Origin of the sequence: Luteimonas panaciterrae, from assembly GCF_020511115.1 — a bacterium.
GTDB lineage: Bacteria > Pseudomonadota > Gammaproteobacteria > Xanthomonadales > Xanthomonadaceae > Luteimonas > Luteimonas panaciterrae.
The window spans coordinates 1-113904 of sequence record NZ_JAJAVH010000008.1; the positions used below are offsets into that span (position 1 = coordinate 1).

106 protein-coding genes, 1 tRNA gene and 1 pseudogene (1 of these 108 only partly in view) are annotated in these 113904 nt (G+C 64.7%); 48 read left to right on the forward strand and 60 right to left on the reverse strand.

What is annotated here, in order from left to right; translation table 11 throughout:
• Positions 1 to 273 precede the first annotated feature (273 nt).
• The 7 genes from LG367_RS10900 to LG367_RS10930 all read left to right on the forward strand — a co-directional run bounded on the left by LG367_RS10900 (position 274) and on the right by LG367_RS10930 (position 8169).
• Positions 274 to 1575, forward strand: a complete 1302-nt coding sequence (locus LG367_RS10900) for an efflux RND transporter periplasmic adaptor subunit (RefSeq protein ID WP_226469284.1) — start codon at positions 274 to 276, stop codon at positions 1573 to 1575.
• Between the two features lie 2 nt (positions 1576 to 1577).
• The gene (locus LG367_RS10905) at positions 1578 to 1802 is read left to right on the forward strand and encodes a hypothetical protein (protein WP_226469285.1); all 225 of its coding nucleotides are present in this window, start codon (positions 1578 to 1580) and stop codon (positions 1800 to 1802) included.
• A 193-nt stretch (positions 1803 to 1995) separates the two neighbouring features.
• On the forward strand, positions 1996 to 2724 hold the full coding sequence (locus LG367_RS10910; protein ID WP_226469286.1) for an ABC transporter ATP-binding protein: 729 nt from the start codon (positions 1996 to 1998) through the stop codon (positions 2722 to 2724).
• A gap of 10 nt (positions 2725 to 2734) precedes the next feature.
• Entirely contained in the window at positions 2735 to 4051 is a 1317-nt protein-coding gene (locus LG367_RS10915; RefSeq protein ID WP_226469287.1) for an ABC transporter permease, read from the forward strand.
• A gap of 86 nt (positions 4052 to 4137) precedes the next feature.
• On the forward strand, positions 4138 to 5379 hold the full coding sequence (locus tag LG367_RS10920) for an ABC transporter permease (RefSeq protein WP_226469288.1): 1242 nt from the start codon (positions 4138 to 4140) through the stop codon (positions 5377 to 5379).
• Between the two features lie 9 nt (positions 5380 to 5388).
• Positions 5389 to 6732: a sigma-54-dependent transcriptional regulator gene (locus LG367_RS10925; RefSeq protein ID WP_226469289.1), complete on the forward strand. Its 1344-nt coding sequence runs from the start codon at positions 5389 to 5391 to the stop codon at positions 6730 to 6732.
• 126 nt (positions 6733 to 6858) lie between these two features.
• Entirely contained in the window at positions 6859 to 8169 is a 1311-nt protein-coding gene (locus LG367_RS10930; RefSeq protein ID WP_226469290.1) for a sensor histidine kinase, read from the forward strand.
• A 36-nt stretch (positions 8170 to 8205) separates the two neighbouring features.
• Here the strand turns inward: LG367_RS10930 and glmU are convergent, their stop codons facing one another.
• The gene (gene glmU, locus LG367_RS10935; protein ID WP_226469291.1) at positions 8206 to 9573 is read right to left on the reverse strand and encodes a bifunctional UDP-N-acetylglucosamine diphosphorylase/glucosamine-1-phosphate N-acetyltransferase GlmU; all 1368 of its coding nucleotides are present in this window, start codon (positions 9571 to 9573) and stop codon (positions 8206 to 8208) included.
• A gap of 76 nt (positions 9574 to 9649) precedes the next feature.
• Here glmU and LG367_RS10940 point away from each other — a divergent pair, with 76 nt between their 5' ends.
• Positions 9650 to 11647 carry a hypothetical protein gene (locus LG367_RS10940; protein ID WP_226469292.1) on the forward strand — a complete coding sequence of 666 codons (1998 nt, stop codon included), beginning with the start codon at positions 9650 to 9652 and terminating at the stop codon, positions 11645 to 11647.
• Complete coding sequence (locus tag LG367_RS10945) at positions 11644 to 12027, forward strand: GtrA family protein (protein WP_226469293.1); 384 nt, start codon at positions 11644 to 11646, stop codon at positions 12025 to 12027. Before LG367_RS10940 ends, LG367_RS10945 begins: the two co-directional genes overlap by 4 nt.
• A gap of 76 nt (positions 12028 to 12103) precedes the next feature.
• Here LG367_RS10945 and LG367_RS10950 read toward each other — a convergent pair whose 3' ends face one another.
• The 11 genes from LG367_RS10950 to LG367_RS11000 all read right to left on the reverse strand — a co-directional run bounded on the left by LG367_RS10950 (position 12104) and on the right by LG367_RS11000 (position 20972).
• Positions 12104 to 12688, reverse strand: coding sequence for a hypothetical protein (locus LG367_RS10950; protein WP_226469294.1), 585 nt, complete (start codon positions 12686 to 12688; stop codon positions 12104 to 12106).
• Positions 12689 to 13076: 388 nt separating this feature from the next.
• Positions 13077 to 13499, reverse strand: coding sequence for a F0F1 ATP synthase subunit epsilon (locus LG367_RS10955; RefSeq protein ID WP_226469295.1), 423 nt, complete (start codon positions 13497 to 13499; stop codon positions 13077 to 13079).
• Positions 13500 to 13540: 41 nt separating this feature from the next.
• A complete protein-coding gene (gene atpD / locus LG367_RS10960; protein ID WP_226469296.1) occupies positions 13541 to 14977 on the reverse strand; it encodes a F0F1 ATP synthase subunit beta in 1437 nt (478 codons plus the stop codon).
• 180 nt (positions 14978 to 15157) lie between these two features.
• Positions 15158 to 15541 (reverse strand): hypothetical protein, encoded by a 384-nt coding sequence (locus tag LG367_RS10965; protein ID WP_226469297.1) that lies wholly within the window; start codon positions 15539 to 15541, stop codon positions 15158 to 15160.
• A gap of 113 nt (positions 15542 to 15654) precedes the next feature.
• Complete coding sequence (gene atpG, locus LG367_RS10970; RefSeq protein WP_226469298.1) at positions 15655 to 16518, reverse strand: F0F1 ATP synthase subunit gamma; 864 nt, start codon at positions 16516 to 16518, stop codon at positions 15655 to 15657.
• 94 nt (positions 16519 to 16612) lie between these two features.
• Entirely contained in the window at positions 16613 to 18163 is a 1551-nt protein-coding gene (atpA, locus tag LG367_RS10975) for a F0F1 ATP synthase subunit alpha (protein ID WP_226469299.1), read from the reverse strand.
• Between the two features lie 51 nt (positions 18164 to 18214).
• Complete coding sequence (locus LG367_RS10980) at positions 18215 to 18742, reverse strand: F0F1 ATP synthase subunit delta (RefSeq protein ID WP_226469300.1); 528 nt, start codon at positions 18740 to 18742, stop codon at positions 18215 to 18217.
• A gap of 3 nt (positions 18743 to 18745) precedes the next feature.
• Positions 18746 to 19216: a F0F1 ATP synthase subunit B gene (locus LG367_RS10985; protein ID WP_226469301.1), complete on the reverse strand. Its 471-nt coding sequence runs from the start codon at positions 19214 to 19216 to the stop codon at positions 18746 to 18748.
• 75 nt (positions 19217 to 19291) lie between these two features.
• Entirely contained in the window at positions 19292 to 19567 is a 276-nt protein-coding gene (gene atpE, locus LG367_RS10990; RefSeq protein WP_226469302.1) for a F0F1 ATP synthase subunit C, read from the reverse strand.
• A gap of 100 nt (positions 19568 to 19667) precedes the next feature.
• Positions 19668 to 20576: a F0F1 ATP synthase subunit A gene (gene atpB / locus LG367_RS10995; RefSeq protein WP_319004020.1), complete on the reverse strand. Its 909-nt coding sequence runs from the start codon at positions 20574 to 20576 to the stop codon at positions 19668 to 19670.
• A 3-nt stretch (positions 20577 to 20579) separates the two neighbouring features.
• Complete coding sequence (locus LG367_RS11000) at positions 20580 to 20972, reverse strand: ATP synthase subunit I (protein ID WP_226469303.1); 393 nt, start codon at positions 20970 to 20972, stop codon at positions 20580 to 20582.
• 838 nt (positions 20973 to 21810) lie between these two features.
• Between LG367_RS11000 and LG367_RS11005 the strand changes: the two genes are divergently transcribed.
• Positions 21811 to 22635 carry an LPS-assembly protein LptD gene (locus LG367_RS11005; protein ID WP_226469304.1) on the forward strand — a complete coding sequence of 275 codons (825 nt, stop codon included), beginning with the start codon at positions 21811 to 21813 and terminating at the stop codon, positions 22633 to 22635.
• A gap of 49 nt (positions 22636 to 22684) precedes the next feature.
• Here the strand turns inward: LG367_RS11005 and LG367_RS11010 are convergent, their stop codons facing one another.
• The 5 genes from LG367_RS11010 to LG367_RS11030 form a co-directional block, all read right to left on the reverse strand.
• Entirely contained in the window at positions 22685 to 23539 is an 855-nt protein-coding gene (locus LG367_RS11010; RefSeq protein ID WP_226469305.1) for a DUF6624 domain-containing protein, read from the reverse strand.
• The gene (gene lpdA / locus LG367_RS11015) at positions 23499 to 25286 is read right to left on the reverse strand and encodes a dihydrolipoyl dehydrogenase (RefSeq protein WP_226469306.1); all 1788 of its coding nucleotides are present in this window, start codon (positions 25284 to 25286) and stop codon (positions 23499 to 23501) included. The genes LG367_RS11010 and lpdA overlap by 41 nt, the downstream gene beginning before the upstream one ends.
• An 18-nt stretch (positions 25287 to 25304) precedes the next feature.
• Positions 25305 to 26030 carry an aspartate/glutamate racemase family protein gene (locus LG367_RS11020; RefSeq protein ID WP_226469585.1) on the reverse strand — a complete coding sequence of 242 codons (726 nt, stop codon included), beginning with the start codon at positions 26028 to 26030 and terminating at the stop codon, positions 25305 to 25307.
• Between the two features lie 47 nt (positions 26031 to 26077).
• Positions 26078 to 27787, reverse strand: coding sequence for a dihydrolipoyllysine-residue acetyltransferase (aceF, locus tag LG367_RS11025; protein ID WP_226469307.1), 1710 nt, complete (start codon positions 27785 to 27787; stop codon positions 26078 to 26080).
• 216 nt (positions 27788 to 28003) lie between these two features.
• On the reverse strand, positions 28004 to 28765 hold the full coding sequence (locus LG367_RS11030) for a DUF2884 family protein (protein ID WP_226469308.1): 762 nt from the start codon (positions 28763 to 28765) through the stop codon (positions 28004 to 28006).
• Between the two features lie 289 nt (positions 28766 to 29054).
• On the opposite strand from LG367_RS11030, the gene LG367_RS11035 reads away from it, so the two are divergent.
• Positions 29055 to 29699, forward strand: a complete 645-nt coding sequence (locus LG367_RS11035; protein ID WP_226469309.1) for an OmpW/AlkL family protein — start codon at positions 29055 to 29057, stop codon at positions 29697 to 29699.
• Positions 29700 to 29763: 64 nt separating this feature from the next.
• Here the strand turns inward: LG367_RS11035 and LG367_RS11040 are convergent, their stop codons facing one another.
• Together LG367_RS11040 and LG367_RS11045 are read right to left on the reverse strand one after the other, a co-directional pair.
• Positions 29764 to 30618 (reverse strand): DMT family transporter, encoded by an 855-nt coding sequence (locus LG367_RS11040; RefSeq protein ID WP_226469310.1) that lies wholly within the window; start codon positions 30616 to 30618, stop codon positions 29764 to 29766.
• Positions 30619 to 30949: 331 nt separating this feature from the next.
• On the reverse strand, positions 30950 to 31996 hold the full coding sequence (locus LG367_RS11045; RefSeq protein ID WP_226469311.1) for an NAD(P)-dependent alcohol dehydrogenase: 1047 nt from the start codon (positions 31994 to 31996) through the stop codon (positions 30950 to 30952).
• Positions 31997 to 32162: 166 nt separating this feature from the next.
• Between LG367_RS11045 and LG367_RS11050 the strand changes: the two genes are divergently transcribed.
• The 3 genes from LG367_RS11050 (at position 32163) to LG367_RS11060 (ending at position 33774) form a co-directional block, all read left to right on the forward strand.
• On the forward strand, positions 32163 to 32645 hold the full coding sequence (locus LG367_RS11050) for a YajQ family cyclic di-GMP-binding protein (protein ID WP_226469312.1): 483 nt from the start codon (positions 32163 to 32165) through the stop codon (positions 32643 to 32645).
• A gap of 37 nt (positions 32646 to 32682) precedes the next feature.
• Positions 32683 to 33234, forward strand: a complete 552-nt coding sequence (locus LG367_RS11055) for a DUF1415 domain-containing protein (protein WP_226469313.1) — start codon at positions 32683 to 32685, stop codon at positions 33232 to 33234.
• Positions 33235 to 33333: 99 nt separating this feature from the next.
• The gene (locus LG367_RS11060) at positions 33334 to 33774 is read left to right on the forward strand and encodes a YcxB family protein (protein WP_226469586.1); all 441 of its coding nucleotides are present in this window, start codon (positions 33334 to 33336) and stop codon (positions 33772 to 33774) included.
• A 4-nt stretch (positions 33775 to 33778) separates the two neighbouring features.
• Here the strand turns inward: LG367_RS11060 and LG367_RS11065 are convergent, their stop codons facing one another.
• Together LG367_RS11065 and LG367_RS11070 are read right to left on the reverse strand one after the other, a co-directional pair.
• Positions 33779 to 34492, reverse strand: coding sequence for a pseudouridine synthase (locus LG367_RS11065; RefSeq protein WP_226469314.1), 714 nt, complete (start codon positions 34490 to 34492; stop codon positions 33779 to 33781).
• Complete coding sequence (locus LG367_RS11070; RefSeq protein WP_226469315.1) at positions 34489 to 35565, reverse strand: class I SAM-dependent methyltransferase; 1077 nt, start codon at positions 35563 to 35565, stop codon at positions 34489 to 34491. Before LG367_RS11070 ends, LG367_RS11065 begins: the two co-directional genes overlap by 4 nt.
• Positions 35566 to 35722: 157 nt before the next feature.
• Here LG367_RS11070 and LG367_RS11075 point away from each other — a divergent pair, with 157 nt between their 5' ends.
• Positions 35723 to 35980: a hypothetical protein gene (locus tag LG367_RS11075; protein WP_226469316.1), complete on the forward strand. Its 258-nt coding sequence runs from the start codon at positions 35723 to 35725 to the stop codon at positions 35978 to 35980.
• Between the two features lie 32 nt (positions 35981 to 36012).
• On the opposite strand, the gene LG367_RS11080 is transcribed toward LG367_RS11075, so the two are convergent.
• Positions 36013 to 38559, reverse strand: a complete 2547-nt coding sequence (locus LG367_RS11080; RefSeq protein ID WP_226469317.1) for an ABC transporter permease — start codon at positions 38557 to 38559, stop codon at positions 36013 to 36015.
• On the reverse strand, positions 38556 to 39263 hold the full coding sequence (locus LG367_RS11085; protein WP_226469318.1) for an ABC transporter ATP-binding protein: 708 nt from the start codon (positions 39261 to 39263) through the stop codon (positions 38556 to 38558). Before LG367_RS11085 ends, LG367_RS11080 begins: the two co-directional genes overlap by 4 nt.
• 68 nt (positions 39264 to 39331) lie before the next feature.
• Here LG367_RS11085 and LG367_RS11090 point away from each other — a divergent pair, with 68 nt between their 5' ends.
• Entirely contained in the window at positions 39332 to 40009 is a 678-nt protein-coding gene (locus tag LG367_RS11090) for an arylesterase (protein ID WP_226469319.1), read from the forward strand.
• 152 nt (positions 40010 to 40161) lie between these two features.
• Here the strand turns inward: LG367_RS11090 and LG367_RS11095 are convergent, their stop codons facing one another.
• Both LG367_RS11095 and LG367_RS18635 read right to left on the reverse strand, forming a co-directional pair.
• A complete protein-coding gene (locus tag LG367_RS11095; RefSeq protein ID WP_226469320.1) occupies positions 40162 to 40854 on the reverse strand; it encodes a DsbA family oxidoreductase in 693 nt (230 codons plus the stop codon).
• Between the two features lie 126 nt (positions 40855 to 40980).
• Positions 40981 to 42219: a DUF418 domain-containing protein gene (locus tag LG367_RS18635; protein WP_226469321.1), complete on the reverse strand. Its 1239-nt coding sequence runs from the start codon at positions 42217 to 42219 to the stop codon at positions 40981 to 40983.
• Between the two features lie 124 nt (positions 42220 to 42343).
• Between LG367_RS18635 and LG367_RS11105 the strand changes: the two genes are divergently transcribed.
• The gene (locus LG367_RS11105; RefSeq protein WP_226469322.1) at positions 42344 to 42901 is read left to right on the forward strand and encodes a DUF3016 domain-containing protein; all 558 of its coding nucleotides are present in this window, start codon (positions 42344 to 42346) and stop codon (positions 42899 to 42901) included.
• Between the two features lie 54 nt (positions 42902 to 42955).
• Here LG367_RS11105 and LG367_RS11110 read toward each other — a convergent pair whose 3' ends face one another.
• On the reverse strand, positions 42956 to 43360 hold the full coding sequence (locus LG367_RS11110; protein ID WP_226469323.1) for a hypothetical protein: 405 nt from the start codon (positions 43358 to 43360) through the stop codon (positions 42956 to 42958).
• 196 nt (positions 43361 to 43556) lie between these two features.
• Here LG367_RS11110 and LG367_RS11115 point away from each other — a divergent pair, with 196 nt between their 5' ends.
• The 8 genes and pseudogenes from LG367_RS11115 (at position 43557) to LG367_RS11150 (ending at position 49791) form a co-directional block, all read left to right on the forward strand.
• Positions 43557 to 43841 (forward strand): DUF4031 domain-containing protein, encoded by a 285-nt coding sequence (locus tag LG367_RS11115; protein WP_226469324.1) that lies wholly within the window; start codon positions 43557 to 43559, stop codon positions 43839 to 43841.
• Positions 43842 to 43983: 142 nt separating this feature from the next.
• Positions 43984 to 44451 carry a peptide-methionine (R)-S-oxide reductase MsrB gene (gene msrB, locus LG367_RS11120; protein WP_226469587.1) on the forward strand — a complete coding sequence of 156 codons (468 nt, stop codon included), beginning with the start codon at positions 43984 to 43986 and terminating at the stop codon, positions 44449 to 44451.
• Between the two features lie 29 nt (positions 44452 to 44480).
• Positions 44481 to 44885, forward strand: coding sequence for a DUF3224 domain-containing protein (locus tag LG367_RS11125; protein WP_226469325.1), 405 nt, complete (start codon positions 44481 to 44483; stop codon positions 44883 to 44885).
• Between the two features lie 737 nt (positions 44886 to 45622).
• Positions 45623 to 45690: pseudogene (locus LG367_RS11130) on the forward strand.
• Positions 45691 to 45697: 7 nt separating this feature from the next.
• Positions 45698 to 45763, forward strand: a tRNA-Leu gene (locus LG367_RS11135).
• A 417-nt stretch (positions 45764 to 46180) separates the two neighbouring features.
• The gene (locus tag LG367_RS11140; protein WP_226469326.1) at positions 46181 to 47305 is read left to right on the forward strand and encodes a slipin family protein; all 1125 of its coding nucleotides are present in this window, start codon (positions 46181 to 46183) and stop codon (positions 47303 to 47305) included.
• 62 nt (positions 47306 to 47367) lie between these two features.
• On the forward strand, positions 47368 to 48585 hold the full coding sequence (locus tag LG367_RS11145; protein ID WP_425490957.1) for an RtcB family protein: 1218 nt from the start codon (positions 47368 to 47370) through the stop codon (positions 48583 to 48585).
• Between the two features lie 261 nt (positions 48586 to 48846).
• Positions 48847 to 49791 carry an SdiA-regulated domain-containing protein gene (locus tag LG367_RS11150; protein WP_226469328.1) on the forward strand — a complete coding sequence of 315 codons (945 nt, stop codon included), beginning with the start codon at positions 48847 to 48849 and terminating at the stop codon, positions 49789 to 49791.
• Between the two features lie 40 nt (positions 49792 to 49831).
• Here LG367_RS11150 and LG367_RS11155 read toward each other — a convergent pair whose 3' ends face one another.
• The 4 genes from LG367_RS11155 to LG367_RS11170 form a co-directional block, all read right to left on the reverse strand.
• Positions 49832 to 50251: a PepSY domain-containing protein gene (locus LG367_RS11155; RefSeq protein WP_226469329.1), complete on the reverse strand. Its 420-nt coding sequence runs from the start codon at positions 50249 to 50251 to the stop codon at positions 49832 to 49834.
• 124 nt (positions 50252 to 50375) lie between these two features.
• Positions 50376 to 50765, reverse strand: coding sequence for an MmcQ/YjbR family DNA-binding protein (locus tag LG367_RS11160; RefSeq protein ID WP_226469330.1), 390 nt, complete (start codon positions 50763 to 50765; stop codon positions 50376 to 50378).
• Positions 50766 to 50815: 50 nt separating this feature from the next.
• Positions 50816 to 51577, reverse strand: coding sequence for an ABC transporter permease (locus LG367_RS11165; protein ID WP_226469331.1), 762 nt, complete (start codon positions 51575 to 51577; stop codon positions 50816 to 50818).
• Entirely contained in the window at positions 51574 to 52512 is a 939-nt protein-coding gene (locus LG367_RS11170; protein ID WP_226469332.1) for an ABC transporter ATP-binding protein, read from the reverse strand. The genes LG367_RS11165 and LG367_RS11170 overlap by 4 nt, the downstream gene beginning before the upstream one ends.
• A gap of 235 nt (positions 52513 to 52747) precedes the next feature.
• Between LG367_RS11170 and LG367_RS11175 the strand changes: the two genes are divergently transcribed.
• The 3 genes from LG367_RS11175 to LG367_RS11185 all read left to right on the forward strand — a co-directional run bounded on the left by LG367_RS11175 (position 52748) and on the right by LG367_RS11185 (position 57696).
• Positions 52748 to 53122 (forward strand): YciI family protein, encoded by a 375-nt coding sequence (locus tag LG367_RS11175; protein WP_226469333.1) that lies wholly within the window; start codon positions 52748 to 52750, stop codon positions 53120 to 53122.
• Between the two features lie 116 nt (positions 53123 to 53238).
• Positions 53239 to 55434, forward strand: coding sequence for an AAA family ATPase (locus LG367_RS11180; protein ID WP_226469334.1), 2196 nt, complete (start codon positions 53239 to 53241; stop codon positions 55432 to 55434).
• A gap of 135 nt (positions 55435 to 55569) precedes the next feature.
• Positions 55570 to 57696 carry a M13 family metallopeptidase gene (locus tag LG367_RS11185; protein ID WP_226469335.1) on the forward strand — a complete coding sequence of 709 codons (2127 nt, stop codon included), beginning with the start codon at positions 55570 to 55572 and terminating at the stop codon, positions 57694 to 57696.
• A gap of 101 nt (positions 57697 to 57797) precedes the next feature.
• Here LG367_RS11185 and LG367_RS11190 read toward each other — a convergent pair whose 3' ends face one another.
• Positions 57798 to 58559, reverse strand: coding sequence for a type 1 glutamine amidotransferase domain-containing protein (locus LG367_RS11190; protein WP_226469336.1), 762 nt, complete (start codon positions 58557 to 58559; stop codon positions 57798 to 57800).
• A gap of 128 nt (positions 58560 to 58687) precedes the next feature.
• Here LG367_RS11190 and LG367_RS11195 point away from each other — a divergent pair, with 128 nt between their 5' ends.
• A complete protein-coding gene (locus LG367_RS11195; RefSeq protein WP_226469337.1) occupies positions 58688 to 59623 on the forward strand; it encodes a LysR family transcriptional regulator in 936 nt (311 codons plus the stop codon).
• A gap of 71 nt (positions 59624 to 59694) precedes the next feature.
• Here LG367_RS11195 and LG367_RS11200 read toward each other — a convergent pair whose 3' ends face one another.
• Positions 59695 to 60678: a TolB family protein gene (locus LG367_RS11200; RefSeq protein WP_226469338.1), complete on the reverse strand. Its 984-nt coding sequence runs from the start codon at positions 60676 to 60678 to the stop codon at positions 59695 to 59697.
• 280 nt (positions 60679 to 60958) lie between these two features.
• Between LG367_RS11200 and LG367_RS11205 the strand changes: the two genes are divergently transcribed.
• Positions 60959 to 62773: a hypothetical protein gene (locus LG367_RS11205; protein WP_226469339.1), complete on the forward strand. Its 1815-nt coding sequence runs from the start codon at positions 60959 to 60961 to the stop codon at positions 62771 to 62773.
• Positions 62774 to 62871: 98 nt separating this feature from the next.
• Here LG367_RS11205 and LG367_RS11210 read toward each other — a convergent pair whose 3' ends face one another.
• Positions 62872 to 63450, reverse strand: coding sequence for a hypothetical protein (locus LG367_RS11210; protein ID WP_226469340.1), 579 nt, complete (start codon positions 63448 to 63450; stop codon positions 62872 to 62874).
• A gap of 83 nt (positions 63451 to 63533) precedes the next feature.
• Positions 63534 to 64535, reverse strand: a complete 1002-nt coding sequence (locus tag LG367_RS11215; protein ID WP_226469588.1) for an aldo/keto reductase — start codon at positions 64533 to 64535, stop codon at positions 63534 to 63536.
• A gap of 151 nt (positions 64536 to 64686) precedes the next feature.
• Here LG367_RS11215 and LG367_RS11220 point away from each other — a divergent pair, with 151 nt between their 5' ends.
• Both LG367_RS11220 and LG367_RS11225 read left to right on the forward strand, forming a co-directional pair.
• Positions 64687 to 65559, forward strand: coding sequence for a LysR family transcriptional regulator (locus tag LG367_RS11220; RefSeq protein WP_425490958.1), 873 nt, complete (start codon positions 64687 to 64689; stop codon positions 65557 to 65559).
• 35 nt (positions 65560 to 65594) lie between these two features.
• Positions 65595 to 66260 (forward strand): YceH family protein, encoded by a 666-nt coding sequence (locus LG367_RS11225; protein ID WP_226469342.1) that lies wholly within the window; start codon positions 65595 to 65597, stop codon positions 66258 to 66260.
• A 60-nt stretch (positions 66261 to 66320) separates the two neighbouring features.
• Here LG367_RS11225 and LG367_RS11230 read toward each other — a convergent pair whose 3' ends face one another.
• Positions 66321 to 66932 carry a TetR/AcrR family transcriptional regulator gene (locus tag LG367_RS11230; protein WP_226469343.1) on the reverse strand — a complete coding sequence of 204 codons (612 nt, stop codon included), beginning with the start codon at positions 66930 to 66932 and terminating at the stop codon, positions 66321 to 66323.
• 99 nt (positions 66933 to 67031) lie between these two features.
• Between LG367_RS11230 and LG367_RS11235 the strand changes: the two genes are divergently transcribed.
• The gene (locus tag LG367_RS11235) at positions 67032 to 67772 is read left to right on the forward strand and encodes a 3-oxoacyl-ACP reductase family protein (RefSeq protein WP_226469344.1); all 741 of its coding nucleotides are present in this window, start codon (positions 67032 to 67034) and stop codon (positions 67770 to 67772) included.
• Positions 67765 to 69324, forward strand: a complete 1560-nt coding sequence (locus tag LG367_RS11240) for an MFS transporter (protein WP_226469345.1) — start codon at positions 67765 to 67767, stop codon at positions 69322 to 69324. The genes LG367_RS11235 and LG367_RS11240 overlap by 8 nt, the downstream gene beginning before the upstream one ends.
• 38 nt (positions 69325 to 69362) lie before the next feature.
• Here LG367_RS11240 and LG367_RS11245 read toward each other — a convergent pair whose 3' ends face one another.
• From LG367_RS11245 to acnA, 6 genes are all read right to left on the reverse strand, one after another.
• On the reverse strand, positions 69363 to 70112 hold the full coding sequence (locus LG367_RS11245; protein ID WP_226469346.1) for a type II toxin-antitoxin system RelE/ParE family toxin: 750 nt from the start codon (positions 70110 to 70112) through the stop codon (positions 69363 to 69365).
• Between the two features lie 216 nt (positions 70113 to 70328).
• Entirely contained in the window at positions 70329 to 71207 is an 879-nt protein-coding gene (locus LG367_RS11250) for an enoyl-CoA hydratase/isomerase family protein (RefSeq protein WP_226469347.1), read from the reverse strand.
• A gap of 370 nt (positions 71208 to 71577) precedes the next feature.
• Positions 71578 to 74268 (reverse strand): pyruvate dehydrogenase (acetyl-transferring), homodimeric type, encoded by a 2691-nt coding sequence (aceE, locus tag LG367_RS11255; protein WP_226469348.1) that lies wholly within the window; start codon positions 74266 to 74268, stop codon positions 71578 to 71580.
• A 137-nt stretch (positions 74269 to 74405) separates the two neighbouring features.
• A complete protein-coding gene (locus tag LG367_RS11260) occupies positions 74406 to 75179 on the reverse strand; it encodes a class I SAM-dependent methyltransferase (RefSeq protein WP_226469349.1) in 774 nt (257 codons plus the stop codon).
• A gap of 19 nt (positions 75180 to 75198) precedes the next feature.
• On the reverse strand, positions 75199 to 77523 hold the full coding sequence (locus tag LG367_RS11265) for an NADP-dependent malic enzyme (protein WP_226469350.1): 2325 nt from the start codon (positions 77521 to 77523) through the stop codon (positions 75199 to 75201).
• Positions 77524 to 77636: 113 nt separating this feature from the next.
• Positions 77637 to 80264 (reverse strand): aconitate hydratase AcnA, encoded by a 2628-nt coding sequence (acnA, locus tag LG367_RS11270; protein WP_226469351.1) that lies wholly within the window; start codon positions 80262 to 80264, stop codon positions 77637 to 77639.
• Positions 80265 to 80487: 223 nt separating this feature from the next.
• On the opposite strand from acnA, the gene LG367_RS11275 reads away from it, so the two are divergent.
• A complete protein-coding gene (locus LG367_RS11275) occupies positions 80488 to 81339 on the forward strand; it encodes a GntR family transcriptional regulator (protein ID WP_226469352.1) in 852 nt (283 codons plus the stop codon).
• Positions 81340 to 81360: 21 nt separating this feature from the next.
• Here LG367_RS11275 and prpF read toward each other — a convergent pair whose 3' ends face one another.
• Positions 81361 to 82512, reverse strand: a complete 1152-nt coding sequence (gene prpF / locus LG367_RS11280) for a 2-methylaconitate cis-trans isomerase PrpF (protein ID WP_226469353.1) — start codon at positions 82510 to 82512, stop codon at positions 81361 to 81363.
• Positions 82513 to 82613: 101 nt separating this feature from the next.
• On the opposite strand from prpF, the gene LG367_RS11285 reads away from it, so the two are divergent.
• Entirely contained in the window at positions 82614 to 83351 is a 738-nt protein-coding gene (locus tag LG367_RS11285) for a transporter substrate-binding domain-containing protein (RefSeq protein WP_226469354.1), read from the forward strand.
• A 7-nt stretch (positions 83352 to 83358) separates the two neighbouring features.
• Here LG367_RS11285 and LG367_RS11290 read toward each other — a convergent pair whose 3' ends face one another.
• From LG367_RS11290 to LG367_RS11300, 3 genes are read right to left on the reverse strand one after another with little or no spacing between them, the layout of a single operon-like run.
• On the reverse strand, positions 83359 to 84459 hold the full coding sequence (locus tag LG367_RS11290) for an ABC transporter substrate-binding protein (protein ID WP_226469355.1): 1101 nt from the start codon (positions 84457 to 84459) through the stop codon (positions 83359 to 83361).
• Positions 84460 to 84512: 53 nt separating this feature from the next.
• Positions 84513 to 85955: a sensor histidine kinase gene (locus LG367_RS11295; RefSeq protein ID WP_226469356.1), complete on the reverse strand. Its 1443-nt coding sequence runs from the start codon at positions 85953 to 85955 to the stop codon at positions 84513 to 84515.
• On the reverse strand, positions 85948 to 86637 hold the full coding sequence (locus LG367_RS11300; RefSeq protein WP_226469357.1) for a response regulator: 690 nt from the start codon (positions 86635 to 86637) through the stop codon (positions 85948 to 85950). The genes LG367_RS11295 and LG367_RS11300 overlap by 8 nt, the downstream gene beginning before the upstream one ends.
• 173 nt (positions 86638 to 86810) lie before the next feature.
• Between LG367_RS11300 and LG367_RS11305 the strand changes: the two genes are divergently transcribed.
• The 3 genes from LG367_RS11305 to phbB are packed head-to-tail and all read left to right on the forward strand — an operon-like array spanning position 86811 to position 90126.
• Entirely contained in the window at positions 86811 to 88001 is a 1191-nt protein-coding gene (locus LG367_RS11305; protein ID WP_226469358.1) for an OprO/OprP family phosphate-selective porin, read from the forward strand.
• Positions 88002 to 88034: 33 nt separating this feature from the next.
• Complete coding sequence (locus tag LG367_RS11310) at positions 88035 to 89366, forward strand: CitMHS family transporter (protein ID WP_226469359.1); 1332 nt, start codon at positions 88035 to 88037, stop codon at positions 89364 to 89366.
• Between the two features lie 19 nt (positions 89367 to 89385).
• A complete protein-coding gene (gene phbB / locus LG367_RS11315; protein WP_226469360.1) occupies positions 89386 to 90126 on the forward strand; it encodes an acetoacetyl-CoA reductase in 741 nt (246 codons plus the stop codon).
• A gap of 104 nt (positions 90127 to 90230) precedes the next feature.
• Here the strand turns inward: phbB and LG367_RS11320 are convergent, their stop codons facing one another.
• Both LG367_RS11320 and rsgA read right to left on the reverse strand, forming a co-directional pair.
• Positions 90231 to 91493, reverse strand: coding sequence for a flavohemoglobin expression-modulating QEGLA motif protein (locus tag LG367_RS11320; RefSeq protein WP_226469361.1), 1263 nt, complete (start codon positions 91491 to 91493; stop codon positions 90231 to 90233).
• A gap of 6 nt (positions 91494 to 91499) precedes the next feature.
• Positions 91500 to 92618 carry a ribosome small subunit-dependent GTPase A gene (gene rsgA, locus LG367_RS11325; protein WP_226469362.1) on the reverse strand — a complete coding sequence of 373 codons (1119 nt, stop codon included), beginning with the start codon at positions 92616 to 92618 and terminating at the stop codon, positions 91500 to 91502.
• A gap of 119 nt (positions 92619 to 92737) precedes the next feature.
• Between rsgA and LG367_RS11330 the strand changes: the two genes are divergently transcribed.
• From LG367_RS11330 to LG367_RS11345, 4 genes are all read left to right on the forward strand, one after another.
• A complete protein-coding gene (locus tag LG367_RS11330; protein ID WP_226469363.1) occupies positions 92738 to 92956 on the forward strand; it encodes a hypothetical protein in 219 nt (72 codons plus the stop codon).
• Between the two features lie 92 nt (positions 92957 to 93048).
• Complete coding sequence (locus LG367_RS11335) at positions 93049 to 94314, forward strand: pyridoxal phosphate-dependent aminotransferase (RefSeq protein ID WP_226469364.1); 1266 nt, start codon at positions 93049 to 93051, stop codon at positions 94312 to 94314.
• A 23-nt stretch (positions 94315 to 94337) separates the two neighbouring features.
• The gene (locus LG367_RS11340; protein WP_226469365.1) at positions 94338 to 94958 is read left to right on the forward strand and encodes an SGNH/GDSL hydrolase family protein; all 621 of its coding nucleotides are present in this window, start codon (positions 94338 to 94340) and stop codon (positions 94956 to 94958) included.
• A 17-nt stretch (positions 94959 to 94975) separates the two neighbouring features.
• Positions 94976 to 95650, forward strand: coding sequence for a class I SAM-dependent methyltransferase (locus LG367_RS11345; RefSeq protein ID WP_226469589.1), 675 nt, complete (start codon positions 94976 to 94978; stop codon positions 95648 to 95650).
• A 59-nt stretch (positions 95651 to 95709) separates the two neighbouring features.
• Here LG367_RS11345 and LG367_RS11350 read toward each other — a convergent pair whose 3' ends face one another.
• From LG367_RS11350 to LG367_RS11395, 10 genes are all read right to left on the reverse strand, one after another.
• Positions 95710 to 96255, reverse strand: a complete 546-nt coding sequence (locus LG367_RS11350) for a hypothetical protein (protein ID WP_226469366.1) — start codon at positions 96253 to 96255, stop codon at positions 95710 to 95712.
• 290 nt (positions 96256 to 96545) lie between these two features.
• Positions 96546 to 97520, reverse strand: a complete 975-nt coding sequence (locus tag LG367_RS11355; protein ID WP_226469367.1) for a hypothetical protein — start codon at positions 97518 to 97520, stop codon at positions 96546 to 96548.
• Between the two features lie 51 nt (positions 97521 to 97571).
• Positions 97572 to 98552 carry a hypothetical protein gene (locus LG367_RS11360; RefSeq protein WP_226469368.1) on the reverse strand — a complete coding sequence of 327 codons (981 nt, stop codon included), beginning with the start codon at positions 98550 to 98552 and terminating at the stop codon, positions 97572 to 97574.
• Positions 98553 to 98790: 238 nt separating this feature from the next.
• Complete coding sequence (locus LG367_RS11365; protein WP_226469369.1) at positions 98791 to 99729, reverse strand: hypothetical protein; 939 nt, start codon at positions 99727 to 99729, stop codon at positions 98791 to 98793.
• A gap of 265 nt (positions 99730 to 99994) precedes the next feature.
• The gene (locus LG367_RS11370; RefSeq protein WP_226469370.1) at positions 99995 to 100537 is read right to left on the reverse strand and encodes a hypothetical protein; all 543 of its coding nucleotides are present in this window, start codon (positions 100535 to 100537) and stop codon (positions 99995 to 99997) included.
• 243 nt (positions 100538 to 100780) lie between these two features.
• A complete protein-coding gene (locus LG367_RS11375; protein ID WP_226469371.1) occupies positions 100781 to 104176 on the reverse strand; it encodes a TonB-dependent receptor in 3396 nt (1131 codons plus the stop codon).
• 364 nt (positions 104177 to 104540) lie between these two features.
• The gene (locus tag LG367_RS11380; protein WP_226469372.1) at positions 104541 to 105641 is read right to left on the reverse strand and encodes a FecR family protein; all 1101 of its coding nucleotides are present in this window, start codon (positions 105639 to 105641) and stop codon (positions 104541 to 104543) included.
• Between the two features lie 125 nt (positions 105642 to 105766).
• Positions 105767 to 106339, reverse strand: coding sequence for an RNA polymerase sigma factor (locus tag LG367_RS11385; RefSeq protein ID WP_226469373.1), 573 nt, complete (start codon positions 106337 to 106339; stop codon positions 105767 to 105769).
• A gap of 57 nt (positions 106340 to 106396) precedes the next feature.
• A complete protein-coding gene (locus tag LG367_RS11390; RefSeq protein WP_226469374.1) occupies positions 106397 to 107203 on the reverse strand; it encodes a TetR/AcrR family transcriptional regulator in 807 nt (268 codons plus the stop codon).
• A 308-nt stretch (positions 107204 to 107511) separates the two neighbouring features.
• Positions 107512 to 108318, reverse strand: coding sequence for a polysaccharide deacetylase family protein (locus tag LG367_RS11395; protein ID WP_226469375.1), 807 nt, complete (start codon positions 108316 to 108318; stop codon positions 107512 to 107514).
• A gap of 98 nt (positions 108319 to 108416) precedes the next feature.
• On the opposite strand from LG367_RS11395, the gene grxD reads away from it, so the two are divergent.
• Positions 108417 to 109343: a Grx4 family monothiol glutaredoxin gene (gene grxD, locus LG367_RS11400; RefSeq protein ID WP_226469376.1), complete on the forward strand. Its 927-nt coding sequence runs from the start codon at positions 108417 to 108419 to the stop codon at positions 109341 to 109343.
• 45 nt (positions 109344 to 109388) lie between these two features.
• Here the strand turns inward: grxD and LG367_RS11405 are convergent, their stop codons facing one another.
• The 3 genes from LG367_RS11405 to LG367_RS11415 form a co-directional block, all read right to left on the reverse strand.
• Positions 109389 to 109934 carry a DUF924 family protein gene (locus tag LG367_RS11405; protein ID WP_226469377.1) on the reverse strand — a complete coding sequence of 182 codons (546 nt, stop codon included), beginning with the start codon at positions 109932 to 109934 and terminating at the stop codon, positions 109389 to 109391.
• Positions 109934 to 110341 (reverse strand): GFA family protein, encoded by a 408-nt coding sequence (locus LG367_RS11410; RefSeq protein ID WP_226469378.1) that lies wholly within the window; start codon positions 110339 to 110341, stop codon positions 109934 to 109936. The genes LG367_RS11405 and LG367_RS11410 overlap by 1 nt, the downstream gene beginning before the upstream one ends.
• Before the next feature lie 140 nt (positions 110342 to 110481).
• A complete protein-coding gene (locus LG367_RS11415) occupies positions 110482 to 111258 on the reverse strand; it encodes an AMP nucleosidase (RefSeq protein ID WP_226469379.1) in 777 nt (258 codons plus the stop codon).
• Between the two features lie 91 nt (positions 111259 to 111349).
• Between LG367_RS11415 and LG367_RS11420 the strand changes: the two genes are divergently transcribed.
• The 4 genes from LG367_RS11420 to LG367_RS11435 all read left to right on the forward strand — a co-directional run.
• Positions 111350 to 111976: a 2-hydroxychromene-2-carboxylate isomerase gene (locus LG367_RS11420; protein WP_226469380.1), complete on the forward strand. Its 627-nt coding sequence runs from the start codon at positions 111350 to 111352 to the stop codon at positions 111974 to 111976.
• A 101-nt stretch (positions 111977 to 112077) separates the two neighbouring features.
• On the forward strand, positions 112078 to 113019 hold the full coding sequence (locus LG367_RS11425) for a DegV family protein (RefSeq protein WP_226469381.1): 942 nt from the start codon (positions 112078 to 112080) through the stop codon (positions 113017 to 113019).
• A gap of 98 nt (positions 113020 to 113117) precedes the next feature.
• Positions 113118 to 113459 (forward strand): hypothetical protein, encoded by a 342-nt coding sequence (locus LG367_RS11430; protein WP_226469382.1) that lies wholly within the window; start codon positions 113118 to 113120, stop codon positions 113457 to 113459.
• A 55-nt stretch (positions 113460 to 113514) separates the two neighbouring features.
• Positions 113515 to 113904: the 5' portion of a Dph6-related ATP pyrophosphatase gene (locus LG367_RS11435; RefSeq protein ID WP_226469383.1), read on the forward strand. Its footprint extends 291 nt past the window's final position; only the first 390 of its 681 coding nucleotides appear in the window; its start codon is at positions 113515 to 113517; the stop codon falls past the right edge of the window.

Consider the following 113904-nt stretch of genomic DNA (forward strand, 5'->3'; position numbering starts at 1 on the left):
ACCACATCGCGATTTGCGATCGCACCAACGATGCCGCACATAAGGCCGAAACTCCTGAAGCTGGACGCCATAGTGTTATGGATTCGGCCCGTTGATGTTTGAACACCCCGTTCAAACACCCGGTTCAAGCCTGGCGCCCGTGGACAGTGTCCGCGCGGACGCTTGAAGTGTCCGCGCGGACACTGTCCACGAACAAAATCCCAATCAAATCATGCGCTTGCGAGTTGGCACGGCAATTGCTCTGAATACGGGCAAGACCCGACGACCGCACGCATGGACACCCAGACCCGCTACCGCATCCGTGACACCTCCGCTCAGGACCAGACCCTGGCCAGCACGTCCTCGCCCCTGCGCCGCCGCAAGCCCTGGCTCATCGGCGGGATCGCGGCGGCGGCGACCCTGGCGCTGGCGGTCTGGGTGATTTCGGGATGGGTCTCGGGCGGTCGCTCGTTCGACGCCTCGCGACTGCGCATCGCCGAAGTGAAGCGCGGCGATCTGGTGCGCGATCTCTCCGCCGACGGCCGCGTGATCGCCGCCAACAGCCCGACGCTGTACGCGATCGCCGCCGGTACCGTCACCCTGCAGGTGGTGGCCGGCGACAAGGTGCGCAAAGGTCAGGAGCTCGCGGTGATCGACAGCCCGGAGCTGCGCAGCAAGCTGGTGCAGGAAGAATCCACGCTCGCCGGCATGGAGGCCGAAGCCAGCCGCGCCATGCTCGATGCGCAGCTGGCGCGCTCGAACGCTCGCAAGACGCTCGATCAGGCCGAGATCACCCGCACCGCCGCGCAGCGCGACCTCGAACGCTATCAGCGCGCCTACACCGGCGGCGCGGTTTCGCAGAACGAACTGGCCAAGGCGCAGGACGAACTGAAGAAAGCCGATCTCGGCCTCGCGGCCGCACAGAAGGAATTCCAGCTGCAGACCGAGGGTGCCGGCCTCGACGCGCGCAACAAGCAACTGCTCGCCGATCGCCAGCGCGCGGTGGTGGATGAAGCGCGCCGCCAGGTCGACGTGCTGACGCTGCGCGCGCCGTTCGACGGCCAGGTCGGTCAGGTACAGATCGCACAGGGCACCAGCGTGACCGCCAATGGTCCGGTGCTGAGCGTGGTCGACCTGAGCAAGTTCGAAGTGGAGATCAAGGTGCCGGAAAGCTTCGCCCGTGATCTCAGCATCGGCATCCCGGCGCAGATCAGCAGCCAGGGCAAGACGTATCCGGCGGAAATCTCCGCGGTCTCGCCCGAGGTGGTGAACGGCGAAGTCAATGCGCGCCTGCGCTTCGCCGATGGACAGCAGCCGCCGGGGTTGCGGCAGAACCAGCGCCTGTCCGCGCGCGTCGTGCTCGATACGCGCCGCAACGTGCTGATGGTCGAACGCGGCCCGTTCCTCGAACAGGATGGCGGCCGCCACGTCTACGTCGTCGACGGCAGCAGCGCCGTGCGTCGTCCGATCGAACCGGGCGTCAGCAGCTTGAATGCAGTGGAAATCCGTTCCGGGTTGCAGCCCGGGCAACGCATCGTGGTCTCGGGCGCCGATCTGTTCGGCGATGCCGAGAGTGTCCGTATCTCTGGAGAATGATCATGTCTACATACAACAACACCGCTCCCTCCCCCTTCGATCAACTGCACTGGACCGCGCAGGAACTCGCCGAGGCCGTGCCGCGCCGTCTGCACGAACTGGTTCGTTTCGATGCGCAGACCCACGAAGCGGCCAATTCCGCCGCCAAGGCCGTGCGCCGGCTCGACTGGCAGCGTCGTGGTTATGCACCAAATGGCGAACTGCCCGCCTTCATCCGCGTTTGCTGATGACCGCGACGTCACCGCGCCGCAAGAATTGCCTCGTCATTCCCGCGAAGGCGGGAGCCCATGGATCCGCTTTCATTTCTCTCTCCGAAAAAGAAAACGAAAACGCCCCTGGGTTCCCGTCTTCGCGGGAATGACGAGCGAAGACGCAATACAGACGACAACCGATAACCCCATCACTCCCAAAGGTCCTGCCATGTTGCACATGCAAGCCGTTTCCAAGGTCTACCGCACCGAGCTCGTCGAAACGCACGCTCTGCGATCGCTCAACCTGCACGTGCAAGAAGGCGAGTTCGTCGCTGTCACCGGTCCGTCCGGTTCGGGCAAGACCACCTTCCTCAACATCGCCGGCCTGCTGGAAACCTTCAGCAGCGGCGAGTTCATGCTCGACGGCGAGAACGTGCGCGGCCTGTCCGACGACGCGCGCAGCCGCCTGCGCAATCGCAAGATCGGCTTCATCTTCCAGGGCTTCAACCTGATCCCGGACCTCAACCTGTTCGACAACTGCGACGTGCCGCTGCGCTACCGCGGCATGCCGTCGAGCGAACGCAAGTTGCGCATCGAGGACGCACTGGCACTGGTCGGCCTTGGCTCGCGCACCAAGCACTTCCCGGCCGAACTATCCGGCGGTCAGCAGCAGCGTGCCGCGATCGCGCGCGCGCTGGCCGGCACTCCGCGCCTGCTGCTCGCCGACGAACCCACCGGCAATCTCGATTCGCAGATGGCGCGCAGCGTGATGGAACTGCTGGAGGAGATCAACGCGCAAGGCACCACCATCATCATGGTGACGCACGATCCGGAACTCGCCGCGCGCGCGCAGCGCAACGTGCACATCGTCGACGGCATGGCCACGGATCTCTCGGCCGAGCCGAGCCTGACGCAAGCCGCGCATTCTGCCCCCGCCGCTTCCACCGCCAACGCCTGAGGCCCACGCCATGCTCGGCTACTACTTCAAGCTCGCGCTGCGCAGCTTCAAGCGCAACAAGATGCTCACGGCACTGATGGTGCTGGCGGTCGCGCTCGGCATCGGCGCCAGCATGACCACGCTGACCGTGTTCTACATCCTCGCCGCCGATCCGCTTCCGCACAAAAGCGGCAAGCTGTTCTATCCGCGGTTCGACGCCGAAAGCAAGAACGGCTACGTCCCCGGCAAGGAACCGCAGGACCAGATGACCCGCTTCGACGCCGAAACATTGCTGCGCGAAAAGCGTGGCGATCGCCAGGCGTTCATGACCGGGGGTGAAGTCGGCATCGTGCCCGAGAATCCCAGCGTCTCGCCGTTCATGTCCTTCGCGCGCTTCACCACCGCGGATTTCTTCCCGATGTTCGAAACACCGTTCCTGTATGGCCGCGCCTGGAACGGAACCGACGATGCCGCACGCCCGCGCGTGGCGGTGCTCTCGAAGGAACTCAACGACAAGCTGTTCGGCGGCGCCAACAGCGTCGGCAAGACCGTGAATCTGCAGAATGTCGGTTTCCGGATCATCGGCGTCCTCGACGACTGGCAGCCGGCGCCGAAGTTCTACGACGTCATCGGATCGGAGCGCTACGGCGAAACCGAGGAAATCTTCATTCCGTTCTGGACTGCGCGCGAACTCGACTTCGGCGTGAACGGCAACATGAACTGCTGGGGCGACACCCCCAACAGCGACCCGGAAGGCAGCCATGCCCTCAACGCCCCCTGCGCCTGGCTGCAGTACTGGGTGGAGCTGGACAGTCCCGAGAAGGTCGACGCCTATCGCCGCTATCTCGCCAACTACTCCGATCAACAGCGCGCCGCCGGCCGTTTCGAACGGCCAACCAACGTGCGTCTGAACAACGTCATGGAATGGCTGGAGATCAACAAGGTCGTTCCGAGCGACGTGCGCCTGCAAACCTGGCTGGCGTTCGGCTTCCTGATGGTCTGCCTGCTCAACACCGTCGGATTGCTGCTGGCGAAGTTCCTGCGTCGCAGTGGCGAGATCGGCGTGCGCCGCGCGTTGGGCGCGTCGCGCCGCGACATCTTCATGCAATGCCTGGTCGAAGCCGGAACGATCGGACTCGCCGGCGGCGTGCTCGGGCTCGGTCTGGCCTTGCTCGGCTTGTGGGCGGTGCGTCAGCAGCCCGCGGAGTACGCGGAACTCGCGCACCTGGATCCCACCATGCTGTTGACCACCTTCGTGCTGGCGATCACCACCAGCCTGCTCGCGGGTCTGTTGCCCGCATGGCGTGCCATGCAGGTCACGCCTGCGATTCAGCTGAAATCCCAATAGAACGACACCGCCAAGTATCCACCTCCGCATCCATATCCATCGCACGCGGCTTCGCTGGCCCCGGCCCGCAGCCAAGGGACACTCTCATGGAACTCCGCCCGATTCTCTCCACCCTCCTGCGTCATAAGACCGCCGCGGCGCTGATCGTGCTGGAAATCGCGCTCAGCTGCGCGATCGTCTGCAATGCCCTGTTTTTGATCGGCGTGCGCCTGGACCGCATGCATCGCCCCAGCGGACTGGCCGAAAACGAACTCGTGGTGATCAGCGTGGCCGGCATGGCCACCGGCGAGGACAAGACCGCCGGTGCCCAGACCAGAGCGGACCTGGCCGCATTGCGCGCTCTGCCCGGCGTCAAGGCGGTCACCACCGCCAATCAGATCACCTTCGGCAATTCTTCCTGGAACAGCGGCGTGCGCCTGCAGAAGGATCAGCAGGTGTCCAATCTGAGCGCATCGATCTACATGGGCGGAGAAGACCTGATCGATACGCTCGGCGTGAAGCTGGTGGAAGGCCGCAAGTTCGAGCCCGGCGAGTTTCTCGATTGGGAAGTCCTCAATGCGCCGAACAGCGAGGGCAATATCCCCTCGGCGATCATCTCCAAGCACATGGCCGATGAGCTGTTCCCGGGCCAGAGCGCCGTCGGAAAGGTGTTCTACAGCTGGGGCAATGAACCAACCCGCGTCGTGGGTGTCGTCGAGCGATTGGTGCGCGTGCGCGATTCCAGTGAGGAATACGCCAACTACGAGACCTCGATGATCTTCCCCGTCCGGATGCCTTATGACAGCGGCAGATTCATCATCCGCGTCGACGATCCCTCGCGCCGCGATGAAGTGCTGAAAGCGGCGACGAAGATCCTGCGGGAAGGCACCAACAATCGCATCGTGATCGAGAAAGACAGCAAGACGCTCGAGGAAATGCGTCACAAGTTCTACCGCCAGGACAAGTCGATGGCCTGGCTGCTGGTGGCGGTGTGCGTGGCGCTGCTGGTGGTCACCGCGCTCGGCATCGTCGGCCTGGCCAGCTTCTGGGTGCAGCAGCGCACCAAGCAAATCGGCGTGCGTCGCGCGCTCGGCGCCACGCGTGGGCAGATCCTGCGCTACTTCCAGACCGAGAACTTCCTGCTCGCCACCCTCGGCATCGTGATCGGCATGCTGCTCGCCTACGCCATCAACCAGATGCTGATGTCGAAGTACGAGCTGCCGCGCCTGCCGCTGTTCTATCTGCCCGTCGGCGCCATCGCTTTGTGGCTGCTCGGACAGATCGCGGTGTTCTGGCCGGCACGTCGCGCGGCTTCGGTGCCGCCGGCAATCGCGACCAGAAGCGTTTAATCTGTCGCGATGCCTACTGTCCTCGTCATCGACGACAACCCTGCCGTCGCCACCGCATTGGAAATGCTGTTCTCGTTGCAGGAGATCGACACGCTGCGCGCGGAATCGCCGCAGGCGGGGTTGGAGCTGTTGCGCCGCCACAACGTGGATCTGGTGATCCAGGACATGAACTTCCACGCCGACACCACTTCCGGCGACGAAGGCATTGCCCTGTTTCACGACATCCGCGCGCAGCATCCCGACCTGCCCGTGATCCTGCTCACGGCCTGGACGCATCTCGAGTCGGCGATCGATCTGGTCAAGGCCGGTGCCGCCGATTACCTCGCCAAGCCGTGGGACGACCGCCGCCTGCTGGCGACGGTGAACAACCTGCTCGAACTCGCCGAAACGCGCCGCGAACTCGCGCAGCGCGACGCCGGCGAGCGTCAGCGCCGCGACGCGCTGCTGCGCGATTACGATCTGCGCGGCGTGGTCTACGCCGACACCGCCAGCGAGAACGCGCTCGCCCTCGCCTGCCAGATCGCGCATGCCGACATCCCGGTCCTGATCACCGGCCCGAACGGCGTCGGCAAGGAAAAATACGCGGAGATCGTGCATGCCAATTCGCGGGTACGCGGCGGACCATTCATCGCGCTCAACTGCGGCGCGCTGCCGGGCGAGCTGATCGAGGCGGAACTGTTCGGCGCCGAGGCAGGCGCCTACACCGGCGCGGGTAAAGCTCGCGAGGGCAAGTTCGAAGCCGCCGACGGCGGCACGCTGTTCCTCGACGAGATCGGCACGATGCCGCTGGCCGGGCAGGTGAAGCTGCTGCGCGTGCTGGAGACCGGCCGCTTCCAGCGCCTGGGCAGCAATCGCGAGCGTACGGTGAAGGTCCGCATCGTCAGCGCGACCAACGCCAACCTGCAGGCACTGATCGCCGACGGCCGCTTCCGCGAGGATCTTTTCTATCGCTTGAACGGCATCGAGCTGCGCCTGCTGCCGCTCGCCCAGCGACCGCGCGACATCCTGCCGCTGGCGCGACACTTCCTGCCCACCGGCGTTCGCCTCAGCGCGGATGCCGAACGCGTGCTGTTGCAGCACGCCTGGCCGGGCAACGTGCGTGAACTGCGCAACACGATGCAGCGCGCGGCACTGCTGGCGCGCGGGAACACGGTGTCCGAGTCCGATCTCGACTTGCGCGTCACGAATGCCGGTCCCGCCACTGGCTTTGCTTCCAACGAACCGGATCGCGCCACGATCGAAGCTGCGCTCGAGCGCCATGGCGGCGTGCTGGCGCAGGCGGCCGCGGAACTCGGACTCTCGCGGCAGGCCTTGTATCGGCGTCTTGATCGCCTTGGCATCCGGCGCGAGTAAGATTTCAAGCATTCCCACATCTGGTCATTCCCGCGTGGGCGGGAATGACGAGCAAATGGCAAGTCACGCCACGCTTTGCCTTATTCTTTCGCAGCTCCCTAGTCGCTCCCCCGAGGCCGTCCGACCATGCGCTGGTGGCATCGCTTCCCGCTCAGCCTGATCTATGCCCTGCTCGCCGGCGTGTACATGCTCGCCGCCGTCGCGCTGGCATTCTGGCTGCAGCAATGGTTGCGCCCCTGGGCGGCGGCGCTGACGGCGATCGCGATCCTGCTTCCGCTGCTCGTCTATCACGTCCGCCGCGCCTTCGCACCGATGCATTCGCTGTTCCGGGCGCTGGCCGGCAGCGTGGCGACCTATCGCGACGGTGACTACAGCTTCGGCCTATCCTGGCAGGGACGCGGCGAACTGCGCGAACTCGTCGACAGCCACAACCAGCTCGGCGACGTTCTGCGCGAGCAGCGTCTGGCCCTCGTGCAGCGCGAACTTCTGCTCGACACGATGGTGCAGAACACTCCCGTGGCGATGGTGCTGATCGATCCCGCGCGACACATCGTGCTCGGCAATCTCGCCGCACGCAGGATGCTCGGCAACGGCCGGCGGCTCGAAGGCCAATCCTTCGAAGCGATCCTCACGAACGCGAACGCCGCCGTTCGCGAGGCGTTCGATCGCGGCGGCGATGGCATGTTCACGATCGGCGATGCCGACAACGAAGACATCTATCACCTCTCGCGCCGCCACTTCCGCCTCAACGGCCGCATGCACGAACTGGTGATGCTGCGCCTGCTTACCGCGGAACTGCGCCGCCAGGAAGTGCAGACGTGGAAGAAGGTCATCCGCGTGATCAGCCACGAACTCAACAACTCGCTCGCGCCGATCGCCTCGCTCGCGCATTCCGGCGCCGAACTGCTGCGGCGCGGCCAGTACGAACGCCTGCCGATGGCGCTGAACACCATCGAGGAACGCGCGCGCCACCTCGAAGGCTTCATCCGTGATTACGCCCGCTTCGCCAAGTTGCCATCGCCGCGATTGGAAGCCGTGCCCTGGGCACTGTTCCTGACGCAACTGCGCAGTCAGGTCGACTTCGTCGCCGACCTGCACCCGGAAGACGGCATCGCCCGCTTCGATGCCGCCCAGATGGAGCAGGCGCTACTGAATCTCCTGAAGAACGCGCACGAATCGGGATCGCAGGCCGAGGAAGTACGCCTGGCGCTACGCCGGTTGCCGGAAGCATGGCGCGTCGAGGTGCTCGACCGCGGCAGCGGGATGAATGAAGCCGTGCTGTCGAACGCACTGTTGCCGTTCTACTCCACCAAGCGTAACGGCACCGGCCTCGGCTTGGCGCTGGCGCGCGAGATCGCCGAAGCACATGGCGGGCGGATCGCCCTGCTCAATCGCGAGGGCGGCGGATTGTGTGTCTCGATCGTGTTGCCGGACTGAGCCGCCGCTTCACTCTTTCCGGGAAAAGAAAAAAAGCTACTTCTTCTTCACCGGCCGCTGCCAATGCTCGATCGTCGCCTGGCGCCCGCGCGCCACGGAGAGCTTGCCTTCCGGCGCATTCTTGACGATCACCGAACCGGCGCCGATGGTGGCGTTCTTGCCGATGGTCACCGGCGCCACGAGCGCGGAATTGGAACCGATGAAGGCGCCATCCTCGATGGTCGTGGTCGATTTGTTGACGCCATCGTAATTGCAGGTGATGGTGCCGGCACCGACGTTCACGCCGCTGCCGATCACGGCATCGCCGAGATAGGTCAGATGGTTGGCCTTGCTGCCGACGCCGAGCGTGGCGTTCTTGGTTTCGACGAAGTTGCCGATGTGCACGCCGTCGGCCAGCACCGTGCCCGGCCGCAGCCGCGCGAACGGGCCGATCTGCACCGCGCCCTCGGTGCGCGCGCTGTCGATGTCGCAATGCGCGCGCACTTCGGTGCCCGACGCGAGCGATGCATTGCTGATCCGGCAGAACGGACCGATGCGCACGCCGTCGCCGAGCGCCACCTTGCCCTCGAACACGACATCGACATCGATCTCGACATCCCTGCCCACCGTCACCTCGCCACGGATGTCGACACGCGCGGGATCAGCGAACCGCGCGCCCTGCACGCATAACGCACGCACCAGCCGCTGCTGGAACGCGCGCTCGAGCTGCGCCAGCTGCCAGGGATCGTTGGCGCCTTCGGTCTCGATCGCATCCTCGACCAGCACCATTTCGGCGGCGCTGTATTCGGCCGCGGCCATCGCGAAGACATCGGTGAGGTAGTATTCGCCTTGCGCGTTGTCGTTGGACAGGCGCTGCAGCCAGCCTTTCAGCGCCGTGGCTTCGGCCTTGATGATGCCGGTGTTGACGATGCGGATGCGGCGCTGCTCCTCGTCGGCGTCCTTGTGCTCGACGATCGCACCGACGCGGCCCTCGGAATCGCGCACGATGCGGCCGTAGCCGTTCGGATCGTCCAGTTCGGCCGCCAGCACGGCCAGGCGTCCTTCGGCGGCCAGTAGCGCACGCAAGGTGGCGGATGTGATCAGCGGTACGTCGCCGTACAGCACCAGCACCTGCGCGCCATCGGGAATGTTCGGAATCGCCTGCTGCACGGCGTGACCGGTCCCCAGCTGGCGCGACTGCTCCGTCCACTGCAGATCGGCCTGGTCGGCGAAGGCCGCTCGGACCTGATCCCCGCCGTGGCCGTAGACGAGATGAAGACCGGCCGGCTGCAGCTCCCGCGCCGCCGTGATCACGTGTGCCAGCATCGGCTGCCCGGCGATCTTCTGCAGCACCTTCGGCGTCGACGATTTCATGCGCTTGCCTTCGCCGGCAGCGAGGATCACAACATGCAGGGGCGCGGACATGGGGGATTCCGGGATGTGTGGGTGCCAGGATTCTAACGTCTGCGACTGTTACGATGCCTGACCCTCCCAGCCCTTGTTGTCGATGATCGAACGCTGGCAACGCGCCTGGCCCGCCCTGTTGATCGCGTCCGGGCCGGTGCTGACGATCGCGGCGATCGGGTCGCATCGGCTCTGGACCGCGCTGCCCTGGGAACGTTTCGGTCTGTCGCTGCTGCTGGCGCTGCTGAGCGGATTGCTGGCATGGCCGCTGTGCCGCATCACGCGCTGGCGGCTGGCGTCCGCGTTGTTCTGGATCTGGTTCGCGGCGTTGACGTACTTCGCCGGTCCGCTGGCGGTGCTTGCCGTCACGCTGATCGCCGCCGCTGCACTCGCGATCGGATTGCGCTTCGTCACGCAAACTGGAATCGCGCTCGCGGTGGGCCTCATGGCGATCGCCGGTGCAACGGGTTGGTTGTTGCTGTTGCCCGTCCACCATGCGTGGACGTGGTGGCCGCTGCTGCTGGCTATCGTCATCTGGCAGCGCGGACCTCTGCTGCAATGTTTGCGCGGGATGCAAGACGGCTGGCGCGCGAGCGTGGACGCAGCACCGAAGTGGGCCGCGTGCGCCGTCACATTGCTGGGCCTGGCATCCACGGCCTGCTGGCTGCCGACGATGCAGGCGGACGATCTCACCTATCACCTCGGCCTGCCGTATCACCTGCTCCATCACGCACGCTATGTGCCGATGCCCGAGCATCAGGTCTGGTCGTTCGCGCCGTGGGCGGGCGATGTGCTGCAAGGCGTGGCGATGGTTATGTCGCGCCAGGAAGCACGCGGCGCGTTGAATGCCTTGTGGATCGCCGTCACGGCGATGACGCTGTGGACCGCGACGACGCGCCTGTCGGCAAGCGCCCGCGCGCGTTGGGCCTGCATCGCCTTGTTCGCGAGCTTCCCGCCGCTGGTCTGGCTCGGGGCGGGCATGCAGACGGAACTTCCCGCGATGGCGGTGCTGATCGCGCTGGCCGCGCTGCTTCTGCCGGAGGCGCGATCGACATCGGAAACCCGCATCTACGCGGCGGCGATCCTCATTGGCGGACTGGCAGCACTGAAATCCATGCATCTGTGGACCGCATTGCCATTGCTGGCATACGCAGCCTGGCAGCATCGCGCGCATGGGTCGTGGCGCCGGCTCGCGATCGCGGTCGTGATCGTGGTGCTGATCGGTGGATCGAGCTACTGGTTCGCCTGGCGGGACACCGGCAACCCCGTGCTGCCGCTGCTCAACTCGTATTTCGCGTCTCCCTATTTCCCTCTGCGCGACTTCGAGGATCCGCGCTGGCATGCCGGCGTCTCGCCATTGCTGCCGTGGAACATGACGGTCGATACCGACCGCTATCTCGAAGCCTGGGACGGCGGCATCGGATTCACGCTGCTCGCGCTCGCGGGCGCATGGGTGCTCGCGCTGCTGCGTCGCGATACGCGCGCATTCGCGATCGCCGCCGCCGCGACGGTCGTGCTGCCGCTGATTCCCTTGCAGTACGCACGCTATGCGTTCCCCGGCATGGTGCTGCTGCTCGTCGTGGTGGTACCGCGTGGTGAAGCCCTTCCGGGGCGCGGCTTCGCGTGGATGATCGCCAGCCTCTGTCTGCTCAATCTGGCGTTCCAGGCCAACGCCGGCTGGACGCACCACTCTTCCGCCCTGAAACGAATCTTGCGTTCCGGCGGCGATGCTGCAACCGTATTGACGCACTACGCTCCGGAACGCATGTTGATCGCCGCCATCCCCGCAGACGATTCATCGATCGTCCTCGCTACTGATCCCGCACGCGGCTATGTCGCCGAACTCGCCGGCCGTGGCCGCAACGTGTCCTTGCACGATCCCGCGCTCGATGCGGCGCGCGTCCCCGCCGAAACCGATCCCACCGGCCAAGGCTGGCGCGATCTTTTCGCATCGACACGTGCGGGCTGGATCATCGTGACACCCGCCGCCAGCCCCGCGTTGCGCAAGGCGATCACCGACACCGCCGCCACGCGGATCGAACGGATCGGCGATGCCGAACTGTGGCGGATGCCGCCCATGGCCAAGACTCCATGAGCCTCAAGCGGCAAGGCAGCTACTACCTGATCATCGGCGGCATCCAGTGGCTGCTCGACTGGGCCGTGATGGTGACGTTGACCCACTTCGGCGTCCCGATCGCACTCGCCAACATCGCCGGCCGTATTTGCGGTGCGCTGCTCGGCTACTGGCTCAACGGCCGCTTCACCTTCGCCGGCGAGGACACCACGCTCGGCCGCACCCAGCTGCAGCGCTTCGTGATGATGTGGCTATGCACGACAGCGGTGAGTACCTGGGCGATGGGCACGATCGAAGGCCATCTCGGATTGCGCTGGGCGTGGCTGGCCAAACCGGGCGTCGAGGCGGCGCTCGCGCTGGTCGGCTTCCTGGTGTCGCGGCACTGGGTCTACAAACGCTGAGGAATGCCAATCCATCGACATTCTGAAACGCCGGGAGCTTCGAAATCATCGAAGGCTCCCGGCGCGTTGCTTCTGATCAGAAGTTCTGGACGATCAACTCACCGTGATAGTCGTGGGCATCGTTGCCTTTGACTTGCAGCGTTTGTCCGAGACAGGCGCTGTCATAGGTATTGGCGAACATCACCACGTTGAAGTAGGCGTTCTGAACCAGCGGATCGCCCTGCTTGTGCTGATAGGCCGATGTTTGCGAGACCGAGTGATTGATCCCCTCGTCCTCTTCCAGCGGCAGGTTCGCTGGCGCGCTCGGCCTTTCCGGCAAATCCACCACGGCATAGCGGGTCACGAAGAAACCTTCGGTGCTGGTCGGGCTGTTCGCGCGCACGACGTAGTAACCGAGTCGAACCGTGCCCGCGCAGCGCTTGGTGAGCCCGACTTGAAAACTCGTGTTCACAAAGTTGGGCCGGTCGTAGATCAGATTGAGCGGCCCCACGCTGTAGATCACCCGCCGTTCCGGCGGCGTGGTCCATCCATAGCTGATCGGAATCTCCAGGTTTTTTTCGGCGACGGTTCTGTAGAGCCCGGGGAATCGGGGCTCGGCCTGTACGGAAGCTGCGCAAAGCGTCGCCAGCGCAACCAGAAATAGCTTCGACTTACTGAACATGATGGGCCTCATTGAATGGAATCAGGCCGTCGCGCCAGCACGACGGCATCGGTAATTCCTGCGTGGCCCCCTGTCTTACTCGCCCGTGCGCGGGAAACGAGAATGAAGCACCTGAAATCGGCAAAACCACTCCGCTTCTGGCTGCCGGCGTCCCCATCCCCGTGATGCGGATTTTCACCTTTTGCGAACGATCGCAACGCTTAACGCACGTGACGCTGATTGCAAATCAATCATTCTCACGCTCTTCACAATCCTGACCATCGTTGTGATGCGCGTATCGACTTGGAATCCTTCATGTCACGGCGATGACGTTCGAATCTTGAATACGGGAGCTGAAAAAGAAAAACGCCGGCGGGCGCCGGCGTTTTTTCTTCGAAGATGCGAAACGTCAGTGCTTCATGTTCTTGCGCAGGCGCTCCAGCGCCTGCAGCTGCGCCAAGCTCATGGCCAACTGCTGTTCGGCCTCTTCCACGCTCATCTTCGGATCCTTCTGCGCCAGCACGCGCTCGGCTTCTTCCATGGCTGCGCGCACGGCGGCTTCATCGATGTCCTGCGCGCGCACGGCGGTGTCGGCGAGGATCGTCACCAGCTGCGGCTGCACCTCGAGGATGCCGCCGGAGATGGCGAAGTCGATGGTGGTGCCGCCCGGCTGCGTCACGATCACCTTGCCCGGCTTCAGGCGCGTGATCAGCGGCGCGTGACGCGGCGCGATGCCGAGCTCGCCCATTTCGCCGGTGGCGACGATCATTTCCGCCTCGCCGTGGAAGATTTCATGTTCGGCGCTGACGATGTCACAACGGATGGTGGACATGTTTCCTCGCTTGATCCGAGCCTGGTTTGGAAGCTAGCCGCTTAGGCGGCGAGCTTCTTGGCCTTCTCGATGGCTTCTTCGATACCGCCGACCATGTAGAACGCCTGTTCCGGCAGGTGGTCGCATTCGCCGTCGACGATCATCTTGAAGCCGCGGATGGTGTCCTTCAGCGACACGTACTTGCCGGGCGCGCCGGTGAACACCTGCGCCACGGTGAAGGGCTGCGAGAAGAAGCGTTCGATCTTGCGGGCGCGCGAAACGGCCTGCTTGTCTTCTTCCGACAGCTCGTCCATGCCGAGGATGGCGATGATGTCCTTCAGTTCCTTGTACTTCTGCAGCGTGGCCTGCACGCGGCGCGCGGTGTCGTAGTGCTCGTTGCCGATCACGTTCGGGTCGAGCTGGCGGCTGGTCGAGTCCAGCGGGTCCACCGCCGGGTAGATGCCGAGCGCGGCGATGTTACGCGACAGCACGACGGTCGCGTCCAAGTGCGCGAAGGTGGTGGCCGGCGATGGGTCGGTGAGGTCGTCCGCAGGCACGTACACGGCCTGGATCGAGGTGATCGAACCGGTCTTGGTGGAGGTGATGCGCTCCTGCAGCACGCCCATTTCCTCGGCGAGCGTGGGCTGGTAGCCCACCGCCGACGGCATGCGGCCCAGCAGCGCCGACACTTCGGTACCAGCCAGGGTGTAGCGGTAGATGTTGTCGACGAAGAACAGCACGTCACGGCCCTTGCCGGAAGCGTCCTTCTCGTCGCGGAAGTATTCGGCCATGGTCAGACCGGTCAGCGCGACGCGCAGGCGGTTGCCCGGCGGTTCGTTCATCTGGCCGTACACCATCGCCACCTTCGACTCGGACAGGTTGTCCGGCTTGATGACGCCCGACTCGATCATTTCGTGGAAGAAGTCGTTGCCTTCGCGGGTACGCTCGCCCACGCCGGCGAACACCGACAGACCGCTGTGCTCGGTCGCGATGTTGTTGATCAGCTCGAGCATGTTCACCGTCTTGCCCACGCCGGCGCCACCGAACAGGCCGACCTTGCCGCCCTTGGCGAACGGGCACATCAGGTCGATCACCTTGATGCCGGTTTCCAGAAGCTCGTTGGCCGAGGCCTGGTCTTCATAGCTCGGCGCGGCGCGGTGGATTTCCCAGTGATCCTTGGTCTCGATCGGGCCGACTTCATCGATCGGCTCGCCGAGCACGTTCATGATGCGGCCCAGCGTGCCCACGCCGACCGGCACCGACACGGCCTTGCCGGTGTTCTCGGCGATCAGGTTGCGCTTCAGGCCGTCGGTGGAGCCGAGCGCGATGGTGCGCACGATGCCGTCGCCGAGCTGCTGCTGCACTTCCAGCGTGATCGCGGTGTTCTGCACCTTCAGGGCGTCATAGACCCTCGGCACGCTCTCGCGCGGGAACTCGACGTCGACGACGGCGCCGATGATCTGGACGATCTTGCCCTGGGTGTTGGCGGTGGTGGTCATGTCACTAGCTCGCTTTGGTTTTTTGAAAAGTCCGGCCACGGATGGCCGGGCCTTTGGTCAGGGATGACCACAATGTATTCGGGTGTTTGGCAAAATCACTTCGTGGTGCGTGTAGCTTTGCCAAACATCCGGGTGATGTCCCCGCCCGCTTGCGGCGGGCGAGGACCGGAAATCACGCGATTACTCGCACTTCAGCATCGCCGCCGTCTGCGAGAACTGGTCGTTCGCGCTCTTGCAGACCGAACCCAGCTGGCTCTTGTCGGCCATCTGGTTCCACTGCGTTTCGGCCTGGGCGATCGCCTGGTCGAACGCCTGCACGGCGGCCGGGTTGCCGGCCTTGGTGAAGCAGGCCTTGGCGCGGGCGAGGTAGTCCTGGCATTCCTTCGGCAGGCTCGCACCGACAGCGGCAGGCGCGGGAGCGGCAGCAGGCTCGGTGGTGCTGGCGGCAGGCGCGGCGGCCGTATCGGCAGCCGGAGTGGCGGCGGCATCAGCGGCAGGCGCTTCTTCCTTTTTGCATGCGGCGAGAGCGGCGCAGAGCGCGATCGCGATCACAAGCTTGTTCATGGTGTTCTCTCCTTAGTTCTTTGGGATGTCGCTGCGGGGTGGAACCAGTGCGCAAGGCATCGAACGCTCAACCACTGATCCGTCGCTTGCGCGTGCGACAGTCCAGCCAAACATCAAACCGCGGCGGCGCCGCCGACGATCTCGGAAATCTCCTGCGTGATCGCCGCCTGACGAGCCTTGTTGTAGACCAGGTTCAGCGTGCCGATCAGCTTGGTGGCGTTGTCGCTGGCGGCCTTCATGGCCACCATGCGTGCCGCGTGCTCGGAAGCGACGTTCTCCATCACCGCCTGGTACACCAGCGACTCGACGTAGCGCGTGAGCACGTGCTCGAGCACGGTCTGCGCGTCCGGTTCGTAGATGTAATCCCAGTCGTGGTGGGCGATCTGCGTGTCCGAGGCCGGCAACGGCAGCAGCTGATCGAACGCCGCGCGCTGCGTCATCGTATTGACGAAGTCGTTGTAGCTCAGGAACACCTTGTCGATCTTGCCGGAGCTGTAGGCATCCAGCATCACCTTGATCACGCCGACCAGTTGCTCGACGTGCGGCGTGTCGCCCAGGTGCGTCACCGTCGCCAGCATGTTGACCTTGATGCGGCGGAAGAACACCGACGCCTTCTGGCCGATCGTGACCACGTCGACCTCGACGCCCTGCTCCTGCCACTTGCGGAACTCGAGCAGCAACTTGCGGAACAGGTTGTTGTTGAGGCCGCCGGCGAGGCCGCGATCGGAGGAGACGATGATGTAGCCGACGCGCTTGATCTCCTTGCGCTCGACCAGATACGGATGCTGGAACTCGGAATTGGCCTGCGCCAGATGCCCGATCACCTGCTTCATGGCGCGCGCATACGGGCGCGAGGCCTTCATGCGGTCCTGCGCCTTGCGGATCTTGGAGGCCGAGACCATTTCCAGCGCGCGCGTCACCTTGCGGGTGTTCTGCACGCTCTTGATCTTGGTTTTGATTTCTCTGCCGCCTGCCATCTTTCGCTCGCTATTCGATCATCGTGATGCGGGTTGCGGCCCGCGCTTCGCAAGGACGGGCAGTTGCCCGTCCCGCGCAATCACCAGAACACAATCACCAAGAGCCGGTCTTCTTGAACTCTTCGATGCCCTTCTTGAACCCGGCTTCGATCTCGTCGTTCCAGTCGCCGCTGTCGTTGATCGACTTGATCAGGTCGCCGGCGGTGTTGGAGAAGTGCGCGTGCAGGGCTTCCTCGAAGGCACCGATCTTGTTCACCGGCACATCGTCCATGTAGCCCTTGTCGACCGCGTAGATCGACAGCGACTGCTCGGCCACCGACATCGGCGCGTACTGCTTCTGCTTCATCAGCTCGGTCACGCGCTGACCGCGCTCGAGCTGCTTGCGGGTGGCTTCGTCGAGGTCGGAGGCGAACTGGGCGAACGCCGCCAGCTCGCGGTACTGGGCGAGCGCGATACGGATGCCGCCCGAGAGCTTCTTCATGATCTTGGTCTGGGCCGCGCCACCCACGCGCGATACCGAGATACCGGCGTTCACGGCCGGACGGATACCGGCGTTGAACAGGTCGGTCTCGAGGAAGATCTGGCCGTCGGTGATCGAGATCACGTTGGTCGGCACGAACGCGGACACGTCGCCGGCCTGCGTTTCGATGATCGGCAGCGCGGTCAGCGAACCGGTCTTGCCCTTCACGGCGCCGCCGGTGAACTTCTCCACGTACTCCTCGTTGACGCGCGCGGCGCGCTCGAGCAGACGGCTGTGCAGGTAGAACACGTCACCCGGATACGCTTCGCGGCCCGGCGGACGGCGCAGCAGCAGCGAGATCTGACGATAGGCCACGGCCTGCTTGGACAGGTCGTCGTAGATGATCAGCGCGTCTTCGCCGCGATCGCGGAAGTATTCGCCCATGGTGCAGCCGGAGTAGGCGGCGATGTACTGCATCGCGGCCGATTCGGAAGCGCCGGCCGCAACGACGATGGTGTGGCCCATGGCACCATGCTCTTCGAGCTTGCGCACGACGTTGGCGATCGAGCTGTTCTTCTGGCCGATCGCGACGTAGATGCACTTAACGCCGGTGCCCTTCTGGTTGATGATGGCGTCGATCGCGACCGCGGTCTTGCCGGTCTGACGGTCGCCGATGATCAGCTCGCGCTGGCCACGGCCGATCGGGATCATCGAGTCGATGGCCTTGTAGCCGGTCTGCACCGGCTGCGCCACCGACTTACGCGCGATCACGCCCGGCGCGACCTTTTCCACCGGCGAGGTGACGGCGGCGTTGATCGGGCCCTTGCCGTCGATCGCCTCACCCAGCGCGTTGACGACGCGGCCGAGCAGTTCGGGGCCGGTCGGCACTTCGAGGATGCGGCCGGTGGTCTTGGCGGTGTCGCCTTCGCGCAGGTGCTCGTAGTCGCCGAGCACCACGGAGCCGACCGAGTCGCGCTCCAGGTTCAGCGCGAGGGCGAAGGTGTTGTTCGGCAGTTCGATCATTTCGCCCTGCATCACGTCGGCGAGGCCGTGGATGCGCACGATGCCGTCGGACACGGAAGTGACCGTGCCTTCGTTGCGCGCCTCGGCGGCCAGCTTGACCTTCTCGATGCGGGTCTTGATCAGTTCGCTGATTTCGGACGGGTTGAGCGTGGTGGTTGCCATGGGTGTTTCCCTATGTGCCGGCGTCGCCGCCGGCTATCTAGATGAATTCTGTCAGTTGGTCAGCGCGGACTGCAGTCGCGAGAGCTTGCCGCGCAGCGAACCGTCGATGACCACGTCGCCTGCGTCGATCAGCGCGCCGCCGATCAGCGATTCGTCGATCGCCGTCTCGACTTCGACCTCGCGGCCGAAGCGCTTCTTCAGCGCGGCCTTGATGGTGTCGAGTTCGCCGGCCGGCAGCGTCGTGGCCGAAGTGATCCTGGCCTTGACGATGCGCTCGGCTTCCGCGCGCAGCTCCTCGAACAGGCCGGCGATTTCCGGCAGCAGCGCGAGGCGACGGTTGTCGAACAGCAGGGCGAGGAAGCTGCCGAAGGTCTCGGAAGCACCGTCGGGCGACAACAGCGTCACCGCGTCGGCATTGGTCAGCTTCGGATTGCCGAGCAGCGCCGAGATTTGCGGATCAGCGGCGACGCGCGCGGCGAAGCCGAGCGCGTTCGACCAGTCGGCGTACTTGCCACCGTCCCGCGCGAGCGAGAAGGCGGCGCGGGCGTACGGACGAGCGAGCGTGAGGGCCTGGCTCATCGATCAGATCTCTGCGGCCAGTTCGTCGAGCAGCGCCTTGTGGGCGTTGGCGTCGATCTCGCGACGCAGCAGCTTCTCGGCACCGGTGACGGCCAGCGACGACACCTGCTTGCGCAGATCCTCGCGGGCACGGTTGGTGCTCGCCACGATCTCGCTCTCGGCCAGCGCCTTCTGGCGCGCGCCTTCGGCGATCGCTTCGTTCTTGGCCGCGTCGATGATCTGATTGGCGCGCTGATGCGCCTGCTCGATGATCTCGTTGGCCTTGGCGCGGGCCGCCTTCAGTTCCTCGTTGACCTTCTCTTCCGCCTGCGCCAGCGCTTTCTGGCTGTTGTCGGCGGCCGCGAGGCCTTCGGCGATTTTCTGCTGGCGCTCTTCGATGGCCCCGATGATGTGAGGCCAACCGAACTTCATCACCATCCACGCCACCGCGAAGAACGCGAGGCCCTGGACGACGAATGTCAGATTGATATCCATTGCGTGCTCCTGGCGCCGACGGCCCGATGCCATCGGCGATTGCCTGACCGCCGGCTGTGACGCCGGCGTCCCCGATTAGCCGCCGATCGTCGACAGGAAGGGGTTGGCGAAGATCAGCAGCAGAGCAATGGCGACGCCGATGATCGGCACCGCGTCGAGCAAGCCGGCGACGATGAACATCTTGGTCTGCAGCATCGGGGTCAGCTCCGGCTGACGGGCCGAACCCTCGAGGAACTTGCCGCCGAGGATGGCGAAGCCGATGGCGGTGCCAAGGGCGCCGAGGCCGATCAGCAGGCCCGCCGCGATGACGGTGAACTTGGCCACTTCGGCGTAGAGGGCGATGTTTTCCATGGTGTGCTCCGTGTTGCGCTAGATGAAAAAAACGAGTGAGTGGAAGTTGAAACTTTTTTCTGGAGAGCCCGGCCATGGAGGCCGGACTCCCGGATGATCGCTAGTGGCTCTCTGCCGCCATGCTCAGGTAGACGATGGTCAGCATCATGAAGATGAACGCTTGCAGCGTGATCACCAGAATGTGGAACGCGGTCCAGACGAAGCCGGAGACGAACTGCAGCGGTGCCATGACGTAGGTGAGGCCGCTGCTGAAGGCTGCGTTCCAGGTCATCAGCGCGATCAGGATGAAGATCAACTCGCCAGCGTACATGTTGCCGAACAGTCGCAGCGTGAGGCTGAGCGGGCGCACCAGCTCTTCGATCACGCGCAGCAGCAGGTTGAACGGGGCAAGCAGCACCATGCCGACCGGGCCGGTGGCATGGAACGGCGCGGTGAAGGCTTCCTTGGTGAAAGTCCCGATGCCCTTATGGCTGATGCCGAACACTTGAATCAGCAGGAACACGGTGAGCGACAGGCCGAGCGTGGTGTTGAGGTCGGCGGTGGGCACCACGCGCAGGTAGGCGTGATGCGGATCGTTGCCGGCGACCTCGTGACCCTTCATCCAGGCGCCCGGCAGCCAGTCGACCGGGATCATGTCCATGAAGTTCATCAGGAACACGAGGCAGAAGATGGTCAGCGCCAGCGGCGCGATCAGCTTGCTGCGGCCATGGAAGGTCTCGCGCACCATGCCGTCGACGAAACCGACGATCGATTCGACGAAGGCCTGGAACTTGCCGGGAACGCCGGCGGTGGCACGACGGGCGGTCGTCAGGAAGACGATGAGGAAAAGCCCGGCCAGCAACACCGTGAAGAAAATGGTGTCCAGGTTCAGCGTCATGAACGCGCTGTCCCCGACCTTGAACTGGAGGTGATGCAGATGGTGCTGAATGTATTGGGTGGCGCCACCGCCAGACTCGGCAGCTTGTCCGGCGGCATGCTCGGCGACTTGACCCGTATGTTCGACAGTCACGCTTTAACCCTTCCGGTTTCGATTACGCCCCGACGCCGGGGCATTCAACGCAAACAAATACGCCAGCAGTCCGATCACCAACCCCGCCAGCAAGGGCAGCGGCGGCAGCCGCCAGATCGCGAAAGCGGCGAGGAACGCCACGAACACGACCCCCCATTTGGCCATCGCCCCCAGCAGCAACCTGCCGAACGCGACCCGGGCCGGAACGATGCCGCCCAGCGCCATGCAGGCCGCCAGGGCATTGCCCAACGCCACCGCCAGCCCCCCGATCCCCGCCGCCAGCGCGGCACGCGGCCCCAGCAGGAGGAAGCCCAGGGCCACCAGACCGGAGGTCAGTGCCTGGACGGCCGCCGCGCGCAGTGCGGTTCGGCGTCCCGCGGCGATGGGATCGTGCACGCGAGTCACCTGTTCGGCTTGCGGGGCTGCCTGTCGGAGCATGCTGGCGGGACCGGCCGTAAAGACCCGGAAGGCGATAAATCCGGCTCAAACCGGTCCTGCGAAGCCGTAAAAGTATAGCAGCCGCTCATTTTCAGCGGCAACTGCGGGAAGGCCTGCTCCAGGCGTCCTGGGGGCGCTTGCAGGGCCCTGGACGCCCGACTGGAGGCGATCCGGCAGGGGTTTTGGACGCCGCGACGTTGCGGCGAAGGCAGTCCCGCTTGGGATTTCCGGAAATTTCCGGAAACGGGAACCTTTCCTGTTTCCACCGGTCAGTTCATGCCGAGGCCTGCTTCCCCGCTTCCTCGTCGAATCTGCCAGCAGGTCCCCCCGAAGCCCCGGTGCTCTCTGCCGGGGCTTCTTCTTTTCCATACCACTATCGATCTTCGGACGCTCATCAGGGCGACCGATGATCTTTAGACATGGCCCGACGAAACTGCCTACGATCTCGTTCGCCATCGGATCTTCGCGACATCCATGCGCGATATCGCAATGCACGGCGATCGCATCGCGCTCTTGATCGACCGGCAATCACCGGCCGCATGCATCGAGCGTCGTACACATACAGAAATGTGCAGCACGTCACTCGATGCGCGTCATTCGAATCGCCTCATCAATACGAAATACTTGCGATGCACATCGATCGGGATCACATATCGCCATTCGGCACAAGTGCATGCGATATGCGGTGGTTCAGTCTGCACGCGTATGTTTCACGCAGAGTGAACCTTCGCCTTGCGATTAATTGCACTCGGCAATTCACGAAGAAATTGCATCCCCCACGTTCCGGAGCAACTCTGTGAGCCATTCCCTCAAAATCATTCCGCTTGTGGTCGCCGTTGCCGGCGCGACCTCCGCCTGGAGCGCGCACGCGCAGGAAGAAGATGCCGACCGCTTCACGCTGCGACTCGGCGCGATGCAGGCCGAAGCCGAAAGCCAGTTCAAGGGCACCGTCAACTTCGGCGGCGACACCTATCGCTACACCGGCGATCGTCTCGATCTCGGCGATGAAACCGTGCCGCGCGTGGAAGGCGTCTTCCGCATGTTCGATCGCAATCGCCTGCTGTTCAACTATTTCAAATACGACAAGGACAAGCGCCATACGCTGGGCGAACCCATCGTGCTTGGCGACACCACCATTCCCGCGGGCAGCTTCGCCAAGACCAAGACCGAGTTCGATCTGGCCAGCCTGGTCTACGACTACGCCATCGTCGAAACACCGACGACGAGCTTCGGCCTGCAGCTCGGTGCCGAATGGGTGCGTCTGAAGGTGCGCGTGAATGCTGAAACCGCCGGCGGCGCCAACAGCTTCGATGGCAAGGAAAGCAAGGACGGTTACGCACCCGTGGTCGGCCTGCGCTTCTCCGCCAACACCGCGGACAGAAAGTGGGGCTTCACGGTGCAGGGCCAGTATCTCGACGCCGACTGGGGCAACTTCGACGACTACAGCGGCGACATCACGCGCGCCAACGCCCTGGTCGAATACCGCTTCACGCCGCACTTCGGCCTGTACGCGGGCTACGACTGGTTCAAGCTCGACGTCAACCGCCACTACGGCGACGGCACCATCGGTCTGGATCAGCGTTTCAAGGGACCGATCGCTGGCATCACGCTGGCGTTCTGAACCTGTTGATCAGCACTGTCGCCCCGGATCCCAATCCAGGCGGCAGCATCTAAAAATCCATCAGAATGCCGGTGGCATCACCGGCATTCTGCCGGGCGCATGACTCCAACTCGGCTGGCATCAGCCCCAGCGTGGCACGCCGGGCTTCCAGGCCCGCAGGGTCATCGACCGGCAAGCGCACGACCAGACCATTGTCCCGCCGCTCGAATTGCGTGCCGAAGCGTTGATGCCGCCCCTGCTGGATCAATTCCTGGTCGATGAACTCAGCGAGTTCGCGGCCTCGGAAGGAGTTGCTGGCTCCCTGCTGCGCGATCTGCTCAGCAGCGCGCAGCTGGAATTGTCGATCCTGCCAGGCACTTCGCACGAGCGACCAGACCGCCCCCATGCCGTCGGCGCCGACCAAAGCGGTGGTCGGGAACCCATATTGCCGGATGATGTCCTGCAGACGCAGCACGTCCGGACTGAGTTTCGATAGCGAATCGTTCGCCGCCGTATTCGTGGCACCAGCCGCTGCATCGGCCGCTGCATCGTTAATCGCGGCGTCAGCGGCGTCAGTAGCGGTTTGAGCGGCAGCGGCGGCGGCCTGCGCGGCAAAGTCACCCGCAGGATTCCAGTCTCCGGCCATGCGCAGCAATTCCTCGCGCAATTTCGGGTTGCTGGCCGGAACCGGCGGTACTTGATGCGCCTGACGCCGGCGTTCGGCGCCCCCGCGAATCCATTCCTTCGCGCCGGGGCAACTCGCGATGTCATCCATCGAAATCATCGTCGGAAGCGCCACATGCGCCGGAGCGACAAGCGCAGTGAACGAAGCCGCCAAACCCAAGTAAAGCGCGGCGGCGAAATTCCGCGCCATACTCCTTTGATCAGCGTTTTTTCGGAATATAGAGATCGGTGATCGTTCCATCGAAAACCTCCGCGGCCATACCGACCGACTCGCTCAAGGTCGGGTGCGGATGGATCGTATGCCCGATGTCGGCCACCTCACAACCCATCTCGATGGCGAGCGCGGTCTCGGCGATCAGGTCGCCGGCATGCACACCGACGATGCCGGCGCCGAGGATGCGGTGCGTGGCTTCATCGAAGATCAGCTTGGTGAAACCTTCGGTGCGGCCGATGCCGATCGCGCGGCCGCTGGCCGCCCACGGGAACTTGCCGACGCCGATCTTCAAGCCCTTCGCCTTGGCCTCGGTTTCGGTGACACCGACCCAGGCGATCTCCGGATCGGTATAGGCCACCGACGGGATCACGCGCGCCACCCACTCCTTCTTCTCGCCTGCCGCCACTTCCGCGGCCAGCTTGCCTTCGTGCGTGGCTTTGTGCGCGAGCATCGGCTGGCCGATGATGTCGCCGATGGCGAAGATGTGCGGCACGTTGGTGCGCATCTGACGATCGACATCGATGAAGCCGCGCTCGCCGACGCGCACGCCGGCCTTTTCCGCGTCGATCTTCTTGCCGTTGGGCGCGCGGCCGACCGCGACGAGCACGCGGTCGAATACCTTGTCGGCCGGCTCGCTCGCGCCCTCGAAGGTGCAGGCGATGCCGTCCTTCTGCGCCTTGGCCTCGACCACCTTGGTCTTCAGATGCACGGCGACGGCCTGCTTCTTCAGGCGATCGGCGAGCGGCTTGACCAGATCCGGATCGGCGCCCGGCATCAGTTGCTCGGCCAATTCGACCACGGTCACGGCGCTGCCGAGCGCGCGATAGACCGTCGCCATTTCCAGGCCGATGATGCCGCCACCGACGACCAGCAGTTTCTTCGGCACGTCGGCGAGTTCGAGCGCGTCGGTGGAATCCATCACGCGCGGGTCGTCCCACGGGAAGCTCGGCAGTTTCAGCGCCTGCGAACCAGCGGCGATGATGCATTGCTCGAAGCGCAACAGCTGCGTCTTGCCATCGTCGCTCGTAATTTCGAGTTCGTTGGGCGAAACGAACTTCGCCGAACCGGTTACCACGCGCACCTTGCGCTGCTTCGACATGCCGGCCAGGCCCTTGGTGAGCTGACCGACGACCTTTTCCTTGTAGCTGCGCAGCTTGTCGAGCGTGATCGTCGGCTTGCCGAAATCCACGCCGTAGTCGGACGCATGCGCGGCCTCGTCGATCACCGCCGCCGCATGCAGCAGCGCCTTGGACGGAATGCAGCCGACATTGAGGCAGACGCCGCCGAGCTGCGCGTAGCGCTCGATCAGCACCGTGTCGAGCCCGAGGTCGGCGGCGCGGAACGCGGCGGTGTAGCCGCCGGGACCGGCGCCGAGCACGACGATGCGGCATTCGATGTCCGCCTGCCTGCCACTGGACGCGGCCGCTTGCGGCGCGGCCGAGACCGATTCAGCGGGCTTGGCCAGCGAAGGCGTGACCGGCGGCTGCGAAGCTGGCGCTTCCTTCGACGATGCCGCTGGCGCGGCGGCGCCGCCGTCCGTGCCTTCCAGCACCACGACCACCGTACCTTCCGACACCGTGTCGCCGATCTTCACTTTCAATTCCTTGACCACGCCCGCGCTCGAGGCCGGCACTTCCATCGTCGCCTTGTCCGATTCCAGCGTGATCAGCCCCTGATCCTTGGTGACCGTGTCGCCCACGGCGACCAGCACTTCGATCACAGGGATGTCACTGAAATCGCCGATGTCTGGGACCTTGATGTCGATGGTGGCCATCTCAACTCCTGGGGGATGTCAGACGGCGCGTCTTTGCGGCTGCACGGCTTCGGAAGCCGTCAGCGCCCAGTCGGCCGCGTATTCTGCGTGGATGGAGGTGGTGTCGAACAACGGCACCACGCTGTCGGAGGCGTCGACCAGCAAACCGATCTCGGTGCAGCCGAGGATCACCGCCTGCGCGCCATGTGCGACCAGATCCGCGATGATCGCGCGATAGGCCGCGCGGGAATCGGGCCGGCATTCGCCGCGGCACAACTCGTCGTAGATGATCCGATGCACGATCTCGCGCTGCGCGTCGTCGGGCACCAGCGGGGTCAACCCGAAGTGTTCCAGGCGCCCGCGATAGAACTCTTGTTCCATGGTGAAGCGCGTGCCGAGCAGACCCACCTGCGTGAAGCCCGCTTCGAGAATCCGTTGCGCGGTCGCGTCGGCGATGTGCAGCGCCGGGATGCCGATCGCCGGTTCGATCTGCGGCAGCACCCGATGCATGGTGTTGGTGCAGATCACCAGCGCCTCGGCGCCAGCGCGCTCCAGTGCCTGTGCCGCGTCGGCAAGCACCTGGCCCGCCTGGTTCCAGTCGCCGCGATGCTGCAGCGTTTCGATCTCGGCGAAATCGACGCTGTACAACAGCAGTCGCGCCGAATGCAGGCCGCCCAGGCGTTCACGCACGCGCTCGTTGATGGCGCGGTAGTACGGAATCGTCGATTCCCAGCTCATGCCGCCGAGCAGGCCGATGGTGCGCATGCTCATGACAGAGTGTTCACGACAGCTCGCTCATCACAGCCATGCGCTCACAGCAGCACGCGGCGCATGTCGCCGAGCAGCTGCGCCAGGAACGCAGTGAAGCGCGCGGCGGCGGCACCATCGATGACGCGGTGGTCGTAGGACAGCGACAGCGGCAGGATCAGGCGCGGCGCGAACTGCTTGCCGTCCCACACCGGCTTGGTCGCCGATTTGGAGACACCGAGGATCGCCACTTCCGGCGCGTTGACGATCGGCGTGAACGCCGTGCCGCCGATGCCGCCGAGCGAACTGATCGAGAAGCAGCCACCGCTCATCTCGCCCGGCGTGAGCTTGCCGTCGCGGGCCTTCTTCGCCAGTTCGGAAGTTTCCTGCGCGATCTCGATCACGCCCTTCTTGTCGACGTCGCGCACCACCGGCACCACCAGCCCGTTCGGCGTGTCCGCGGCGAAGCCGACGTGGAAATACTTCTTCAGCGTCAGATTCTCGCCGCTGGCGTCGAGCGAGGCGTTGAAGTCCGGATATTTCTTCAAGGCGACGACGCTGGCCTTCATCAGGAAGGCGAGCATGGTCAGCTTGATGCCGGCCTTCTCGTTCTCCTTGTTGAGCTGCACGCGCAGCGCTTCGAGATCGGTGATGTCGGCATCGTCGTGCTGGGTGACGTGCGGGATCATCGCCCAGTTGCGCGCGAGGTTGGCACCGGAGATCTTCTTGATCTTCGACAGCGGCTTGACCTCGGTCTCGCCGAACTTGCTGAAGTCGATCTTCGGCCAGGGCAACAGATTCAATCCGCCGCCCAACGCGACCGCGCCGCCAGCCGCCGCCGGCGCACCGCCCTGCAGCGCACCCTTGACGTACTGCTGGACGTCTTCCTTGGTGATGCGGCCACCGCGCGCGCTGCCCTTCACCTTCAGCAGATCGACGCCGAGCTCGCGCGCGAACAGGCGCACGGCCGGGCTCGCGTAGGGCACCTTGTCGGGCAGCAGCGCTTCGGCGTCGAAACGCACCGGCGGCAGACCCGCGCCCATCGGAGCAGCGGCACTGTCCGCCGCGCGCGTGGCTTCGGCCTGCGGTTTCGCGGCCGGTGTCTCGGTTTTCTCGGCGGGCTTGGGCGCGGAGGCCGCCGCGGGCGCCGGTTGCGCATCGGCGCTCGCCGCCGCTTCGATGATCGCAACAGTGTGTCCTTCGGACACGGTGTCGCCGACCTTTACCTTCAATTCCTTGATGACACCCGCGAACGGCGCCGGCACCTCCATCGTCGCCTTGTCCGATTCCAGTGTGACCAAGCCCTGATCCTTGGTGACGCTGTCGCCGACGGCCACCAGCACCTCGATCACCGGCACGCCTTCGAAATCGCCGATGTCGGGCACCTTGGCTTCCTGCAGACCGCCCTTGGCCGCGGCTTGCGGCGCGGCGGCGGCAGGCGCGGGAGCCGATTGCGCGGCGGGCGCCGGCACGGCTTTCTCGGGAGCCTCGGCTGCTTTCGCGGGTGCGGCCTTTTCCGCCGGAGCCGACGCATCGGCCGTCTCGATCACCGCCACCACGCTGCCTTCCGACAGCGCGTCGCCGACCTTGACCTTCAATTCGCGCACCACGCCCGCGAACGGCGCCGGCACTTCCATCGTCGCCTTGTCCGATTCCAGCGTGACCAGGCCCTGGTCCTTGGCGACGGTATCGCCGACGGCCACCAGCACTTCGATCACCGGTACATCATCGAAATCGCCGATATCGGGGACTCGAGCTTCCTTCAAATCGGCCATGCGGCGCTCCGGCGTACGTGGGAACGGCTATTGTCGCCTGACGCGGGGCAAGCGCCAACCATGCGAAAGTCGGAACGGACTTTTGCACGGAATTCGACAAGGACGATCGGGCGGGGATACGTCGCCGTATTGTCGCGAGGACAACGGCCATGGAGCGACTCCGCCCCACGCGGCCATGCTGCAGCAGGATCCGCGATGCAAGCCGACCGGCTCGCGTCAGAGTGCCGCCGTCTCTTTCCGCTCGGGATGAGTGCGCAGCAGATCGAGCGGTTTGCCCGCATGTCGATACTCCAGCGCGTCATCGAGCGCATCCAGCGCGCGCATCCGCTTGCACAGGGTGTCGGCATCGCGCTCCAGCGCCTTGGCGCGGGAGCCGACGATGGCGTCGATGCGCTCGTCCAGGCCGTCGAGCCGCTCCAGACGCTCCGCGTCACCGGTGAACGCGGCATGCAAGGCGCCACCGACGATGTCGCCCACCACCATCGGCACCGTCTCGCTCACCGCATCGCCGATGTGGCGGCCGAACTCGTCGCCGTTGAAATGCGTCGCGCTGATCGAATCGGCCAGCCGCCGGTCGAGCTGCTTGCGCGCCTCGGCAAGTTTCCGTTCGAGCCGCTCCGGATCACCGCTGAAGTCCTTGGCCACTTCGCTCAAGGCAATGAAGGCGATGTCCGCGGCCTCGCGGCCGATCCGCTGCGTCAGCGGCATCGTCGCGCGCGCCTCGCGCTCGTAGGCGATCAGCCGTTCGCGATCGGCCTCGCTCACCGGCACCCAGGCATCGTCGATGAACAGGCGGCCCTGCCGCATCAGCACGAGCCTCGGTTCGCCCGTCTTCCGGGTCAGTACCACGCTTTTCTTGGTGAGCGAGAACGCGTAGTCGCTCTGCATCTCGCATTCGATGTGCACGCTCGTCCCTTCCGCGGCAGCGGTGCCGCAAACGCACAGCAATGCCGCCATCGCCAACGTTGAAAGACGCATCGCATTCGCTCCCTCTCGACTGCGTTCAGTCTCTCCTCAGGTTTTTCAAGCGTCGCGTGCCGTTGGTGAGCATGACCTTCGCCATGCATGAACACGTCGCCGATGCATGTAACGCGATGAAACGACGCGCGCTTTGACATGCGTTTGCTTAACGAGAAGTCAAAGTTCCCTGAATGCTTATTTCACAAACAAGGCACGTTCATGTGTGCCTCGCTAGTGTGCGCATGCCCGATGCTCCCTACAGGGCATACAAGAAAATACAAACAGAGAACACACAGGAGACTCCCCCATGTCATCCATTCGCACACTGGCTCTTGCCATCGCTACTATCGCCGCCGGCACCGCACCTGCGTTCGCGCAGGACACGACTTCCGGCGACACCGCCTCCGGCAAGCGCTACACGATCGTCGGCGGTTACTCGCTGACCGAACCGACCCGCAACCCGGTCGTCGCCAACACGCTCACCGACGTCAAGGGTGGCGGTGCGGCGACGCTGAGCTTCAGCTACAACATCGACGACCATTGGTCCGTCGAAGCCTGGGGCGCGGACAAGATCGGCCACGACGTCAAGGTCAACGGCGGCAAGACCGCCAGCTTCGATTCGCAGCCGTACTCGATCAGTGGCCAGTACCACTTCCTCGATGCGGACAGCACGTTCCGTCCGTTCGTAGGCCTGGGCTACTACGAAGCCAACTACACCAATGAATCGACGGCCGGCACCGGCGTCCTCGCCGGCCAGCGCGTCGGCGTGGAAACGGTGAAGGGTGCGGTCGGTACCGTCGGTGTCGACCTCAACATCAACCCGACCTGGTTCGCGCGTGCCGACGTGCGTTATTTCCAGGGTGATTCCGACATCAAGATCAACGGCGTGAAGGCTGGCGAAGCCAAGCTCAACCCGGTGATGGTCGGCGTCGGCGTTGGCGCCCGCTTCTAAGCGATAACGCAGCTTGTGACACGACGACGGACCCGCGAGGGTCCGTCGTTTTTTGTGCGGATGGCTACGGCGGCACGATGCCCTGCGCGTCCTCCGAACGGACACGCTCGCGCCGGAACAGATACAGGCCGCTCACGACGATGATCGCCGCACCGATCCAGGTGACGCCATCGGGCAGCACCTGCCACAGCGTGAGATCCAGCAACACGCCCCAGATCAGCGCCGTGTATTCAAGCGGCGCGATCAATGACGCCTCGCCGCGCCGGAATGCCTCGGTCAGCGCCACCTGCGCCAGCGTGCCGATCACGCCGATGCCGGCGACCACCCACCAGTGCTCGGGACGGATCGCCCGCCACTGCGGCCACGCCAGCGTACCGCAGACGAGGGCGAGAATCGCCATCAGCCAGAACACCATCGACTGCGGGCTGTCGCGCTGCGCCAGCATGCGCACGGTGATGGCGGACGCGGCGTAGCACACCGCCGCGCCCAGGATCGCCAGCCCGCCGAGCGTGAACATGCCCTCGCCCGTGGGCCGCAGAATCACCAGCACGCCGCACAGGCCAACGCCGATCGCGATCCAGCGCCGCGGCCCGACCTTCTCGCCCAGGAACGGCACCGCCATCGCCGTGATCAGCAACGGCGCCACGAACGTGATCGCATAGGCCGTCGACATCGGCAGTGCGCGCAGGCCGTAGACGAAGCCCAGCATCATCACCACGCCCAGCGCACCGCGCAGCAGATGCAGCGGCCAGTGCACGCGCAGCAGCCCGCGCAGCCCGATCGTCGCCCACACCCACGCCAGCACCAGCGGCAGCGACGACGCGCCGCGCAGCGAAGCCACCTGCATCGCCGGATAATGCGGCGACAGGGTCTTGAGCCCCGCATCCATGCCGCCGAACAGGGCGACGGCGACGAGCATGAAAAGCACCGGGCCGGCACGTCGCGGGCCGGTGGGTTCTATGGCATTCGGCATGACGAAACGTTGCCTGTTGCGACGGCCGCTGGCAAGCGAGACCGTCAGGCGGACGGCTGGCTATGGCTATGGCAAGTACGTACCTGCTTTTTCTCGTCATTCCCGCGAAGGCGGGAATCGCTCTTGAATGCCGTCCATGGCGCGGCATGGCCGACTTTCGGGACGCCCGGCACCCTCGCCGCGCTGGACGGCACAGCTCGAAATCCATGGCCGGGCGTTCGGGAGCGCAGCAGATGCCTTGTGGGTGTCCGCTAAGCGCCCCCCTCACCCACCTTGGTCAGGTCAGGGAGCTGGTGTCGATCACGAAGCGATAATGCACGTCGCCATTGAGCATGCGCTCGTAGGCCTCGTTGATCTGCTGGATGCCGATCACCTCGACATCCGAAGCGATACCGTGCACGGCGCAGAAATCCAGCATCTCCTGCGTCTCGCGGATGCCGCCGATCATCGAGCCGCCGAGCCTGCGCCGCTGACCGATCAGCGAGAACGCGGAGACCGGCGCCGGCTTCTCCGGAACACCGAGCAGCACCATGGTGCCGTTGGTCCTGAGCAACCCGAGATAGTCGTTGTAGTCGTGCGGCGCCGACACATTGTCGATGATGAAATCGAACGAGCCGGCCAGGCGCTTGAACGTCTCCTTGTCCTTGGTCACGGCAAATGCGGTCGCGCCGAGTTCGAGAGCGTCCTGGCGCTTGGATTCCGACGTGCTCAGCACCGTCACTTCCGCGCCCATCGCCACGCCGAATTTCACTGCCATGTGGCCGAGCCCGCCCAGCCCCACCACGCCCAGCTTGTCACCCGCCTTCAAGCCGTAATGACGCATCGGCGAATACGTGGTGATGCCGGCGCACAGCAGCGGTGCCGCGCGCTCGAGCGGGATGCCGTCCGGGATGCGCAGGACGTAGTCCTCGTTGACGGTGATGCGGGTCGAATAGCCGCCGTAGGTCGGCACGCCGGTGCCGCGCTCGCGGCTGTTGTAGGTGGCGGTCATGCCCTCGCTGCAATACTGCTCCTCGCCCGCCTCGCATTGCGCGCAATGGCGGCAGGAGTCGACGAAACAGCCGATGCCGACGATGTCGCCGACCTTGAACTTGCTTGCCTGAGCGCCGACCTTGGCGACACGGCCGACGATCTCGTGGCCCGGCACCATCGGGAAGATCGAGCCACCCCATTCATCACGCGCCTGATGGATGTCGGAATGGCAGACGCCGCAATAGAGGATGTCGATCAAGACATCGCGCGCTTCCGGCTCGCGTCGCTCGACGGCGAACGGCGCCAACGGGGACTGGGCGGTGGCGGCGGCATAAGCGGGAGTCTTCAGCATGGGTAGCGACTCTTCGTGGGGGAAACGTGCAGCATAACGCCGCCGCCCGCCGGGGCCCCTAGACCATTGCTGCAGGGGGCTTGCCCAATCCTGTCATTCTCACGCGCGGCATCTGTGTTTTACTCTTCGCATCCCGCCACGTCTTCACTCGTACCTTACGCCCACCATGCCTTCCTTCGACATCGTGTCCGAAGTCGACACCCACGAACTGACCAACGCCATCGACCAGGCCAATCGCGAACTGTCCACGCGCTTCGATTTCAAGGGCGTGGACGCGAGATTCGAACGTGCTGACGCCGTGATCACGCAATCCGCGCCCAGCGAGTTCCAGCTCCAGCAGATGACCGACATCCTGCGCGCGCGGCTGGCGGCGCGGAAGATCGACGCGCGCTGCCTGAGTTTCGAGGACATCGAGACCAACCTGGCCGGCGCGCGACAGAAAGTGACCGTGAAGCAGGGCATCGAGCGCGAACTGGCGAAGAAGATCCAGACCGCGCTCAAGGACGCCAAGCTCAAGGTCGACAGCCAGATCAACGGCGACAAGCTGCGCGTGATCGGCAAGAAGCGTGACGACCTGCAGGCGGCGATCGCCGTGCTGCGCGGCAAGGAATTCGAGTTGCCGTTGCAGTTCGATAATTTCCGCGACTAATCAGGCGCGATTGAGTCGGCACCATGCGCTCATCCGAATGAATACCAGAACCGATGATGCGATCGCGGACATCCAGCGCTGGGTGGAGCGCGCCGTCATCGGCCTCAATCTGTGCCCGTTCGCCAAGGCCGTCGTCGCCAAGGGCCAGGTGCGCTACGTGCTCAGCGACGCCGACACGCCCGAGGCCCTGCTGGAAACCCTCGGCGACGAACTCGTGCGCCTGCGCGACGCGCCCGCGAGCGAGATCGACACCACCCTGATCGTGCACCCGCACGTCCTCACCGACTTCCTCGACTACAACGATTTCCTCGACGACGCCGACGCGCTCGTCGCTGAGCTCGATCTGGAAGGCGTGCTGCAGGTCGCCAGTTTCCATCCCGACTACCAGTTCGCCGGGAACGAGCCCGACGACATCGCCAACTACACCAATCGCTCGCCCTGGCCCACGTTGCATCTGTTGCGCGAGGACAGCGTCGAACGCGCGGTATCGGCGTTTCCGGATCCGGATGCCATCGTCTCCCGCAATATCGAAACCCTTACCAAGCTTGGCCATGAGGGTTGGATGAATCTGGGGCGCGAATCAGATTAAATACTGGCCCAGGCGATGCGACACGATGTCGATCGCCGAATTGAGACCCTTGGAATGCCTGCCCGATATCGAGTCTCCGAACAGGACTACGTGAACGCGATGCGGCTGCATGCCAAGCCAACACCTCGTTATCTCTGGACTGCGGCCGCGATCCTGCTGGTCGCGATCGCACTGGCTCTGTGGGGGCCACCACTCGCCAGAGCCGGAGCGATTGGCGGCATGGTCGGCGGTATCGCGGTGATGCTGGCTTCGTTCGTCACCATCCCCTGGATGGCAAGACGGCACTACCGGAAGTACAAAGCCATACATGACGAATTCACCGTCGAACTGCTCGAGGACGGCGTCCGCTTTGCTTCGAGCCATGCCGACGGCAAGCTCGTCTGGGCGAACGTTCTGAAATGGCGTCAGAACGACGAGTTCGTGCTGCTCTATCCAATGCCCAGGATCTTCCACATCATCCCCAAATCAATCGCATCCCAGGGATTCGACATCGCCGCGCTGATCGAGCGCCTGCAGGGGCATGTCGGCGCGGCCAGATGAGTTGTTAGATCAGCTGTTCGATTTGCGCGGCCGCCAGCACGCGCCACTGCCCCGCAGGCAAGCCATCGAGATCGAGTTCGCCGACGGAAACGCGATGCAGCGCTTCGACGTGATTGCCGACGGCCGCGAACATGCGGCGTACCTGATGATAGCGGCCCTCGGTGAGGATCAAGCGCGCCACCGTGGGCGACACCACCTCCAGCGTCGCCGGCAGCAGCGGCGTGGTTTCCGATTCCAGCATCAGCGTGCCGCTGGCGAATACTTCCGCCTCGTCGCCGCGTAGCGGCTGCGCCAACGTCGCCTCGTAGGTTTTCGGCAGGTTCGATTTCGGCGAGATGATCCGGTGCAGCAGCGCGCCGTCGTCGGTCATCAGCAGCAGGCCGCTGGTGTCGCGATCCAGCCGCCCAACCGGCGAGAGCGTCGGCTGCCGCAGCCGGAAACGAGGCGGCAGCAGGTCGTAGACCACGCGTCCGGGATCGCGCGTCGAGCAGGTGTAACCCACTGGCTTGTGCAGCATCAGCACGATGCCCTGCGGCGAATCGAGCGGCGCGCCGTCGACGCGCACGTCCGCAGGCGCCACGCGATCGTCAGCGTACAGCACTTCGCCGTTGGCATCGGTGATCAGGCCGGCGCGGAACATCGCGGTAACGTCCTTGCGGCTGCCGTAGCCGAGATTGGCGATGACCTTGACGAGTTTTTCCGTCCTGGCGGGTTTCATGCGCGCGCCTTCACCGCTTCCACTACCTTGAATCCGCCGCGCTGCGCGACGATGCGCACCGCGCCGGAGCGCGTTGTATCGAAGCCCGCACCGAGCGCCGTTTCGTAGGGCAGATGCCGGTTCGCCACCAGCCACAGGCGACCGCCGGGCACGAGCGCTTGTGCCGCCGCGGCGATGAAGGCGCGACCGATGTCGGGGCGCTCCGCGCGCCCCTGCGCATGGAACGGCGGATTGCTGACGATGACGTCGTAACGCTGCGGCAAGCCCGTCGTGACATCGTGCCAGCGGAAATCGAGCGGTATGCGTTCGGCGAACGGCGCGAGATTCGTGCGCGCGAGATCGAGCGCGCGTGACTCCGCCTCGTACAGATCGAGCGACGAAATACCCGGACAGCGCTGCAGCAACTCCACGGCTAGATACCCGTAGCCTGCGCCGAGATCCGCGGCGCGGCCGCGCAGGTCCGTGGGCAAGTGCTCGGCGAGCAGCGCCGAAGCCGCATCGATGCGATCCCAGGCGAACACGCCCGGCCGGCTGAGGAAACGGCCATCGACGACCGCGCGCGGCGCATCCAGATCGCGCCACTGCGCGGCGAGCTGCGCATCGCCCTCGCCCGTCTCGCCGTCGCCTGCCTGTCGCGGCCGCGCCCAGAACACCCTGCATTTGTGCTTCGAACGGGACGACACCGATCCGGCGATGCGCGCCAGATCGTCCTGGCCGGATTTCGCGCCTTCATCGTTGGGCATGCTCGCGATCACGGTTCCGCCCGGCCGCAGGCGCGCGAGCGCCCGCGCGAACAGCGCGCGCGCCTCCTCGCGCTGGCGCGGCGGCAGCAGCAGCACAAGTGGATACGTCGCCTCGTCCGGCGCGCGCACTTCGAATCCCGAGCGCTGCAAGGCAGCGGCCTCCGGCTTGAAGCTCTGCTCGCACACCAGCCCCGGCAGCGCCCGCGCATGCAGCGGCCAGCCGTCACGCGCGCGCAGGAACAGCGCGCCCTCGCGCGGCCACGCCAAGGTGCCGTCGGCGAACGGCAGCATCAGGGCTTCGAGCGCGGGATCACCGTGGGGAGCGGGCATGGACTGTCATATCGCGGGGAGATGAACGCAATTTTAGGCCCGATGCGCCTCGGCCGCGCGTATCGCGGCACCAGCGCAATCCGAATGTCGGTTTCATGTTTGTCGAACATCCAGCGCGCGAGGATCACCTGATCCCTTCCCTCACGAGGAAACGACCATGCGCGCATTGTTCATCGGCGGCGTCGTGGACAACACCGAAGTCGACATGAGCGGTGAACCACCACTGCACTACCCACCCCGGACCGGCAGCGGGCAGTCGCGCTACCGTCTGCACCAGATCGGCCGTCAGGAAGATACGGTCGTCTACGCGGTCTATGGCGCGCCCGACCTGCCCGACGCGCTCGTGGAGCGCATCGCCAGCGAGCGCGGCTACGCGCGGCGTTTCGACGCTCGGGCCGAACCCGTGCCGAGCTAACCCCTCACCCGCTAGCGGGAGAGAGATTCACCTCAGTTGTCCAGTTCGCGCAGCGTGACCGACGGCGGTGCGTCGAGGATGCGACGCGTGGCGAACAGTCCTGCGATCAGCGCCGCCAGCATGCCCGCGCCGCCGCCGGCCGCGGCCAGCGTCCAGTTCGGCTCCCACGGCAGATCGAACACGCGCGAGGCCACCACGCCCGACAGCACCGAGGCCGCGATCGCCGCCACCAGTCCGGACAACAGACCGATCGCGGCGAATTCCGAGGCCTGCGCCAACCGCAGCTGACGCCGGCTGCCACCGAGCACGCGCATCACGCCGCCTTCGAGCAGGCGCTCGTCCTGGCTCGCGCTCACCGCCGCCATCAGCACCAGCACGCCGGCCAGGAACGAGAACCAGAACACCACCTGCACCATGGTGGAGACCTGATCGCCGATCGAGCGCACTTGCTTCAGCACTGCGTCGATGTCGATCACGCTCAGGTTGGGAAAGCGCTGCACGAGTTCCGCCGTGAAGCGGCTGTCGCCCTGCGGCACGCTCACCGCGGTGATGTAGCTGGTCGGATAGCCGTCGAGCGCGCCGGGCGAGACCAGCACGAAGAAATTCGGCCGGAAGCTTTCCCAGTCGACGCTGCGCAGGCTGGTGATCGTGCCGCTCAGGCGCTGCCCGGCGATGTCGAAAGCGATGTGATCACCGAGTTCCCAACCGAGGGATTTGGCGAAGCGCTCCTCCACCGAGAGTTCGGTCTTCGCCAGGCGCTGGCCCTTCTCCCAGAAACGGCCGGCGACGATCTCGTTGTCCTTGCGCAACGTGTCGGCGAAGGACAGGTTGAATTCGCGATCGGCGCGACGCTGCGCCTGACGATTGTCATCGGGATCGGCGTCCACGCGTTGCGCATAGTCCTCGCCACGCACCGCCTTGCCGTTGCGTTCGAGCAGGCGCCCGCGAACCATCGGCACCAGCGCCGGTGTCGAGATGCCGTGCGCGGCGATGAACTCACGCACCGGCCGCACCTGATCCTGCTGCACGTTGATGATGAAACGGTTGGGCGCGTTCTCCGACAGCGATACCTGCCAGCGATCGAGCAGATCGGTGCGCACGAAGGTGAGCAGCAACAAAGCCATCAGGCCAAGGCCGAGCGCCGAAATCTGCGCGATGCTCGTACCGGCGCGGCGGCTGACATTGGCCAAGCCGTAGCGCAGGCTGCCGCGCAGACGTTTGCGCACACGCCGCACGACCAGGATCAACAGCCCCGCCACCAGTGCCAGCACGGCGAAGGTGGCGGCGACACCCGACAGCATCGCTGCGGCCAGTTCCGCGGAGCCGGCCTTCCACCACACCAGCGCGGCAAGCCCGGCCAGCCCCGCCAACAGCACGGCCCAGGCGCTGGGCTCGGTGGCATCGAGATCGCGCCGCAGCACGCGCAACGCCGGCACGCGGCGCAACGCCATCACCGGCGGCGCGGCGAAGGCGATCAGCACGACCAGGCCGACGCCGAACCCTTGCAACGCCGGCAGCCAGCCCGCGGGCGGAATCGACAGCGACAACGCCTGCGCCAGCCACGCACCCACCGCCCATTGCAGGACGAAGGCGATCAGCACGCCGATCGCGCTCGCACCGATGCCGAGCAGCAACATCTCGCCAACATGGATACCGACCAGGCGCCGCTGGCTGGCACCGAGACAACGCATCACCGCCGCCGCCGACAGATGCCGCTCGCTGTGCCGCCGCGCGGCCATCGCCACGGCCACCGCCGCCAGCACCACCGACACCAGCGCGGCCAGGCCGAGGAAGCGCCCGGCACGATCCAGCGCGGAACGCACTTCCGGACGCGCATCGTTGATGGTTTCCAGCCGCTGCCCACGCGCCAGCTCCGCCCGCGCCGTGCGCACGAAGCCTTCCACCGCACGCGCATCGCCCGCGACGATCAGGCGATAGCGAATGCGGCTGCCTTCCTGCACTAGCCCGGTCGCCGGCAGATCGGCGAGATTGAGGAAGGCCTTCGGCGCGACGTTGAAATAATCCATCGCCGCATCCGGCTCCTGCACCACCAGCGCCGCGAGCTTGAGCGTCACGTTGCCGATGACCACATCGTCACCGGTTTTGGCGCCGAGCGCCTCGGCGCCGGCGCGGCTCATCCACAGCGTGCCGCGCGCGGGAACGCTTCCGGCATCGCGCTCGCCCTGCGCATCGAGAATGCGGAACGCGCCGCGCAACGGAAACCCGTCGCCGAGCACGCGCAACTCGCCCAGGCGCAGATTCGCGGCACTGCCGGAGCCGACCCGGATCATGCTCTGGAATTCCACCGTCTCCGTCTGCCGCAGCCCGTCCGCGCGCGCCTGCGCACGCAAGGCGTCACCGATGGGCGCATCGCCGCGCACCACCGCATCGCCACCGAGCAGACGATTGGCCTCCAGCACCAGCGCGCGTTCGGCGCGATCGGTGACGAATCCGACCGCCGTCACCGCGATCACCGCCAGCACCAGCGCGGCGAACAGGATGCGGATGTCGCCGGCTTTCATATCGCGGCGCAATTGCCGCCATGCCAGCTTCGGCACGCTCAACAACTGCCGGGTCATGACGTCACCAGCCGCCCGCTATCCAGACGCAGGCGCCGACTACAGCGTTCGGCGAGATGTTCATCGTGGGTCACCAGCACGAGCGTCGTACCGGCGTCCGCGTTCATCGCGAACAGCAATTCGATGATCGCCTGCCCGGTGTGCGTATCGAGATTGCCGGTGGGCTCATCCGCGAACAGCAGAGACGGCTGCGTCACGAAGGCGCGCGCCAGCGCCACGCGCTGCTGCTCGCCGCCGGAAAGCTGACGCGGATAGTGATCGAGCCGTCCGCCCAACCCCACCTTCTCCAATATTTCGCGCGCCGGCGTCTCCGCATCGGCATCGCCGCGCAGTTCCAGCGGCAGCATCACGTTCTCCAGCGCCGTCAGCGAGGGCAGCAGCTGGAAGCTCTGGAACACGAAGCCGACCTTCTCCGCGCGCACCCGCGCCCGGCCGTCCTCGTCCAGCGACGACATCGGCGCGCCGTCCAGCCGCACCTCGCCCTTGCTCGGCCTGTCCAATCCCGCCATCAGCGACAGCAGCGTGCTCTTGCCCGAGCCGGAGGCGCCGACAATCGCGACGGTGTCGCCTGCCGCGATCGTGAAACTCACATTCTCGAGGATGGTCAATTCACCCGATGGCAGCGCCACGTGCTTGCCGAGATTCGAGACTTGCAGAGCGGTTCTGGTTTCAGTTTCAGTTGCGGCTGCGCTGGCGTCAGGCATGATGATTCCATTGATATCGCCGCCCCAGGGCAGGCGATCGTTAGACGAACGTTACGGAGAGTCGCACGATGAAGTTCAGCTATGCGGCATGGCGCAAACGGTTTCAATGGGCCATTGGTTTGGTCCTGCTGTCGGTCACGGTAGCCGCGCAGGCCCAGTTCAGTGAAACCGCCGCCGGCAAGGCCCAGGCGCCGGCCAACCCGACCGTCCTGGTCATGGGCGATTCGCTCTCGGCCGGCTACGGCCTGGCCGCCGATGAGGGCTGGGTCTCGCTCACCGCCGCGCGCATCGCCAAGGAGCGCCCGACCTGGCGCGTCGTCAACTCCAGCATCAGCGGCGAGACCAGCGCCGGCGGCTCCTCGCGCATCGTCGCCGAAGTGCTGCGGGTGAAGCCGAAAGTGGTGGTGATCGAACTCGGCGCCAACGACGGCCTGCGCGGCCTGCCGCTGCGCGAGATGCGCCGCAACCTCGCGCGCATGATCGGCGCCTCGCAATACGTCGGCGCCAAGGTGCTGCTGATCGGCATGCGCATTCCGCCGAACTACGGTGCGGAATACACGGAAGGTTTCGAGCAGGTGTATCTCGATCTCGCCAAACTGTTCAACGTCGAGCTGCTGCCCTTCCTGCTGCAACCGATCGCTGCGGACCGCGGCAATTTTCAGGATGACAACCTGCACCCGATCGCGGCGGCGCAGCCGAAGCTGCGCGACCACGTCTGGAGCGCGCTGGCGCCCTTGCTGAACTAGAAACTAGCCTCGAAACCGAGAGGCCTAATGCTTTTGCTCGTCATTCCCGCGAAGGCGGGAATCCAAGGACGTTCGATCCAGCACCGCAATCTTCGAGTAAAGTCCATGGATTCCCGCCTTCGCGGGAATGACGAGCGGATTTACGCAACGCCCTAGGCTGCACCGTTGCCTGCGCCACCCGCACTTGCGACCGAAAGTTGCCGAATCACGCGCTCGAATTGCTCCACGGGCTGTCCGCCCTGGATCAGATGGCGCTCGTTGAAGATGGTCGACGGCACCGCGCTGATGCCGTTGCCGGTGTAGAACTGCTCGCGCTCGCGCACCGCCTCGGCGTACTCGCCGGAAGCGAGCACCTCGCGTGCCCGTTCTGCATCGAGACCGACCGAGGCGGCGATGCGTGCCAGCGCCTCGTGATCGGACACGTTCTCGCCATCGCTGAAATATGCGCGCAACAACGCGTGCTTGAGCGCGCGCTGACGATCGAGGTCCTGCGTCTCGGCCCAATGCAGGAGACGATGCGCATCGAACGTGTTCCAGATGCGGCGACGGCGCTGCATGTCGAACGAAAATCCCAAATCGGCGCCGCGCGCGCGGATCGCCTCGCTGTTCTGCTTCACCTGCGCTTCGCTGATCCCGTATTTTTCGACGAGGTGATCGATCACGTCCTCACCCGCATCCGCCAGTCCGGGATTCAACTCGAACGGCTGGAAATGCAACTCGACCCTCACCGCATCACCGACGCGGGCGATCGCCTGTTCCAGCGACTGCAAACCAATCGCGCACCACGGACAGACCACGTCGGAAACGAAATCGATACGGATGGACGGACGGCCGTCACTGTTCATGCGGAAATCTCCGGGCACCGAAGGGTGCATTCAAAGTGCTATTAGGCGCCTGCGCGCACACTCGAAAAAGGAAGCATCCGCAACGCAGCGTTGCGGCATGGCGTTACGACTTCGTTGGAACGAACGCTAAGCCGATGTAGCGGGCTGGTCCGTGGCCGTCGCTGGCCGCATCGGTTGCAGGCGACCGTAGGTCAGCGTGCGCCACAGCCATTCCATCGGTCCGAACCGATACCGCGCCAGCCACCAGCGGCTCACCACCATCTGCGCGCCAAACAGCAGCACCCACAACACCAGCCAGGATGCCGTCCCGAACTTCGGCCCGATGCCCAGGCCGATGCCGTAGAACACGCCCGTGCAGACAGCTGTCTGCATCAGATAATTCGTCAACGCCATGCGACCGGCCGGCGCGAAATGCCGCAGCCAGCGTTTCCAACCCTCGTGCAGGAACAACAGCACGAACACGATGCCGAAGGCGATGCCCAACAGCAGCGGCCCGGCATAGCCGATCACGCTCCAGGCGATGGCACCCGGCCCCTCGGCCAGCATCGGCACGGCCTGCTTGATCGAGGCCTGCGCGAACTGCAACCCGGTGGCGATCGCGCCGAGCGGCAACGTCCACGCCAAAATGCGCTTGAGCAATGGCCGATGCGCCTCCGGCTCCTGCAACAGCCGGCGACGTCCCGCCCAATAGCCGAGCAGGAAACGACCGAGCGCGAAACATACCAGCCACAGGCCACCGATCGGATACCAGCGCCGGATCGATTCGATGTTCGCTCCCAGCGATGCCTCCCAGGAGGGGGACAACAATCCTTGCAGCACGGCGGCGTTGAACTGCTCGCGCGGCATGTACGCCCCCATGCTGGCGATCAGCGCAGGCCGCAGCGCCGCCGTCGCGCCGAGCGCGATCAGGAATCCACCCCAGACCAGCCAACGATCCGGCCACTTCCGGAACAGGATCAGGGCGAACCCGGCGGCCGCGTAAATCAGCAGGATGTCACCGAACCAGTACGCCGAGTGCAGCACACCGATCGCCAACAGCACCGTCATGCGACGCAGGAACACGCGCAGACCATCCGCCCCGCGCGCCTGCGCGCGCTCGAGCTGCATCGCGAAACCGAGTCCGAACAGAATCGAGAACACGGTGACGGCCTTGTGCGTGAGCAGCAGCTGCAGCGCCACGTTCACCACTTTGTCGAAACCGGCCGTCGGCAGCGCGGCCTGGGCCTTCTCGTTCAAATACTGGTACAGCGAGAAAGTCGACAAGTTGGCCAGCAGCACGCCGGCCAATGCGAAGCCGCGCAGCGCATCGATCAGCTCATGGCGCTCGGTGCGGGAATGGGGGGCGATGGGGGCGTCTGGCGGCACCGCGGCACTTTAACCGGGTCGATCCATGAATGCGAAGCAACGGTCCACGCGACCGTGACCGAAGTGCATTGCGGGGCAGCGGGCCGAGGCAGAGAATCGAGTCATATCGCCAAGGAGCGATGCCATGAAGACCTCCGTTTTCACCCCGCTGCTGCTCGCCGGCCTGCTGTCCGCGGGCACCGCCGCCGCCAGGGTGTCCGACGTCACATCTCCCGACCAGCCGCGCCAGCTGCCGGCCTCCGGTCCCGTCGAGGTGAAGTGGGACGATCCGGCGAAGTTCACCGAGATCAGGCAAAGCAACAACCGTTGGGAAGCCCGCCGTGGCGACTGGGTGCGTCAGATCGCCCAATACATCCGCACCCGCGCGGAGAAACGCCTGGCCCCCGGCGAACGTCTGGACGTCACCATCCACGACATCCGCCGCGCCGGCGACTACGAGCCCTGGCACGGACCGAATGCCGATTCGATCCGCTACATCCGTGACATCTATCCGCCGCGGATGACGGTGTCCTTCCAGCTCACCGGCGCCAACGGCGAGGTGATCGCGCAGGGCGAGCGCAAGCTGAGCGATTTGTCGTTCATGACCAACACCGCATCGCCCAGCAACATCGATCCGCTGCGCTACGAGAAGCGCCTGGTCGATGATTGGCTACGCAAGGAATTCAAACAAACCGACGCCTGATCGAACAGGCTCGCCAACACCATCGATCTCAGTGACGGCGGCCGCGTGCCGCCGTCATGGCATGCGCATGCGGCGGGGCCACGGCCCGACGCCATCGTAGCCGTAGCCATATCCCGCGCCGGGTCCGTCGATCTTCTCCACGTACAGATCGAGATTCAATCGCGTCGGGTGTTCGTCGCCGAACGTCTTGCCGATGTTGATGTGGGCACTGTTGTACGTGGTGCTGCCCAGCCCTTTGCTATAGCCGATGCCGGTGGTGAAGCTGCCGTGGATCTGCGCCTTGCCGTCATCCGTGGCGGTGGCATCCTCTCCCACTTCCGAGGAATAGGTGCCGGGCGGCGTATAGGGCACGCCGAAACGCGTACTGTCGGGCAGGCTCAGATCGAGGTCGCCGGCATGAGCGGCACCCACTGTGGAAAGGAACAGGAACGCACCGTACAAAACGAACGACGGCTTCATGGCATGCCATCCGGAAAGGAAGCGGCCTCGGAGGAACAATGCCCGTTCAACGGGCCGCCTGCATTCCCTGCATGACCCGATCGACACTACCAGTTCGATGTTGAACCTGTGCTTGCCGGATCGGCACATGCCTCGCACCGGTATCGGCGATACTGCCGACCACGCCCTCCCACCTCCACCTGGACCCGCTGAACGCATGAGCGTCTACGTCGATGATGCCGTCATCAGCTGGCGCGGCCGGCGCTGGGCGCATCTGATGGCGGACACGCTGGAGGAACTGCACGCCTTTGCCACGCGCCTGGGGATTCCGCGCCGCGCATTCCAGAACAAGACCAGCGGCGCGCATTACGACGTCCCCACCGAACTGCGCGAGGAAGCCCTGCGCCTGGGCGCCATCGCCATCTCGCGCCATCGCGATCGCGAACAGGTGCGCGCGGTCATCCGCCGCGCGCGCGCGCAAGGACGCGGCGAGGCGGACTGAACACCCTCCATGTGGACGGCTGTACATTCGCACGGCTGTCCATGCGGACGATGGACGCGCCATCGTCCGCGTGCATAATCGAGAGACCGGCGAACGCGCCATCCAGGCACTTCCCGACACCGTCACGCCACGGCACACCGACATGAGCAGCTTCGACCTCACCCCGCCCAGCGATGCGCAGCGCAGCGCGATCACCGCAAACCTCAGCGACGAAGAGCGCCACGTGCTGCTCGCGCACGGCACGGAAGCGCCGTTTTGCGGCGTGTTCCTCGACAACAAACGGGAAGGCGTCTACGTCTGCCGCTTCTGCGGACTGCCGCTGTTCCGCTCGAACGCGAAATTCGATTCGGGCACCGGCTGGCCAAGCTTCTTCGAGCCCTATGCGGCGGAACACATCCGCTATGTGCGCGACGACAGCTACGGCATGGTGCGCGTGGAGGAAGTTTGCGCGCGCTGCGGCAGCCATCTCGGCCACGTGTTCCCCGACGGCCCGCCGCCGACCGGACAACGCCACTGCCTCAACTCGGTCTCGCTGGGATTCGTCGCGCAAGGCGACGCCCTGCCCGATCCGCTGCAACGCGACGAGGCAGTCGCAGGATCAACGGATTGAAAAGACTGGATCGAATGGACTCTGACCTCATGACCCGATACGCACACGGCACCTTCACCGTCACCATCACGCCGCTGCCGACCGAGGAAGGCATCGGCGATCCTTCGATCGGCCGCATGGCCCTGCAGAAGGTTTTCGAAGGCGACATGATCGGCAGCGCGAATGGCCAGATGCTGGCCGTGCGCAGCGATGTGAAGGGTTCGGCCGGCTATGTCGCGATGGATCGCGTCGCGGCGACGCTCGATGGACGCAGCGGCACCTTCGCCTTGCAGCACAGCGGCATGATGGATCGTGGCGCGCCGCAATTGCGCATCTCCGTCGTGCCGGATTCGGGTACCGGAGAACTCACCGGCATCGCCGGCACGCTCGATATCGAGATTCGCGACGGACAGCATTTCTACGCCTTCACATACCTCCTGCCCGACGTGGAATAACGGCACTGCACGGCGACCGAATGCATTCGCATTCGTCCGCATGACATAACCGTCCGTCGGTTCGCAAAAAAATTATTGAAAAACACTTGCGCGTTTTAAAACGAACGCGTAAGGTGCGCGCCCATTCGCATTCCGCGATTTTCAAACACATCGAATTCCCATGAAACCCCGCCCCAACAACGCAATGCAGCTCTGCACGTCGCGCGAACATCGCGACGCGGGCCTGTACGCGCTGCCATTCCATGGCGGGCGGCTGGACGGTTTCATTCCCATCGACTGATTTTCCCTCGCGGAGATCGGTCACCCCGATCTCCGAGGAACGCGAACGCCCTCGGATTCAAAACCCGGGGGCGTTTTCTTTTGCGCGTTCGTTATTGGGCAGTCCGCACATCGATGTGCGGGTTTTTTGCGGAGGAATCCGCATAGGAGTCAACAAGTTATGCACGATCATTCGCATCCTGAGCATCCGGGCTAGGAATGCCCGAGGACAAGGAGGTTCCCGCTGTGAGGCGCAGCTGTTCGACAGCATGATGCGCTGTGCCCTGATGCCGGGCACGGGCGGTGGGCGATGCATGCCGATAAAAAAGCGAGATCGCGCGAAAAGAATTGGCGTCTTCGACGAGACGCCAATGCGAAACATGATTCGAACGGTTTCCTGCGGTACGGGTTCCACAGCCCGTCCGGTACGCGCGGCGCTGCCGTGGCGTATGCCCGAGGCCGGGAGAAAATGTTTCGCGATGACGGTAGCTCAGAGGTTAGAGCAGCGAGCAATGGCTCGTGGTCGCCGGTTCGATTCCGGTTCGTCACCCCTTGGATAGCTCAGACGGGTAGAGCATCGGTTTTAGATACCGACTGTCGCGGGTTCGATTCCCGCTCCAAAACATGACCTGTCACGTCATGACTCGGGACGAAAGTCCCTCACCAGGAAACGCCCCGTGCGGCGTTTCGCCAAGCGATGCGCTTCGGCGCATCTGTGCAACGGAACGACGCAGCGGTGGTATCGCCGGGCTTTCGCCCTCGCAACGCGCGGGCTGACGCCGGAACGCGCGGCTCGCAATGCATCGCGGCCGCGCCGGAACGCATCGGCCTCCGCGTGAACAGCGCGACCGCCCCTCGATATCGACGTCAAGGGGCGTTTCCGCCCTACATGCGAGTCCTCGCAGGAGCTCGCGCCTCACTACGCTGACGGCGCGCTTGATGCACGGATTCTTCAGAAAATCGATGCGAGAACCGATCCTTCTCATCGATGTTCCCCTATGGATCGGACCACCAGAGCCAACAAGGAAAATAAAGCCATGTTCTGGACCAAAAGGGTCGTGATCGGCGACGGCGAGCGCGGCCTGGTGTATCGCAACCGTCAATTCGAGCGTGTGCTCAACGCGGGCGTGTACCGCATCTACGATCCGCTGAACCGGGTCGAGGTGAACGTGCATGGCATCGCGCAACCGGAATACACCGGCCGCGATGTCGACGCGCTGATCGCATGCCTGGGCCCCGATCTCGGCGCCAATTTCGTGCTCGCCGATCTCGGCACCGACGAAGTCGGTCTCGTGCTGAAGAATGGCAAGCTCGAGGACGTGCTCGCACCTGGCACGCGCAAGCTGTACTGGCGCGGACTGGTCCGCGTCGAGGTGCAGCGCATCTCGATGGCCGACAGCCTCGAAGTGCCGGCAGAAGTCGTGCGTCGTCTGCGTCAGCTCGGCCGCCTGTCCTCGGTTACCGCGGTGACGGATGTTCCGGCGGAATTCGCCGGTCTCGTCTTCATCGACGGCAAGCTCGCGCATGTGTTGCCGCCCGGCGCCTATGCCTTCTGGAATTTCCGGAAGAATGTCGTCGCCGAAGTGATCGATCTGCGCGTGCAGTCTGTCGAAGTTTCGGGCCAGGAGTTGCTGACCCGCGACAAGGTATCGCTGCGCGTCAACCTCGCCGCCAGCATGCGCGTGACCGATCCGGTCGCCGCGCGCACCAAGGTGGCGAAGTTCGGCGATCACCTGTACCGCGAGCTGCAGTACGGCCTGCGCAAGGCGGTCTCCGTCAAGACGCTGGACGAACTGCTCGGCGACAAGGCTTCGCTCGACGCCGACATCTTCGCCTACGTGCGCGGCAAGGTCGACGAGTTCGGTCTCGAGGTGCTCGGCGTCGGTGTGAAGGACGTGATCCTGCCGGGCGAAATGAAGGACATCCTCAACAGCGTCGTGCAGGCGGAGAAGGCGGCTCAGGCCAACGTGATCCGCCGTCGCGAGGAGGCGAACGCCACGCGTTCCCTGCTCAACACCGCGAAGCTGGTGGAGGAGAGCCCGGTCTTGATGCGCCTGAAGGAGCTCGAGGCGCTGGAAAAGGTCACCGAGAAGGTCGACAAGCTCACCGTGTTCGGCGGCCTGGATGGCGTGCTGAAGCAATTGGTGACGATGAAGCAGTAACCTCCGTGTGGCGAACGGAATCGCCACACGGATTCTCAAGGAATCAACAGATGAGTACGGAAATGACCACGCAATACGAATTCCTGCACACCGAGGGCAGCACCACGCCGATCAAGGGCTGGGTGCGCGGCGTGCCGTTGGAGGAGCAGGCGCATGCGCAGCTGCGCAACATCGCCGCGATCCCGTTCGTCGGGCCGTGGGTGGCGGTGATGCCGGACGTGCACCTGGGCAAGGGCGCGACGGTGGGTTCGGTGATCCCGACCCGCGGCGCCATCATCCCGGCCGCGGTCGGCGTCGACATCGGCTGCGGCATGGCCGCGGTGCGGACCACGCTGCGCGCGAGCGACCTGCCCGACAACCTGGCGCTGTTGCGTTCGAGCATCGAACGCGGCGTGCCGGTGGGTAACGGCCCGGGCGGCGAGCACCGCCGCCTGCCGGACAGTCTTGAGACGCGCCTGGCGCAATCGGAGCTGATGCCGCGTCTGGAGGCGATCAAGGCCAAGCACCGCAAGATCCGCACCGACAAGATCGATCGCCAGATCGGCACTTTGGGCGGCGGCAACCACTTCATCGAGATCTGTCTCGACGAGACGGACGCGGTGTGGGTGATGCTGCACAGCGGATCGCGCGGTACCGGCAACCTGATCGGCACCTACTTCATCGAGCGGGCACGCGAGCAGCTGGCGCATCGCGTGCTCGGCTTCCATCTGCCGGACAAGGACCTGGCCTTCTTCATGCAAGGCGAGCCGTTGTTCGACGACTACGTGGAGGCGGTGTCGTGGGCGCAGGACTACGCGCGCGCCAACCGCGAAGCAATGATGGCGCGGGTGCTGCACGAGATGCGTCACCGTCTGCCGAAGTTCCAGCTGGAGAAGATGGCGGTCAACTGCCACCACAACTATGTGCAGAAGGAAACGCACGGTGGCGAGGAGCTGCTGGTCACCCGCAAGGGCGCGGTGGGCGCACGTGCGGGCGAGCTGGGCATCATCCCCGGCAGCATGGGCACGCGCAGCTACATCGTGCGCGGACTCGGCAACGCGGACAGCTTCCACAGCTGCAGCCACGGCGCCGGCCGCGTCATGAGCCGTACCCAGGCGCGCAAGCAGATCACCTTGAAGCAGCACCGTGAGGCCACCGCGCACGTGGAGTGCCGCAAGGACGAGGCGGTGATCGACGAGTCGCCGGCTGCCTACAAGTCGATCGACGCGGTGATGGCCGCGCAGAACGACTTGGTGGAGGTGGTGCACACCCTGCGTCAGGTGGTGTGTATCAAGGGGTGAGGGTGAGAGGCCGCGTGCTAGCGGACGCCCTCAGGGCGTCTGCTGCGACCTCGAACGCCCGGCCATGAATGGCCGGGCCGGACGTTCCGAAGCCAGCATCGCCTCGCCATGGACGGCGACACCAAACTTAAAGAAACCAAAGCCACGACCACTAGCCCCTTCCTGCATGCAGAAAGGGGCTTTTTTATTCCCAGCCCACATTTACCAAAAAGGTAATCCCCCAACCGCTAAAGTACCCGCCTTTCCGCTTCCCAGCCCCGCATGTCGGCCTCCCTCCCTCGCCCACGCCACGGCTGGATGTTGCGTTGGCTGTCCATCATCGCCGGCATCGCGCTGTCGCTCTGGGTGCTGTTCATCGCGATCCGCTTCTACCACGTCGAAAACCGCATCCAACGCTGGTGGATGGCCTGGCATCCCGACTCGGCATGGAATCAGCCGCGATGGCGCGACCACAGCCTGTGGCTGCCCGGTTACCGCTTCGACATCGAAGGCCGCGAGATTCCCGGCATTGAAGACAATCTCTCCGGTCTTGATTTCGACCACGGTCGCGGCGAACTGATCGGCGTCATCAACCGTCCGGGCGAGGTGGTGATCCTGGATACAGAAGGCAAGCTGCTGCGCCGGCATCGTCTCGTCGGTGCGTCCGATGTCGAAGCATTGGCCTGGCTCGGCGACGACCGGATCGCGCTGCTGCAGGAGGGACGACGCTCCATCGCGGTGGCCACCCTGCCCCGCCGCGACGGCGAGGCGATCCTCATCAATCCCGCCAGCGTGTATGCGCTCGCCCCCGGAGAGCGCGACAACAACGGTCCGGAAGGCATGGCCTACGACAGCGCCACCGATACGCTCTACGTCACCAAGGAACACTCGCCGGTCGCGCTGTACGCCATCCGCGGGTTGCGCAACGGCGGCGACCTGACCACCACCGATCTGACCGGATGGCTGAAACAGATGCCGTTCGCGACGGATTTCTCCAGCATCGAATTCGATCGCCGCCATCGCCATCTGCTGCTGCTCAGCGACGAGTCGCAGATGCTGGTGGAGATCGGCCCGCGGGGCGAACCCGTCAGTTGGCGTTCGCTCGATGCCTCGAGCATGGGACGCCTTCCGGCGCCGCAGCCGGAAGGCGTCACGCTGGACGATCAGGGCACGATCTACGTCGTCAGCGAGCCGAATCTCTTCTATCGCCTGCGACGCAGCAATTGAAACGCGCGGCTACCCGGATCGCTTCAATCGAGGATCGCGATCAATCCTTTTCCTTGCCGATGACCTTGCCGGAATCCGGATCGATCTTCAGTTCGACGTCCTTGCCGGCCGGATCGTCGGCCTCCGCGTTCCAGATACCGTCCTCGTAATCGACGTCATGCACGTTGGTATAGCCGGCGGTGGCGAGCCGCGCGCGAACATCTGCTTCGCTCAGATTCGCAACCTGCTCGTCCGGATAGACGTTGCCGGTCTCGGGATCAATGCGAATGTCGACACGGTTGCCATTGGCACTACGCGCATCGGCCTTCCACACACCATCGCGGAATTTGACGTCGTTGATCTTCGTGTACCCCTGCGCTTCGAGTTTCGCGCGCACCTGCTGCCGGGTCAGCGCATCCTGCGCGGAGGCGGTACCGATGACGCCGATGAGCGCAAGCGACAACACTGCAATCTTGTTCATCGCAATCTCCGTGAGATGGGGATTGCAGTGTCTGTTGCCGTATAAAAACTCATGGTGAACCGGCATGCCTGCGGCAGGGCGGGTTCATGCGATCGCCGAATACGTGAACGGTTTAGTCGCGATATCAGTCGCGAGTGAGACTCGATGCCGTCGCGATGCTTTCCGAGATTTCCCGTTGCTTTTTCTTGGTCAGGCGGCCAAACGCATCGCGATACGACCACTCGACCAGCTCGCGCAAATAATCTTCCGGCATGTGTTCGACACGCACGATCGTGACCCAGCGATGGCGCGCCATGAAGCGCGCGGGCTTGCAGCCGGGCATGTCGGTGAGTTCCAGGAAGCGTTCCGACGTGACGCGCAGACTGAACCGCCAGCGCTCCGGCTCGCTGGTCTTGAACCAGGCGAAGTATTTGCCGCCAACCGCGTAGCTGAGAATATTCGCCGGCGCCTCATGCAGTACCTCGACGGCGCCGGGCAGGCGCTTGCAGAAACCTTTCAATTGGCGGACATCCATCGCCCCAGCACCTCAACAGAACATCGCGCGTTTTCCGCGAGCGATACGAATCACTGCTTCAGCTTCCAACCGGTGCGGAAGATCCACCACACCGCGATCAGGCACAGCGTCAGGAAACCGATGATCGCCACCGCGCTCACTGCAACGTTGACATCGGAGATGCCGTAGAAGCTCCAGCGGAAGCCGCTGATCAGATACACCACCGGATTGAACAGGGCGATCTTCTGCCAGATCGGCGGCAGCATGTTGATCGAATAGAACGCGCCGCCCAGGAAGGTCAGCGGCGTGACCACCATCAGCGGGATCACCTGCAGCTTCTGGAAATCGTCCGCCCACAAACCGATGATGAAACCGAACAGGCTGAAGGTGAGCGAGGTCAGCACCAGGAAGCACAGCATCCAGAACGGATGCGCGATCTCGTAGGGTACGAAGAGGCGTGCGGTCACCAGGATCAGCACGCCGAGCATGATCGACTTCGTGGCCGCCGCGCCGACGTAGCCGATCACCACTTCCAGCCACGACACCGGCGCGGACAGCAACTCGAAGATCGTGCCCGCCCACTTCGGCATGTAGATACCGAACGATGCATTGGAGATGCTCTCGTTGAGCAGCGACAGCATGATCAGGCCAGGAATGATGAAGGCGCCGTAGCTCACGCCGTCCACCTCGCCCATGCGCGAGCCGATCGCTGCGCCGAACACGACGAAGTACAGCGAGGTCGAAAGCACCGGCGAGGCGATGCTCTGGGTGATGGTGCGGAAGGTACGCGCCATCTCGAAGCGGTAGATCGCGCGGATCGCATGCAGGTTCATGCCTTCGCTCCTTTCGGTGCATGCACCAGGCTGACGAAGATCTCCTCCAGCGAGCTCTCGCTCGAATGCAGGTCCTTGAAGTCGATGCCATGCTCGCCCAGGCGCTTGAGCAGCGCCGCGATGCCGGTTTCCTCCGTCTGCGTGTCGAAGGTATACACCAGCGTCTGGCCATCGCCGGACAACTCCAGTGGCAGGCCGTTCAATCCTTCGGGGATGCCTTGCAGCGGTGTTTGCAGGGTCAGTGTGAGCTGCTTCTTGCCGAGCTTGCGCATCAGCGCCTGCTTCTCCTCCACCACGACCAGCTCGCCGTGATTGATCACGCCGATGCGGTCGGCCATCTCCTCGGCTTCCTCGATGTAATGCGTGGTGAGGATGATGGTGGTGCCGTTCTCGCGCAGGCGCCGCACCATCTGCCACATGTCGTGACGCAACTCGACATCGACGCCGGCGGTGGGTTCGTCGAGGAACAGGATTTCCGGCTCATGCGCCAAGGCCTTGGCGATCAGCACGCGCCGCTTCATGCCGCCCGACAGCGCCATGATCTTGCTGTCCTTCTTCTCCCACAGCGACAGCTCGCGCAGCACCTTTTCCAGATGCGCGGGGTTCGGTGCTTTGCCGAACAGCCCGCGGCTGAACTTCACCGTCGCCCAGACGCTTTCGAAAGCATCCGTCGACAATTCCTGCGGCACCAGCCCGATCTTCGAGCGTGCGGCGCGATAGTCGCGGGCGATGTCGTGCCCGGCTGCGGTCACCGTGCCCTCGCTGGCGGTGACGATGCCGCAGACGATGCTGATCAGGGTGGTCTTCCCGGCCCCGTTCGGCCCGAGCAAGGCAAAGATTTCGCCTTTGCGGATGTCAAGATCAACACCCTTCAGCGCCTGGAAGCCAGAGGAATAGGTTTTGCGCAGTCCGCGGATGGAAATGATCGGTTGCACGCAGAGTCTCGTTGCGTCGGTGAAACGACGCCGCACATCCTAGCCGATGCGGCGTCGCAATCTCCGCGACCGCGGCACGGAAGGCCGAGGAGACAGCTTCCCGCCCCTGGTCCAATCGTGGATGCGGCCTGATCTTGCGCTGCAACAATCGAGCGCGAGGCCGCCCCGCGTCCGGGACATGATTCCGCATCACGAGTCGAGTACCCTGCACACCTCCTACGACCGGACGACGCCCATGCAATTCCTGGTCCTGATCTACGAGGACAAATCCCTGCTCGAAGCGCTCCCCGAGGGCGAATACGACTCGATGATGCGTGGCTGCATCGCGCACGCCGACGAGTTGCGCGAAAGCGGGCATCTGCTGGCATCGCAGAAACTGCAACCGCCGGCGACCGCCAAGACCATCCGCGTTCGCAACGGCCGCAACAATGTGATCGACGGACCGTTCGCCGAGACCAAGGAAGTGCTGGGCGGCTTCAACCTGATCGAGGCCGAGAGCTGGGACGAGGCAATGCGCATCGCCCACAGCTTCCCCTGGTCGCGCACCGGCAGCATCGAAGTGCGGCCGGTGGACGATTTCGAGGCGGTCCGGCGGGCTGTCGGGGCTTAAAGCCCCGCGCCGCCAGCGCGATGAGGGGCCGGGGATTCTGAAGCCGCGATTGTCGCGCCAAGCATGGCCGCGATACAGTTCCTGACGCTTCAGAGCGTAAGAACGGACCAAGGACGATGAGTAGCAGCGCCGCATCCCGCCAGGCAATCGCCACAACCGATCTGAAAGCGGTCGAGTCCGAACTCGATCGCTTTTCGCGCCGCATCGATCTGTCGCTACGCAAGCATTTCGCAATCCGGCGCCTGCACAGGCTGCTGAAGACAGCGAGGTATGGACAAGGTGTCGCCTGGCTGCCGTCCTGGTGGACGGCGCTGGCGGCGGCGTCCGCGCTGATCGTCATCGGTGTCGCGGTCGAGAGCGGGTCGGTGCTTCGCTATTGGCTGATGGCCGCGGTGATGGTGGTGGCGTTCCTGTTCGAGACACGCATTCAGCCGCGTATCGCACTCTCGGCCTATCGCTTCCGCCTGATGCGCATGGTCGCGGCGCACGAGGCCGGCGAATATCCGCATACGTACACCGTGGCACGCGTCAATGAAGGCAGCACCGGCTTCGGCACGCTGCACTGGAAATACGTGCGCGGCGTCGAACCCGGCGACATCGTCGCGTCGATCAGCGATCCGAAGGATCGCGGCCTCGCCATCATTGTCTTGCGCACCGAAGGCTGGCTGCCGATCGTGGTGTGGGAACGCGATCTGTATCAGGACAACGCACTGCCGCCGTTGCCCGAAGAGATCAAGCGACTGGCGCAGGAATTCGGCACGGCCTGCGACATCTATCGCAACCACGCCTTGAAGATCGAACGCAGCCGCGCGCTGCGAACGGTGCCAGCGGCGAAGCCACGCCAGACGGAAGCCATCTGGGCGCAGATCGCACTGCCGGAAGCCACGAAATCGCGACTGAAGGCGATGGCGAAGCACTTCGCCGACGGCAGCGCCTCGGCGGCGCGCGGGCTACTGCTCTACGGCCCGCCGGGCACCGGCAAGACGCTCATCGCCAGGGCATTGGCGGACAGCATCGATTGCGCGTTCTTCTCGCTGTCGCTGCCCGATCTGAAAGCCGGCTACGTCGGGCAAAGCGGTGAGAAGGTGCGGGAAATCTGGAACCGCGCGCTTTCCGAGCCGCGCGCGATCCTCTTCGTCGACGAATGCGAAGGCGTGTTCGGCCGGCGCGGCGGCACGAACACCGATGCGTTCAGCGAGGAGATCGTCAACGCCTTCATCGCGCAATGGGACGGCTTCGATAAACAATCGAGCGTGTGGGTGGTCGGTGCCAGCAACCGCCGCGATCTGATCGACCCGGCGGTGCTGTCGCGCTTCGACGATCAATTGCAGATCGGATTGCCGGAGGAGCACGAACGCCTGGACATCCTGCGGCGCGAGTTCGCCCGCTTCGGCCGCTCCATGTCCTTGCCGGATCAGGCCGCGACATCAACGCAAGGCATGTCGGGACGCGATCTCAGCAATCTCGCCAAGCGTATCGCGCGCGAACACGACGCCGGCGCACCGCTCACCAATGCGATCCTCGACACCCACACGGCCACGTTCCGCAAGCAGGGATCGACCGCCACCGACGCCAGCGCCACCTGGAACACGCTGGTGCTCTCCGAGCACACGTTGAAGGACCTCAGGACCACGGCGGGATTGCTGAAGAACGCCGATGCCTTCCTCAAGCGCGGCATCGGCGTGCCGCGTGGCCTGCTGCTGTACGGCCCGCCCGGCACCGGCAAGACGCAGATCGCGCGCACGCTGGCCAACGAGACCGGGCTGCGCTTCATCGCCGCCTCCACCGCCGACATCAAGCAGGGCTGGGTCGGCCAGAGCGGACAGAAGGTGCGCGAATTGTTCGAACGCGCGCGCGAATCCGCGCCGTCGCTGCTGTTCATCGACGAGATCGACATCATCGCCGGCAGTCGCGGCGGCAGCGGCGATAGCTTCACCAACGAGATCGTCGGCCAGCTGCTGCAGGAAATGGATGGCGCCAAGGCGCAGCCGCAGCACGTGTTCGTGCTCGCTGCGACCAATCGCCTCGACCAAGTCGATGAGGCGGTGCTGTCACGTCTGTCCAAGCGTATCGAGGTGCCGTTGCCGGATGCCGACGGCGCGAAACGCCTGCTGCAGGTGATGCTCGCCAACAAGCCGCTCGCCTTCCAAGCCGACGCCGGCATCGCGCATCTGGCCGGTTATGCCGCGGGCATGAGCGGTCGCGACCTGCGCAACTGGATCGAACACGCCGAGATGCGCGCGGTGCATCGCGCGATCGAGGCCGGCGATCCCGATTCGGTGGCGATTTCGCTCGACGATTTCGCTGCTTGATCGTTTCGACGCCATCCGTTCGTCTGGGGGCGGCCGCACACAGACTGAATCCGCCGGTTTCATGACTTAGGCACTTTGCGCCGCCCGCACGATCGCACTACCCTGCGCGCTTCTCTTTCCCGCATGAGATGCGCCATGACCGCCCCGATCCGCCGTTCAGCCCTCTCCCTCGCCGTCGCCGCGCTGGTGTCCGCCGCCGTCGTCGGCTGCGATCGTTCCGCACCGCAGCAACCGGAAGCCACGGCGGCGAAACCCGAGCAAGCCGCGGCGCCGGCCAAGCCGTTGCTCGGCAGCTTCGGCTTCGATGTCACCGGCATGGACCGCGCCGTCGCCGCCGGTGACAACTTCTTCGAATTCGCCAATGGCGCGTGGGTGAAGCGCACCGAGATTCCCGCCGACCGCTCCACCTACGGCAGCTTCAACCTGCTCACCGAGAAGGCCGAAGGCGACACGCGCGCCATCATGGAAGCCGCCTCCAGCGACACCAAGGCCGAGGGCGAGACGAAGAAGATCGGCGACTACTACGCCGCCTTCATGGACGAGGCCGGAATCGAGGCCAAGGGTCTCTCGCCGGTGCAGCCGCAACTCGACGCCATCGCCAAGATCGCCGACAAGGCCGCGCTATCGCGCGAATTCGGCGCCGAACTGCGCGCCGACGTCGATCTTCTCAACATGACCGACTACTACACCGATCGCCTGTTCGGTCTGTGGATCACGCAGGACATCCATCAGCCCGACCGTTATGTGCCGTACGTGCTCCAGGGCGGCCTGGGCATGCCCGATCGCAGCTATTACCTCGAAGGCGGCCGCATGGCCGAATTGCGCAAGCAGTACCAGGCGCATATCGCCAAGGTGCTGACGCTGGCCGGCGACAAGGATGCCGAGGCGAAGGCCGCGCGCATCCTCGCGCTGGAAGTCGCCATCGCGCGCGTGCACGCCACGCAGGAGCAGACCAACGATGTGCAGCGCGGCGCCGCCAACACCTGGAAACAGGCCGATTTCGCCGCCAAGGCGCCGGGCGTCGACTGGGATGCGTTCTTCGATGCCTCGGGCTTGAAGGCGCAGCAGGATTTCAACGTCTGGCAGCCTGAAGCCATCGCCGGCATCGCCAAGCTGGTCGCTTCCGAACCGCTCGATACCTGGAAGGATTACCTCGCCTTCCGCACGCTGGATCGTGCCTCCACCTATCTGCCCAAAGCCTTCGCAGACGAACGCTTCGCCTTCTACGGCACCACGCTGTTCGGCACGCCGCAGCAGCGCGTGCGCTGGAAGCGCGCGGTCGACGAGACCAACGGCGCGCTCGGCGAAGCCGTCGGCAAGCTCTACGTGGAAAAGCATTTCACCAAGGAAACCAAGGCGCGCGCCGACGAGATGGTGAAGAACATCCTCGCCGCCTTCGACAAGCGCATCGATGCGCTGGAGTGGATGACGCCGGAAACCAAGACGCACGCGAAGAAGAAGCTGGCCGGCCTGCGCGTCGCGCTCGGCTATCCGGAAAAATGGCACGACTACTCGTCGCTGGAGGTCAAGCGCGACGACGCCCTGGGCAATGCCGAGCGCGCCAGCCTGTTCGAGTACCGCCGCAACCTCGCCAATCTCGGCAAGCCGGTGACGCATGACGAGTTCTACATGGTGCCGCAGACGGTCAACGCACTGAACGTGCCGCTGGAGAACCGCCTGGTGTTCCCGGCCGCGATCCTGCAGCCGCCGTTCTTCGATCCGGCCGCGGACGATGCCGTGAACTACGGCGCGATCGGCTCGGTGATCGGCCACGAGATCAGCCACAGCTTCGACAACACCGGCGCGCAGTTCGACGAAACCGGCAAGCTGCACGACTGGTGGACGCCCGCCGACCTGAAGCGCTTTGCAGCCGCCGGCGATGCGCTCGCCGCGCAGTACAGCACCTACAAGCCGTTCCCCGATGTGTCCGTCAACGGCAAGCTCACGCTTGGCGAGAACATCGCCGACGTCGCCGGTGTCGCGGTGGCCTATGACGCCTACAAGGCATCGCAGCAAGGCAAGGAAGACAAGCCGCTGGACGGGTTCACCGCCGATCAGCGTTTCTTCCTCGGCTTCGCGCAGGCCTGGCGCTTCAAGGCGCGCGATGCCGCGCTGCGCAGCCGTCTCCTGACCGACGTCCATGCACCGGCGCCCTTCCGCGCGCTCACCGTGCGCAATCTCGACGCCTGGTATCCGGCATTCGACGTGAAGGAAGGCCAGAAGCTGTATCTGGCGCCGGACAAGCGCGTCAAGGTGTGGTGATTCCAAAAGTGTGGTGATTGCGATGATCGGCGGCGGCGGGAAGCGGGAATCTCGATTCCGCTTCCCGCACGGCGCCGTCATCGTCAATGCGCTTTCGGCACTTAGTCTGTGGAAGCGTTCGAACGCAGCTGATCGCGCACGGCCTCGGCAACGCCCGTGGCCGATTGCGGGTTCTGGCCGGTAATCAACCGGCCATCCACCACCACTTTCGCGGTCCAGTTCGGCGCGGGCTGATGCAAGGCGCCGCGCTGCGCGAGCGTGCTCGCCAGCAGGAACGGCACGACGCCGTCGAGCTTGACCGCCCGCTCCTCGTCATCCGTGAACGCACTCACGCGCTTGCCTGCGACCAGATAGCTGCCGTCGCTCAGCGTGACGTTGACCAGCGCGGCGGGGCCGTGACACACGGCGGCCACGATACGACCGGATTCGTAGATCTCGCGCGTGACCCGCTGCACCGCCGGACTATCCGGGAAATCCCAGACCGCGCCGTGACCGCCAGCGAAGAAGATCGCCGCATATTTCTTCGCATCGACGTCCGCGAGGCGCGCGGTGTGGCGGATCGCGTCGCGGAAGCGCGTGTCGTTCCAGTAACGGGCATTGGTCGCGTCATCGAGTTCGACGCCGTCGACCGGCGGCTCGCCACCCTGGATCGAGGCGAACTCGACCGGAATGCCCGCCGCGTCGAACACGGCCAGCGGATGTGTGACTTCGCCGAGATAAAAACCGGTGGGCTGGCCGGTGTCGCCTTTGGTGCCGTGGCTGGTCAGCACCATCAGCACGGGTTTCACGGCCGGGTCGGGAGTCTGGGTGCCGGAGGCGGAAGCCGCCAGTCCGAACATGGCGGCGGCGAGAAGAGAGGTCATGGCTTGGTCTCCAATTAATAAGGCGGGGATTCGGATGCCGGCTGGCATCCCGTGGCCCACACCTTATTCCTCGCGCTAAAAGGCATAAACTATCGTCAGAACAATTGATTCATGCTTTGAAAGCAATAATGCCGCGCCGATTCGACCATCTCAACGATGTGGAAGTGTTTGCCACCACCGTGGACCACGGTTCCCTGACCGCGGCCGCCGTTGCGCTCGGCACCACGGCCTCGGTGGTCAGCCGCGCGATCGCCCGGCTGGAGGCACGGCTGGGCGTGCAGCTGCTCCGACGCACGACGCGCAGCCTGAGCCTCACCGATGCCGGACGGCTCTATCTGGATCAGTCGCGCGCCGCCTTCGCGCTGATCGACGACGCCGAACGCGCCCTGCAAGGCCAGGGCGAGGAACTCACCGGCAGTCTCCGCATCAGCGTGCCGACCACCTACGGCCATTACCGACTGCCGGCGATGCTCGCGCGCTTCGCGCGCCTGCATCCGCGCGTGCAGATCGACTTGAGCATCAGCAATCGCAACGTCGATCTGGCGGCGGAGGGTTACGACCTGGCGATCCGCCTCGGCGCATTGCCCGACAGCGGACTCGTCGCGCGCAAGCTCGAGGATGCGCCGATGTGCCTGGTGGCGGCGCCATCCTATCTGCGCGATGCGGGAACGCCGCGCACGATCGCCGACTTGTCGCGGCACGCCTGCCTGCCCTTCGTGATGCCGAGCACCGGACGCATCGCGCCGTGGATCCTGCGCGACGAACAGGGGCGCGACATCGACTGGATGCCTGCTTCATCCTTGCGCGTTTCCGACGATGTGCTGGGCGTCGTCTCGCTCGCCGAACAAGGCGCGGGCGTGTGCCAGACCTATGATTTCATCGCCGAGGATCGCATTCGGCAAGGTCGTCTCGTCGAAGTGCTGCGGGAAACGCGCGGACGCTCACGGCCTTTTTCGCTGCTCTACGCACCGCACCGCCGCCTCTCGGCGGCGGCGCGTGCGCTGATCGAAATGCTGACCGCGGATGATGCTGGTGCTGCCATCGCGGCCTCGACCGTTCGATGACTTGATCGAAGCGGGACTTGATCGAAGCGGGACTTGATCGAAGCGGCCGATGGCCACGGCGACAATCATCGTCAACGAATGCCGGCCGGCGCGTCGATCACCCACAGAGTCGTGCTGCCCTGCGCATCCGGATCGAACGGCGCTGATTCGAAAGCGATCCTGCTGCCGTCCGGCGACCAGCCAGGCGCACCGTCGAGACCGCAACTGCGAGTCACGCGAATGCGTGAACCGCCATTGGCCGGGATCACGAAGAGATTGGCGATCTCGATGTCGTCGTCGCCCGACGAATACACGATGTAATCACCGCTCGGCGACCAGGAGGCGTCGGTGTTGAACAGCGCACCGTCGCTGGTCACGTTGAACGTGTTGCCATCGGCGACATCCAGCGTGAACACGTCCCAGGCTTCCTGACCGACTTCGCGCTGGAACACGATCTTGTCGCCTCTGGGCGACCACTCCGGCTGGCGATCGTTGTGGCCCTGCGTCAAGCGAGCCAATCCCGTGCCGTCGCTGCGCACCTTCCACAGTTCGCCGCCGGCGTCGGGATTGGCTTCACTGTGCGATTCGAACACGATCCATCGGCTGCCATCATTCAATACCGGCGAGACCGAAGGTTCCCACGCCAGCGATCCCGGCCGGTTCGTGATCCGTCTCGGTGAGCCGCCCGTAGCGGAGACCAAATAGACCTCGTCACGATCGACCACATCGCTGGAATAGACCACCTCGTCGGTGGCCGCCGACCAGCATTGCCCCGGCAGGTTCACGCTCTGCGCGGTGGTGGGGCTGAGTGCCCGCAGCACGGCGCCGCCACCGGACGGCACGGTCCGCACCACCGACTTGCCGGTGTTGTAGCGCTGGGTGAAATTGGTGAACGCCAGTACTTGCCCGTTCGGCGAGAAGCACGGGTTCTGGAAACTGCGTCCCAGTCCGTTGCCTGTGACGACGATCTGCTTCGCGTTGTCGGCGCGACAGGCGGCCGCCGTTTGGGTTTGCGCACCTGCCAGTACGGGGCACAGGCACGCCATCGCCAGCAGTGACACTGCTTGCTTTCGCATAGTCATGATCCTTCGAGATTGAGTGGACATCGCCGCATCGGACGTCGAACGCGTCCTCGATTTCCTGCGACTCGACGGCCTCCTTTTGCCGCGACGATGTGCGACTCAGAATAACGTCAGCAATCCAGCGTCTTGAGATTTACTACCGACATTAAAGTGATCTTCTACTCAATATCACGTCACTTTTTCTTCCTGTTTTTTTCCTGTTTTTTTCCGAGGCTCCCATCGCTGCGCGGCTCTGCATACTGGATCGACCATCCGATGCAAAAGGAGCTCGACCATGTTCTCGCATGTGAGGATCACAGCCCTCTGGCTGTGCGCATTGTTAGTCACGACGGCGGGCCTCTGCCGTGCGGCGATTCCGCCCGACCTTTCCTATGTCGACACCACAACCCCGGCGTATGCACGTTTCAAGGCCTGGGTGGACCGCGCCGTGGCCGGCAATCCCGGCTACAACTTTTCCGCGACCGACGCCGGCTACGCCTATCGGTTGAACGGGAATGCCGCCTATTGCCAACTCGCCGTGCGGATGGCGGAGAAACAGGTCGCCGACGCGGAAGCGGTGATCGCGAACGGACAAAGGCCCGAGGTCTCGGGCGATTCGTATCTGCACGTCGGCGAGATGATTCGTGACGTCTCGCTCACTTACGATTGGTGCGACGCTTTCACAACCACGCAGCAACGCGCGCGCTGGGCGGCCTATGCCGAACAGGCGGTGTGGAACGTCTGGCATCACCAGCAGGCGAACTGGGGTGGCCGTCCCTTCCCCTGGTCGGGATGGTCGGTGAATGATCCCGGCAACAACTATTACTACAGCTTCATCGAAGCGACCATGTATTGGGCGATGGCCAGCGGCAGCACCGACTGGCGCCAGTTCCTCGAACAGGAGAAGCTGCCGCCGCTGGTGAGTTATTTCGCGGCGCTACCGGGTGGCGGCAGTAGCGAGGGCACCGGTTACGGCTTGTCGCATCAGCGCCTGTTCGAGCTTTACCGCATCTGGCGCGATTACACCGGCACCGATCTTGGCGCGCAGAGTACGCACCTGACCGACTCGATCGATTGGTGGATCCATGCCACCGTGCCCACGCTCGATCGCATCGCACCACTCGGCGATCAGTCCCGCGTGTCCTATCCGGATTTGTACGACTACCATCGCAACGTCATCCTGCAGGCGCGGGCGATGACCGGCAGCGTCGAGGCGCGTTCGCATGCGAACTGGTGGCTCAACCACATCTCGGTCGCGCAGATGGACAGCGGCTTCAATTTCCGCCACGACCTGCTGCCCAGCAGCGGTGCAGCCGCGCCGCCGAGCGCGCTCTACTATCATGCTGCCGGCACCGGACGCCTGTTCGCACGCAGCAGCTGGAGTACCGGGGCGATGTGGCTGGGTTTCACCGCCGGCCCCTACGAACAGGGCCACGCGGCGCAGGACCAAGGCGCGTTCACGCTGTTCGCGCGCGACTTCCTCGCGGTCACCGAGAACATCTTCACGCACAGCGGAATCCAGCAAGGCACCGCGGTGCAGAACGTACTGCGTTTCACCAGCAACGGCAGCGACATTCCGCAGCGCTACCCGACGCTGTCGAGCATGACGGTCACGCCCGGCGCGAATGGGGTGCTGGACGTGAGCGCGAACCTCACGCCGGCCTACGACGGACATCCCGCCATCCAGAGTTGGCGTCGCGACCTGCACTTCGCGCAGCGCAAGCTCAGCGTGCATGACACCTATCAGGTCGGTAGCGGGGTGCAGACGGTATTCCAGGTCAATACGCCACTGCAGCCGGTGATCAGCGGTAACAGCGCGCGCGCCGGCGACCTGATCATCACCGTGCTGAAACCCGCCAACGCCACGCTGCGCGCGATCGACTGGCACGCGACCGGTCCGGCCAGCGAATATCTGCGTGGCTGGAAACTGGAAGTCGGTGGAGCTAGCGGTGAATTCTTGGTGGAATTCGCCGATGCGCATGATTCGCTGTGCCGATGCATCGAGCGCAATCCGCCACGCCTGATCCCGCGCCGAACGCAACCACTGAAATCACTGGACCGCCCATTGCGACGGCCCGGTGTTGGCAAGGCATTGCTGCCTGGAGCGTGATGTCAGCCGCATGCACATGCGTGCGTGTGGCGACATCTGCGCCACACACGCACGCAATCACGCGTGCAACGGACAAGGCCCGTACTTGGCGAGCACGCCTATTGCAGCACGGGCTTGCTCTTGCGCCCCAGCCACCAGGCGATGCCCAAGCCTCCCAGCAACCAGCCGATCACCTGCTCGGCCAGCGCGCCGAGCGTGAAATCGAGCGGGAACAGATACCAGTTCCAGTACGGCACGTTGACGATCAGCCAGCCGAACAACCCCAGTGCCGCCGTCGCCACGACGCGGCGACCGAAGCTCCAGGGCGTGGATGCCAACAGCCACGCCGCGACCAGCGCAGCGAGCAGCACCGAAACGAATTGCTTGATCAGGTTCGGCCCCATGCTCTCGATCGACGGATTGCCGTCGGGCCGGTAGATCACCAGGGCATAGGGCTTTCCTTTGCTCTGTTCGGCGAAAGTCTTCATCGCCGCCTCATCGCCGTACTTTTCGAATTCCATGCTCGGGTACATGTAGACGCCTTCTGACGTCGCCGACTGCTGCAATGCGCTGAGCACAGCGTCCTGCTGAGCGGGATACCTGAAACCCGCTTCCCCGATCGGCAACGCCATGTGCGCGACGGCGCCCCAGATGAAAACGATGATCCCGCCGATGATGCCTGCCACCAAGATACGCATGACCGTACTCCCCTTGCGTCAGTGAAAGCGTGGGGAGCTTGCGCCTATCCCGGCGGGCTCACAACTGCCGCCGGACGGACGGCTCAGGCGTGCGATTGCTCGCTGTCCAGATGATCCATATAGGCGACCGGCAAACGTTCGCCGGCGGCGGCGTTCCTGGGGACGGTACTCTCGATAACCCGCAGAGCCTCTTCGTCTAACGTGAAGTCCAGGGCACCGAGTGCTTCGGCCAGACGGTCGCGGCGGCGCGCGCCGACCAGGGGCACGATGTCCTCGCCCTGCGCAGCGACCCACGCGATCGCGATCTGTGCGACGCTGACGCCACGTGCCTGCGCGATCGTGCGCAAAGCTTCGACCAGCCCGAAATTGTGTTCGAGATTGCCGGCCTGGAAACGCGGCAAAGCACTGCGTAAATCACCCTGCCCCGCATTGCCTTGCTGCCAGTGTCCGCTGATCAGGCCGCGCGAGAGCACGCCGTAGGCGGTGACGCCGATGCCGAGTTCGCGGCACGCCGGCAGGATGCCGTCCTCGATGCCGCGCGAGATCAGCGAATACTCGATCTGCAGATCGCTGATCGGATGCACGGCGGCGGCACGGCGGATCGTTTCGGCACCGACTTCCGACAAGCCGATGTGGCGCACGTAACCGGCACGCACCAGATCGGCGATGGCGCCAATGGTGTCCTCGATCGGCACGCTGGGATCCAGGCGCGCCGGCCGATAGATGTCGATGTACTCCACGCCCAGGCGCTGCAAGGTGTAGGCGAGGAAATTCTTCACCGCGGCGGGACGCGCGTCGTAACCGGACCAGCCACCGGCCGGATCACGCATCGCGCCGAACTTCACGCTCAGCAGCACCTCGTCGCGATTGCGCCCTTTCAGCGCTTCGCCGATCAGCAGTTCGTTGTGGCCCATGCCGTAGAAATCGCCGGTGTCGAGCAGGTTGATGCCGGCATCGAGCGCGGCGTGAATCGTGGCGATGCTTTCGGCTCGGTCGGCCGGGCCGTACATGCCAGACATGCCCATGCAGCCAAGGCCGAGCGCGGAAACGCGCGGACCAGTGGTCCCGAGTGGACGGAGGTGAATGGCGGGGGTGGTCATGGCGAACTCCGAAGTAGGGAAACGGGCCGAATCGGCACGGGACTAGCCTAGGGGCAGGGCCATCGTGCGAGAATCCGGGCAACATCGAACAGTCCGTACGGATTTTCGAACAATGTCCGCCCCGCAACTTGCTGATCTGGACGCCTTCGCCGCAGTCGCCCGAGCGCGCAGTTTCCGTGGCGCTGCCTATGTCCGAGGCGTTTCTGCCTCATCCCTGAGCGATGCCGTTCGCCGGCTCGAAGCACGTCTGGGCGTGCGGCTGCTCAATCGCAGCACGCGCAGCGTCACCCCGACCGAAGCCGGCACACGTCTGCTCGAACGTCTAGGTCCCGCACTCGCCGACGTCGCCTCCGCGCTCGATGTCGTGCACGCCACCGACGATTCGCCCGCCGGCATGCTGCGCCTCAACGTGCCGTCGATTGCCGCGCAACAGATCCTGCCGCCGTTGTTGTCGCGCTTCCTGCAGGCGTATCCGCGCATCCGCGCGGAAGTGGTCGCCGAAGACACTTTCATCGACGTGCTCGCCGCAGGCTTCGACGCTGGCATCCGCTACGAAGAACGCCTGCAAGGCGATATGATCGCGGTGCCAATCGGGCCGCGTACCCAGCGCTTTGTCGTTGCCGGCGCACCGGCATGGTTCGCAGCGCACGGCCGCCCGCAGCATCCGCGCGATCTCGATCCTGCACATTGCATCGGATATCGTTTCGCCAGCGGCCTGACCCCTTCCTGGGAGCTCGAACGCGACGGACAGATCATCCGCGTTCCACCCGCCGGTCGCGTCATCACCTCGACCTTCGAGATCGGATTGCATGCGGCCATCGACGGCCTCGGCCTCATCGCCAGCTTCGAGGACTTCCTGCGTCCCGCGCTCGAAGCGGGCCAGCTTGAAGCCGTGCTCGCCGACTGGTGCCCGCCGTTTTCCGGGCCATCGCTCTATTACCCCAGCCGACGACAGATGCCGGCACCCTTACGGGCATTCGTCGATTTCATTCGCGCGCAATCGGAATAAGCAATCGGAATAAGACGGTCTGCTACTGTTACCGCATGACAACCGACGCTCCAGCACCCCAAACCGATGGCCTCGAACCGCTGTCCGCCATCGAAGCCCGCATCCTCGGCTGCCTGATCGAAAAGGAAGCCACCACGCCGGAGAACTATCCGCTCACGGCCAACAGCGTGCAGCTTGCCTGCAATCAGAAGAACAATCGCGACCCGGTGATGGAATTGGAACCGGGCACGGTGGCCCATGCCCTGCGCGAGATGGAAGGCAAGCGCCTGATCCGCTCCGAGCACGGCGCGCGGGCCGAACGTTACGAACACCGCTTTGCCCAGGCCTATTCCGTGACGACACAGCAGCAGGCCCTGCTCAGCGTGATGCTGTTGCGCGGCCCGCAGACGATCAGCGAACTGTTCACACGCTGCGAGCGTCTCGCCAAATTCCAGAACCAGGACGAGGTGCGCGACATCCTGGAACGATTGATCCAGCGCACGCCGGCATTCGCAGTCAATCTCGGACGTGCGGCCGGGCAGCGCGAGGATCGCTACATGCATCTGCTTTGCGGGCCGGTCTCGGCCGAGGACTACGCAACCGCCGTGAAGTCCGCGCCACCTCGCGAGCGCACGGGCCTGGAGGCACGCATCGATGCGCTCGAAAGCACCGTTGCGTCGCTTCAGTCGCAACTGGATGAATTGCGCAGCCGGCTTGGCTGACGATACCCGGCGCTGTTTCCACGGCCTGCCTCAAACGCTCCCGCGAGAGCAGCACGCCTGCTAGTGCTTCGCACCCACCAGGGTGTCCCAACTCGCCATCGCGCAATCGACCACGGCAAGCAGCCGCTTGCGCGGCGCACCATCGCGCACCTGTAGCGACAGTCCGTTGAGTACGGTGGCGTAGTACGCCGCGATCGCCGCGACATCGGCTCCTTTCGGCACATCGCCGTCGGCGATGCCGCGCTTGAGGCGATCGCGGATCTGTTTCTGCGTCCTTTCGCGGCGATCGACCAGATCGTCGAAGATTTCGCCATTCTCGGCCGTCCGGTGCGGCGCCCCGAGCACGACCAGGCAACCGCGGCCCGGCTGATGCGAAGTGAAGTTCTTGGCGGCGTTGTGCAGCATCGCCTCGATCGCGGCGCGCGCGGTCGCGAGCTCGCTCAGGGCACGCGCGGTGGTGGAGCCTTCCGTCGAGACATAGAGTTCCAGCGCTTCCCGGAACAGCGCCTCCTTGCAGCCGAACGCCGCATACAGGCTCGGCGGGTTGATCCCCATCGCCTCGGTCAGCTCGCCGAGCGAGGCTCCGTCGTAGCCGCGCTGCCGGAACACGTCCATCGCCTGGCGCAGGGCCAGGTCGCGATCGAATTGGCGGGGGCGGCCGCGTCCGGCCATCGGGATTACCTCATTTATTTAACAATCGATACATAAGGCCGTTGACGGCCGGAGTCAAGCACGCTCTAATTGTGTATCGATCAATACATAAATATCCCCATGAGCACATTGAAAGGCAAGACGGCACTGATCACCGGCGCTTCGCGCGGCATCGGCGCGGCGATCGCATTGCGGCTGGCACAGGACGGCGCGGACGTCGCGATCACCTACACGAGTTCGGAAGACAAGGCGGCGGCCGTCGTCGCCGAGATCGAGGCGCTCGGCCGGCGCGCCCGCGCCTACCGGATCGACAGCGGCGATGCGACGGCGCTACGCGAGGGCATCGACCGGATCGCGGCGGAATTCAGCCGCCTCGACATCCTGGTCAACAACGCCGGCGTCCTGATCGCCGGGCAGGTCGCCGATTTCGCGCTGGAGGATTTCGATCGCACGATGGCGGTCAACCTGCGCGCCGTCTTCGTCGCCACGCAAGCGGCCGCGCGTCACATGGGCGATGGTGGCCGCATCGTCAACATCGGCAGCTGCCTCGCCCAGCGCACCGGCCGGCCGGGCATCGCCGTGTACGCGGCGAGCAAATCCGCGTTGACCGGCCTGACCCAAGGCTTCGCGCGCGATCTCGGCGCGAACGGCATCACCGTGAACCTGGTGCATCCGGGACCGACCGACACCGACATGAATCCCGCCGACGGCGCGCGCGCCGATCTCCTGCGCGGCCAGATGGCGATCCCGCGCTACGGCGAGGGCGTCAACATCGCCAGTCTGGTCGCCTGGATCGCCAGCGAGGAAGGCCGTTACGCGAACGGTGCCTCGTTCGCGGTCGATGGAGGCATCAATGCCTGACGCATCACCACCATCTGTCGTACCGGGTGTGCAAACGCATACGCGCGTCGACAAGCTGCTCGTGCTCGGCGCGGTCTGTCTTGCCGGTCTCGGCATGCCGCTCGCCTTCACGGGGCCGCCGGTCGCGCTGGCCGCGATCGCACGCGATCTCGGCGGCGATCCGGCCATGCTGGCCTGGATCGTCAACGGCTTCATGCTCGCGTTCGGCGGCGTGGTGATGGCCGCCGGCACGTTGGCCGATCTGTACGGACGCAAGCGCCTGTTCACGATCGGTCTGGTGGCATTCGCATCGATCTCCTTCGCGCTCGGTTTCGCGCCGAACGTGCTCTGGCTCGACCTCCTGCGTGCCGCGCAAGGCATCGCGGCGGCGTTGACGCTCTCGGCCGGCGCGGCCTCGCTCGCGCAGGAATTCGAAGGCCATGCGCGCACGCGCGCCTACAGCCTGCTCGGCACCACGTTCGGACTCGGCTTGGCGTTCGGGCCGTTGCTGTCGGCATCGCTCGTCGCGCATTTCGGCTGGCGTGCCGTGTTTTTCAGCGGCGGGCTGATCGCGCTGCTCGCACTGGTGTTCGGCGTACCGCGCATGCGCGAGTCACGCGATCCCGATGCACGCGGGCTCGATTGGCCGGGCACGATCACGTTCACCATCGCGCTCGCCTCGCTGACCTTCGCCGTGGTCGAAGCGCCGCAATACGGCTGGGGCAGCGGTGTCGTGCTCGGCCTGCTGACGACGGCCATCGTCGCGCTGATTGCGTTCATCGCGGTGGAACGCCGCGTGCGCCGGCCGATGCTCGATCTTTCGCTGTTCCGCTATCCCCGCTTCATCGGCGTGCAGGCGCTGCCGCTGGCGACCGCGTTCTGCTACGTCGTGCTGCTGATCCAGCTGCCGATCCGCTTCGTCGGTATTGAAGGCCGCGGTGAAGTCGCGGCCGGCTTGATGATGATTCCATTGTCGGCGCCGATGCTGGTCATACCTTTCGTCGGCGCGTTGCTCACGCGCTGGATGTCCGCTGCGACGTTGTCCGGCATCGGTTTGCTGATCGCCGCGATCGGCCTGGTCTGGCTGAGCCGCGTCGCGCCCGGCGCGTCGGCATGGACGCTGGCTTGGCCGCTGGTCGTGATCGGCATCGGCAGCGGTTTGCCCTGGGGATTGATGGACAGCCTGTCGGTCAGCGTGGTGCCGAAGGAGCGCGCGGGGATGGCGACGGGCATCTTCACCACCACGCGCGTCGCCGGCGAGGCGATCATCCTGGCGGCGGCCGGCGCGGTGCTGCTCACGCTCGTGCATGCGCAACTGGCGCATCGGTTCGTGGCGACGACGCAGGCCGATGCGGCGCGCTATCTTGCCGCCGGCGATCTCGCGCGCGCCTCACGATCGCTGCCCGGCGCCGGACACGATGTTCTGGTACAGGCGCACGCAGCGGCGTTCTCCCATCTGCTGCTCGCGTTGGCCGGATTGACGCTGCTGTCGGGTGTGACGGCATTCGTGCTGTTGCGTCCTCGCTTCTCGAAAGAACCGGCCATCGAGCGCGCACTGGCCTGCAATTCCTGAAGGTCCCTCGGGTTCGATCGCAAAAAAGAAGCCGTGTCTCAGCGATACGGTCCCGGCCCGCGCCAGAGCATTTCGCCCAACTTGTACACACGCTGCATGTCGATGACGTCGCGTGCGTCACCGATGGTCTTCAATTCCGGTGCATCCGGCTCGACCATGCGACACTCGCCGGAGTCGCGCCGCAGCACGAGCTCCAACGGGCAGACCATCAGCCGCCGCGTGCCCGGCAAGGGAAGAAACACTTCGGTCATGCCCTGGTCACGCCATGTACGCAGGCGGTTTTCGCGGACGAGGTCGTAATACACCTGGTAGCCGTCCACCTCCATGCTGGCTCCGGAGGAAGCAGCCCCTTGGCCGTGAGCGCTGGCGGCGCCACGGGCCGGCCCCAGGTTCGCGCGTGCGACGTCCTGCGGAAGCATGCCCGGCGGCTGTCCCCACACATGGGGCGGTTGCGGGGTCGTTTCGTCCGGGGCGACGGGCGCCTCCTGCTCTTTCGGCGGCTCGGGCGTGTCGGCCGGCACGGGATCTTCGGACTGCATGACCAGCGTCGTCCGGATACGGCTGGCTTTGGGAGTGGTCTTGACGTGCTTGCGCGGCGGAGCCGTGCGGGCAGCCGGCGGATGCACGGGCGGCGGGGGCCGCAGCGACTCGTCGATGAACGTCACCTCCAGGCTGCCGCCGGCATCGCCGCCTTGCGTTGTCACGGTGATCGGAGGCATCCACATCACCAGCAACACCAACAACAGATGCAGCAGCGCCGTCACGAACACGGCGACCCGGGAACGCAAGCGCTCGCTCCGGTCCTGAGCACCGGAGCCCGTTCGGCGCGACGCCTGGCTCATGTCGCCGGAAGTGCTTCGGAGTCGCGGGATGGCATGCGGGTTCTACGGAGGACGACGTGGGGTGCGCCATCGTAACGCGCCGGCCTGCGGTCGCCCGATTCGGGAGCGGCCCAAGCAAAGTTGGGTTAAGCCACCCCGTTTTCGCTCACCAGATCGAGAAAGCTATCCATCGATATCGAGATAGCCCACGTGACGGCTGAAATTCAACTCGAGATCGCTCCGCTGGCCGGATCCGAGCGCCATCAGTTTCGGCACGCGCTTCGACGTGCCAGGCCAGGTGAGTGAGTCGAGGAAGGTGCTGTGGGCATCGTTGATCAGTGCCGCGGGAGGCTCATTGCTGCGGGCATTGATGAGACGCTTGGCTTCCGCCAAGGCCTGCTTGTCGAATGAGGCGATCCGGCGCGCGTACGCATCCACGAAGTTTTCAAACTCGGCATCCGGGATGGCCCGATTGATCCAGCCGTATCTCTCCGCGGTCACCGCGTCGAAATCTTCCGCGCCCAGAATGATTTCGAGCGTGCGACTGCGACCGACCAGACGCGGCAGCCGTTCCAGCGCGCCACCACCCGGGATCGCACCGGCACCTACTTCGAAGTGGGCCAGGATCGCTTTCTCCAGGCTGCCGAACCGGATGTCGCAGGCCAGGGCGAATTCGCTTCCGACACCGCGTGCGCGCCCTCTGATCGCCGCCACGGTGACCACCGGAAGTTTCGCGAAGCGATCCACGAAATCGACCCACGGAAACAATCCGTTCGGCAGCGGCGTCAGGATGGTCTCCATTTCGGTCCCGGTGTCGAAATGGGCGATGAAGAACTCCAGGTTCGTGCTATCGAAGACAACCACGCGCAAATACTGATCGGTCTCCAAGAGTTCCAGGAGCTGCACCAGCTCTTGCACCGTACGCGCATCGAGCATGTTGATTGGCGGGTTGTCGAAAGAAACGCGCCAATAGGCCGCACTATGGCGGATGATCTTCAGCTGCTGGAAAGTGGTGGTCATGGACGGGACAAGCTCGCAAGTTGGCTTGAAGTAACGCCGCATACTCAGCCCGAGGCTTTCCCGCTCCAGGGCATGTTTCTACGATCCACGATGGCATCGCGAAGGATCTTGTCGCAATCCTTTCACCACGAAGCCGAAGGCATTCTTGCATAACCATGACGGGATCGGCGTCGAACAAACCGTTGCGCTCTTTCATGTTTTCGATGTCATGCGATTCTTGCGAATCCGTTTTCAAAACTCACGGCGAGATAACGAATGGTGGGATGTCATGGATTGCTGGCGTTCCAGGTCGCTGCACCAACCCTGACTGGGAAGCCATGACAAAAAAACCGACGCGCGAGCGTCGGTCCTTTGAACTGATGATTGGCGAGGAGATCGAAATCTCTGCACGGAGGATTTTCGATCGCCCGCGCTACACCCCGACCGGATTCGGCTTCTCGCCGTCGATCTTGTACTGCTTGATCGCCCGCGCCACATCCTTGGCCGTCATCTTGCCTTCCGCCGCCAGTGCTGCGATCGCAGCATGGGCGATGTAATTGCGGTCGACCTCGAAGTGACGGCGCAGGTTGGCACGCGTGTCGCTGCGGCCGAAGCCGTCGGTGCCAAGCACGGTGTAGCGTTGCGGGACGAAGGCGCGGATCTGATCAGCGTAGGCGCGCACGTAGTCGGTGGCGGCGATCACCGGGCCCTGGCGTGGTTCCAGCAGTTCGGTGACGTAGGCCTTGCGCGGCGTCTTGGCTTCCGGATTCAGGCGGTTCCAGCGTTCGGCGTCGAAACCGTCGCGACGCAGTTCGGTGAAGCTCGGGCAGGACCAGATGTCGGCGCTGACGCCGAAATCCTTGTCGAGCAGTTCGGCCGCGGCGATGGCTTCGCGCAGGATGGTGCCGCTGCCGAGCAGTTGCACGCGCAGTTCGCCCTTCTTCGGCTTGCCGGCGTCCTTCAGCAGATACATGCCCTTGATGACGCCCTCGGCCGCGCCTTCCGGCAGGTCCGGGTGCGGGTAGTTCTCGTTCATCAGGGTGAGGTAGTAGTACTCGTCCTGCTGTTCGTCGAGCATGCGGTGCATGCCGTGCTGCAGGATCACCGCGACCTCGCCGGCGAAGGTGGGATCGTAGGCGCGGCAGTTCGGGATCGCGCCCGCGAGCAGGTGCGAATGACCGTCCTCGTGCTGCAGGCCTTCACCGTTGAGCGTGGTGCGGCCGGCGGTGCCACCGAGCAGGAAGCCGCGCGCGCGCATGTCGGCCGCCTGCCAGGCGCTGTCGCCGATACGCTGGAAGCCGAACATCGAGTAGTAGATGTAGAACGGCAGCAGCGGCAGGTCGTTGGTGCTGTAGCTGGTGGCCGCCGCCATCCACGAGGAGAACGCGCCCGCTTCGGAGATGCCTTCTTCCAGCACCTGTCCGGCGGCGTCCTCGCGGTAGAACATCAGCTGGTCGGCGTCGACCGGCTTGTACTTCTGCCCTTGCGGCGCGTAGATGCCGAGCTGGCGGAACAGACCTTCCATGCCGAAGGTGCGCGCCTCGTCGGCGACGATCGGCACCACGCGCGGGCCGATCTGCTTGTCGCGCAGGATGATCGCCAGGCTCTGCACGAACGCCATCGTGGTACTGATCTCGCGATCGCCGGTGCTCTTGAGCAGGCGTTCGAAGGATTCGATCTTCGGCGCGGTGAAGGTCTGCGTGCTCTTGCGGCGACGCTGCGGCAGGAAGCCGCCGAGCGCGCGGCGGCGCTCGAGCAGGTATTCGACTTCCGGCGACTTCTCGCCCGGATGATAGAACGGCACCTGATGATCGCCGAGCTGCGCGTCGGTCACCGGAATGTTGAAGCGGTCGCGGAACGCGCGCACCGCCTCGTCGTCGAGCTTCTTGGTCTGATGCGTGGGATTGAGCGCCTCGCCCGCCGCGCCCATGCCGTAGCCCTTCACCGTCTTGGCGAGGATCACGGTCGGCTGGCCCTTGGTCTCGACCGCGTTCTGGTAGGCGGCGTAGACCTTGTGCGGATCGTGGCCGCCGCGGTTGAGACGCCAGATGTCATCGTCGCTGAGATTGGCGACCATGGCGAGCGTTTCCGGATACTTGCCGAAGAAATGCTCGCGCGTGTACGCGCCGCCGAAGGCCTTGCAGTTCTGGTATTCGCCGTCGACGGTTTCCATCATCAGCTTCTTGAGGATGCCCTGGCTGTCTTTCGCCAGCAGCGGATCCCAGTAGCTGCCCCAGACGGTCTTCACCACGTTCCAGCCGGCGCCGCGGAACTGGCCCTCCAGTTCCTGGATGATCTTGCCGTTGCCGCGCACCGGGCCGTCGAGACGCTGCAGATTGCAGTTGACGACGAAGACGAGATTGTCGAGGCCTTCGCGACCGGCGACCGAGATCGCGCCGAGCGATTCGGGCTCGTCGGTTTCGCCGTCGCCGAGGAAGCACCACACCTTGCGGTCGCTCTTGGGCATCAGGCCGCGCGCTTCCAGGTATTTCCAGTTGCGCGCCTGATAGATCGCGGCGATCGGGCCGAGGCCCATGCTCACGGTCGGCGTCTGCCAGAACTCGGGCATCAGCCAGGGATGCGGATACGAGCTGACACCGCGGCCGTCGACTTCCATGCGGAAATGGTCAAGCTGCGATTCGCTCAGACGGCCTTCGAGGAAGGCGCGGGAATAGATGCCCGGCGAGCTGTGGCCCTGCACGTAAAGCAGATCGCCCGGATGCGAATCGCTCGGTGCGCGCCAGAAATGATTGAAGCCGACGTCGTAAAGCGTCGCGCTGGAAGCGAAGCTGGCGATGTGGCCGCCGAGATCGCCGGGCTTGCGATTGGCGCGTACCACCATCGCCATCGCGTTCCAGCGGATGATCGAACGGATGCGCCACTCCATCGTCGCATCGCCCGGCATCCTCGGTTCCAGGTGCGCGGGGATGGTGTTGATGTACTCGGTGGTGGGCGCGAACGGCAGGTGTGCGCCGGCGCGGCGGGTGAGTTCCACCATGCCTTCCAGCAGCTGATGCGCGCGTTCGGGGCCATCGGCGTCGATGACGGCCTTGATCGATTCGATCCACTCCCGCGACTCGGTCGGGTCGGGATCGTTCTGCAGCATCTGTTCCAGCCAATTCATGGGGGAGGCTCCGCCGCGGCCTGCGGCCGCATTCCAGGGTCGTTATTTAGAGCACCGATTCTAACAGGGGTGGCTGGCCCGCCATACGGGCGTCTGGTTCGACGCTGTGTTCCGTCCCGCGGCGATGTGATCGCGGTTCAGTCCCGCCCGGCCTGAAGCAGCGCGAGATAGACCTCGCCTCTGAGCGCTTCCGGCGTTCCGGAAAAGGCGGCGAGCGATTTGACCAGCCAGCGGAACTTGCGGTCGCGGCGACGATGCAACATGCGCATCGGATCGCTCACGCTGCCTTCCCAGCGATCCTCGAAACCGGCTTCCCGCCAGCAACGCCGCAGCACCACCGGCGCCAGCGGCATGATGTGGCCCTCCTCGCGATAATCCGTGTCTCGGAACCACTGGAACACGCCCTGCTGCAGGAACATGGCCTGCGAGACCGGATTGGCGAGGTTTGGCGTCGAGATCAGCAGATAGCCACCCGGTTCGAGCAGTTGGCGGCATTGCCGGAAGAAGTGGTGCGGGTTTTCCAGATGCTCCACCAGTTCCAGCGCGATTACCGCCGAGAAACGCTGCGTCAGTCGCGCCGCGAAATCCTGGTTCAGATCCAGCTCGACGAAGGGAATTTGCTCGCGCGGCGTGAAACTGTTCGCGAACAGATCGCTCGCCGTCACCCGATAGCCGTGATCGGCCAGACGCAGGCTCATCGCGCCGCCGCCGGCGCCCAGCTCCAGGACCTGCACCGCATCGGATGGCGGCAACGTAGCAGTCAGGCGTTCGAAAGCCAGTTCGTGCAGGCCCGGTGCCGCGAAGATCGGAATGTTCCGGTAGGTCGTGGCGAACTGCCTGTCGTCGAAGCGGTCGCGGAAATTGCGCGCCCGTTCGCTGGCGATCTCATGCGTTTTGTTGGAATCCGGCACGCCCACTCCCGCAGTGGTTTCAGGTCATCTCGTCGCGCATCACGCGTCCGGTGGTCTCGCTGGCCTCGCGCTGCAGCTTTCGGATTTGCGCCTCGACGGCCGCGATCGCGGTCATGTTGACCACACGCCGCACCGTCGAAGCTGGCGTGAGGATGTGTGCCGGACTGGAAATGCCCATCAGGATCGGCCCGATCGCCACGCCATCGGTCATCACCCGCACCATGTTGTAAGTGATGTTGGCGGCATCGAGATTGGGCATCACGAACAGATTGGCGCGGCCGGACAGCGTGGTGTTGGGGAACATACGCTGGCGCAGGGTTTCGTCCCACGCGGTGTCGCCCTGCATTTCGCCGTCCACTTCCAGACGCGGCATGCGCCGATTGAGGATTTCGCGCACGCGCCGCATCTTGGCCGCGCTCGGGTTGTCGTGGCTGCCGAAGTTGGAATGCGACAGCAGCGCCACCTTCGGCTCGATGCCGAACAGTTTCAGGCGATAGCTGGCCTGCAGCGTCGCCTCGGCGATCTGCTCGGCGGTGGGATCGACCTGCACGTGGGTGTCGAGGAAGAACCAGGCGCCGTGCTGATTGATCACACCGGTCATCGCCGAGGTGCTCTGCACGCCGGGATCGAGCGGAATCACGCTGCGCACGTAGCCGAGCTTCTTGTGGAAGCGGCCGACCAGGCCACTGATGAGGGCATCGGCTTCGCCGCGCTGCAGCATCACTGCGGCAATCAGGGTCGGACGCGAGCGCATCAGATTCTTGGCCGCGGCCGGCGTGACACCGCGACGCTCGGTGAGCGCGTGGTAGTACTGCCAGTATTCGTTGAAGCGCGGATCGTCGTTGATGTTGGTCAACTCGAAGTCGACGCCCGCGCGCAGGCGCAGGCCGAGGCGCTGGATGCGCGTCTCGATCACATCGGGACGGCCGATCAGGATCGGATAGGCGAGCTGCTCGTCGACCACCGTCTGCACCGCGCGCAGCACGGTTTCTTCCTCGCCTTCGGCGTAGACCACGCGCTGCTTGTCGGAACGCGCGCGGTCGTAGACCGGCTTCATGATCAGGCCGGTGCGGTAGATGAACTGACCCAGCTTCTCGAGATACGCCGGCATGTCCTCGATCGGGCGCAACGCGATGCCGGAATCCATCGCCGCCTTCGCCACCGCGGGCGCGAGCACGATCAGCAGGCGCGGATCGAACGGGCGCGGAATGATGTAGTCGGGACCGAAGGTCGGCACCTCGCCGCCGTAGGCACTGCCGAGATCGGAGGATTCCATGCGCGCCAGCTTGGCGATGGCGCGCACGCAGGCCAGCTTCATCGCTTCGTTGATCTCGGTGGCGCCGACATCGAGCGCGCCACGGAAGATGTACGGGAAGCACAGCGCGTTGTTGACCTGGTTCGGATAGTCCGAACGGCCGGTGGCGACGATGCAGTCCGGGCGCACCCGCTTCGCCTCCTCCGGCAAGATTTCCGGATAGGGATTGGCGAGCGCGAGGATGATCGGCTTGTCGGCCATCGTCGCGACCATTTCCGGCTTGAGCACGCCGCCCGCCGACAGGCCGAGGAACACGTCGGCGCCAATCATGATCTCCGCCAGCGTGCGCTTGTCGGTATCGCGCGCGTAGCGCTGCTTGTCCGGGTCCATGTGATCGCGACCGGTGTAGAGCACGCCGTCGCGATCCACCGCCAGGATGTTCTCCGGCTTCATGCCCAGCGCGACCAGCATGTCGAGGCAGGCGATGCCGGCGGCGCCGGCACCGGAAGTGGCCAGCTTCACGTCCTCGATCTTCTTGCCGGCGACTTCCAGCGCGTTGAGCACGGCCGCGCCGACGATGATCGCGGTGCCGTGCTGATCGTCGTGGAACACCGGAATGTTCATGCGCTCGCGCAGCTTGCGCTCGACGATGAAGCATTCCGGCGCCTTGATGTCCTCGAGATTGATGCCGCCGAAGGTCGGTTCGAGCGAGGCGATGATGTCGACCAGCTTGTCGGGATCGCGCTCGTCGACCTCGATATCGAACACGTCGATGCCGGCGAACTTCTGGAACAGCACGCCCTTGCCTTCCATCACCGGCTTGCCGGCGAGCGGGCCGATGTCGCCGAGCCCGAGCACCGCGGTGCCGTTGCTGATCACCGCGACCAGGTTGCCGCGCGCGGTCAGCGTGCTGGCCTGGTTGGGATCGGCGGCGATCGCCTCGCAGGCGTAGGCGACGCCCGGCGAATAGGCCAGGGCCAGATCGCGCTGCGTCACCATCGGTTTGGTGGGGGCGACCCTGATCTTGCCGGGCGGACTGAGTCGGTGATAGTCGAGCGCGGCGGTTTTCAGGTCGTGGTCGTCGGACATTCGGAGAAGGCGGCGGGGGACCGCGGAGCGAAGACGGGACCGTAGTCTAAGGCAACGCCTGCCGGGCCAGCATCGTTGCGCGCCCTTGCAGGCGCATCCGCCTCACGTTTCCGTCATGTCTCCGCTTCGGCCGCATTGCAGCGCACCATGTCGTTCTTCATCTGCGGCAACAGTCCGCCGGCGGCGAAGACGCGTGCCTCTTCCTGCGTCTGAATCCTGCAAATCACACCGATTATCTGTGCCCGGCCATCGGCGCGAAGGATTTCGAGGCACAGTACCGCCCCGGGTTCCGGAAGGTCATGCCAATCCAGGAGTGTGAAACGTTCGGTTCCATCCAGACCGAGCGTATGCCGCGTGACGCCGGACTCGAATTCCAGCGGCAGGACACCCATGCCAACGAGATTGCTGCGATGAATGCGCTCGAAACTCTCACAGATGACGGCGCGCACGCCCAACAGGCGAACGCCCTTGGCCGCCCAGTCGCGCGAAGACCCCGAGCCGTAATTGTTGCCGGCGATGATCACCAGTTCCTGCCCCCGCCCGAGATAGGTCTCCGCGGCGTCGTAGAGACGCATGACCTCACCGTCCGGTTCCAGTCGCGCCAATGCGCCGTCCCGTCCGCCGGCCATCTCGTTGCGGAGCTGGTTGTTCGCCAGCGTCGCGCGCACGGCCACCGCATGATGGCCCCGGCGCGTGCCGTAGGAATTGAAGTCCTCGACCTTGACGCCCTTCGACAGCAGGTATTCGCCGGCGGCGCTTTCGGGAAGGATCGCGCCGGAGGGAGACAGGTCGTCGGTGGTGATGTTGTCCCCGAGCAGCGCCAGGGGGCGCATGCCCTGGAATGTCGCCGGCAGCAGCAGCGCGGCATCCCAGTAAGGCGGGAGGCAGATGTACGTGCTGTCCTCGCGCCAGGGGAACAGGACGGGGACCTGTTCGTCGTCGTCATCGAGTCCGGCCGGGAACATCGACCCGTAAACCGAAAGGAACTGGTCGGCATGCACATGCCGGGCGAGCGCCGCATCGATCGCCTCCTCCGAAGGCCACAGATCGGCCAGCCTCACCGGAATGCCGTCGGCGTCGTGGGCGATGACGTCATGCTCGACATCCAGCCGCGTGGTGCCGGCGACGGCATAGGCGACGACCAACGCGGGCGCCGCGAGGAAGGCTTCCTTGACGTACGGATGCACGCGGCCTTTGAAGTTGCGATTCCCCGACAGCACGGCCGCGGTGACGAGATTGTTTTCCTTGATCTGGGCAACGATGTCCGGCGACAAGGGGCCGGACATGCCGTTGCAGGACGTGCAGGCGAATCCGACGATGCCGAATCCGAGTTGGGCCAAGGGTTCGAGCAATCCGGCATCCTCCAGATATCTCTCGACCACGCGCGAGCCCGGTGCAAGCGATGTCTTCACCCACGGGCGTCGCGCGAGCCCGCGCGCGACCGCCGCCCGCGCGAGCAGGCCCGCGGCCATCATCGCGCGCGCATTGGCGGTGTTCGTGCAGCTGGTGATGGCGGCGAGGACGACGTGCCCATCCTCGATCGTGACGTCGCTACCGTTGGCCTGTTCGAACGGTGGCGTCTCCGGTTTCGCCACACCGCGCTCGATCAGTTTGTCGACCGGCACCAGCTGATGCGGCGAGTACGGCCCCGCCATGGACCGACCGACCGACGAAAGATCGAAAGCGAGCGTGCGGTCGTATTCGACCTTCCCACCGAGATCGCCCCAAAGCCCCTGCTCGCGCGCGTAGATTTCCGTCAGGCGGATCAATTCCTCCGAACGCCCGGTGGTGCGCATGTAATCCAGCGTCTGCCCGTCGATGGAGAACATCGCCGCGGTGACGCCGAACTCCGGCCCCATGTTGGCGATGGTCGCCCGATCGCCCAGCGAAAGCGCCGAGCAACCATCGCCGGTGAATTCGACGATGGACGCGACGACCTTCGCCTTCCGCAGGAATTCGGTCAACGCCAGCACGATGTCGGTGGCGACGACACCGCGATTGGGCCGGCCCGTCAGCCGGACTTCCACGATCTCGGGCAGGCGCATCCAGATCGCGCGGCCGAGCATGACCGATTCGGCTTCGATGCCGCCCACGCCCCATCCCAGCACACCCAGCCCGTTGATCATCGTCGTGTGGCTGTCGGTGCCGACGAGGGTATCCGGAAACGCCACGCCATTTTCCTGCTGGATGACCGGCGAAAGCCGTTCGAGATTGATCTGATGGAGGATGCCGTTGCCGGGCATCAACACGTCGAGGTTGGAAAAGGCGTGCTTGCACCAGGCCAGGAATTCGAAACGCTCGGCGTTGATCGCCTGCTCCTGCGCCATGTTGGCCGTCATTGCATCGGCTCGCGTGCCGGAAACCATGACATTCATGGAGTGGTCGACGACCAGCTGCGTGCGCACCAGCGGATTGACCGTCGTCGGGTCCCCGCCCGCGGCAGCCACCGCATTGCGCAGGCCCGCCAGATCCACCAGCGCGGGCGTCCCCGTCAGGTCTTGCAGGACGACACGCTCGGGATGGAACGGGAATTCTTTCTCCCCGCGACGCGCCAGGACGATACGGAGCCACTCACGCGCCTGCTCCGGCGTTTTCGCCCGGCGCAGCAGGTTTTCGGCGAACACGCGCTGGCTGTAGTTCAGGCGGGAAAAGGCGGCATCGCCCACCGCACCACGGACCGAGAAATACCTCAGGTTCGTGCCGGGAAGTGGCCGGGGTTGAAGATCGTCGGGGGTCGGCATACGAAAGCCCATGAAATCTATATTGCACTATTGTATACAATAATACATTAAAGACCGGAACGGCCGAATCACCGTATCGGCTATGCTTCAGCCTCCCTTTCGCCCGTCCAGACACATCGCCGTGTCCGCCGTCGCCAAAAAACGTAAGCCCGCCCGCCAGGCATCCGCGCCTGCGTCGGCCGGCGCCTTGAGTTCGGTGCAATCCGAAGTAGTGGGGCGGATCGTGTCGATCGCCCGCACCGAACGCCTCGATGCCGGCACCAAGCTCATCGGCAGCGCGCTTGCCGAGCGCATCGGCGTCTCGCGCTCTCCGGTGAATGCCGCGCTCAACTATCTGGTGCGGCGCGGCCTCGCTTCGCACGATGCCAATGTCGGCTTCACCCTTTCGGCAACCCAGACGGAACTGGCAGCGCTGGCACGCGAATTGTCCGAAGTGTCCGGCGACCCGCTGTATCTACAGATCGCGCACGATCGGCGCGAACGCGCATTGCCGGACAGCATCAGCGAAACCGAACTCATGCGCCGCTATGGCGCCACGCGTCACGAGATTCGCCGCGTCCTGGCCCGCGCCTCCGGCGAAGGCTGGATAGGACGCCGCCTTGGTCATGGCTGGACCTTCCAACCGATGATCGATTCGGCCTCCGCCTACGAGGAAAGCTACGTCTTCCGCGCGACGATCGAGCCGATGAGCCTGCTCAGCCCGTGGTTCCGTCCCGATCCCGAAGCACTGGCCGATCTGCGCAAGGAGCAGGAATACATCGTCAACGGCGGCTATGCCGAGATGACGCCGATCGAGCTGTTCGAAGCCAATCGCCGCTTTCACGAAACCCTGGCGGCCTGGTCGGGCAACCGGTTCATCCTGCAATCGTTGGAACGCGTCGATTCGCTGCGTCGCCTGATCGAATACGGAATGACCAGCGACCGGCCCGCACGCAGCAAGCATGCCGCCCAGCACCTCAAGATCCTCAAAGCGATCGAGGCCGGAGATGCCATCGGTGCCGCGACGCGGATGCGCGAGCATCTCGAGGACGCCCGCCGCGACAAGGTGCGCGAAGTCGCCGCGACGCTGGGCTGAGCGGCATCCACCACTCGATCGCTACAGACGATCGGGCACCAGGACCACGCCTTCCATCAATCTGCGGGCTGACCGGCTCACGGCCACCTGCGTGATGCGCCAGGCGCCGTCTTGCTCGATGGCCTGCGCGCCAACCTCCAACATTCCGGAAGGATGGCCGAGTCGCACGCACGACACTGTCTTGCCGAGAAGCCGGCTGACCACCGTCCCCGGAACCGCGGCCGCCGAAGCGATCGCGACGGCACCGGTGCCGGTCATGGCATGGTGCAGCCTGCCCATCGAGAAGATGCGCGCGAGCATGTCGATTTCGGAGGACAGGATCTGCTTGCCGCTTGAAGCCTTGTACTCGGCCGGCGGCGCGAAGAAGGCGAGCTTCGGCGTGTGCGGTCGGGTGCGCATGGCCTCCTCGGCGCTACGCGCCAATCCCATCGCCACGGCGCCGTGCGCGCGAATCGTCTCGGCCTTGTCGAGCAACGCCTGATCGCCGTTCACATTCGCCTGCAGTTCGGTGCCCGCAAGCCCCAGCACCGCGGCATCCACGAAGACATGCGGATTGCCCGCGTTGATCAGCGTCGCCTCTACTTGGCCGATACCCGGCACTTCGAGCACGGTGATCGGCGCGCCGCCGGGAAACATCGACCCATCCTCTTCGTCGGCGCCTGGATCCATGAATTCCAGAAGAATCTCGGCGGCGGGAAATGTCACGCCATCGAGCAGATAGTCTCCGGTCTCCACGACCTCTCCGTCAGCCATGGGAACGTGCGCGATGATCTTCTTCCCGATGTTGGCCTGCCAGATGACGACACGGGCCGTACCGTTCTTCGGAACGTCGATCAAGCCTCGCTGGATCGCGAAGGGCGCGACGGCCGAAGTCAGATTGCCGCAGTTACCGCTCCAGTCGATCGTCGCCTCCCGCACCGCGACGGCACCGAACAGGTAATCGACATCGCAATCCGGCCGCGTACTGCGGCTGACCAGCACCACCTTGCTCGTGCTGGATGTCGCGCCACCCATGCCGTCGATCTGCTGGCCATAAGGATCCGGGCTGCCGGTGACGCGCAACAGCACCGCATCGCGTTCCGCCGCGTCGGCCGGAAGATCGGATGGCACGAAGAACACGCCCTTGCTGGTTCCGCCGCGCATGTAGGTTGCGGGAATCGGACGCTGCGGCATCTGGCTCTCCACGACATTAATTGCACTAATTATACATAAAATGCAATAATGGGCATGGTCTCACGCTCCGAATCCATACCGCCCCCTGCTTCGCGCACGCCATGCACATCCTTCCGAAGATCCTGACCGATCTGGCCCCAACCAGCGTGCTCAGAGTGGCCATCAATTACGGCAACCCGGTCCTCGCCAAGCCGCACCCGACGCATGGCACGCCCACCGGCATCAGCGCGGAACTGGCCGAAGAGATCGCCAGCCGTCTCGGCGTGCCCTATCGCTACGAGACCTACGATGCCGCCGGCAAGGTATTCGCCGCCCTCGGAAGAGGCGACTGCGACATCGGCTTCCTCGCCATCGACCCGGTCCGCGCCGAAGGCATCCGCTTCACCGAACCCTATGCGGAAATCAAGGGTACCTATCTCGTCAGACACGAAAGCCGGTTCCAGCACGTGGAGGATGTCGACACGGACGGCGTGCGGATCGCGGTGGGCCGCGGCGCCGCCTACGATCTCCACCTCAGTCGCGAACTCAAGCATGCCAGGCTGGAGCGTGCCGAAACCTCCGCCGCGGCCATCGATCTGTTTGTCGAGAACGCATTGGATGCGGCTGCCGGCGTGCGACAGCCGCTGCTGCGCTGGACGGCGGAACATCCCGGCTACCGGGTGCTGGAAGGAGACTTCACCACCATCCGCCAGGCCGTCGCCATTCCCGCGAACCGCTCCGACGACGCCGCGCGCCTGCTTCACCACATGATCGAGGACATCAAATCCACGGCGTTCGTCCGCGCCGCGCTCGAGCGCAGCGGCGAAACCGCCGTGACCGTGGTGCCGCCATTGCGATGAAATGCCGTCAGGGCGCCTGATCGGCGGCCTTCTGCTTCGGTTGCACCGTGCTGCGCCAAGCCTCGAGGAACTGGCGCCGCTTCAACGCATCCAGGTACACCAGCAGCCCCGGCCCGAGCGGGATCGGGCGCAGCGAGCGCACGCGCATGCCCTCGCGTGCGTGCGGGGAGAGCGGCGCACCGACGCCCGCGGGCATGACCGGCTGCAGCCCCACCTGACGTCCGAGCATGGCCTGGCCGCGCGGCGAGATCAGGTAATCGAGGAAACGTCCCGCCTCGGCGGCGTTCGGCGCCGCGCGCGGAATCAGCGCGGTGCGCAGCACGACCAGGGTGTAATCCTCGGGCATCACGATGCCCAGCGGCGCACCACCGTCGATGCGCGCCTGCGCGTATGAGCCGAGCATGTTGTAGGCCAGCACGAGTTCGCCGCGAGCGACGCGGTCCAGCAGCGGGCCGACGCGGTCCTCCAGCACGACCCGATCGTCGCCGAACGCGGCCTGCAGCGCGCCGGCCATGCTGCCAAGCTGATGGTCCTGGGTGGCGAGCAGATAGCCGACGCTGCTGCGCGCGGCATCGAAGATACCGACGCGCCCGGCTAGTTTCGCCGCCGGATCGCGCAGCAGCGCCAGCAGTTGCCGGCGCGTGCGCGGTACCCGCGCAGCCGGAAGCAGACGCTTGTTGTAGACGATGACGACGGGCTCGTAGCTGATGCCGAACACCTCGGAACGCCACTGCGACCAAGCTGGCAGCTGAGTGGTCGCCGGCGAATGATGCGAGAGCGCATAGCCGTCGTTGGCGAGCTTGAACTGCAGATCCATGCCACTGCTGATGAGCAGATCGGCCACAGCGTCCTTGCGCGCGCTGGCGGCGACGTGCCGATCATAGATATCGCGGGCGACGAGATCGGAGTACTCGATTTCGGTGCCCGGATGCAGGCGCTGATAATCGGCGATGACGGCGGTGAAATTCTCGATGTCGGTCGAACCGTGGATGCGCAGTTGCGCGGTGCGCGCCTGCAGTGCCTTGAATGTGCGGATGTCGCCGGCGGCGGCATGCACGGCGCCGGCGAGAAGCACGAAAACGAGGAACGGGACGAAAACGAATGCCATCGCGCGCCTCGCCTTCACTCGAGCCACGCTCCCTTCCACTGGCTTCTCGTTTCTCATGCCGGCAACCTCGGGAAACGCAATGTCACGATCAGGCCGCCATCGACGCGATTGGACAGATCGATGCGGCCGCCATGGCTGTCGACGATGCGCTTGACGATCGCAAGCCCCAGCCCCGCGCCGCCAGCCGCGGCATCGCGCCCGCGCGCGAAGCGCTCGAACACGGTTTCCGCATCGGCCGGCGCAATGCCGGGGCCGTGGTCGGCCACCGTCAACACGGCCATCGGGACAGCCTCGTCGTCGGTGACGGTCAACGCGATCTGCAAGGCCTCATCCCAGCCATCCGACGACTCGCGGGCCCGCCCGGATTTTCCGTGCTTGAGCGCGTTGTCGATCAGATTCTTGATCGCCTCGCGCAGCAGCAACGCATCGCCGCGGATCAGCACCGGCTCGCTGGTCGTGGCCAGGCGCACCTCGGGGCGCGGCCCGGATTGCGGAATCGATTCGTACAAGGCCTGATGCAGCAACTCGGCCAGATCGACGGTCTCGAATTGCTGCAGCTGGGAACGATGGATCGCGCTCGCATCGCTGAGCAGCTGATTCAGCAGCCGGCTCATGTGGCTGGCGTTGCGCTCGATCGTGACCAGGCTGCGCCGTTGCTCGTCCGGATCCTCCTCGTCGAGCGCGAGCTGGGCCTGCGCCCGCAATGCCGCCAGCGGTGTGCGCATCTGATGCGCGGCATCGGCCATGAAGGCGCGCAGCGTTTCGTTGCTCGCCGACAAGCGCGCCATGAAACGATTGAGCGCCCCGACCAGCTGATCGAGTTCGAGCGGCACCGCGCCCGTCACCGGCTTGAGGTCGGACGGTTCGCGCAGCGACAGATCGCGTTCGAGCTTCTGCAGCGGCCGCAGCGCGCGATGCACACCGATCCACACCAACCCCAGCGCCGCCAGCGACAACACCACGATCGCGACGAGCGCGCGCAACACGACGTCATCGGCGAGCGCCTCGCGCGCGATTCGCGTCTGGCCCACCTGCACGACCACCCTGCCCTGCACGACGGGACCGGCGATCCAGCGCGAGACCGCGACGAAACGCGTGCGTTCGCCGCGATATGTCGCGTCGAACACGCTCGGCTTGCCGTCGCGCGGTGGCGACGGCGGTGCGGGTAAGTCTCCATAACCGGTGATGGCCCTGCCTTCGCCCGTAGCCACGCGATAGAACACCCGATCCTCGGGCGCCATCGCCAGCACATCGAGCGCGGCATAAGGCAGATCGACCTGCCATTGGCCGTCGACCAGGGCCACGCTGTCGGCGATCGACAGCGCGGAGGCGACCAGCAGATGATCGTAGGAGCGATCGGCGGCGGCACGCCCATAGCTGCGCGCGGCCAGAAACAGCAGCACCGCGCCGATCAGCGACAACGTGCCGAGATAGAGCAGCAGCGTGCGGCGGATCGAACCGCGCTTGCCGGCTTCCTCGCGGCGCGCCTCAGTCATCGCCATGCTCAACCGGTTCGATCGGCTCGATCATGTAGCCCGCGCCGCGCACCGTCGTGATGCGCAAGGGCGCGGCCGCGAGCCGTTTGCGCAAACGGCCGACATACAGTTCGATCGCGTTCGGCCCGGCTTCGTCGTCGAAACCGAACAGGCCGTTGCCGATCTCGTCCTTGCTCACCACCTGACCGATCTTGCCGATGAGGATTTCGAGCAGACGGAATTCGCGGTTCGGCAGTTCGATCGTCTCGCCGTCGCTGGTGACGCGGTGCGCGGCACTGTCGAACGTGAACGTCCCGATCTGCACGGCGCCCGCGGCCTGGCCGCGGTTGCGCCGCAGCAGCACGCGGCAGCGTGCCTCGAACTCGCGGAAATCGAAAGGCTTGCCGAGATAGTCGTCGGCGCCGACGTCGAGAGCGTTGACGCGATCCTCGATGCCGTCGCGCGCGGTGAGCATCAGCACCGGCGTGGCGTCGCCGCGCTCACGCAGACCGGCCAGCAAGCTGAGGCCGTTCAGACGTGGCAGCCCGATATCGAGCACGACCAGATCGAAGGCCTGGTACTTCAGCACGCTCGCCGCCTTGACACCGTCGGATTGCCAATCGACAGCATGCCCGCTGCGGCGCATGCGCCGAATGATGGCGTCCGCCAGATCCGCGTTGTCCTCGACCAGCAGGATGCGCACTGTCGCCTCTTTCTTCCTCGTCGCGGCGCTTGCCGCTTCTCAACGAATGACCAGTTTCCGGGATGACAGGTCTTTGACAGCTTCACGCGCCTAGCCTGCACGCGAGGGTTGCCGTCGGCCCATCAAGCCACGGCAACTATAAGCGCACGTCGGTGCGCGATGGGAGGACATCGATGCGTTCCATTTCCCACGCCGCCGCGTGCGCGGGGCTGTGTCTGTTCTGCGCGCCGTGCTTTGCCGGTGGCGATGCCGCCGGCGAGGACTCGTTCACCGCCGAACTCGGTGGCGAGCTGCACCTGGACTATTCCGCCTTCGACAACGACGATCGCGGCCCGAACAACACCGACGGACTGGATGCCCGCCGCGCGCGACTGGAAGTCTCCGGCGACTTCTACGGCTGGGGCTACAGCTTCGAAGCCGATTTCGAAGGCCTGCAGGACGATTTCTCGGCCGACGTGATCGAGGCGAAGAACTTCTACGTCACTCGCGAGTTCGGCACCAGCAAGCTCACCATCGGGCAGTTCATCCAGAACTTCTCCCTCGATGCCAAGACCAGCTCCAACAACGGACTGTTGATGGAGCGCACGATGTTCGGCACTACGATCGCGCCGCTCTATCGGCTCGGCGTCGGTTGGATCGATGCGCGCGATCACCACACGCTCGGCGTCGGCTACTACAGTCTGGAACAGATCGACGAGTGGCATACCAAGGGCAATGCGCTGAGCGCGCGCGGGACCTGGACGCCGTTGCGTGAGGATGAACGCGTCGTCCATCTCGGGCTGTCCCTGGCGCGTGAATGGTACGACCACCCCGGCGTCGATGGCGCCTCCGCGTTGCGCGTCCGGCCACGCCCGGCCGGCGCGCAGTCCGACAACAGCCGCGCGATGCTGACCGACTTCAGCACCGGGCGCGACGTCGACGCCGACAAGTACTCGCTGGAATTCGCCGTCACACGCGGGCCGCTGTACGTGCAATCGGAATACGGCGGCGTCCGCTACGACGACGGCATGCAGCGCAACGATCTGCGCTCGTTCTACGCGGCGGCGGGTTGGCTTTTGACCGGCGAAACCATGCCCTACGATGCCAAGAACGGCCGCTTCGGCAAGGTCAAGCCGCAGCGCAAGGGCGGCGCCTGGCAACTCGTCCTGCGCTACGACCGCATGACCGGACGGCAACACCTCGACGGCCAGACCGACTTCCTCGACGTCTCGACCGAAGCACGCAGCATCGGCGTGAACTGGTACGCCAACGCCAACATCCGCCTGATGGTCGACTGGATCGAAAGCCGCAACCGCGATCGCTTCGCCGATCGCACGCTCGATCGCACCCGCGCCCTGACCACGCGCTTCCAGTTCGTCTTCTGACCGCCAACGCGGCCGATTTCCCAGGAGTTCACCATGGTCCTCACCCTTCTCGGTTTCGGGATGGTCCTGACCTTCATGTACCTGATCATGAGCAAGCGGCTCGCGCCGCTGGTCGCACTGATCGTCATCCCGATCACCTTCGCATTGCTCGGCGGCTTCGGCGCCGGCATTGGCGAGATGATGATCGAGGGCATCAAGAAGATCGCGCCGACCGGCGTGATGCTGATGTTCGCGATCCTCTACTTCGGCGTGATGATCGATGCCGGTCTGTTCGATCCGATCGTCAAGCGCATCCTCAAGCTGGTCAAGGGCGATCCGGTCAAGATCGTGGTGGGCACCGCGGTGCTGGCGATCCTGATTTCGCTCGACGGCGACGGCTCGACCACCTACATGATCACCGTCTCGGCAATGCTGCCGCTCTATCAGCGGCTGCGCATGAATCCGATCAACTTGACCTGCGTCGCCATCCTCGCCAGCGGCGTGATGAACCTGACGCCCTGGGGCGGCCCGACCGCGCGCGCGGCGACCGCGTTGCATGTCGATCCGAGCGAAGTGTTCGTGCCGCTGGTCCCGGCGATGGGCATGGCGCTGGCGTCGATCATCTTGCTCGCCTGGTACCTCGGCCTGCGCGAACGCAAACGTCTGGGTATCGTGACGCTGCACGGCCATTCCGTCGACTGGCATCCGGAACACGACACCGGCAGCGACAACCTCCCCACGCTCGCCGACAGCGAAGACACCAAGCGGCCGAAACTGCTGTGGGTGAACGCGGCACTGACGATCGCGCTGATGGTCACGCTGATCCTTGGCCTGCTGCCGCTGCCGGTGCTGTTCATGATCGGCTTCGCACTGGCGCTGGTGATCAACTATCCCGATCTCGCCGAACAGCGTCGCCGTATCGTCAACCACGCCGGCAATGTGCTCTCGGTGGTGTCGCTGATTTTCGCCGCCGGCATCTTCACCGGCATCCTGTCGAACACCGGTATGGTCGAGGCGATGTCGCGCAGCTTCCTCGCCATCATTCCCGATGCCTGGGGGCCGTACCTGGCGGTGATCACAGCGATCGCGAGCATGCCGTTCACCTTCTTCATGTCGAACGACGCCTTCTATTTCGGCGTGCTGCCGATCCTGTCCGAGGCTGCCAGCCACTACGGCATCACGCCGGTGGAAATGGCGCGCGCCTCGTTGGCCGGGCAACCGGTGCATCTGTTGAGCCCGCTGGTGCCCTCGACCTATCTGCTGGTCGGCATGGCCAATGTCGACTTCGCCGACCATCAGCGCTTCACGCTGAAATGGGCGGTGATGGTGTCGATGGTGCTGCTGGCCGCCTCGCTGTTGTTCGCGCTGTATCCCTACGCCGCCTGAGCCAAGAGGAATCGACGACATGACACTACGCATCGCCTACGTCACAAGCGGCATGGGCAGCCTCGGTACCGCCATCTGCCAGAAGCTCGCGCAAAACGGGCACACCGTGGTGGCCGGCTGCGGCCCGAATTCGCCGCGCAAGGCCGGCTGGCTGCGCGAGCAGCGCGAACTCGGCTACGAATTCGTCGCCTCGGAAGGCAACGCCGCCGACTGGGAATCGACCGTGGCGGCGTTCGCCAAGGTGAAAGCCGAAGTCGGTGAGGTCGACGTGCTGGTCAACAACGCTGGTGGCACGCGCGACGTGCTGTTCCGGCAGATGACGCGCGAAGACTGGAACGCGGTGATGACCGGCAACCTGCACACGCTGTTCAACATCACCAAGCAGGTGATCGACGGCATGGCCGCGCGCGGTTGGGGACGAATCGTCAACATCGCCTCGGTCAGCGCGCAGAAGGGCCAGATCGGCCAGGTGAACTATGCAACGGCGAAATCGGCGATGCACGGTTTCACACGCGCGCTGGCGAACGAATTCGCCGCGCGCGGCGTCACCGTGAACACGATTTCGCCAGGTTATGTCGCCAGCGCCTCGATCAGCACGTTCCCGCCGGATGTGCTCGATCGTCTCGCCACCTCGGTGCCGGTGCGGCGGCTCGGAAAACCCGAGGAAGTCGCCAGCCTGTGCGCCTGGATGGCCTCGGACGACGCGGCCTACGTCACCGGCGCCGACTATGCGGTCAATGGCGGATTGCACATGCGGTGAGTACAGCCTTTCGGCTTCCGGACGTCACTCCTCCTCCCCCTCACCTCGCCCGGAAGCCGATTCCCGACGCGTGTCCGGCACGCGTCCGAAATGCACTCGCTGGATCACACCTCGAAGATCGGCGTGTCGCCACTCACTTGATCGAGGCGGATGCGATTGGCGAACAGCGAGAACGCCAGCATGCCGGCAAGGCCGTTCGCGCGCGACACCCATTGCGGCATGTAGCGTGCTGGCAGTAGCGCGCCGCTGTCGAACAACGGCTCGAAGCGTTGCACGTCGGTGAGCGTCATCTTGCCGGCGAACAGCAGCCGGCACAGCCGCAGCTTGTCCTGGCGCAGCGACCAGCGGAAGAAGGTATGCACGCCGATCAGTCCGCGCAGGTAGACCGTGTCCTTGGTGAATGCCTGTCCGCCATTCAGCGGCACGCCACGGAACACGCGCTGCGCCGAGGCGAAACTTTCCGCCGCGGACTGCCCTGCCGCCTGGAAATAACGGAACACCTGGATGAAATCGGCGCCTTCGAGCGCCATCGCCACGGCCTCGATGCGTAGCGATACGCGCTTCATGCGTTCGATGTCGATGCTGCCGGTGATCTGTTCGGCGAAGGTCGCCAGGCCTTCCTGCGTCGCCGTGGTGCGCGGCGATGACAGCGCCAGACTCGGCAGCACGGGCTGTGCGCGACCGTTGAGCGCGGTGAGCGAATGCACGAAGGCTTCGTGCTGCAGCAACTGGTGCTTGTCGTAGTCGGTGTATTCGGCGCCGGTGCGCAGGCGGATGCGCTGTGCGCCAGCCGCGGCCTTGGCGATCATGTCCGGATCGAGCGTCACCTCGATCACGCGTTCGCCGAAGAACGCATCCAGATCGACCTGCAGCTGCAATTGCAGCGCCGTCGCAGAGATGGCGACCTGTTCCTCCGGCGCGATCAGCTCATGATCGAGTTCGTTGGCGATATCGATGAAGTGGTGTGCGGCGACGCGCGCCGTCGGCCCGCTGCCCGGCAGGGGTTCGTCCGGGCGTCCGAACAGGCGGATCGAATGCGCGCAGACCGCGTCGGTGCCAAGCGCTTCCAGCAGTTCCGCCGCGATCGACCAGCTGCGCGTGGAATCGATGAGATAGGCGCCGAGGGGATGCGCGGGATCGGCGGTGGCGGCGATCGCATCCAGCTCGCGCCGGGTGTCGGTGAAATCGAGCTTCGGGTAATCGATCTTCGGCAGCTCTTCGCGACCCTGCGCATGCATGTCGAGAAAGCGCTGCTGCGCGCTCGCCGGCCAGCTGACCAAGGACAACAGCTTGATCCCGCGCACAGCGGCGACCATGCGCGCGTCGAGCGCGGCGTGATGGGCGATCTCCGCGTCTGTGCCGCTCATCGTTGTTCAGTGCTTGCCATATTTTTCATCCAGCCGCTTGTTCAACGCCTTGACCTGCACTTTCGCGCTCGACTTCTGTGACAGCCGCGTCGCCAGCTTGTCGGCGGCGCCGGCGACTTCGTCGCGCAGCTTCAGATAGTTGGCGAAGCGCCCCGGGTCGAGCGTACCGGCCTCGATCGCCGCGCGCACCGCGCAGCCGGGCTCGCGGTCGTGGCGGCAATCGCGAAAGCGGCATTGTTCGGCCAGCGCCTCGATATCGGCGAAGCCGCCTTCGGCAAGATCTTCCTCACCGGTGGGCTTGAGTTCGCGCATACCCGGTGTGTCGATCAGGCAGGCGCCGGAGGGCAGCGGGATCAGCGCCCGGTGCGTGGTGGTGTGGCGGCCGCGCGCATCGTGCTCGCGCACGGCGCTGGTCTTCATCTTCTCCGCGCCAAGCAGGGTATTGGTCAGCGTGGATTTGCCCGCGCCGGAACTGCCCACCAGGACAGCGGTCATGCCGGGCCGCAGCCAGGGTTCGAGCACGGCGACGCTGGCCCTGTCCTTGGCGTTCACCGCGAACGCCGGCACGTCCTGGTCCAGGATGCCGGCCAAGGTGGCCAACGCGGCCGGAACATCCGCCTCGGCGTGATCGGCCTTGGTCAACACCACCACCGCCTGCGCGCCGCCGCCGTGCACCAGCAGCAGGTAGCGCTCGATGCGGCGCGGATTGAAATCGCCGTCGAGGCCGCAAACGACAAGGACGACATCGATATTCGCGGCGATCACCTGTTGCTTGTAGTGCTCGCCCGCCGCACCGCGCTTGATCGCGGTGCGGCGCGGCAGCGCGGCGACGATGCGCGTGCCCTCGATCAGCACCCAGTCGCCGACCGCCGCGCGCTGTTCGGCGGCGGTCGTGCCCTTGCGATAACCCGGCGTGCGCTGCCATTCCGGCAGCGATTCGACAGGAAATCCCTCGCCGAGGCCGTCGGCGACGATGTAGCCGGAGCGATGTTGCTCGATCACCCGCACCGGGCGTGCCTGCGGATGCGCGTCGAGCGTTTCACGCCAGCCCGGCGCGTCCGGCGGCCCTTCGTAGGGCCAGCCGATCGCACGCAACGCTGCCATGGCGACTGAGTCGAGCTGCATGGCGCGATTGTACGCAGCACCCGCGCGAAGCGGCCGTATGCCCGAACTGGGACCCCTCGCCCGGTTCCACCCCCTGTTCCGGTTTATCAACCGCTACCGCCATTTTTCGAGGGAACGTCATGAAAAAGCGTATCGCGCTGTACTCCCTGGCCACCGTCCTGCTGCTGTCGGCCGCCACGGCGATTGCTTTGCCCGACCGCGGGCTGCACAGGTATTACTACTACGACGATGGTCGCTGGGCCGGGGAGTCCCACCACTACTGCGACGGTTCGAGGAGCTTCGAGGGCGAGATCACAGATCATGTGGAAATCATCATCGAGCAATGCCCCAATTTCTGACGGTCGCCGGCCGGTCCCACGGGGCCGGCCGGTTTTTGCCCCGATCACACCGCATCCGTTAATCTGGGCGGGATTCCCCCCGTCTTCCGCCCATGCCTACCACCCCCATTGCCACCCGCGAGCGCCTGTCCGAAGTCCGTTATGAGATCCGCGGAGAGCTGGCACGCCGAGCCCGTGAGCTGGAGGCCCAGGGCCGCACCCTGATCAAGCTCAATATCGGCAACCCCGGCGCGTTCGGGTTCCGCGCCCCGGAACACCTGCAACGCGCCATCGCCGATCACATCCACGATACCGATCCCTATACCCATCAGCAGGGCCTGCCGGCCGCGCGCGAAGCCATCGCCGCCTTCCACAAGAAGCGCGGCACGCCGAACGCGACGCCCGAACGTGTGTTCGTCGGCAACGGCGTCAGCGAACTGATCGACCTGTCGTTGCGCGCCCTGCTGAACCCCGGCGACGAAGTGCTGCTGCCCTCGCCCGACTACCCGCTGTGGTCGGCGGCGACCATCCTCAACGACGGCCGTCCGGTGTTCTACCGCTGCCATGCCAGCACCGGCTTCCTGCCCGATCCGGACGAGATCGAGGCACTGGTGTCCCCGCGCACGCGCGCGATCGTGCTGATCAATCCCAACAATCCCACCGGCGCCGCCTACCCGCGCGAGCTGCTGGAGCGCATCGTCGCCATCGCCGCCAAGCACCACCTGCTGCTGATGTGCGACGAGATCTACGACAGCATCCTCTACGACGGCGCCAGATTTGTGCCCGTCGCGCCGCTGGCCGGCGACGTGCCTTGCCTGTCCTTCGGCGGCCTGTCGAAGGTGCATCGCGCCTGCGGCTGGCGTGTCGGCTGGGCGGTGCTGTCGGGCGATGCGATGCGCATCGGCGAGTTCCACCACGCCATGGACCTGCTCGGCGCGCTGCGCCTGTGCGCCAACGTGCCGGGACAATTCGCGATCGAAGCGGCGTTGCACGGCGCCGACACGATCACAGCGCTGTGCCAGCCGGGCGGGCGCCTGTACGAAGCACGCCGCGCGGTGATCGACATCTGCGATGCGAGCGAGCACCTGCACCTGTCCGAACCGGCCGGCGCGCTGTACGCCTTCCCCGGCGTCGTCGGCGACGCGGCACGCGGCTTCGACGATCACGCCTTCGCGCTGGAACTGCTGGAAACCGAGGACGTGCTGATCGTGCCCGGCTCCAGCTTCAACGTGCCGTATCGCAACCACTTCCGCGTCACCCTGCTGCCGGAACCGGATACGCTGCGCGAAGTCTTCCATCGCATCGACCGCGTGCTCTCGCGCCGCGCCGGACGCGACGTCGGCGATGCCGACCGGACGCAACGCGCGGCCGTGGCCTGAACAAGCACCGGGGGAAAGGCGCGTTGCACTCCGCCGCAATCTCCTACCTCGCCCTCGGCGACAGCTACACCATCGGCGAAAGCGTCGCGCCTGACGGCCGCTGGCCGGAACAGTTGGCGCTCGCGCTGCGCGAGGAAGGCATCGCGCTGGATGCGCCTCGCATCATCGCCACCACGGGCTGGACGACCGACGAACTCGACGCCGCCATCGATGCCGCGCACCCGCTCGGCCATTACGGCTTCGTCAGTCTCGCCATCGGCGTGAACAATCAGTATCGCGGCCGCGATGTCGAAAACTACCGTGGCGAATTCGCTGGATTGCTGGAGCGCGCCATCGGCTTCGCCGACGGCCGCACGGACCGCGTGATGGTACTGTCGATTCCCGACTGGGGCGTCACGCCCTTCGGCATTGCTTCAGGCCGGGATGTCGCGCGGATTGCGCGTGAACTCGACGCTTACAACGCCGCCGCGCGCGAAGTCTGCGCGCAGCACGGGATTTCATTTGTCGACATCACCCCGATCAGCCGCGAACGCGGCGCCGAACCGGTGATGCTCGCCGAAGACGGCCTGCACCCTTCGGCGGCGATGTATGCCGAATGGACACGACTCGCCCTGCCGATCGCACGCACGCTGCTGCGGACATGAGTCACGACACGCGCCCCCTGCCACGGCAGCGCGCCACCGAGATCGCCAACGCCTTTCTTCCGGAACGCTTCTGGGGCAGCCGCTGGGATTACTACTACGTTCGCGAGAAGCTGGCGAGCGATCCGCTCTATCCCGGCGTCCTCGATGCGCTGCGCGGCAGCAGCGCGCCGTTGCTCGATATCGGCTGCGGACTGGGCCTGCTCGCGCATGCCCTGCATCGCGATGGGCAGTCATTGCCCTATCACGGTGTGGACATCGATGCCGCCAAGATCGCGCGCGCGCACAGCGCGGCACAGCGCGCGAAATTAGCGCAGGCGGAATTCGCCACCGCCGATCTCGCTCGTGAGATCCCGCGGCACGCCGGCAGCGTCGCCATCCTGGACGTCCTGCAGTATTTGTCCGCCGAAGCACAGCGACGCCTGCTCGACGCCGCCATCGCCATGCTCACGCCCGGCGCTCGCCTGGTGATACGTGCCGCTCTCGATGACGACGGCCGACGCGGCCACTACACCCGCCTCGGTGACCGCTTCGCGCATCTCACGGGCTGGATGCCATCGGCGCCAAAGCACTATCCCAGCACCGAAGCACTGCGTGCCGCGTTCAACAATGCCGCTCTGCAGGCAAATTTCGCGCCGCTGTTCGGCCGCACTCCCTTCAATCACTGGCTGATCGTGGCGGCTCGGCCGGTATAAACGGCATTCCATGGTTGAACCTGACGCTTCCGGCCATGCGCGCGGCGGCAAACTTCGACTCAGGGGAAATAAGCGCGAAATGGCTTCAAGGTTGCCAGGCCTGGCGCAGGCGTATTGATCGTGCATGGCCCCAGCGGGCCATTGAACATGACATGGTTGTACGGCGGAAAAGGCGCGGGCGTGTTAGGCAGATAGGGATTCGCCTTGCTCAACTCCGCGTTCGTCTGCCCGCTGCACGTCAGCATCATGCCCGGCGATTGGATAACCATACCGCTGATCGTCATCCTGACCGAGGTGCTCCCCGGAATCGCGACAGGCGGAGACGTGACTCCTGGCTGCACTGTCATGCTCGTGCAGGCCGAACTGCCGCTGAAACTGGCGGTTGTCTGGATGCCGCCATTGTTCAATGCCCAGGTCACGGTGATCGTACAGGGATACACGATGCCCATATATTTCAAGGTAAAAGGGCCGGAAAAAGTATCGACCGCATTCCTGACCCAGGCCGTGCCATCCCACATCTCATAACCGGAAGCGAATGCGGGATGCGTCGTCAACGCTCCCCCGGCGACAAAAGCAGCGATCGCAATGGATTTCAGCTTGGACATGGCGCTGTGCTCCGATGAAGAGGGGCATGGTCGCGTTTCTCCTGCAAGCGTCGCCCCTGATTGGGCGCCGCAGGAATCGATTCACCATGAATCATCCGACCGACCCACGATTTCGATCTGACGGTCATCCTCAACGACTGACCGCACTAGGCGCTGCCTCCGAGCCGGCGAAGGCGGGAAACATCTCGTGGGAACTGGCCACGAACACGGCAGCGAGAAGCGTGTGCTTGATGAGTTTCATGCGACTGATCCTTGTGCTCCATGAAAGATGCCGGGTCCATCCGCCCGGCCTAGAACTCGCACGCCTCCCATCCCGGCGGGGTGGTATTGGTGGAGCTGCCTTCAAAATTGTCCTGAAGGGTCCGCTGTGCCCATTCGTCCGCTTCAGCGAGTTGCCCCGATGTCAGGTTCGATGCAACGGCCGCCAACTGCTGATCCAGCCTGGCGACGCGATGCTGCTCCGCACCAAGGCGATAAAGCTTTAGATAGCGGTAGTGCTGCACCGGATCGGCACCGACCAGCCCAGCCAACAGGCTTTGCGAGCCAGGCTCGTAGGCCTGCTGCAACAGGTCGACGACTCGCCAATCGCCCGCCGTGAGGCCGGCCTCGATCAGCGCCGAAGCGTTGCTGCGATAGTTCCGCAACGATTCCGGATGCTTCAACATGCTTCGTGCGTCGTAGAGCGGCCCCTGCCCCAGGTAGCATGCTCGCGCGTCCTCGTCCCCGAGCCTGGCGGCTTGCGCGATGTTGTCGACCAGGCTACCCAGCATCTCGTCGCCCACGCCGTCACACAGCTCTTGATTCTTGCGATCGGCTTGCTGGCGCAACTCCATCGCACTGAGAATCGCCTGGTAAGTCCGCAACTGCGCCGGCGTCATGTTCTCGGTTTTCTTGCTGGTGAGATCGTTGGCCTCACCAGCGTTCTTCCACTCCGAGCCACGCAAGTGGCTGCATTTGCTGAGATCGTGATACAGACGCGTGGCCGCGCCGACATCGCCGTTGTTCGCGCGCGCCTGCAAGTCGGCGAACGTGTCCTTCAAAGGTGTGCCGGGAGCCGGCAGCGGCGCGCCCTTGACGATGCCGATGACCGACTTGGCGGCCGAAGCCTGTAATTTGCCGGGAGCAGCCTCCGTTCCGGCATCTCCGACGGCAATGCCCGTCCGCACGATCGGCGGCGGCTTGGGAGCGCCGATACGGCCGAGAAAGTACGCCCCGGTGATCGCGATCAACACCGCACCAACAACGAGCCAGCGCCGCGGGTTCATGCGTGAACCTGCTCGTGTCGAATTGCTTTCGGGTCCATGGATTTCATGACATCACAAGGGATCATAAGGGAACGAGCAGGGATCCCAGCCTGGCACCGTCGATTCGGTCGAATTGCCGTCATCGAACTCCTGCTGAAATGTCGATTGCGCCCAGAGATCGGCGTCGGCGCGCTGCTCCGGCTTGATTCGCGTGGCCGCCGCAGCCAATTGGCGATCGATTTCCTCGACGCGATAAGGCTCCGCGCCTAGGCGATACAGCTTGAGATAGCGGTAATACAGGGTGGGATCGGAACCGAGCACGCCGGAAAGCATGCTGTCCGAACCGGGCTGGTATGCATTGCGAAGGATGTCTACCACCTTCCAGTCACCGGCGGCGAGTCCCGTGTCGATCATGGATTTGATGTTGGCGCGATAACTCTCGAGCCATTCCGGATGCTGCATCAAGCCGCGCGGATCGTAGTTCGGACCGCGCGCCAGGTAACAGGCACGCGCATGCTCCTCGCCGAGCTGCGCGGCCTTCTGCAGACTTGGCAACTGGGAATCCAGCATCGTGCGATCCACGCCATCGCAGAGGGAGCGGAATTTCTGCATGGCCTGCTTCCGCGACTCGATCGCATCCAGTTGAACGCGATAGTCCTCCATCTTTCCCGCATCCGTCGTATCGACCTTCTGATCCAGCAATTCATCGGCGACGCGAGCGAACGACCACTCCACGCTATCCAGATAGCCGCAAATGTGGAGATCGCGATACAGGCGCGTGGCCGCCGCCACGTCACCGGCATCGGCGCGGGCCTTCAAGTCTCGATAGACCTTCTTCAACGACGTGTCGCGCGCCGGTAGCGGCGCGGTGGCGGGCACTGCTCCAGAAGATGCCGCTTTGGCATCAGCACCTTCATTACCTACCTGTGTGGCGGCGACGTGATCCGCCGCGCCGTCGGCCGCGGCTTGCGGGCCTTGCGCGCGCCCCAGGAAATAGGCGCAAGCGAGTGCGCCCAATCCAACCAGAATCATCACGATGTGGCGCAAATGCATTTGCCCGGAATCCATCTCAAGATCGGGAGACGCGCATTTCGAGGCCCGTCATCCCGCATTGACGTAAATCTTATGGATGCAGGATGCCGAAGAACAGTGCTCTTGAATTTCCGGCCAGAACAAATGCGAGAACGAAGCCTTGAGTATTGAGGCAGGCCTCAAGCGTTTGCGGAGCGACTCAGGCGAGTCGCTCCGCAACCAAGGTTACAAGCACTACCGTAACCGTTCGCTTCCTGGCTTACTGCGCGCTGTTGCGCACGTACTCGGATGCCGCGATCGCCGCATTGCCATTCAAGATCGCGGTGTTCTTGCCCGCTGCGGACGGCAGCCCCACCTTCAGATTGACGGCGCCAGAGACCAGGGCCTCGAGCACATCCGTCAGGATCGGAATCGGAATGCCGAGCAGAGTGACATTGCCACAACCGCTCGCCTTCGGCACCGAGAACGAATTGTCGACGTACGAGGAACCCTGGACATCGATATAAGCGGTGTAGGGATCTTCGGTCACCGTGATGAAGTTCGCGGTGCCAGGGCTGCCGGCGATCGGCTGATTCGGTGCCGGCGGACTGGTCGTCCCGGTCTGCAACTTGACCACGACCGGATTCTGCGCCGTGCCGATGTAGCAGGAGCTGCCGAGGAAAGGATTCTGCAGACGCACGCGAAGCGCAAGGCGTACCGCCGTGGGATCACTACCGTCGGCGGGCGGATACAGCCCATTCGCGAGACTGGTCTGGATCGTCTGCACCGATTCCATCGTGGCCGTGACGTCGTTGACCGAATTGACGATGTTCCAGAAGGCCTGCCACAGCGGGAACGGCCAATCGGGTGCCGGATTGACGATGCCGAGCAGACCGCCCGGGACCTTGCCCGGGGGCGAGGACAGCGTCGGAGCGCCGACCGCAGCGTAGAGAGGCTCGAAGGTGTTGGACGGAGGTGCGATCGTCACAACGCCACCCTGCAGCACGATCGGTTTGTCGATCGGCAGAGTGGTGGTGCCAATCGTGAACGAACCCGACGTGGTGGTATTGATCACGCAAGTGGTGACGTTCGGATCGTTGTAAGGACAGTACTTGAAGACCGCCCACGGGCCCGTGGGTGTGCCCGCCATCGCGACGGGCATGGCGGCGATGCCGGCCAGCGCCGTGGCGAGAGCCGTGGAAATCAGTGCCTTTGACATAAATAGACTCCCGAAATCTAGCGAAATGAAGATTCGATTAGCGACCAGCGGACGGACGTCCGCAGGGTTGCAACATCACCGTCCGGAAGAGCGCACAACTCGACTGTCATTCCTTTGTCAGACCGAGGCGAACGTGCCCTCAAGCTGCAACGCCACTTCAAGCGCTGAGCGCTTGAAGCGGCGGCATTACCCGACCCGTGGTTCCACGACAACCTTGTCGATATCGGTGCGGGATCATCATCCATGCATCACGATCTACATCCGATCAGGGGAACACGGCACGGATGGGATCCGTAGACGTCAGCTTCGGATTGGACTTGACGTTGGTGCAGGGGGCCGACAGCGGCGCCGTGAAGGTGTAATCGTTGTTGGCCGGGCCGGTGTTGGGGTTCGCGTTGGTCAGCGTGCCCGAGGCATTGCCCGTGCAGGTCGCGCTCGGGCTCGAGAACTTGACGTTGATGCCACTGATGTTCACGGTCACCGAGGAAGAACCCGAGATCGCGACAGGCGCGGCGACGGTCCACGGCAAAGCTTGCGCGGTCACGCCGAGACAGGCGGAACTGCCCGAGAAGCTGGCGGCCGTGACCGTCGCGGCGCCGCTGGCATTCAGCGTCAGCGTAAAGGTGGCAGTGCACGGAATCGGAATGCCCGCCACCGTCGCGGTGGTCGGCCCGGTCAGCGTCGTGCTGTCCGATACCTTCCAGACGCCGCCTTTGAACACCTGATAGCTCGCGGCAAAAGCTTGCGAAGCAACGAGCGGGCTAGCGACGATCAGAGTGGCAAGAAGAGCGGTTTTGAACTTGGCCATGCTGTTTACTCCACTATCACAGAGTTGAGGTAACCGGATGGGAACAGACATCCGGAAGGTTGCCACGGAGGAACCTTCGTGCCGTGGCGGCACTTACCCAAGTGGCATCTAGAATCGGCAGCACCCTGTTTCACTTCGACGTCGTGTCACTCGACATCCTGGACGCTGGAATGTGATGTCTTCTCGGGCTGTCGAACCGCCCGCCTCGCGGCGGGCGCATATCCGTTTCGCCTGTTGATCAAATCAATAGAAGCCTTTGCGAATCGACAGACCGACGATGCGCGGGTCCTGAATGAACGCATTCGCGGTCAGGCCAGTGTCGTCGCTGTTGAGGAAGGTGCCGGTGATCGCTTCGCCGTCGAGCGCGTTCTTGACGTAAAGCTGCACGGTGAAATCGGTGTCCGGCTTGTACCAGGTCAGCGAGAGGTTGACGTTGCCCCAATCGTGCAGGCGATCGATGCGATCCTGGTAGATGCGCGCCCAACTCTTGCTCTGGTAGTACAGGTCGGCGCGCAGGGTCAGGTCGCCCTTCGGCAACGAGAACGTGTACTGCGGGCTGAGGCTGACGGTGAGATGCGGCGCGTTGGGCAATTCGTTGCCGCCAACGTTCTTGGCGAAGCCGGCGCCGCCGTTGGGCGCATCGATGAGCGGGTTGTAGAAATTGCCATCGCCCAGATAGTTGGGGCCGGCGCCGCCCGCCCACACACCCGGCCCGCCGTTGAAGCCGCCATCACTGGTGAAGCCACCGCCCGCCGTGGGCGTGTTCACCGAGCAGAAGCTGTTGAGCAGGATGGGAAGACTGGTGTCCGGGTTGTTGGCATACCAGTTACTGAGCGCGGTCTCCACCAACGCCTTCGGCGCGATGCAGTTCGAAGCCAGCTGCAACCACGGCCGCACCACGACCCAATCCGCATTGCCGGCCGTACGATCCATCACGTCGATGGAGTACTGATTCGAACCGACACGCGTGCGCAACAGACCGACATTGCCGCTGAGCTGGAACGCATCGGTCGGCCGCCACACGGCTTCGAATTCGGCGCCCCACGTCTTGGCGTCGAAATTCTCGTTCAAGGTGGCGCGGTCCTGGATCTGCGAGACCTGATAATCCTTGTAGTCGTTGTAGAACGCCGTGGCGTTGAAGATGAACTTGCCGCCCGCCATGACGTTCTTCATGCCGATCTCGAACGCGTTGACGTATTCCGCCTTGAAGCGCGGATCACGCTGCGTGAAGCTCAGGAGCGCCGGATCGGCGCCCACGCCAGGGGAGTTGGTGCCACCGGCCTTGTAGCCGCGTGCGAGCGAGGCGTAGATCATGGTGCTGTCGGTGAACGACAGGTCCGGCGACCAGTCGAGCACCAGGCGTCCGGTCGGCTCGTTCCAGGTCTGGCGGATTTCCTCGCCAGCAGGATAGCCGTAGCCGGTGTAGCCGCCGCCGAGGTAGTAGAACGGAAGCTTCGTTCCCGCGAGCAGGAGCTGGCTCGGATACGGCGTCGTGGTCTTGATGTCACGGGTCCAGCGCAAGCCGGCCGTCAGCTTCACCTTGTCGTTGATCTGCCAGTAGCCTTCTCCGAAGATCGCCATGGATTTCGTCTTGGCGACATTTCGGCTGCGGAAATAGTTGTGGCCCTGCCCGTCGATGCCATTCAGCGTATTGGGGTCGATGTAGACGCAAGGCACCACTTCACCCGTGCTGGCGTCTATCGCAGTGCCTGAACCCGCCGCGCAATCGCGCGGACGCGCGCCGATGCCGCTGGAGTTGAAAGTCGACTGGGCGATGGCGGTCAGCACATTGCTGAAGACGTAATAGCTTTCGTCGACCTTGTATTCCAGGTAGTTCGCGCCGACGTTGAAGTTGAACGGACCGTCGTAGGCGGACTGCAGGCGGAACTCCTGCGACCACTGCGTGCTTTGGGAATCAACCAGATCGACAGTAAGCAAGCGATCGGAACAACCCAGTTGCGGATCGCAGTACACTCCGCCCGGCGTCAGCGGGTAGGCGGGAACGAGATTGAAGTTCGGATCGAAGCCCAGCAATCCATCCGTGGGAGTGAAGATCGGGTTGGACTGGAAGCGTCCGTAGTCCTGGGTCGAATAGTACTGATCCTTCGTGTACAAGGTCTGCGACACGAAATTGAGATGGTCGCCGATGGCCACGTCGAAGTTGAGCTGCGCCACGTCGTTCGTGGCCTCGAACTTCGGGTCGTAGCTGGTGGCGATCTTGCGCATGTCGTGCGACTGCGTCACGCCGGCATAGGGATCGACGCCGTACTTGATCAAGGTCGCCGTGGTGAAATCCGGCGTCAACCCGATGATGCCGCCCGCCGTGGCGGCGCCCAGCACGAACGGCAGGCTGGCGCCGTTGGGCACGCCGAAGGCGCCGTCGTCATAGAGCGAGCCGTCCTTGCAGCCCTGGCTCATGAAGTTGCCGTCGCCTGCCCGCAGCGTCAGCGCGCCGAGCGATGTGGGGCCTGGATCGTTGTGGCAAAGCTGCTTGCCGGTGCGCGCACGCATGTCGTCTTCCTGGAAATGCTCCCAGACCAGACTCGCGTTGAAGCGGTCGCTGGGCTTCCATGCGAACGAAGTGCGCACGCCGAGGATGTCGCGATCGTTGACGTTCTTGTTGGTGACCGTGTTCTTGTCATAGCCGTCGCGCTTTGTGTACTGCGTGGCCAGACGAAACGCGAACGTATCGCTGAGCGGCACGTTGATCATGCCGTTGACGCGGGTGGTGTCGTAGTTGCCGATCTCGCCCTTGACGTTGGCCTCGAACGCGTCCGGGTTCGCCAGGTTCGGGATCATGTTGACCACGCCGGCGGTCGCGTTGCGGCCGTACAACGTGCCCTGCGGTCCGCGCAGCACCTCGACGCGCTCGACGTCGAAGTATTCCTGTTCGAACAGGCGGTTGCGGATCATCGGCGTGCTGTTGAAGCTGATCGCCACGGCCGGGTCGGTAGTGACCGACAAGGCCTGCGTGCCGATGCCGCGGATCTGGAAGTTGTAGCTGGCGAAGTTGGTCTTGGAGAAGGTGACGTTCGGCGTCGCCGTGACCAGGTCGGCACCGGTTTCGATCTTGCGATCGTTGAGCTCCTCGCCGCCGAAGGCGGTGATCGCGATCGGCACCTTCTGGATGTTCTCGACCTTCTTCTGCGCGGTCACCACGATGGTGTCGAGGGTGGTGGCGCTTCCGGATCTACTCTGGCTTGCCGTTGCTTCGGGCGCCGCTTGTTGTGCCTCTACTTCCTGGGAGGGCGCCGCCGGCTGCGCTTCGGCGACCTCCTGGGCGTTTCCCTGCGTCTCCGCTGCGGCTGGCTTTGCCTCCGCGCCGCCGACATTGCTGTTGGTGCGATCGCTGATCAGGATCGCGCCGGATGCGTTGGTGGCATAGTCGAGACCAGTTCCCGCCAGCAATTCCTGCAGCGCCTGCGTCGGCGTCTTCTCGCCTTGCACCGCATGCGCGGTCTTGCCGGCCGCGAGTTCGGGCGCGTACAGCAGTTGCTTGCCGCTCTGGCGCGCGTATTCGGACAGTGCGGCACCGAGCTGTTGCTGAGGAATGTTGAACTTCGCGGTGGCCACGTCGTCATTGCGCGCATAGGCCGTCAGGCACGGCAGCAACGCCAGGAACAACACGCAGGGCTTCATTGCACGCTTGAATGAACGACTCTGGTCTCGCACTTGCATTCGTTCTCCCCTCTGGTTCCGAATCGTCTTTTGACAATCTCGTTCCAATACAGACGCGGTGCGCTGAAAAACCCGAACCTGCAAATGCATGTTCGCGATCTGTCATGTCATTTCTTGAACCTGCGAGTCTTCTTTTGCAATGCAGCATGTTTGATGCACGCGCATGCCGAAACGACACGAGATCGTTCCGCGCATGAAGCATCTTGAAAGGATTGGTCCCGAATGTTCACGGGAACAAGATGAGTCATCGACGTGATGTCGATTTCATGCTCATGGTTTCAGGAGAAACATAGAGACTGTCGCCCACGCAATCCGTGTTGACGATCTACCCTCGCGTGCTGGTCGGACGCGATTTCAGAACAATGGTGTCGTCTTCGCGCGTGGCGCGCTCGATCGGGAAATAATCAGTCAGCGCTTCGACGAAGGTACTGACGTCGCCGGTATTGAAGGCACCGCTGATCTTCAGCGAGCCCAGCCGTGGATCGCTCAGCACGACCTGCCGGCGCGAATAGCGGTTCATCTCGGCGACGGCGTCCTCGAGGCGCTCGTTCTCGAACACGATCTGGCCGTGGCGCCAGCTGATCACGCGCCTCACGTCAGCCGGACGCACCTGCGGCACCGCCTTGGCGACGGCGACGAACTGCTGCCCGGGCCGCAGTTCGGCCAGCAGCGGCGCCGCCTTGGCCTTGCCGACAGTGGCGGGCGCATGACCGTGATCATCGCGCGTCACCGTGACCCGCCCTTCCAGCAGAGTGACCTCGAAGAGCTTGTCGGACAGATGCACGTCGAACTCGGTGCCGAGCGCCGTCACCTGGCGCCCGCCGGCGCTGACCACGAACGGATGCGCGCGATCCTTCGCCACCTTGAACAAGGCCTGCCCGCGCTCCAGGGTGATGCCGCGCACGCCCTCTTCGTAATGCACGGAAATGCGGCTGTTCGTGTTCAGGGTGACGACCGAGCCGTCATCCAGGGACACCACCGAGGTCTGGCCGATTCCGGTCTGATAGATGTTGCCGGCGATCGCATCGCGGGCATCGTGATAGATCTCCCGCGAAGTGTTCGGGTTCATGGCGAACATGCCGAGCACGGCCGCGGCCATCAAGGAGGCGGCGACGGCCGAATTGCGCCACCAGTGCGGGCAATGCGATTCGACGCCGACCGCGCGCGCCAGTGTCTCGCGGCGCAGCCTCTGCATTTCGTCGGAGGTATCGGCGATCGAAGAGATGAATGTCTGCGCCGCCTCCACACGCCGGAAGGCACTCGCGTTCTGCGGCGAATGGGACTGCCAGGCCTCGAACGCCTCGCGTACCTGCCGGTCGTCGCCGGCGTCGCGCAGGATCTCGCTCCACCGCGCCGCCGCCTCGTCGATGCCGTCGGGCGCGTGCTCGGCCGGATTGTCCCGGTTTGGCGAGATTTTCCACTTCATTCCGCTGTTACCTCTAGCAAGACCCGGTCGACGCACTCCAGCGACTCATCAGATCCCGCAAGCCAGTCCCTATCCTGCCAAACCCATCGAACGCGCGCCGCCTACCACGTCGGAGGCGCGCCGCCTCAATCCCGTCCCCCGGCCCTGTCCATCGCACAAGCCAGCTGCGCCAGGGCCTTCGCCATGTGCTTTTCGGCCGCCCGCACCGAAATACCCATCATGGCTGCGATCTCCGCGTACTTGCGCTTTTCCAGTGCCCGCAGCACGAACACGTCGCGGGTCCGTTCCGGCAGCCCGCGCAGTACGGCGGTGACCACTTTGATCGCCTCCTTCCCCAGTAAGACGCGCTCCGGCGAAATATCCGTAACGGGTTGATGAATTTCCTCGTCGAAAGATTCGTGCGCGTCGTGGTCCCGGACCTGGCGGCGGCGCCCCCAGTCACGCAGAGCATTGGCCGCGACCTGGAAGACATATTGCTCGACATGCTCGATCGGGCCGCCGCGGGCGCGGCGGATCAGGTGCAGGAAGACTTCCTGAATGAGGTCGTCGACCTCGGCGGCATCCTTGACACGTTTGGAGAAAAAGCCACGCAGGGGCGTGCGATAGCGTAGTGAAACGTTGTTCCACTGACTGAGGCCGTCCTCGCCGTATTCAGCGAGTGAGGCGGGCTCACGCGACCATGACACTGTATTGGCCATTGCCTTCTTTTCCCGTACCGCGCGATGTGGCGCCGGCCTCCAAGGCCGTCCGTCCGTTCATACCCCCACCACCCTGGCAGCCCATGGCGGCAGGATCCCCTGTGATTTGTTGGCACCCTCGGCCTCGTGCTCGGCCTGCGTCTGGGCATCGGTCGCGCGTGCGGCGATATCGGCCATGCCCATCACCTGCTCGACGTTCCGAATCTGCTCGCCGTTCTCGAACGGCGCGGTCAGCATCGGCGAGATGAAGGAAATCAGCCGCGCCAGCATCAGCGAATCGTTGACGGGTTCGCCCATGCACAGCGCCGAGATCAGTTCGTCCATGTTCTCGCCGGCCAGCACGCCGGAGAGCGCCTTCAGACAGAAATGCAGGCGCATGCCGAGTTCGTTACGCGACAGATGCGGCAGCGCGCGCGCGAAGGCCTCGAAAAAACGCCCATAAATAGGCTGATAGTGCTCGTGCAGATAGTCGCGGATGAAGGGCGAGGAATCGCTGTACACGCGCCCGAGCAGCCGCATGAAAGCCATGCCGCCGACGTCGTCGCGACTGAGCCGGACGGCAGGCACGAACAGCACGCTGAGCACCGCGCAGGCGTCCATCGGCTGGTCGCCGCTTTTTTCCTCGCAGATCGACAGCAGTTGCAGGCGTTCCTGATTGAGCCGATCCAGACGCGCCGACAGCAGTTCCTGGACCAGCGCTTCCTTGCTACCGAAGTGATAGTTCACCGCCGCCAGATTGACCTCGGCGTAGCTGGTGATCTGGCGCAGCGACATGCCTTCGTAGCCATGCTCGATGAACAGCGCTTCCGCCGCTTCGAGCAAGCGAGTCCGGGTATTGCTAGGACTGGGGTTCTGGCTGTTCACGGCATTATTTCCGCAAGACAATTCCAACCCGACCGGCGAGCGCCGGCTCCAATTCCGGATTTGAATACTGGATTGAAACGGGCGTTAGAGTAATCACGTCAAAATCGGCGTTGCACGCTGCACCGCAATATCCTCGGCTCGCTTGGACGCATTCAGGAAAATTCCGGTTTTCGCGGCACGCTCTAACTATTTGATTCGAAAATCAAATTTGAAGGTCGCCGCGATTGGGCTGCTGACAAAATTCGACACACCCGAATTTCGCGACGATGAAAACGATGTGAAACACGGCAACATCGAGCACGGCAACATCAAGCCTGCGTCGCCTCCCGCACCACGATCTGCTCGGGCAGCGCGCAACGGTAGCCGAGTGTATACAAGCGTCGCAAAAGAAGTGTGATCGTTTCCAGGTTGCGCCCATGCCTCGCGCCCTCGTGCAGCAGCACGATCGCGCCGGGCGACAGACCGCGTTCGATCCGCGCCAGCACTTTCGCGGGATCGCTTTCCACCGCGTCGAAGCCGCGCGCGTCCCAGGCCGTGCGTGCCAGGCCGCGATCCCGCAACGGTGCCGACACGAACGGATTCGCCATGCCCACCACGGCGCGGAACCAGCGCGGCGCGGTGCCGGTGATGGACTGCAACGTGTCCTGGCATCGCACGATCTCCTCGCGCATGCGCCGCGGCCCCAGTGCCCAGAACCAGGCCGAGGGATGCGTGTGACTGTGGTTGCCGATGCCGTGACCGCGGCGCGCGATCTCGCGCACCAGGTCGGGCTGCGCCGCGGCGCGTTCGCCGACGAGGAAGAAGGTCGCCTTCGCATCGTGGGCGTCGAGCAGATCGAGCAGTGGCAAGGTGTCTTGCGAGGGGCCGTCGTCGATCGTCAGCCACACGCAGCGCTCGTCGGTGGGCAGATGCGTCAACACCGGCGAATAGAGCGGCGACTGCGGCCGGAACACACCCCACAGGAGCAACGCATGGGTGGCCAGCATCGCCGGCAACCCGATCGTCCAACCGAAACGCCACCACAGCGCGATCACCAGCCCCTGCGACACCGCCAGCAGCCACCACCAGGCATGGGGATGGCGCGGAACACGATGCAAATGGAACGCTCTGGGCATCGGGCCATCATGCCATGCGGCCACGCCCGGCCGTCGCGCGGCGTACCATGACAGGTTCGAACCGCACCACCCCGAACTTGCCGAACTTTGGAGATTCCATGACACTCGACCCCAGCGTGCGCACACGCATCGACACCCTGCTGCGCGACCACCGCATCGTCCTGTTCATGAAGGGCGAGCCGCGCGCGCCGCAGTGCGGGTTCTCGGCCAAGGCGGTGGCGGCGCTGGGCACGCTCGACGTCGACTACGCCCACGTCGACGTGCTGTCCGATCCCGAGATCCGCGAAGGCATCAAGCTCTACGGCGATTGGCCGACGATCCCGCAGCTGTACATCGATGGCGAACTGGTCGGCGGCAGCGACATCATCGAGCAGATGGTCAACACCGGCGAGCTGCATGCCGCGCTCGGACTGCCGCCGCCCGATCGCACGCCGCCATCCATCACGGTGACGCCGACGGCGGCGGAGATGCTGCGCAAGGCGGTCGCCGATGCCGGCGAGGGCGTGGTCGTGCGCCTGGACATCGATCGCGCCTTCCGCACGCGCCTGCAGCTGGCACCGGAAGATGCCAGCGCGATCACGACGGAAAGCGAAGGCGTCCGGATCCAGATCGACGTCGCCGGCGCACGCCGCGCCGACGGCCTGGTCATCGACTTCGTCGACGATGCGCGCGGACGCGGGCTGATCATCGAGAATCCCAACGCGCCGCCGCCGGTGGGCGAGTTGTCGCCGCAGGACGCCGCCGCTCAACTCACCGAAGGCAAACTGACCGTCGTCGACGTGCGGCCGCCGGACGAACGCGCGCTGGCCACGATCCGTGGCGCGTTTTCGACGCTCGACGGTGGCGCCGCCGCGCTGGAATCACTGCCGAAGGAAACCCCGCTCGCCTTCCTCTGCCACCACGGCGGCCGCAGCGCGCAAGCGGCGGAGCATTTCCGCCAGTTGGGATTCCGCGAGGTCTACAACATCGCCGGCGGTATCGAAGCGTGGAGCGAGACCGTCGACTCCACCGTGCCGCGTTACTGAGTGCTTTCGCAAAGCCTCCCTTGCGCCCAGGCGCAAGGGAGAACATCAAAACCCGCCGCCGTTATCCAGCCAGGTCTGCTCCTCGGCCGTGTTGACACGCCCGAGCGCGCGGTTGCGATGCGGAAAGCGGCCGAAGGTCTTGATCACCTCCAAGTGCGCCTGCGCGTACTTGGTGTAATCGACATCGCCGATGCCTTGAAACAGCGCCACCGCGCGATGCTGGTCGGCCAGATCCTCGGAATGTTCGAACGGCAGATAGAAGAACGCGCGCAGCATCGGTTCCACTCGCGCATCGAGCCCGGCGTCCACCGCACGCGCCGCGTAATGCCGCGCCAGACCGTCGGTGGCGAATGCATGCCCGCTGCCGCGGAACACGTTGCGAGGAATCTGATCGAGCAGCAGGATCAGCGCCAGCGCGCCTTCGCCGTCCGCGATCCAGTGCTCGAACTCGCGCCGCGCGGCGGCATGGTGCGCGTCGAGGAAACGGCCGCGGCATTCCTCGTCGAAGGATTTGCCACCCTGAAACCACTTCGCGTAACCGGCCTCGCGCCAGAACGCGACGATCTCGCCGGGAGTCGCCACCGCCGACATCACAGGAACTTCTTCTCGGCGTCCGACGGTTCGTGCCACCAGTCGTTGTCGCGGCCATTGAAATACTTGATCGGCGCGGCCGCCAGCTTTTCGTCGTCGACCTCCAGGCAGGCCAGGTTGACCGACACGTACTTGCCACCGACTTCCTCGATGTCGCCGTAGCCGTAGGCGCGCACGCCGCAGGTCTTGCAGAACGGCCAGTGGGTCAGGCCGTTGCGGCTGTAGTCGATGGTGTCATCCGCGCCGCTGAGCAGGCGGAACGCGTCCGGCTTCACGCTCATCGACCAGTTGCGGGTCTTGCGGCAGATCGAGCAGTTGCAGCGGCCGCCGCCTTCGGCCAGATCGAGGTCCACTTCATAGCGAACGTTGCCGCAGTGACAGCCGCCGGTGTAGGTCTGGGTGGTCATGATGATCTCCGGTAGGGTTGTGTAAGTGATTCGCCGGCTTCTCGGAACAAGCTTCTCGGAACAAGCTTCTCGGAACAGACTTCTCGAAACGGACTTCTCGAAACAGACTTCTTGGTGCCGGGATTCCCGTCCAGCCTGGTTCACTCGTCGAATTTCAAATGCCGCACCGACTTGCCATGCCGGCGGATCAGGCGCAGCGCCTCGATGCCGATCTGGATATGGCGCTCGACATATTCGGCGCTGACGCGCGCGTCGGAGGCTTCGGTCTTCACGCCTTCCGGAATCATCGGTTGATCGCTGACCAGCAGCAGCGCGCCGCAGGGAATGCGATTGGCGAAGCCAGCGGCGAAGATCGTCGCGGTCTCCATGTCGATCGCCATGCAGCGCAGCTTGCGCAGGTATTCCTTGAAGGCTTCGTCGTGTTCCCAGACGCGGCGGTTGGTGGTGTAGACGGTGCCGGTCCAGTAGTCCTGGCCCATGTCGCGAATCATGGTCGAGACCGCGCGCTGCAGGGCGAACGCCGGCAACGCCGGCACTTCCGGCGGCAGGTAGTCGTTGCTGGTGCCCTCGCCGCGGATCGCGGCGATCGGCAGGATCAGGTCGCCGAGTTCGTTCTTGCGCTTGAGCCCGCCGCACTTACCGAGGAACAACACCGCCTCGGGCTCGATCGCCGAGAGCAGGTCCATCATCGTCGCCGCGTTCGGGCTGCCCATGCCGAAATTGATCATGGTGATGCCGTCGGCGGTGGCGCTGGGCATGGGACGGTCGAGGCCGACGATCTCGGCGCCGGTCAGGCGGCTGAAATGGCTGAGATAGCCGCCGAAGTTGGTCAACAGGATGTGCTTGCCGAAGCCGTCCAGCGGGACGCCGGTGTAGCGCGGGAGCCAGTTGTCGACGATTTGTTCTTTTTCTTTCACGTGGGTCGCCTCCTGAGTTTCGGCATTTTCTCATGCGCGAGGCGGGTCAGGCAGGTGCGACGCCTGCCGGCGAAGCCGCTACACTGCTGTCATGGCATCGAAACCGCGCTGGTATTTCGACTTCGTTTCGCCGTTCTCCTACCTGCAATGGCGGAAGCTGGCCGCGCATGCGGACGAATTCGGCATCGTGCCGGTACCGGTGGTGTTCGGCGCGATCTTGAACGAGCTCGGCATCCGCGGGCCGGCCGAGATCCCGCACAAGCGCGAGTTCACCTATCGCAATGTGGTGTGGCGGGCGCGCCAGGAAGGCATTCCTTTCCGCTTCCCGCCCATGCATCCGTTCAATCCGCTGGCGACGTTGCGCCTGTGCATCGCCGCGGGCAGCACCCCGGAAGCCGTCAGCGCGATCTTCGACTGGATCTGGGCGGAGGGCCGCGCCGCCGACAGCGCCGAGGCGATCGCGCCCCTGGCCGCGCAGCTCGGTGTGGCGACCGAGGCGATCGGCAGCAACGCGGTGAAGACGGCACTGCGCGACAACACCGCCGAAGCCACCGCCGCCGGCATCTTCGGCGTGCCGACACTGGCGATCGGCGACGACCTGATTTGGGGCAACGATGCGCACGACCTGGCGATGGCGGCGTTGCGCGATCCGACCTTGTTCGACGACGCCGAGATGCGACGCGTCTCGACACTTCCTGTCGGAATCCGACGCGCTTAGCCCTTCGCAGCGCCCAGCTCCTCATAGAGCGTGATCCTGCTCACAGAGCCTTTCCCGGCAAGACTGGTAGCGTTGCGCGTTTAGGGGGAAAGGGACTCACCATGCGCATCGGGATCGTCGTCGACTCGACCTGCGACCTGCCAAAGGACTTCATCGAACAACACCGCATCGTCATCCTGCCGGTCACCATCCGCATCGACGACGCCATCCAGGTGGACTATCGCGACCCCGAGGCCACCCTCGCCTTCCTGCATTCGCACATCGCCGAGCGCGGCGCCAATGCGGAGACCAGTCCATTCACGGTGCAGCAGATCCACGATCTGTTCCTGGAGCGGCTGGTCATCGACTACGACCACGTCTTCTGCCTGACCGTCACCAAGACGCGCAGCCCGATCTACGACAACGCGCAGAAGGCCAGCTACGCCATCCTCAACGACTACAGGCCGATCCGCAGTGCCGCTGGCAACACCACACCGTTCGCCCTGCGCCTGATCGACACGCAGAACCTGTTCTGCGCGCAGGCCATCCTGCCGGTGGAAGCGGTGCGCCTGCGCGAGGCCGGCGAAGGGCCGGCCAAGATCCGCGCGCGGCTGGAACACATCGCCATGCACACCCACGGCTACGCGGTGCCGCGCGATCTGTACTACATCCGCAACCGCGGCCGCGCCAAGGGCGACCGCAGCGTGAGCCTGCTCAGCGCCGCGCTCGGCACCGCTCTGGACATCAAGCCGATCCTGCACGCCTATCGCGGCGATACCGGCCCGGTCGGCAAGGTCAAGGGCTTCGAGCCGGCCGTGCAGAAGCTGTTCGAATTCGCCGCGCGTCGCGTCACCGCCGGGCTGATGACGCCCACCCTCGCCCTCTGCTACGGCGGCGATCTCGACGAGATGCGCGCGATGCCCGGTTACGACGCACTGCGCGAGGCCTGCGAGGTACATGGCGTGGAAGTGTTCGAGAGCGTGATGAGCCTGACCGGCATGGTCAACGTCGGCAAGGGCGCGGTGGTCGTCGGCTTCGCCGCGGAGGCGCACACGTTCGCGTGACGCGCCACGCTCGCGCAACGCGCCGTTGCGGATATCTCAACATCCCGCTAACGCGCGGCTGATAGGCTTCCACGCCATCTTCATCGCACGGACCGTTCATGGCCGCACGCTACTACATCAGCCTGCCCGACCCCGCCAAGGCACGCGGCGCCGGCGAGTTCGCCTTCCGATCCCAAGGCGCCGAGAGCCTCGCGCAGGAGTTGCAGGACGCGCTGCGCAGCAGTGCGCTGTTCGAACGCTGGCGCGCGAAGCAGGACGATCCGGATGGGGTCGATCCTTCCCTGGGCGCCACCGATCCCAGCGCGACCGTCAACGGCCAGCAGGATGATCTGCATATCGATCTGATCGCGGTGACGTCGCTGCCCGGTGCCGTGTTCAAGCACCGGCTGCGGCTGCTGGCCGGCAGCGCCTGGGAATTGAGGGACGTGTCGGCCGCGTAGGCACACTCGACGTGGCACGCCCGCAAACAAACGCTCGATCCGTCGATCCGCCCGCATGAGTCGGCGCAAGCAGGTTCTGCTCGCCTGGAGCGGAGGCAAGGACGCGGCGTGGACGCTGCACGTGCTGCGTCAGCGCGAGGACGTGGAAGTGGTGGCGCTGCTCACCACCATCACGCAGGAATATCAGCGCGTCTCCATGCAGGGCATCCGCCGCGACGTGCTGCACGCACAAGCAAAAGCGACCGGACTGCCGCTGATCGAAGCCATGATCCCACGCGAGTGCGACAACGCGCACTACGAAGCGGCGATGACGAAAGCTCTGCAAGAAGCCGGCTCGCGCTGGCCGGAATTGCACACCACCGCCTTCGGCGATTTGTTCCTCGAAGACATCCGCGCCTACCGCGAGCAACGCCTGACTGCAGCGGGCTGGGACATCATGACGCCC

Coding starts and splice junctions, on each gene's coding strand:
- LG367_RS11105 (WP_226469322.1), top strand. CDS start 42,344: ATGAAGACCTCCGTTTTCACCCCGCTGCTGCTCGCCGGCCTGCTGTCC.
- LG367_RS11320 (WP_226469361.1), bottom strand. CDS start 91,493: ATGAGCGGCACAGACGCGGAGATCGCCCATCACGCCGCGCTCGACGCG.
- LG367_RS11330 (WP_226469363.1), top strand. CDS start 92,738: ATGAAAAAGCGTATCGCGCTGTACTCCCTGGCCACCGTCCTGCTGCTG.
- LG367_RS11365 (WP_226469369.1), bottom strand. CDS start 99,729: ATGTCAAAGGCACTGATTTCCACGGCTCTCGCCACGGCGCTGGCCGGC.
- LG367_RS11395 (WP_226469375.1), bottom strand. CDS start 108,318: ATGCCCAGAGCGTTCCATTTGCATCGTGTTCCGCGCCATCCCCATGCC.
- LG367_RS11075 (WP_226469316.1), top strand. CDS start 35,723: ATGCGCGCATTGTTCATCGGCGGCGTCGTGGACAACACCGAAGTCGAC.
- msrB (WP_226469587.1), top strand. CDS start 43,984: ATGAGCAGCTTCGACCTCACCCCGCCCAGCGATGCGCAGCGCAGCGCG.
- LG367_RS11010 (WP_226469305.1), bottom strand. CDS start 23,539: ATGGAACGATCACCGATCTCTATATTCCGAAAAAACGCTGATCAAAGG.
- LG367_RS10910 (WP_226469286.1), top strand. CDS start 1,996: ATGTTGCACATGCAAGCCGTTTCCAAGGTCTACCGCACCGAGCTCGTC.
- LG367_RS10965 (WP_226469297.1), bottom strand. CDS start 15,541: ATGAACAAGCTTGTGATCGCGATCGCGCTCTGCGCCGCTCTCGCCGCA.
- LG367_RS11065 (WP_226469314.1), bottom strand. CDS start 34,492: ATGAAACCCGCCAGGACGGAAAAACTCGTCAAGGTCATCGCCAATCTC.
- LG367_RS11405 (WP_226469377.1), bottom strand. CDS start 109,934: ATGTCGGCGGTGGCGACTCCCGGCGAGATCGTCGCGTTCTGGCGCGAG.
- LG367_RS11090 (WP_226469319.1), top strand. CDS start 39,332: ATGAAGTTCAGCTATGCGGCATGGCGCAAACGGTTTCAATGGGCCATT.
- LG367_RS11035 (WP_226469309.1), top strand. CDS start 29,055: ATGTCATCCATTCGCACACTGGCTCTTGCCATCGCTACTATCGCCGCC.
- LG367_RS11355 (WP_226469367.1), bottom strand. CDS start 97,520: ATGAACCCGCGGCGCTGGCTCGTTGTTGGTGCGGTGTTGATCGCGATC.
- LG367_RS11375 (WP_226469371.1), bottom strand. CDS start 104,176: ATGAAGCCCTGCGTGTTGTTCCTGGCGTTGCTGCCGTGCCTGACGGCC.
- LG367_RS11420 (WP_226469380.1), top strand. CDS start 111,350: ATGGCATCGAAACCGCGCTGGTATTTCGACTTCGTTTCGCCGTTCTCC.
- LG367_RS11125 (WP_226469325.1), top strand. CDS start 44,481: ATGACCCGATACGCACACGGCACCTTCACCGTCACCATCACGCCGCTG.
- LG367_RS11295 (WP_226469356.1), bottom strand. CDS start 85,955: ATGACTGAGGCGCGCCGCGAGGAAGCCGGCAAGCGCGGTTCGATCCGC.
- LG367_RS10915 (WP_226469287.1), top strand. CDS start 2,735: ATGCTCGGCTACTACTTCAAGCTCGCGCTGCGCAGCTTCAAGCGCAAC.
- LG367_RS11385 (WP_226469373.1), bottom strand. CDS start 106,339: ATGGCCAATACAGTGTCATGGTCGCGTGAGCCCGCCTCACTCGCTGAA.
- LG367_RS10945 (WP_226469293.1), top strand. CDS start 11,644: ATGAGCCTCAAGCGGCAAGGCAGCTACTACCTGATCATCGGCGGCATC.
- LG367_RS11020 (WP_226469585.1), bottom strand. CDS start 26,030: ATGCGCACCATCGGCCTGCTCGGCGGCATGAGCTGGGAATCGACGATT.
- LG367_RS10955 (WP_226469295.1), bottom strand. CDS start 13,499: ATGTCCACCATCCGTTGTGACATCGTCAGCGCCGAACATGAAATCTTC.
- LG367_RS11140 (WP_226469326.1), top strand. CDS start 46,181: ATGTTCTGGACCAAAAGGGTCGTGATCGGCGACGGCGAGCGCGGCCTG.
- LG367_RS11085 (WP_226469318.1), bottom strand. CDS start 39,263: ATGCCTGACGCCAGCGCAGCCGCAACTGAAACTGAAACCAGAACCGCT.
- LG367_RS11055 (WP_226469313.1), top strand. CDS start 32,683: ATGAATACCAGAACCGATGATGCGATCGCGGACATCCAGCGCTGGGTG.
- LG367_RS11190 (WP_226469336.1), bottom strand. CDS start 58,559: ATGACCTCTCTTCTCGCCGCCGCCATGTTCGGACTGGCGGCTTCCGCC.
- LG367_RS11210 (WP_226469340.1), bottom strand. CDS start 63,450: ATGCGTATCTTGGTGGCAGGCATCATCGGCGGGATCATCGTTTTCATC.
- LG367_RS11425 (WP_226469381.1), top strand. CDS start 112,078: ATGCGCATCGGGATCGTCGTCGACTCGACCTGCGACCTGCCAAAGGAC.
- acnA (WP_226469351.1), bottom strand. CDS start 80,264: ATGCCGACCCCCGACGATCTTCAACCCCGGCCACTTCCCGGCACGAAC.
- LG367_RS11150 (WP_226469328.1), top strand. CDS start 48,847: ATGTCGGCCTCCCTCCCTCGCCCACGCCACGGCTGGATGTTGCGTTGG.
- LG367_RS10900 (WP_226469284.1), top strand. CDS start 274: ATGGACACCCAGACCCGCTACCGCATCCGTGACACCTCCGCTCAGGAC.
- LG367_RS11430 (WP_226469382.1), top strand. CDS start 113,118: ATGGCCGCACGCTACTACATCAGCCTGCCCGACCCCGCCAAGGCACGC.
- grxD (WP_226469376.1), top strand. CDS start 108,417: ATGACACTCGACCCCAGCGTGCGCACACGCATCGACACCCTGCTGCGC.
- aceF (WP_226469307.1), bottom strand. CDS start 27,787: ATGGCCGATTTGAAGGAAGCTCGAGTCCCCGATATCGGCGATTTCGAT.
- LG367_RS10980 (WP_226469300.1), bottom strand. CDS start 18,742: ATGAGCCAGGCCCTCACGCTCGCTCGTCCGTACGCCCGCGCCGCCTTC.
- LG367_RS11200 (WP_226469338.1), bottom strand. CDS start 60,678: ATGCGAAAGCAAGCAGTGTCACTGCTGGCGATGGCGTGCCTGTGCCCC.
- LG367_RS11160 (WP_226469330.1), bottom strand. CDS start 50,765: ATGGATGTCCGCCAATTGAAAGGTTTCTGCAAGCGCCTGCCCGGCGCC.
- LG367_RS11235 (WP_226469344.1), top strand. CDS start 67,032: ATGAGCACATTGAAAGGCAAGACGGCACTGATCACCGGCGCTTCGCGC.
- LG367_RS11350 (WP_226469366.1), bottom strand. CDS start 96,255: ATGTCCAAGCTGAAATCCATTGCGATCGCTGCTTTTGTCGCCGGGGGA.
- LG367_RS11070 (WP_226469315.1), bottom strand. CDS start 35,565: ATGCCCGCTCCCCACGGTGATCCCGCGCTCGAAGCCCTGATGCTGCCG.
- LG367_RS10920 (WP_226469288.1), top strand. CDS start 4,138: ATGGAACTCCGCCCGATTCTCTCCACCCTCCTGCGTCATAAGACCGCC.
- LG367_RS11410 (WP_226469378.1), bottom strand. CDS start 110,341: ATGACCACCCAGACCTACACCGGCGGCTGTCACTGCGGCAACGTTCGC.
- LG367_RS11185 (WP_226469335.1), top strand. CDS start 55,570: ATGACCGCCCCGATCCGCCGTTCAGCCCTCTCCCTCGCCGTCGCCGCG.
- lpdA (WP_226469306.1), bottom strand. CDS start 25,286: ATGGCCACCATCGACATCAAGGTCCCAGACATCGGCGATTTCAGTGAC.
- LG367_RS11360 (WP_226469368.1), bottom strand. CDS start 98,552: ATGCATTTGCGCCACATCGTGATGATTCTGGTTGGATTGGGCGCACTC.
- LG367_RS11155 (WP_226469329.1), bottom strand. CDS start 50,251: ATGAACAAGATTGCAGTGTTGTCGCTTGCGCTCATCGGCGTCATCGGT.
- LG367_RS10950 (WP_226469294.1), bottom strand. CDS start 12,688: ATGTTCAGTAAGTCGAAGCTATTTCTGGTTGCGCTGGCGACGCTTTGC.
- LG367_RS11195 (WP_226469337.1), top strand. CDS start 58,688: ATGCCGCGCCGATTCGACCATCTCAACGATGTGGAAGTGTTTGCCACC.
- LG367_RS11380 (WP_226469372.1), bottom strand. CDS start 105,641: ATGAAGTGGAAAATCTCGCCAAACCGGGACAATCCGGCCGAGCACGCG.
- LG367_RS11285 (WP_226469354.1), top strand. CDS start 82,614: ATGCACATCCTTCCGAAGATCCTGACCGATCTGGCCCCAACCAGCGTG.
- LG367_RS11040 (WP_226469310.1), bottom strand. CDS start 30,618: ATGCTCGTCGCCGTCGCCCTGTTCGGCGGCATGGATGCGGGGCTCAAG.
- LG367_RS11045 (WP_226469311.1), bottom strand. CDS start 31,996: ATGCTGAAGACTCCCGCTTATGCCGCCGCCACCGCCCAGTCCCCGTTG.
- atpE (WP_226469302.1), bottom strand. CDS start 19,567: ATGGAAAACATCGCCCTCTACGCCGAAGTGGCCAAGTTCACCGTCATC.
- atpA (WP_226469299.1), bottom strand. CDS start 18,163: ATGGCAACCACCACGCTCAACCCGTCCGAAATCAGCGAACTGATCAAG.
- atpG (WP_226469298.1), bottom strand. CDS start 16,518: ATGGCAGGCGGCAGAGAAATCAAAACCAAGATCAAGAGCGTGCAGAAC.
- LG367_RS11175 (WP_226469333.1), top strand. CDS start 52,748: ATGCAATTCCTGGTCCTGATCTACGAGGACAAATCCCTGCTCGAAGCG.
- LG367_RS11050 (WP_226469312.1), top strand. CDS start 32,163: ATGCCTTCCTTCGACATCGTGTCCGAAGTCGACACCCACGAACTGACC.
- LG367_RS11290 (WP_226469355.1), bottom strand. CDS start 84,459: ATGGCATTCGTTTTCGTCCCGTTCCTCGTTTTCGTGCTTCTCGCCGGC.
- LG367_RS11145 (WP_425490957.1), top strand. CDS start 47,368: ATGACCACGCAATACGAATTCCTGCACACCGAGGGCAGCACCACGCCG.
- LG367_RS11095 (WP_226469320.1), bottom strand. CDS start 40,854: ATGAACAGTGACGGCCGTCCGTCCATCCGTATCGATTTCGTTTCCGAC.
- LG367_RS11305 (WP_226469358.1), top strand. CDS start 86,811: ATGCGTTCCATTTCCCACGCCGCCGCGTGCGCGGGGCTGTGTCTGTTC.
- LG367_RS10905 (WP_226469285.1), top strand. CDS start 1,578: ATGTCTACATACAACAACACCGCTCCCTCCCCCTTCGATCAACTGCAC.
- LG367_RS11080 (WP_226469317.1), bottom strand. CDS start 38,559: ATGACCCGGCAGTTGTTGAGCGTGCCGAAGCTGGCATGGCGGCAATTG.
- LG367_RS10930 (WP_226469290.1), top strand. CDS start 6,859: ATGCGCTGGTGGCATCGCTTCCCGCTCAGCCTGATCTATGCCCTGCTC.
- LG367_RS11265 (WP_226469350.1), bottom strand. CDS start 77,523: ATGTCCGACGACCACGACCTGAAAACCGCCGCGCTCGACTATCACCGA.
- LG367_RS11310 (WP_226469359.1), top strand. CDS start 88,035: ATGGTCCTCACCCTTCTCGGTTTCGGGATGGTCCTGACCTTCATGTAC.
- LG367_RS11335 (WP_226469364.1), top strand. CDS start 93,049: ATGCCTACCACCCCCATTGCCACCCGCGAGCGCCTGTCCGAAGTCCGT.
- aceE (WP_226469348.1), bottom strand. CDS start 74,268: ATGAATTGGCTGGAACAGATGCTGCAGAACGATCCCGACCCGACCGAG.
- glmU (WP_226469291.1), bottom strand. CDS start 9,573: ATGTCCGCGCCCCTGCATGTTGTGATCCTCGCTGCCGGCGAAGGCAAG.
- LG367_RS11370 (WP_226469370.1), bottom strand. CDS start 100,537: ATGGCCAAGTTCAAAACCGCTCTTCTTGCCACTCTGATCGTCGCTAGC.
- LG367_RS11230 (WP_226469343.1), bottom strand. CDS start 66,932: ATGGCCGGACGCGGCCGCCCCCGCCAATTCGATCGCGACCTGGCCCTG.
- LG367_RS11225 (WP_226469342.1), top strand. CDS start 65,595: ATGACAACCGACGCTCCAGCACCCCAAACCGATGGCCTCGAACCGCTG.
- atpD (WP_226469296.1), bottom strand. CDS start 14,977: ATGACCACCACCGCCAACACCCAGGGCAAGATCGTCCAGATCATCGGC.
- LG367_RS11060 (WP_226469586.1), top strand. CDS start 33,334: ATGCGGCTGCATGCCAAGCCAACACCTCGTTATCTCTGGACTGCGGCC.
- LG367_RS10925 (WP_226469289.1), top strand. CDS start 5,389: ATGCCTACTGTCCTCGTCATCGACGACAACCCTGCCGTCGCCACCGCA.
- LG367_RS11115 (WP_226469324.1), top strand. CDS start 43,557: ATGAGCGTCTACGTCGATGATGCCGTCATCAGCTGGCGCGGCCGGCGC.
- LG367_RS11180 (WP_226469334.1), top strand. CDS start 53,239: ATGAGTAGCAGCGCCGCATCCCGCCAGGCAATCGCCACAACCGATCTG.
- LG367_RS11205 (WP_226469339.1), top strand. CDS start 60,959: ATGTTCTCGCATGTGAGGATCACAGCCCTCTGGCTGTGCGCATTGTTA.
- LG367_RS11110 (WP_226469323.1), bottom strand. CDS start 43,360: ATGAAGCCGTCGTTCGTTTTGTACGGTGCGTTCCTGTTCCTTTCCACA.
- LG367_RS11240 (WP_226469345.1), top strand. CDS start 67,765: ATGCCTGACGCATCACCACCATCTGTCGTACCGGGTGTGCAAACGCAT.
- prpF (WP_226469353.1), bottom strand. CDS start 82,512: ATGCCGCAGCGTCCGATTCCCGCAACCTACATGCGCGGCGGAACCAGC.
- LG367_RS11030 (WP_226469308.1), bottom strand. CDS start 28,765: ATGCGTCTTTCAACGTTGGCGATGGCGGCATTGCTGTGCGTTTGCGGC.
- LG367_RS11165 (WP_226469331.1), bottom strand. CDS start 51,577: ATGAACCTGCATGCGATCCGCGCGATCTACCGCTTCGAGATGGCGCGT.
- LG367_RS10985 (WP_226469301.1), bottom strand. CDS start 19,216: ATGGATATCAATCTGACATTCGTCGTCCAGGGCCTCGCGTTCTTCGCG.
- LG367_RS11250 (WP_226469347.1), bottom strand. CDS start 71,207: ATGCGGCGTTACTTCAAGCCAACTTGCGAGCTTGTCCCGTCCATGACC.
- rsgA (WP_226469362.1), bottom strand. CDS start 92,618: ATGCAGCTCGACTCAGTCGCCATGGCAGCGTTGCGTGCGATCGGCTGG.
- phbB (WP_226469360.1), top strand. CDS start 89,386: ATGACACTACGCATCGCCTACGTCACAAGCGGCATGGGCAGCCTCGGT.